Consider the following 105,732-nt stretch of genomic DNA (forward strand, 5'->3'; position numbering starts at 1 on the left):
GGCGTAGACGCAAAGCGGTGAGGGGGTCGCAGTCTTGGCGGTTCCCGTCACGATTGCGAACCCCCGAACCTGTTCGTCGAAGACGTTCCCGAAGGGTAAGGCTTCCCGTAAGGGTTGGGGGACTGCTGTACGCCAAGGGCGTTCCCTCCGGGTACCCGGAGGGTGGACGGGTCTCCCGGCATAAAGGAACTGGCGAACCCGAAGGGCTTCAAGGTAGAGTACCCGAAGGAGGACGCCCAGACAAGGTGACGCGGAGATTAATGTGTAGCAGAATTTTAGAGAATTGGTATAAAATAATGTCCCAAAAATAAATTTGACTCTGAATGCTGTCAGATAAAATTTCACCTCAATTACTTTACTAATACCCTTGCAATAGCACTTTAGCGATCGCATTCTTCTCACTAGTGCTTGGGATTTTCAATCGGGCGATCGCTTCCTAGACAGTTTTCTCTACTTGCTCTTACAGCAGAAACTGGTATTTGTATGTGAGCGATCGTCCCAATACCCGATCGCTCATTTATAGGATAGTTTTGGTACACTTTCGGTAACGACCAAGTTGAGCCGCCGCAGATAAATTGTGGCTCTTACCGATAACCTTGAGGCGGTCGGCTCCAACGATTTGTTATGCCGCGACAACACCAACTGCTTTAAGTGCCACAATATTAAGGTAACTTAAATTCCACCCAATTCTATGCAGGTTAAGGATTTGACTATTGAAGAACTCAAACTCTTGATTCAAGAAACTGTTGCTGAAACTATCCAATCCTTGCTGATTGACCCCGACGAGGGGAGACAAGTTAAGCCAGAGGTTAAGCAGCAACTCCTTAATTCTTTACATCGTACTCAAGCTGGAGAGCGTGGAATCTCGGCTGAGGAAGTTGCAAAGAAATTGGGCTTGAACTGGTAATGATCTACTACGTTGAATTTACGTCAGAAGCAACTGATGGCTTAGAGCAGCTTACCTCAACTATCCAACAACGTATTCTGAGTAAAATTCGTTGGCTTTCGGAAAATCTTGACAATTTGACTCCCCAAGCTCTGAGTGCTGATTTAAGTGGACTGTTTAAGCTCAGAGTTGGGGATTATCGAATCATCTACTCGTTTGATACTAACAATCAGCGCATCACGGTTCACAAAGTTGGACATCGCCGAGATGTTTACAACTGATCATCTACAGTTCTACTCTGCATAAGCAAACGTAAGCCTTTGAGATTTACGCAAGACTCAACAAGTTTGAGGAAATCTTTCGCGATAGCTTGCGATCGCTTAACTGTGAACACCTACAAGTAACTTCCCCACAAGGATTTTTCAGTCTAAAGTTCGCGCTCACTGGACAAAGTTATGCCGCCGCAATTGTCTCCTTACTCTGACTTCAAATTTTTCTTACGTTGACTGATTACTCTGAAAGAGTCAAACTTCTGCTTAACTGGAACGTTAGACAAAAAGACTTTCAACTGTCCGCTCCATCGTGTTGTTGTGCTGCAATCCCCCACTCAGGGCGTTTTGCCCACTCTTCTGCTTGTTCAAGTAAGTCTAATACCAGCTGCGCCTTCTGATTTGAGTACGCCAGAAGTTGATTGTATCCTGCAATGATCGTCGTCCGCTTATGCTGCTCATAACGTTGTCTTGCTTCAGGGTGGCATCGTAAATAGTCACGCAACAATAGATTATCTCTCCACAATTTGCTGCCCCACTCTACTGCACCGAGATTAAATGCTGAGGGTTTCCGCTTGCGAAAATACAGTCTTCCGCACACGTCAGCCTCACCAAAATATTCATAGCCGATTTGCTCAAATGCTTGGATCGCGTCATCGGGTATTGGGTACTGCTTTAATCCCACCAAAATGTCCACAACTGGTTTCGCCGCTAATCCTGGAACTGCCGTGCTACCGAAATGTTCGAGCTCAACGATCAAATCCTCGACCGCTCTCAGAATAACTGCTTTTTCTTCCTCAAATCTTTGTACCCAAGTAGGGTCATAGTTACAAATGATAATCGGCTCGTCAATCTGCATTTGAAATTTGGCTCAAACAGAGAGAATAACGCCCCCACGAACAACGTCGCAACATCCCTATCTTTCACTCTAACCGATTACCTTCAAACTACTGCCTCCACCAATTTCTTTGCGGCACAACTATTTATTAGACGGAAAGTTTCCGTCTATCACCCCAGCCGATCCAGTCAAATAAGGCTTTACAGGTATTTTAGTCATAATATCAAGAAAATTTACGGATATGATCAATATCCACTTATTATACAGAAACTTTCCAGATCACTACCTGATTTGGGGTGGATATCAACAACTTTTCTAACTATCACCCTTTTTTGGGTAATGGACGGAATTATTCGGCATATTTACCTGATTTTGCACATAAGTACAAGCCTTTCAGTATATTCATCGCTGATATCCAGAAATTTTCTGCATAACATCCAAATTAGAACATTAGATGGAATTTTTCACCGATATTCTTCTTTATGGAACAACGCCCCAAAAAGCTGATGGAACAAAGTCCTCTTTAAAGCAAGGACTAAAGTCCTTACTACAAAAAAGTTTTATACATGATGTAAGAAGAGAGTTTCTACTGCTTCACCGCCTTCATCGATAAACCAATCCGCTTCAATTTCTCGTTAACTTCCAAGACTCGCACTTTCACAACTTGTCCCACCTTCACGACTTTCTTGGGATCGTCCACAAATCTGTCCGCAAGTTGGGAGATATGCACTAAACCATCCTGATGAACGCCAATATCAACAAATGCACCAAAGTTGGCAACATTCGTGACTATTCCCTCTAATTCCATCCCCACTTTTAAATCGGAAATTTCTTTGATTCCTTCTTTAAAGGTGGCATATTTAAACTCGGCGCGGGGATCTCTGCCTGGTTTTTCTAGTTCCTTGAGGATGTCGCGCAATGTGGGTTCGCCGACGGTATCGGTGACATATTTTTTTAGGTTTGCTTTTTTGAGTTTCTCGGCAATTTGCGTGACTTGTTGTAAGGGTACATTTAAGTCGGTGGTGATCGCATTCTTCTCCTAGTGCTTGGGATTTTCAATTGAGCGATCAGGTACTGCTGCGATCGTTCATTTGTAGCACAGTTTTGGTAAACTCTCGGTAACGACCAAGTTGAGCAGCGACCAATATCATTGAAAAGAAGCAGAAAAGGTTTGGTTCACCACCCCAACGACTTGTTAGCTGGCGGTTGTGTTCCGCTGCAACCATTCTACAAATGCCTCGCGCCCCAGCTCACCCGATGCGATCGCCAACACCACACGCTCTTGCTCATCCACAGAGGCGTTAATTTCTATTCCATTCAGAACAAGAAAAGTCTCTGTCGCAGCATGACCTGTACGTTTGTTTCCATCTACAAATGGATGGTTCATGATGATAGAAAACCCTAATGCTGCTGCTTTCTCAAGCAAGCTTGGGTACAGTTCTTCTCCACCAAACGTCATTCGGGGTTGAGCGATGGCTGACTCCAACAACCCTACATCTCGGATACCGAATGCTCCACCGGATTGCTCAATGACTCTACGATGTAGTTCTAACACCTCGATTAACGTCAGAAAACGCATTATGCTAAACGCCGATACAATTCAGCATTTTTTGTCAGCACATAATTGGCTGCATCAACAAACTCGCTCTTTTGAGAATTGAGCCAATCCTCCAAACTGACCTTTAATAGGACTTCAAGCGTAATGCCATACACTGCTGCCAAATCTTGTAGCTTTTGAAATTGGCTATCTGAAAGATCAATGGTGATAGAAGCCACAGCGATCGCTCTCCTAGTGTTTCTGAGTCAAGTTTAACATTCGCATCTGACCGATAACCTCTTTGTACAGACCCAACCCAGGAGCCGATCATCCGTCCAGCAGCTTTTGAGCGAGCAAAAGGTTTTCACTTGGGCGATCGCTTCCCAGACAGTTTTCTCCACTCGCTCTTACAGCAGAAACTGGTATTTGTATCTGGGCGATGGGTATTGCTGTAATCGCTCGTCTGTATAATAGTTTTGGTAAACTTTCGGTAACGGTCGTGCTCACCGGACATGGACAACCTCTCGAACTTAACGAAGAAGACTGGCACGTTCCGCTGCAACACGATTGTTAGCCGCACCGAATATCGACTCAAATCTCATACCGCCGCCATACCCACGCGAAACTGATTGGTACGTCACGATAGACCGACCAACTTGGCTTCGTCTCTATCCAACGATCATCGATGACCTGTTCGCGTAATTCGGTCAATTGCCAGCCTGCCGCGAGTGCCGCCTGTGCATGGTCGGACAACAGATGGATGTGCGTCTCGATTGCGACTGGCTCCCCATTGGCTCCTTGGAAGTGCGTAGGCATACCTGTCGCCATGATGAAGAATGGATGAAAGCCAACAAGCACATACGTCGCACCACGTCGGGCAAGCCGTGCTGCTTCCGCGTACAACGGTGCAAGTTCAGCAAGATGTTCGTCAACGAGGCACGTCACGATCAAGTCGTAACTAGCTGTTGGCAGTCCGGTCGTGCAAACATCCGCCACGCGGAGGGACGCGAACACGTCCCGTTTGCGAGCCTGATCCAGCATCTCGGACGTGGCATCGACACCATCGATCTCCCGTACGCCCTTTCTCGCTAGCCATGCGGCCGTGCGTCCCGTTCCGCAGCCAAGATCCGCGCAACGCTCGACGGCACTCCACTTGACGCTTTGGATCTGGTCGAGCAACCACAGATCCATGTCACGCTTTACGGTGTCCTCGTAGGTCGCAGCCCATTGAGCGTAGCCTTCACGCGCCGCTACAGTTCGGTAGTTGCGTCGATCAAATGTAGAGAAACGCGGCATACGAAACTCCTTCTAATGTGCTTTGGGCGGCTAACGGTAGAGGCCAGCGGCGGCTAGTAGTCTTGAACTCCTACCAACAGCTTTTATTCCGTCCGCTGCACCGCAGTGTTGGGCTGCTGGCGCTGTGCAACCTGAATTAACAGTCGTAATGCTTCATTTACTGCTGCATCATTAGGGAAAGCTTGGGCAACATCGGGATCTAGAAGCACTAAGTTTGTCCCTGTGCGATATCGCTCAACATACTTACCCCTAACACCTCCCTGTATGTGGGAAAAATCGTACTCAGAGCATAATTCATCTTCTATTTCGCTCTCAACTTCCTTCTTCATAGAACCTCCTTTCCTGCCGAGTTGCTTTTCGGGCACTTATGATTCGTACTTTTTCTCCTCGATCGGTATGTGCGACAACTAAAAGCTGTCCAAACCGAGATATACCAATGATAACGTAGCGGTTTTCTCCAATAGAATGATCAGGATCAGGGAAGGTTACGGATAGAGAGTCATTAAATACAGTTGAAGCCTCCTGAAAAGAAACACCATGCTTCTCAATGTTTAGTTCTGCTTTGTCTGGGTTCCATTCAAATTCCATATGTAGAACTCTTCTTAATCTTTACAGGCAACCACAGGAGTCACAGAGGCATGAAAAGAACTTAACGTCTCAACTCCGCTAGTTGAATTAACTCGTCTACTACTAGACGTACTCCCAAACGAATTTTTTCTAAATCAGCGCGAACAGCGTTGTAGCGTCTATTATGAGCTGATCGATCTCCAATAGCTTTTAATTCCCGTAAAACCAATTTTGTTTTGCGCCCCAACGAAAGTCTACTTTTATCAACAGCATCACCAATAATTCCTGACAACATAAAATAATTGCCATCAGAATCAGATATACGAGCTTGAGTTTTATCATGCTCGTAGCACTCAATTAAAAGTGTTTCAACTAACCGACGAAGAAGAACTGATGCACCGTCATAAAATCCGTATTGAAAGCAACCGTTTACTTGAAAAGCAATCTTTTCAATATAGCCTCTTGTATTCTTCCAGATTGCTTCTGGTAAATAGCTATGCTCTAAATCAACATCAGCAGCTACACCCTCTAGAATTGGTATAAGCCAGCCCTTAATCGTATCGCGCTCGGTTGGCTTGAGCTTAAACCCAGCCTTGCTCTTAAGTGTAAGTTTGATTTTCGCAATCGCTTCCTCAAGCTGGGTTGGGTTAGGATTGCCAAGTCCAGCAGTATAAATGGTACGTGCGAGTGTACTCGCTTTCATACATATGCCTGGGTTTTGACAGTCATGGAACCATAAAATAGCTAAAGCACGTTGAGCATTTGAAAGTTCAAGCTGATTGAGTCGAATGCAAAAATCTTCTAGATCCATTTATATTTTACTAACCCTTTTTGTTGCTAGAAGCAGGTAGGTCATGCTCAACTAAATTTTCACCGTGGTTAGTAATCTTGACATTGCCCCGTTCCGAGGTATCAACCCATCCTCTACGTTTTGCAGTATCCCGAATAGTTTGAGGCATATGTTTTGGAGTTTTGCGCTCAACATCCTTGAAACAGGTAAACACATGCTCTGGCCTTACCTTGTCTAGCTCCAGAACTCGCTTTAGATAGTAAACTGCGACCGTAACAGCTTGTTCTTGAGTAGATGGCTTTTTCTGGGCATAGAAATCCCTGAACCACGGCTTGTCTTCTGGTCGCAAATTCAAATCCTTCACTATTGACATGATGGGAGGCTTGGACGAACTTTTCTTAGGTTTCGATTTCGCAGCCACATTAGACGGAGGAGGATTGTCCTCTTCATCCTCAACATCAACCTCAGAATCTAGTTCTTCGAGAAGCTCGTCTTCATCAATAGGATTTGCAGAGGCAGGTAAAACCTGAATAATCTTTGTTGGAGCGGACTGAAAAATTTTGTTGGCTGCTACGTTGATCGCTTGCAAACCTTCTTGAATAGTTTCATCGTCACCCTCAACCTCTGCGAAAAAAACGCGGATGCGCCCACGACCACCATTTTCTGCCATTTTTTGTGTGAGAAAACTTTAGCTACCTAGTATAGCCTTTGTATCAATTGATGTGCCACCATACCCAGCATCCCAGGTAGAGGGGCTAGTACACTTCTCCGTACATGGTTCTCAACAAACTGATGCTAGGAGCTAGCAGTTACTTTACGTTGACTGTCTTGACCAAAATCTGAAGCAGCCCAACGGTTGCAATTAGCGGCGATAGGCTACCTTTCGGACTGCATCAAAATTTCTCAATCGTCCGCGGCATTGCAATTGTTGTACCGCTTTTACTGCGGAGTCAAAGGCTTCACAGCAAACTAACTCAGTAATCTGGATAACCAGTGCATCATGTTCAGCGCAAATTGTCGATTGTCGATTCCTGGGTGATTCATCCCCATCAGAACTGTCCCCTCACGCGACTGCATCAATTGGGCAGAGATCATCGCAGCCTCTCCAAGCATAACGACTCGCCCTTGTCCAAATGGCAATGCTACACCTTGAGCGCGTTGAGCCGCAGAAACACCTTGCCTTGCACGAAGATCTCCTGCGCTCCTGAGTCGCTCATCTAAATCGATCGCTGAATCCGATAACCGCAATAAGGATTGTCCTTCAGATGGAATGGATAGGGATTGCCCAGTAAACGTCATGATCCGATTAATTCGTTCTTGTGGATTTCGACCTTGTGTAATCGGATGATCGGCTAACAGCTTGTTCTCACGGCTAAACAGCAAGAAACTAGGAACACCAGAGCTTCGATCGTAATGAGACAAATCTACCGTGAACTTATCGCTCATCCTAATGCCAAATTGAGCAGCTAATTTTTCTGCCGCTGAACCAAAGGGTTTGTGATCGGCAATCAAAAGCAATGAACCACCAGAATGCACCCAATCTCTCACCACATCACACTCGTCCTCGCGAAATGCAGATTGCCCCTCCTGCTGACTTGAAGCATTGGCAATGACGAGAATGTCAGAATCGGCTAACGTTTCCGTCTGAAAGGCTTGTCGATTTGGAGCCACTCGATATCCATCATTAGAGATGAGATCGACAAAGGGTTTGTAGCGTCCTTGAGTGGTGTGAAAGTTTAGGTGAGCCTCATCAAAGAGAACCGTAGGTGCTGTGGTCGTATAGGCAGGATGGACAACGCTAGCATCAAAATTCGGATCGGCAACTTGTTGAGCGACAACGCCATCTGCTTTGAACACTAGCCAACTCACGCACAAAGATAGAACTGTTAACAGAACAAAGCTACATTGTTTGATAGATTGACGCATTAGCTTTTCAAGAGAGTTTTACATCGATCAGGCAAATGCTTTGACTCTGCTCCCCTATGCTTTGTTTCTTGCCCTGTAATTTCTATTTATCTGCTCCTGAGTACTGACAAATTGCTATCAAAGCTCACCACAACCCGAAACGTGAGCGGCACAACGGTTCGCTTGAGCGGCTGCAAAGAACCTCGAATTCAGCACCAGGGATTTTCAGCAGTCCGCTCCAAGCGAGTGTTAGACGCTTGCAGGCAAATCAGTAGAGGTTCAAAAGTTGCCCGACTCAAAAAACTCAGCATGAACTGTTACCATCTCCTGCCGGACAACGACATAACTATAAGAGGGGATGCAATCCCCTTGGTGAGCTAAAAATGAGGGAGGACAATCTCGATGAATCAAGAGCGATCGCCCGACCCAGGGAAGCTATCTCCTGAAGCAATAGCTGTAATCCTAGCAGATCGATCGGACGAAAGCCTGGCGCAAGCTGCTTGTGAAGACTATAATGCCTTTGCCATACTGTATCGCCGCCATGTAACAGATATTTATCGTTATCTGCTGGTGCAAGTTGGGAGAGTTCATGATGCTGAAGACTTAACCACACAGACGTTTGAGGCAGCTTTACAACATATTGCCAGTTATCAGGAAATCGGTAAATTCAGATCGTGGTTGTTGGGAATTGCGCGGCGTAAAGCAGCAGACTATTTCCGCCAGCGACGGGCAACACTGCCGTTGGAGTTCGCGAAACACATTCCGCACCCTGATACCCCTCTTGAAGAGTGTATCGATCAGCAGTTGCGTCTAGAACTGGTTGCTAGTTTGCTACACTTTCTGACCCCAGAACGCTCAGAAGAATTAGCTCTAAGGCTTTTTGGTCGGCTAACTATTGCAGAGGTTGCTCATGTCATGGGCAAAAGTGAAGCAGCGGTCAAAATGTTGGTTCATCGCGCAATGAGCAACTTGAAACAGCAACTGATCAATATTCAGAAGGAGAATTAACGCCATGCAAGAAAATATACAACCGGAAGAGTTTGAAACCAAGATCGCCACAGAGTTAGATGCCTGGATTACAGCACGGTTTGCTGAACAGGGGCAACTGGCATCATTGTCTAACCTGGATCCCCAAACTGTTGATCTCACCGCTCTTGCACAGGATTTATTATCCTTAGCTGAGGGCATTCAGCCGAATCATGATTTTTTGCTGAACCTAGAAGCCAAATTGAGACGAAAAGTGCTCACAGAGAATCATTTGTCCGTTGTTCAACAACCTACTTTGAAAGCTAATCAGGTGGAATCCAACCATAGAAATAGTTGAATTTTCGAGATCGCGCCAACCTAATATTTCTTCTGCAAGCACATCCATTATTATTTTATCTTGGAGGACTTTCTTATGTTCGAGCGGTTTAATGAAAAAGCAGTCACCGTCATCCTGATGGCTCAAGATGAATCGCGCCGCTTGGGGCATAACTTTGTCGGAACTGAACAAATTCTACTGGGCTTAATTCGAGAAGGTACGGGAATTGCTTACTCTGTGCTGGCTTCGATGGCAATTCATCTCGAAGAAGCACAAACAGAAGTGGAAAAATTGATTGGTCGTGGTGAAGGGAATATGATAGCTGAAATTCCCTTTACCGTCAGAGCAAAAGCTGTTTTGGACATGGCAGGGGAAATTGCGGTTGAAATGAACCACAGTTACGTTGGCTCAGAGCATCTCTTGCTCAGTATCATCAGAGAGGGAGACAAAATCGTAGCTGTCGCAAATCGAGAACCGAGCCGAAGCCTTGCGTTTCAGGTGCTTCAAAACTTAGGGGTCGATCCTCTTAGCATTTGCGATCGCGTGATGCAGGCTCAGGAATTGGGTCAAGAAACTAGGGAAGAACGGTTTTCACTTCAGCCATCGAAAGAACGGTTGAGAACCCTTTTTCCACCTATGAGCGATCGGGCATTGAAAGTTTGGCACGCGATGGGCAGTCAAACGAATTGGGAGGAAGCAGATACGGCTATTAATCGATTTTGGATTAAATGGCTAACCAGATTCTCTGATTCAGAGATACAAGCCGCTTTGGATGAACTGATTGCACTGGGTGTTGTTGCACGGATTGAAACCGCTTAATCATGCAAATCGAGGGCGATCGCTCTCATAGATACAAACATTGGTATCAAAATGCGATCGCCTTTAGTGACACACTCATCAGAGGATTGAGGTCTAACGGTGGAGTTGAGCGGCAACCAATGACTAATACTCTACCCGATCGCCCCCCTATTTGTCCGCTCCAACACCGTGTTAGCACTCTGACGCAAAACTAACCAACCTATTCCATCCACTGTCACCCATTCGATCGTCTCTGCATTCCTCATCCTTTCCTCTTATTCGATCGCTTCTGCATCCCACTATTTCTGCGGTGCTCTGTCTCTCGTCGATCGCCCTCAATCACTCATCCTTTGCAACCAACGGAACAGATTTGCACTGCTATGGGGCATAGTCGATCGCTTTTGCTACTCATCTTTAACCTACTGGATTGCACCACTAAGGAAGCAGGCTAACTATTTATTAGACAGAAACTTTCCGTCTATCACCCCAGCCGATCCAGTCAAATAAGGCTTTACAGGTATTTTAGTCATAATATCAAGAAAATTTACGGATATGATCAATATCCACTTATTATACAGAAACTTTCCAGATCACTACCTGATTTGGGGTGGATATCAACAACTTTTCTAACTATCACCCTTTTTTGGGTAATGGACGGAATTATTCGGCATATTTACCTGATTTTGCACATAAGTACAAGCCTTTCAGTATATTCATCGCTGATATCCAGAAATTTTCTGCATAACATCCAAATTAGAACATTAGATGGAATTTTTCACCGATATTCTTCTTTATGGAACAACGCCCCAAAAAGCTGATGGAACAAAGTCCTCTTTAAAGCAAGGACTAAAGTCCTTACTACAAAAAAGTTTTATACATGATGTAAGAAGAGAGTTTCTACTGCTTCACCGCCTTCATCGATAAACCAATCCGCTTCAATTTCTCGTTAACTTCCAAGACTCGCACTTTCACAACTTGTCCCACCTTCACGACTTTCTTGGGATCGTCCACAAATCTGTCCGCAAGTTGGGAGATATGCACTAAACCATCCTGATGAACGCCAATATCAACAAATGCACCAAAGTTGGCAACATTCGTGACTATTCCCTCTAATTCCATCCCCACTTTTAAATCGGAAATTTCTTTGATTCCTTCTTTAAAGGTGGCATATTTAAACTCGGCGCGGGGATCTCTGCCTGGTTTTTCTAGTTCCTTGAGGATGTCGCGCAATGTGGGTTCGCCGACGGTATCGGTGACATATTTTTTTAGGTTTGCTTTTTTGAGTTTCTCGGCAATTTGCGTGACTTGTTGTAAGGGTACATTTAAGTCGGTGGCGATCGCTTCCACTACCGAATAACTCTCTGGATGGACGGCGGTATTATCTAAAGGGTTATTACCACCACGAATCCGCAGAAAACCTGCTGCCTGTTCAAAGGCTTTTGGCCCCAATTTTGGCACTTTTAGGAGTTCGCGGCGATTTTTAAAGGCTCCGTTTTGGTTGCGATAGGTGACGATGTTGTTGGCAACGGTAGGCGTAATTCCAGAAACGAAAGTCAAAAGTTCTTTGGAAGCGGTATTCAAATCTACACCAACGTAGTTGACGCAGCTTTCTACTGTTTCGTCTAATTTCTTTTTCAGCAATTTTTGATCCACATCGTGCTGATATTGTCCCACACCGATAGATTTGGGATCGATTTTCACCAGTTCTGCCAAGGGATCTTGCAAGCGACGACCGATGCTAATTGCTCCGCGCACGGTAACATCTAAGTCAGGAAATTCTTGTGCTGCAACTTTACTAGCACTATATATAGATGCACCCGACTCGTTGACTATTACTTTAATTGGTTTGCGCTGCAAAGTCTGCAATACTTCTGCTACAAACTCATCTGTCTCACGAGATGCTGTGCCATTACCAATAGCAATTAACTCAATCTTGTACTTTTCAATCAAATTTTTCAGAGTTTGTGCAGACTTAGCACGTTGTTCTAGTGCTTGATGGGGAAATATTGCTTGATATTCTAAAAATTTTCCTGTCTGATCGAGAATTGAGACTTTACAGCCAGTTCTAAACCCCGGATCAATTGCCATTGTTGGTTTCATTCCCGCAGGCGCAGATAGTAGCAACTCCCGTAAATTGGCTTCAAATGTCTTGATCGACTCAATATCTGCGTATAGCTTCTTCTCTGAAATTACTTCGCTAATTAAAGAAGATTTCATCAAGCGATTAAATGCATCTTTGAGCATTTCTTGATAAAAGCTGCGCAACGGGCGGTGTTTAGAGTGAATTTCTTTTGACTCCAAATAGGAAAGCACCACATCCTCATCAAAGGAAATATCAAAACTCAAAATTCCCTCGTTTTCACCACGACACAGCGCCAAAAGATTGTGAGGTGCAATATTGTTCACCTTTGCCTGATAGTTACGGTACATCTCGAACTTGGTTGTACCTTCGGGATGCTCATCTTTGATCCGGGAGACAAATACTCCTTCTTCTAGAAGATATTCTCTGAGATATGCACGCAACTCTGCTTTTTCTGCTATTTCTTCGGCAAGAATGTCCGCAGCACCCTTAAGCGCTTCCTGTGCTGTTTTGACTTGCTTTTCTTCTGATATATATTTTGCTGCTTCTGGTTCTAAAGATACGGCGGCGGCATTTTTGGTATTCAGCGACTTGATGAACTCTGCTAATGGTTCTAGTCCTTTTTCTCTGGCGATGGTGGCACGAGTGCGGCGCTTGGGACGGTAGGGTAAATATAAATCCTCTAGTTCTGTTTTTTGTAAACAAGCTTCAATTTTGGCTTTCAGTTCCTCAGTGAGTTTACCTTGTTCTGTGATCGCATTCAAAATCACCGATTTACGTTCTTCTAATTCACTTAAGTAAGAATACCTATCTGCCAAATCGCGCAATTGAACTTCATTCATTTCTCCTGTGCGCTCTTTACGGTATCGTGCAATAAAGGGAACTGTTGCACCTTCTGCCAGAAGTTCTAGCGCATTTTGCACCTGATAAGGTTTGAGGTTAAGTTCAGTTGCTAAGAGTTGAGGAATGTTCAGCATCGGGTGTCAGTTAGAAAAGCTGGTAATATGCAAGATTGATTGCATGAATACAGAATGTTAAGCTAATATATCAGAACGTTTTGAAATCTTTATGATTTACACTGTTGTTAATGATAACGTGTTGTAAATTTAACAGAAACAATTGTAAAATTAAATACACCATTACTTAGCAATAGCCTTAATATTCAGTTTATTAGGCGCTTCTGGTTTTGATTCAGAGGTGGAGAGAAATGCCTTTGTTGTTTTTGATTCCGCTTTTTACTGGTTTAGTAACTGGTTATATCTTCAAAACAAGTACCGATGAAATCGGGCAACTAACAGGTGTTGTTGCAGCTATTAGCTTGATTTTGAGTTTGGTTTTAGCACCTTGGCAAATACAGGTTTTGATGCTAATCGTTGTCTTGGTTAGTACTAGCAAACTTTTACAACAAAATGAGTACAAACTGAGGCTAGATAAAAATAATCAACAGCAAATCAATGATGGTGCTAGCAACGAAGCTGTCAGTTCTCGAAGTTCGACTAGGGTAAATGAGATTACTCACAAATATCGCGGTGGAAATTATCAAATTAATGATGTCAAGCTACAATTCTCTGAGCGAGAGATAATTGGCAAATATCGCGGTCTACCCCTAAAAATTCACCAAATAGCAAAAGTCCAGTAGTCTAGAAATTAAACTAAAGGCTTGTTTTGTTTTCTTTGCACCAGAGCATTATTCTTGCTCGTACATCTGTTTGTGTTTTGCTAAAAGCAGGAGATATTTGTCATTTGTCTTGGCTTGTGTCCACTTTTCTTTAAAAATTGCTGCTGATTCAGCTTTTAATGGATCTACTTCATAGGGTAAGATATCTTTGCGAGCTTGCATTTGTTCTTCTTTAGAACTTGCTTTTTGTGGATTATTCTTATATTTTCTGCCGCTTTTATGATTGGCATAGCGGCGCGATCGCGTATAACCCATCTGTAAAAATTTTCGTGCCATATCTGCTCCAACAAAATCATCTTGCTCAAGATAGACAAGAAACATTTCATAAATTTTTTGGCTAGACTCTTTTGCAATATCTGGAGTTTTGAAGCGCCAATAAGGAAGAATTTCCGATTTATACGGTTCTACCAAAAGTACACCTTGCTCGCCTTTGCCAACATGATATAGTTCGGGGTGTTTGCGAAAATCGATATTCTGAAAATCCAAAGAATAATCAAATGCCATACCCAAAAAGAATTTAGAATTATAGAATACAGAAACGGAGGCGGAGTTTCTCCAGCTTCGGTTAGAATAACTGCACCAACAATAGATGTGGTTTAGAAAATAAAAAATATTAAATTTAGATTGTTGATAAAATCTTAAGTATGAATATATAAACTATAAAAATTTTTGTCTTCTATCTTAAGAAAGTAAATTAATTTCTGCTATGCAATCTAGCTTTTCATCAATTAGTAAAGTTCTTGCTCCTGGCGATTTGCGTCGAGTTCATCACATTGCCTTAAATGTGAAAGATATGCAGGCTTCTCGATATTTTTACGGTACTATTCTTGGTTTGTATGAATTAACAGATGAGGAAGTTCCTGCTACCTTGAAAGAATTAGTAGCACAGGGTAAAGTTGCTAACTTTGTTACCCCAGATGGCACTATCCTCGATTTATTTTGGCAACCAGAATTGTTACCTCCAGATCCAGATCCAGAACGCACTTTCACCAGGGCTTATCATTTAGCTTTTGATATAAATCCGCAATTATTTGATGCTGCTGTCGAAGTAATTAAACAAAACCACATAGAAATTGCCCACGGGCCAGTTACTCGTCCTACCGGACGTGGTGTATACTTTTACGATCCTGATGGTTTTATGGTAGAAATCCGTTGCGATCCAGAGTAGGGGCAGAGGGGGAGATGGAGAGACAAGGGGACACGGGGACAAAGAGACAAGGAGAGTAATAAACCAACTACTGTACGGGAGGCAGCGCGTTGCGTGGGTTAAGCGCGTTGTAGCGACTGCCGTGCGGGTTTAAAAGATAAATTGTCGGTTTTAACCAAAAGATAGTCAGTAAAAGCCGTCCCTACTAACCAATGACTAATGACTAATGACTAAAATGCAAATATATCAAGTTATCGAAGAAGTAATTAAAAAACCTCCCGTTCCTCACGATCCAGCCAAGCAATCATTGAAAGCGTGGGCAATGTATTGTCTACGAGATAGAGGTTTTAAAGTAGTATATGCTCAAAATTCTGACTTTGCAATTGAAACTAGAGGTGGTGAAAAAATCTATTTTAAAGTATCAAATACTAGCGATAATTTAGATAATCAATTTGGTTGGATAGTTTGGGATATTACCACAAAAACTGCTAGTCTGATTCCTCCTCAAGCTTAAATATTACTTCTCAAAAACCATGAAATGCTGCTGTGGTAAAAAGTTTTTGGTTTGACGCCAAACTAAACCAACTGCTTGCATTTCTTTTTTCACTTGCTTTTGAGTCATTTTATGTAAAGCTTTAATAAAGATAAAAGGATTTTCTCCCCTGTATTCCACTAAAACAACTCTACCGCCTGGTTTCAAAGCTTTGCTAATTGCTTGCATTATCTGTTGTGGATATTCAAACTCGTGATAAGCATCTACCATTAAAGCTAAATCAATACTTGCAGGTGCTAGATTGGGGTTAGTAGCTGTTGCTAAAACAGGCTCAACGTTGGTAATGTTGTTTTCTTTTTTCAAAAAATCAATAATATCCAGCATTTCTGGTTGAATATCTACAGCTAAAACCTTTCCCTGTGTGAGTTGAGAAGCAATGCGAAAACTCAAGTAACCTGTACCAGCGCCAATATCAGCGACTATATCAGTGGGTTTGAGATTGAGGGCTGTGACTATTTTACTTGGCTGTTCTTCTGCTTCACGGCTGGGGCGCTCTAGCCAAGCAGCACCAGTGTGGCTCATGTATTTGGCAATTTCTCTACCCATATAATATTTCCCAATTCCATCAGGGCTATGGACAAGTTTTTGCTCGTAGATGCTAGAAGTTGCAGTAGCTGCAATTGCTGTTTGAATAGGAAAAAGCAAGTAGCCCCAGAGTATAAGTAGGGAAACCAGGGTTAAACATAAAAAATTGTATTTTAATTGTTTTCTCATCAATTTTTGGTGTTATAAATACGGTTGTTTAAGTCTTTCTACAATTGCCTTGACTGTACCAATTACTTCAGTTTTATCCACTGTCAAAATTTGGCGATCGCGTATAATAATTTTGCCATCGCCAATCAAAGTTTGGACATTACTGAAGCTTATGCTGTAAACCAAAGTGGCGGTTCATCGCAAAAGTTTTGATAGGTTTGTAGTAAACACTTTAGTGCTGCACTTATCAAGGACTAAAGTCCTAACTACGAACTTATTATCCCCTCAAAATTAATGCGATGAACTAGTAGTCTCATACCAATTTACTCTAAAGGTGAAACATATCTTTTTTGTAGAGATATACCATGGCACGTCTCGACATGATTTATATGTATTGTGATTAACGTGAAATGGTATCATCATCAAAAAATTAAATCTCAAATGCCTCCAGTTCGTTGTTATACCACTCACTTTGATAGCGTTCAGCAACAAATGGCCTGACAATAAACTTAGGTGGATAGCCATCTTTAACATCAATCCGCACAAAAGAGTAAGGAAGCCGCTTTTGTTTATCGTAACCATTGCGACCAACAAATAGCAGCGAATCCGCAATTTTACGGTTATTGCCATCTGTTGCATCTCCAAAAGTCTCCATTAATTCCGTTCCTTCTTCGCGTTGCCGTCGGGGACGACGACCACTGCCACCACAGACGATACAATTCAAGTTAGAATCACCATGCCCGGTGTTAGTAGTGCGCAGATATTCCAGACAGTGAGCGTGACCGTTTAAAATTAAATCGACAATGGGACGTCCTTGAGTCAGAGAACCAAGAGTTTTTGCCACTTCATCAAATACCCAACGCAAGCGGTGACGCACTGCTAGAGTTTGTGCCTGTTCCCACTTACTCGCCTCAGTCACAAATGGAGGATGATGAAAATAAACAATACGCCCTCGTACTTCCTGGGTATGCCAAGACTCTATTAGCCTTTGCTTGAGCCATTCTAACTGTTCAAAATCGATCGCCGGTTCGTCATGAGATGCTAGTTGTTTTTCAATATCAATTTTGACTTCATCAATTTGGTACAACTTCGCTTTGAGAGCATCAAGTTGTTCTGCATCTTCAGGATTGTTTGAGTCAAGGCGATCGCACGCATCTAAAATCCGCATTTCTTCTTGTTCGATTTCGTCGCGGCGCTTTGACAATTTGCGGCGGCTACTTTCTCCTTCTTGAGTTTCAGGTAGCGGTGATGGTTCGTTAAAAGTATTCGAGTCGAGGGCAAAAAAATCTATACCACCATAACGAAAGGTGTAATATCGGTTAGGTACACGGGTAAAATGTCCGGGTTCATAGCGCAAACAATTTCCCGTATCAGTTTTGGCTGTGTAATGTTCGTCAAGGTGAAATTCTAACTGTTCTTTGGAGTTGAATGACTTTAAGTAATCAATAAATGCTCGCGTATAAGCATCTCCTTGATTTGAACCATGCCAACCAATTTCAATATTCTTGTAGCTGAAGAAGCGGCGTAGTGGCAGCGTACTTCCTGCCAGCAAACGATACATTAGCGGTACATCATAGTAATCGTGATTGCCGAGAACTGGCAATATTGGAGTTTTGAATGTCATGCGATCATAGGCAATGCGTTTGGGATTTTCGCCTCCGACAATAAACTCACGATAAGGTTCGATAAAATTTTGTGGGTAATACTCACGCGAACCGACGATATAGATAACATCGCCCGTATGCAAGACAAAACTACACTCTTGTTGGTGTGGAAGCATCAGTTCGGCGACTCGGCGCTGAGGGTTGTGTCGTGCCTTAGAACCACTGTCACCAATAACCATAAAAGAAAATTCTGGATTATCCGAGTTGCCATCATCGATAACCATGCTAGTTTGGTCAATTCTCCGTGAGACAATACTCGGATGCAACCAGCACACCCGTTCTTTCATCTTTTGAATTTTCGTGGGTATCGATGGTTCAGAGATGAATTTCATTGGCGATGGCTCCAGGATACAGAACTTTCTCTATCTCTTCTCGCATCCCGATTGTAACTTTATATAAGGCAGGAGGCAGGGGGCAGAAGGATGAAGAAGTTTCATAAGTTTTGATATACCTTCAAAAGGTTTTAAAGCTTAACTAAGTACAGCATTTCATCAATTCGTAATTAACTCTCCTTAGAAAAGACTCTGCGTACCTACCCTGCGGGAAGGCGAAACGTCTAGCGCGCTTACTCTGCGCCCCTCTGCGTTCAAAAACTCCGCTATGATTTTACGCAAAGCTTAACTAAGTCTGTCGCATCAAAACCCGATCGCGCAACTGAAGTAAATGTTTATCCCGAATCCCATCTGCTAGCAAGCCATCGACGGTTTGCATGAGGTAGTCAGCACAAGAACCAATTTCTCCTGAAGCTGTAGCAAGGCTCTTTACTGTGGTTTCAAAGGAAATATTGCCAACATAAGCTCGATGCTGGTGGTTGACAACAAAAGCGATCGCTTGGAATTTTTGCGTACCATCAAATACGCTCACCCAACGAGGAATGTAAGAAGCAACTATCATTTCTCGTCGCCACAGCAGGAGCAATTCTGAGGCTACATCATTTGCAGCTATCCGGTAAGCAATACCACGACAACTACCACCGCGATCCAAGCCAAGCGCTAATCCTGGGTTATCTGGAGTACCACGCCCCAAGGGAATCCACAGACAAAAGCGACGGTGCCATCCATAAATTTTGCCGACGCGCTGTTCTACAAACTTGAAGATGGGGTTCCAAATCAGCGAGCCATAGGCAAAAATCCAAATATCAGAAGCTGGATTTTGTTGCCGCAGAGTTTCGTTGATAGACTCTTGTAACTGGGATTCAGTTAAGACATTCACTTTTCTCCCAGAGTCTAAAATAATCTGCTGCAAACGTCCAGATTCAAGATCGGAGCGTGTTATTGACATGAAAATTTTCTCATCGAAGTTTCATAAAAGATTCATGCACAATTGAGAACCTAAACAAGTAGTACAGCTGATGAAATACCGAACCGTGTTAATAGCAGCTTAGGAATCTCATGTATACACCGAATCAGGAATTGAGGGAAATTGAGCCATGAGACTAATGGTATACTCCCACGATGGCTTCGGTCTCGGTAATATTCGCAGAATGTTGGCAATCTGCACACACTTACTAGATTCGATTCCAGAACTTTCTATCCTTGTCGTCTCTGGCTCGCCGATGCTGCATAGCTTTCGTCTGCCGAGAAGACTGGATTATATTAAGCTACCTTGCCTGAATCGGGGAATATCGGGTGAGTTTACTGCCAAGTATCTGGGAACAGCCACCGATGAAACGGTAAAACTACGATCGCAATTAATTTTATCTGCGATCGCCAATTTCAAACCAGATGTGTTCCTAGTAGACAAAAAGCCCTACGGCATTCGCAACGAATTGCAAGCAACTGTCGAATATCTCAAAACCGAATTGCCAGAAACTCCCTTAATTCTGCTGTTGCGCGACATTTTGGATCATCCAGAGGTGACGATTCCAGAATGGCACAAGCACGGTTATCACGAAGCGATCGTCAAATTTTATGATCACGTGCTGGTGGTTGGCACTCCAGAAATTTTTGATATCCGCAAGGAATATAAACTACCGCCAAAGGTTGCCCAAAAGGTACAGTTTTGTGGGTACATCCGCAAAGAACTAGGGCGCAAAGGGCCAAATTTTGTCCGTAACGAGTTGCGACTTAGCCCAGATGAACAACTCGTTTTAGTGACACCGGGAGGAGGTGAGGATGGCTATAACTTGGTTGATACCTACTTATCGAGTTTGGCATTGCTACCTGCCTCGCGCAAACTTCGGAGTATGATAGTTTTTGGCCCCGAAATGCCTTCTCGCGATCAAGCAGCACTGGAATGGAAAGCATTTTCCTATCCAGGCGTGCAAATCTGCGAGTTTACTGACGATTTGATGAGCTATGTTGCCGCAGCAGATGCCGTGGTAGCAATGGGTGGCTACAACACAATCTGTGAGATTCTCTCTGTAGGGAAGCCAGCAGTAATAGTACCTAGAGTTAAACCATCTCAAGAACAGTGGATTCGGGCAGAACATCTCGCCAAACTGGGGGTTATGACAGCAATTCATCCCGATCACCTGACTCCAGATGTATTGCTGGAATCGGTGCTGCAACAACTGAATACTCCTCCACACAAGAAGATTTCCACTCCAATCATCGATTTAAGTGCCCTACCGAAAATTAGCCAATACATCTGCACCTTATTGGCAAAAAAAAAGAGAGTGCTTCCGTTTTGCAGAACCTGCCAGCCACCAGAACAAGTACAAGATTTAGCGATCGCCAAAATTGTTTAGTTTAACTCAATGAAAGTTTATAGATTATAGAGGCAAAGCGTGTTATGCAACGTCTTATGTTCTACTGCCAACATATATTGGGCATGGGGCATCTAGTTCGCAGTATGGAAATTGTACGTGCTCTCACTAAAGACTTCCAAATTTGTTTTATTAATGGTGGGGAAATAGTAAAAGGGTTTGATATTCCTGCTGGTGTTGAAGTCATCAACTTACCCGCAATTAAAACCGACTCAGAATTTCAAGAACTACAAGTCGTAGATAATGCCATTAGTCTTGACGAAGTTAAGGAAATCAGAAAAAATCGTCTTTTGGAAATCTTCGATCACTTCCAGCCTGATATTTTAATCATTGAATTATTTCCCTTCGGCAGAAGACGTTTCTCTTTTGAATTAATTCCTTTGTTAGAACTAGTAAAATCAACTAAAAACTCAACAAAAGTTGTCTCTAGCTTGCGAGATATTGTAGTTACAAAACAACACAAGCAAATAAAACACGAAGAAAAAGTTTGTAATTTAATTAACCAATATTTTGATGTATTATTGGTTCATGGTGACCCCAGATTTGTACCTCTCGAAGAAACATTTTCTAGAGTCAGCAACCTTAACTGTGAGATATACTACACCGGATATGTAGTTCAAAATCCTCCAGTAAATCCTATCCTTACTGATGAAGATAGAGAAATTCTTCACTCAGATCAACCCATGATTCTAGCCAGCGTTGGAGGTGGCAGATTTGGTCATGAATTGCTTGATTGTGTGGTGAGAGCAGCTCCTCTATTAGAGAAAAAAATACCTCACAAAATCCAAGTTTTCACTGGGCCATTTATGCCAGAAGAGAAATTCAATGAATTGCAATCAATGGTTGGAGATAGCAACAATCTTAGCATCCGACGCTATACTCCCTACTTTCTGAGTTACATGAACAAAGCAGAACTTTCTATTAATATGTCTGGCTATAACACCACCATGAATGTTTTAACAACAGGTGTCAGGGCAATGCTGCTTCCCTTTACAGGAAACCAAGATAGAGAACAAAGTATTAGAGCAGAAAAATTAAGCAACTTAGGAATTGTCAAACTTCTAAGTACCAGCGATTTACAACCTGATTTATTTGCCCAACAAATAATCGATTACCTTCAAGAACAACCTCATAAAATTAGCTTTGATTTTTCCGGATCTGCAACTACCGCCAAGATTTTAAGAAATGTGGCAATGAAACAAAAAGCTGCCTAGTAACTCTGCGTACCCTCTGCGTTTAAAAACTACGAATAATGTTCCCAGACAAAAACATGGATAAAATAAAAATTTGCATTACCACACTAGAATATCCACCCGATGTCGGTGGAGTTAGCGAATCAGTACATCGAATTACCAAAATGCTAATTGACAGTGATTATGAAGTCCATGTTGCTGTTTTTCGCTCTAAACAACGCCTAGTTACAGATGGAAGTCGCAGACGAGCAAGTTGCAGCACAACACTTCAAGATGGTGTATTCGTGCATCGCATCAAATCAGCCGTGCGTGACAACCTAACAGAGATACAAGACTTTTTTAGCGATATTTACTTCCAACTCAAATGTCTGCATCAAAAATATAGATATAATCTGTTTCATGCCTTTTTTCTGAATGAAACAGGCTACGTCACAACACTTTTAGCAAAAGAAAATGATATTCCGGTAATTAACAGCGTTCGTGGTAGCGACTTACACAAACATATTTTCAATCCTAAAAACCATGCTCAGATTGCATGGATGTTAGAAAATTCAACTTGGGTAACATTTGTCAGTCAAGACTTGCAAAAAAGAGCAAGTGTCATAGCTCCAAGTGTAAAGCTAAAATCATCGGTTTTCTGGAACTCGATCGCACCTATTAACTTTGAGCAACTTCCCACTCCATCTCTAGTTAGCGAATTACCAGGAATCATCATCGGCTCATCAGGTAGATTCCGAGACAAGAAGGGGATTGAATTTCTTCTCGATGCCTGTGCCGAATTAAGCAATGAGCTTGATTTAACCCTTTTGCTTGTCGGTGATTTTATTGAGCGAGAAAAAGAATACTGGCAGCAACAAATACAACAAAGTGGAATTGGCGATCGCCTGCGAATCACAGGCATAACCAGTCGCCAAGAAGCCTTAGCTTATCTGCCACACTTAGATATTTTCGTAATTCCTTCACTGCACGACGGTTGCCCAAACACACTCTTAGAAGCCATGCTAGCGAGCCGAGCAATTATTGGCACTCGTGTAGATGCGATCGGCGAAATTTTAGAAGATGGCGTAGACGGTTTGCTCATCAATCCCGGCAGTACGGAGGAACTGATTGCATCACTCCGATACTTAGCAAATAAACCAGAACTACGACAAAAGCTAGGTGTAGCAGCCAAAACAAAAGTACTTCAGCAACTTGCTCCATCAGTTGAACATCAAAACTGGATTGATGTTTACCAACAAGCCTTAGGTACATCTGCATCAGTTTTGTTTGGCAAGCTCTCCCTCGTATAGTCTCTGTAAAAAATTGAACTATGAATAAACCACAAGTCACCATCGTTGTTTCGCAACGCGAGCGATTCAGTTATACTCGCGAATCGCTTGAAAGTATTTACGAACACACTCAGACACCCTTCTCTCTGGTTTATGTAGACGGCGGTTCTCCTCGTCACATTCAGCGCTACCTTGAGCAACAAGCACAAGAGAAAGGATTTCAACTCATCCGCACAGAACAATACCTTTCACCCAATCAAGCTCGCAACTTGGGTTTACAACAAGTCGATAGCAAATACTTAGTTTTTATTGACAACGACGTGATTGTAAGTCCAGGTTGGTTAAATTCATTACTTGAATGTGCTGAAGAAACAAAAGCGACTGTAGTTTGCCCGCTAACTTGTATTGGACAGCCTTTGGAGGAAACAATTCACTTAGCGGGTGGCGAAGCTCATATCTTCGTCGAGCCAGATGATTTTGGAGTCAAGCGACGGGTACACGAAAAACACTACTTTGTGAACCGAAAAGTTGCTGATGTAAAAGAGCAACTGCATCGTCAAGAATGCGAGTTTGCCGAGTTTCACTGTATGCTAGTTCGGACTGAAATTTTCCAAAAAATTGGGCTATTAGATGAAAGATTATTGAGTACGCGAGAACATATTGACTTTTGTCTAACGGTAGCTGAGGCTGGAGGTACTTTTTATTGCGAGCCGACTTCGGTAGTTACTTATGTACCAGGACTAAAGTTTGAATGGTCAGAACTAGAATTCTTCATGTTACGCTGGAGCGATGCCTGGGAAATTGCTAGTTTAGAACACTTTGCCCAAAAGTGGGATTTGACAGTGAAAGACAAATACTTCAAAAAGCGTTATAAGCGGATGGGGCATCGTCGCCATCAAGCATTTTTGAAGCCATTGTTAAAAAGTCTCACCTTTGGAAATAATCCTCTGTGGTTAGAGAAAATGGCGATTTCTCTAGAAAGGAAATTAAATCACTATATTAGTGCTTACCATACTCAAAGCCAAGCTCCTTTTGTAAATCAACCTCAAGCTCATGAAAACAAACCTATCCGCGAGTTAGTATCTTTGGTTCATTCGCTGGAGGGAGATAAATAATATATGGCGCGTCGAGATCCCAAAAGTCTGAGAGCAGCTTTACCGGGAATAGTGCGGATTTTGCGGCGGTTTTCGCCCCACCTTGGCAAACAAAAGGCATTGTTAATTATGTCTTTTGTGGCACTCATGGCTGAGATTGTCTTGCATTTGCTTGAACCTTGGCCTTTAAAGTTTATTTTTGACTATATCCTTGTACCTGATTTTCGATCTCAGTCTTTGGGGATTCCTGTACTTGCACAACTTAGCCCCTTTGTTCTCCTAACAGGCTTGACACTAGCTTTAGTGGCGATCGCTTTACTTCGTGCTACTGCTGCCTACTTTAGTGTTGTGGGGATGGCGCTAGCGGCCAGCAATATACTAACTGAAATTCGCGCCGAACTCTACAGTCATCTGCAAAACCTCTCGTTGTCATTTCACCACAAAGCCAAAAGTGGCGACTTGATTACCCGCGTTACCTCAGATATCGAGCGACTGCGAGAAGTAACGGTGATGGCAGTATTACCCCTACTTGCCCACTCCCTCACCCTCATCGGCATGATTGGCGTCATGTTTTGGCTGCATTGGGAATTAGCACTGATTGCCACCGCCGTCTTTCCCCTATTTATCTTCTTCACCATGCGCCTAACCAAACGCATCCGGCAGGTAGTGCGATCGCAGCGTCAGCGTGAAGGGGCAATGGCTGCAACAGCAGCAGAGTCTATCGGAGCAATTAAAATTGTGCAAGCGCTTTCCCTACAAGATATGCTGGAGCGTACTTTTTCCAGCCATAACCGTCAAAGCTTAAAAGAAAGTGCCAAAGCCCAAAAACTGGCAGCAGGGTTAGAGCGGATGGTAGAACTGTTGGTGGGGCTTGTGACTGCTTTAGTATTGTGGCGCGGTGTACAGCTAGTGTTGGGAAAAGCAATCACACCAGGAGATTTGCTTGTATTTGTCAACTATCTCAGAATCGCCTTTAAGCCGATGCGGCAACTCGCCAAATACACCGGGCAAATTGCCAAAGCTACTGCTTCTGGCGAGCGTATTCTAGATGTACTAGATACTGCACCTGACATCAGTGATTCCCGTGGGGCAATAGATGCACCACCTTTGCAGGGAGCCGTGCGGTTTGAAAATGTCACCTTTGCCTATGAGCCAACAAAGGGAATTTTGCATAACGTCAGTTTTGAGGTAGAGCCAGGACAGCATATTGCCTTAGTAGGGCCATCTGGTGGTGGTAAATCCACGCTTGTAAGTTTGCTGTTGCGCCTTTACGATCCCCTCGAAGGACAAATTTTAGTCGATGGACACGATCTACGCGAGTACAAGCTGCAATCGCTCCGACAGCAAATTAGTGTGGTGTTACAAGATACCCTTTTATTTGCGGCTAGTGTAAAAGATAACATTTCTTACGGTTGCTTGGGGGCTTCTGAGCGAGCAATCGAACAAGCTGCCCGTCTGGCAAATGCTCATAATTTCATCATGGCATTGCCCCAAGGCTACAATACAATTCTGGGTGAGAGAGGAGCAACTCTTTCTGGAGGACAAAGGCAACGCATTTCCATTGCCCGTGCTGCCATTCGTCAAGCTCCGATCGTGATTTTAGATGAGCCTACCACTGGCTTAGACAATGAAAACGAACACGCTGTCAACGAAGCACTGGAACGCCTGACTGAGGGATACACCACTTTTTTAATTTCTCACAATCTCAGAGCCGCCCAAAAAGCCGATTTGATTCTTTATATCGAAGGCGGACAGATTTTAGAGCAGGGTACGCATGCACAACTGCTGCGTTTGGGCGGAAGATACGCCGCGATGTATGCCTTAAAATCTGCGATCGCCGAAAATTCCCACGAGGATGATGCATATGCACTCGGAGCATGATAGTAAGGCTCTTAGGAGTTCTCCCACAATTGACTCAACCCGCGTGATTTTGGTACGTCACGCTCAAAGTACCTACAATGCCCAAAAGCGTTACCAGGGAAGTTGTAATGACTCAGTGTTGACTGAGAAAGGGCGTAGCGATGCTTACCAAACTGGTATTGCTCTCAGGGGTAGGAGTATAGATGTAATTTATACAAGTCCTTTATTGCGAACTTTAGAAACTACACTTGAGATTTTAGACGGACTCCAAGAAAGATACAAAAGAATTCTTTTGCCTCCGATTGATTCATCTCCTCTGCTCAAAGAAATTGATATGCCCGCATGGCAGGGACTTACGTACAAATACGTACAAGAACACTTTGCAGACGACTATCGCTGCTGGAAGGAACGACCACATGAGTTTCAAATGACACAACAGCAACAGGAAAGACAATTAGAAAAAGGAGGAGTAGCAGTTGCCAAGCAGTGCTTCCCCGTACTAGAGTTGTATGATCGCGCTCGTAAATTCTGGCGAGAAATCCTACCGTTACATATCGGCAAAACAATTCTGATTGTGAGCCACAGTGGCACGATTAGAGCGTTGATTGGTACTGCGATCGCTTCAGAATCCAAGCAATACCATGTCTTCCAACAATCAAACTGTGGTATCAGCATCCTAAATTTTCCCACGTTAAATTATCAGCAAGGGCAACTTGAAGCAATGAATCTTACTACCCATCTGGGTGAAGTTTTGCCTAAGCTAAAGGACGGCAAACAAGGTTTGCGTTTACTTCTAGTACCAGCTACTGAAAAAGCCCCAAATTCAATTCAGAAACTAGCTGAACGCCTTCAAACAGTACCGATTGACTTCAGTCTCAGCAGCGATTTAGAAAATTCTCAACAAACTGCCAAACAACTACTTAAAAATCATCCCAAAGCAGTACAACTTCAAGTTTTACGGCAAGATTTTCTCCAGCTTTGGCAACAAACGCTCCTATCTGAGCGTACCGTAATGTCAGCAAACGACACATACTCCACTCATCTGATCACCGCGTTAGTAGTGGCTTCTTTCTCTATGATTCAGAAGATGCTGACTCAAGTATTAGGTACTTCACTCCAGTGTTTGCAACTAGTTCCCAACACTCTCAGCGTTATTTACTACCCTCTAAAAATGCGTACCCCTGTGTTGCAAGCGATGAATATTGCTGATAGTCATTAGTTATTAGTTAGTAGGGGCGGCTTTTATGGATGATCTTTCGCTGATATTGACAATTTATCTTTTAAACCCGCCCGTACTACTGTCCCTGTTCCCTATTTTCATCTCAGATAGTAGATAGTAGTTAGTGATTATTCTTCCTCATTACTAACTTATGAAAATACTAGTCACTGGTGTTGCTGGCTTCATTGGTTTTCATCTGGCACAACGTCTTTTAGCAGAAGGAATGGAGGTTTATGGCATTGACAATTTGAATGATTATTACGATGTCAACTTGAAAAAAGCTCGCTTGGCTCAACTTGAACCCCAATCCGGATTCACTTTTGAATTTCTAGATTTAAGCGATCGCCCTACCACTGCTGCACTATTCCAAAACCAAACCTTTGACTGTGTTATACACTTAGCAGCCCAAGCTGGAGTTCGCTATTCTTTACAAAATCCCTTTGCCTACGCAGACAGTAACCTCTCAGGGTTTTTAAATATACTAGAAGGTTGTCGCCATCATCAAATTAATCATTTAGTTTTTGCTTCCTCTAGTTCTGTCTACGGTGCCAATACCAAAGTTCCTTTTACTACCAGTGATAACGTTGATCATCCTATTTCACTCTACGCTGCTACCAAAAAGGCGAACGAGTTGATGGCTCATGCTTACAGCCATCTGTATAACTTGCCAACAACAGGATTACGCTTTTTTACGGTGTACGGCCCTTGGGGACGCCCCGACATGGCATACTTTAAATTTGTGCGGGCAGTTGCTACCAACCAGCCAATTGATGTTTACAACTATGGCAATATGCAAAGGGACTTCACCTACATTGATGATGTCACTGAAGGGCTAGTTCGAGTCATGCACAAACCGCCTTTAGCTGATAATCAAACTACTTCCATTAGCAAAGCGCCTTACAAGCTCTACAACATTGGTAACAACAGCCCCGTAGAGTTAATGAGGTTTATTGAAGTGATCGAAAAAGTGCTGGGTAAGGAAGCCAAAAAGAACTTGCTACCCATGCAGCCAGGTGATGTTTACTCTACCTATGCTGACGTTGATGATTTGATACAAGATGTAGGCTTTAAACCCGCAACTCCGATTGAACAAGGCATAGAACGCTTTGTGCAATGGTATCGAGACTATTACGGTTATTAAAAAAATATTCCGAGGCGGATGAATAAGCAATCTCGGTCGAAAAATGTCTGGAATGTCTGCTATTTTGGCTTTACTTTTACAATTATCTTTGCAGTTGCAGGTAGGGCTTTTGGTAACGAAGTTCCACCTGCTCTATTTTTTGATCGTAACATTAATCATGCCGATTCTCTAGCCAAAATTAATACTGTTTCTGAACTAGCAGAAATCAAACCAACTGACTGGACTTTTCAATCTCTGAAATCTTTGGTAGAGCGTTACGGTGTGGTTGCAGGTAACTCTACCTTTGGTGGCAACCAAACCACGACTCGCTATGAATTTGCTGCTGTTCTTGCCATAACAACAGATTATATTAGCAAACTGATCAGCGCAAAAAATACTAACCTAACTTACCACAAAGACTTGGAAACTCTCAAGCGGTTGCAAGCAGATTTTGCAACAGAACTAGAGGTTCTTCAAGGGCGATTAGACAATTTGGAAAATCGTGTCGAGAAAATCCAACAGCAACAGTTTTCTACAACCACTAAATTTGAGGGAGAAGTTCTTTTTGCTGTCTCTGGAGTCGGCAGTGGTGAAAAAATCGGTGATAGCAGCGATCGCATCGACAGCAATCTTACCTTGAGCAGTCGTACACGCCTAACTTTCGATACGAGTTTTACTGGTAAGGATCGTCTGCGAGTTCGCCTACAAGCCAGTAATCTCCCTGGAATAGATGATGCGACGGGAACTGATATGGCTCGTTTAGCCTTTCAAAGTGACAGCGATAATCAATTTGAACTGAGCACTTTGGAATATCGCTTTCCAATTGGGGAACAAGCTATGGTTTATCTAGAAGCCGAAGGCGGCGATTTAGATGATTTTTTTACTGATACGCTTAATCCCTTTTTCAGTAGTAGCAGTCGTGGTTCTATTTCTCGTTTTGCCCAGCGCAACCCAATTTATCGCCAAGGAGGAGGTGCTGGAGTCGGGCTGCTCTACGATTTAAGTGAATCAATCAGCTGGAGTTTGGGCTATTTGAGTGACGATGTTAACGAGCCGGAAGTGGGGTTTGGTGGAGAAGAATATGGGGCGATCGCTCAACTAACTCTCGAACCAATTGAAGATTTCAAAGTTGGTTTTACTTACATCCACTCTTACAACAGCCTTGATACGGGAACTGGTAGCCGCCGTGCCAACGATCCTTTTGATGATAACAGTGATGCTATTGTTGCAGACTCTTTCGGGTTGGAATTGACGACTGCGGTGAGTCAGAGCCTAACCGTCTCTGGTTGGCTTGGCTTCACCCATGCCACAGCCACAGATTTACCGAGCAACCCAGAAGCAGATATTTTTAACTGGGCTCTCACTGTCGCTTTTGTCGATCTAGGCAGAGAAAACAACGTTGCCGGCATAGCGATCGGGCAACCACCCAAAGTAACTAGCAATGAGTTTGAGATTGCAGCTCAATCATACGAAGATGAAGACACTGCTCTTCATTTAGAAGCCTTCTACCGTTTCCAAGTTAATGACAATATTGCTATTACTCCAGGGCTTTTGGTAATTACTAACCCAGAGCACGATCGCGATAACAGCACAATCTATGTCGGCACAATTCGTACAACTTTCCGCTTTTAATCACTGTCTTTTGCCCAATCCTCAGCACTAGTCCTCAATCACCTTTTACAAGCCTCTCCCTCAGGAGTAGCATCAGGATAAAACGTAATAATTGCCTGTTCTTTCTTAACAAAAACGGTAGGGAAAGTTTTACCTGTTTCCCAATCCTGCACATTATAAATACAAGCTCCTGATCTATTTCCTTGGAGTTTAAAAATTTTAGTTGCATCTAAAAGAATTTCTTGGGCGTTGCTAAGGTAACCATAGCCTTTAATCTCATCTTTAACTATGCGATCGCCCTGTTGAATTATGACTCCCATCGTATAAATTACACCAGGAACTACTTCACCTCGTGCTTGATTGTTGGGAAGACGTCCACCAATTCCCTGACTTTGTAACTGCAAATATCTGCCGTAAAAATGTAGGCCACCTATATCATTTTCGTTATATATTTCGCCACAAAAAATGTGTTCAAAGCCTCTTCTTTGAAACCAAATAGTAGTTAAATCTTGTAAAAATTCAGATTTTTCTCTCCGCCCCGAACGCAATTCACCGCCACTAACTTTTTGAAGTTTTTCTAACACATCTGGATAATAGGATAAAAGCTGTTGAAATTGACTAGGTTTGACTCTCGTACCAACAGAACCACAGATATTAAGAACTGCTTGATCAAATGCATTTAGTTTTGGTGGTGGAGGTGAAATATCTAACTGCTGCTTGGGAGGAAACCTCAGAGGGACTGGGTTATCTTCGTTATCAAAAAAAGGCAGAAACTTGTTATCTTGTTGTTGCGCTTCGACTGAATTAGTTAACAAAATTGGAAAAGCTAGCAACAAAATAAATATTTCTATTTTTAACAACATAACAACTTAGTCAGTCAGTGAATATAATTAAACTTAAAATGCCAAATTATGAAGCCATACTAGGAAGGAAAGTTTACCTTATGCCCTCTGATACCAATTTTGAATTTTAGATTAGGGTGCAAATAACTCTTCACGATTTTACATCCAGAATGTTATAAATGACACAATAAGTATTGTCCATTTTACTGCCAATTAAAATTATGTTTAACAAAGGAAATATGGGATTGTTGTTTATAGTATTCTTAATATTTGTAGGTTTTGGCGATGGCTTCTTGCCAAAACCATTGAGTACTGTTAGCTTGCAAACTCGAACAGCAATTAATAACACTGTAATCGGATTGTTTCCTAAGTGGAATCCAAAAACTAATCCTTACAAACGCACGGAGAAGGCACTGGAAAATAGTGAAAATGGTAGAAATAAGAAATAAGTCCACTGCACACAACTGAGAAACTTAATACATTAGTGTTATCAAGACAAAATGGGAATATTCTAAGTTCTAAATTCTGAATTCTGTGTTCTTCTTCAATATCTCAAAAAATAACCTCCCCTATGCGAGGAGGCGGCTGAATTTGATTTAAAACCTCAAAATTAAGCAATTGCCAAACATATTGCAGCTAAAATAGCATTGATCAGGTAGAAAGCAGTAACAACTTGCAGTTCTGACCAGCCAGAAAGTTCCAGATGGTGATGTAAAGGAGCCATTTTGAATAAACGCTTTCCTTTACCATCAGGCCCCTTGGTTGCTTTGTAGTAGCTAACCTGTGCCATGACAGAAAGAGTTTCTACAAAGAAAATACCACTGAGAATAAATAATATAACTAAGCTGTTAGTCAGCAATCCTACTGCTGCCAAAGCACCTCCCAGTGCTAAAGAACCAGTATCCCCCATGAAAATACGGGCAGGATTGCGATTGTGTGCCAAAAACCCTAAGCAACTACCGCTCAAGGCAGCACAGAAAATCATCATTCCCAGCGAAGCTGGAGCAACGAGCACACCTAATGCCAATAATGCGATCGCTACCGTTCCTCCTGCTAAACCATCGATGCCATCTGTTAAATTAGTAGCATTACTTTCTGCCACCAATACAAAACCAGCAAAAGGCCAAAATAAAAAGCCTAAAGGTATAGATAAACCAAAAGGTAAAGCAATATTTGTAATATTAGAAGGCTGATTAAACATTAACCATAGACAGAACATAGCCGCAAAACTAATTTGGAGAACTAGTTTTGTCCTTGGAGAAATACCTTTATTGGACTTGCGACGTAAAATCTGCCAGTCGTCGAGCCAACCAATAAAACCATAACTCAGTGTTAATGCAGAAACAGCCAATACTTGTGTATTAAAATTAGACAATATACAAGCAGCGATTACTGCTACTGGGATAAAAAATATACCCCCCATTGTTGGTGTACCCGCTTTCTTTAAATGAGCTTGAGGCCCATCTTCACGGATAATTTGCCCTGTTTTGAGTGCTTGTAGCATTGGCACTACAAAAAAACCTGCTGCTGCTGAGATTGCAGCACAGGACAACAAAGGCAGGGTGAGCGAATTGCTTTGCCAAGGCAACCGATTCGCCATTCCATCTAAAAAGAGTGCAGTAGTAGTTAGCCCTACACCTAGTAAAGAAACTAGGCCGATACCAGAAATGTTTAGCCCCTGATCGGAAGACAATTTAGCGTCCACGGATTATGTTTCCCCTCACTCCACACTTATACAGTTAGACACTTGGGATTTAGTTAAGATAGCAACCCCCCAGTTTACACTGGTTATTCTTCGTCTGGAACGATGTCATCATCGTCATCAAAGTCGTAATCACCAATTCCATCCTCACCGCCCAGAAATTCGGAAATTTCTTCTTCATTTTCTTCAGAAAAATCCTGTTCATGATTATCCCGTGCAATCAGACGACCGCTAGCTTGTAACCAATCCAAAAGTGAGGACTCTTGCTTTAATGGTATAACGGCGGCGCGCTGGTTGCGAGGTTGTTCACGTAATGGAGAATTCAGCATATTTGACGAAGAGAATAAGGGGTATTGTATATAGACATTAAGAGTCTATCACTGGATACGCAAGATAGCAGTTAATCATTCAACTAATTTCTTTCTAAATCCGACTGAAATTTTTGTGATTTTTCTATTAGCGCACCAAAAGCTTAAGTCATGTACTTATATATAGGTATGGCACCATACATGAGCTAGCAACATCTTCCTGATTGTTTAATGAAAATAATACTGTTTGAGGTAACAGGTGATGATTGCAAAAGCAGCTCTTTTAGAAGCAATTGCTGGCAAGAACCGTGGACTTTTAGCAACTGAGCAGGATAAACAAGCTATCTTAATTGCGATCGCCAATTTGGAAGATCTCAACCCCACACCACGTCCACTCGAAGCTAGCGATTTGCTCGATGGCAATTGGCGACTACTTTACACTACTAGCAAAGCTCTATTGAACCTCGACCGCTTTCCCTTATGCAAGCTTGGAGAAATTTACCAGTGTATCCGCGTCCAAACTAATAGCGTTTACAATATAGCCGAGATTTATGGATTGCCTTTACTCGAAGGTTTAGTCAGCGTTGCTGCGAAATTTGAGCCAGTTTCCCAAAGGCGCGTGCAAGTAAAATTTGAGCGTTCAATTATTGGTTTACAGCGCTTAATTAGCTATAAGTCTTCAGAAAAATTTATCCAACAAATTGAAACTGGGCAAAAGTTTACTGCTGTTGATTTTCCTCTTAACAGTAACGAACAACAGGGATGGTTAGATATCACCTATCTAGATCAGGATTTGCGGATTGGCAGGGGCAACGAGGGAAGTGTATTTGTTTTGGCAAAAGCATGAGGAGTGTGACTTTAAAAGATGAATGTTAGCGAATCGAGCGTATTTCATAAATAAAGATTTTGTCAAGGAGGGTTTTACCAAATTTTTAAGTTAGAGGATGAAGAGGAAACAGGGACACTGGGACGCAGTGATTATTGAGCGATATGAATCAGGATGTAGAGACGCGATATATCGCGTCTCTACAATGGTTTTAGCATTACGCAAACTTTTTTCACGCCATGAAATTAGCTGTACTGAATAAATTGCACAGCAAATTATGAACACCTTGCCTAAATTATGACATCACAAGATTTTTATTTGGGTATTTCTTCTACTGTCATTGCGATTTCTAATCACATAGATAACTATTTTTAAATAGTTTAAGCAATGCATATACAATTCCTTTTCGTTCCCAAGATAGTATAAATTTTATAGAAGCTTTATAGATGTAATTACTAGCCTCACAAAAAATTTAATATGTATCATTTTTACAAAAGCTTCATAGTTATATTTACTAGGGTAATTATAACTTCATAAAAAATAACGTAAAAATCCTTAATATTAATCAGCATACGCAGTTTTTAACTATGTTATGCAGCTCTATACACCACTCGAAATTGACAATATTCAGCAAGACATTCCTTATTTACTTGAAGTAATGGAGTGGGTTAAAACATTTTTGGCAAAACCCCATCCTGATTTAGGTAGACCTGGTGTGGTATGTCCTTTTGTTCCTCACTCACTCAAGTCAAATAGTATTCGTCTAGCAGTTATTCGTGCTAAAAATCTACAGCCACAACAAGTTGAAGATATTGTAAAAAACTATCGAGATACTTTTCTGGAAATAGAACCACAAGATAGAGAAGCTGGTATCAATAAAGCTTTTTTACTCATTTTTCCTGATCTCGATTTAGACGATGCTGCCACACTTATTGATAGTATTCAACAAAAACTCAAACCTTTCTTTGTTGAAGAAGGACTCATGATCGGAGAATTTCACAAGCATACAGAAACGAGAGGACTACACAATCAAGATTTCTATCCACTGCGTAGTCCTGTTCCCCTAATAGCTATACGTTTTATGGTTGAAGCTGATTTACCTTTTCTGATGAATGCAAATAATCTACATTTACGTATTAAATATCTAGAAGCATATTTACAGCGTTTTGAGAAAAAAATGAAGGATAAAATCCGGTTAAATACAGCTTATCAAGCACTAGCTTTAGCCAGAGAAAAACTTGTCACAGAAAATTCTACTAATCTAATATCTGAGAAGCAAATAAAGATGAATTTTTCCTGTCCATTTCTACACCAACACTAATGAATGACTGAGAAAATCATATATTGAGTAACAATTAGAAATGATATCGAACTTAATACTAAATTATAGTACTTTTAAAATAATGAACATACCAAGTGTAGAGTGGATATTAGTCGTCAATCGATTTTGGATTTTAGATTTGCGATTTTAGATTGACCCTAACCACTCATAGTGCAGGAATTAATTGATGATTTTAGATTTGTTCCGCCCACTGTTTTGCGGGGCTTAAACCGAAAAAAGAATCCAAAGTCTAAAATTGGCACGGTCAAACAACAGTAAATTTATTATTTTTACAGATGCAGTCTGAAAGCAAAAATCTATACCAAGAATCTAACAAAAATACAAATACCTTGGTGGCGCACAAGACTAATAACAATCAAACTGATGACATCAAAAATGTATGTATTCATCAAATGTTTGAGGCACAGGTAGAAAAATCTCCTGATGCGATCGCGGTGTTTTTAGACACTCATATTCCAGCTTCTGGCGTAGGCGAACAAGTTACGTACAGGCAATTGAATCAAAGGGCAAACCAGCTAGCACACTACTTACGTACTTTGGGAGTTGCTCCTGAGGTATTGGTTGGCATTTGCATTGATCGTTCTGTAGAAATGATAGTAGCCATCTTGGGAGTTCTTAAAGCTGGTGGCGCTTACGTGCCTTTAGATCCAGCATATCCTCCGGAACGGTTAGCCTTTATTTTGGAAGACTCCACAACACCATTAATCATCACTCAGGAAAAATTACGAGAGAGCTTAACAACTGATGGAGCGCAAGTAGTTTGTCTAGACTCAGATTGGGAAGCGATCGCTCAAAACAGTCAAAATAATCCTGTAAATTGGACAAATCCAGACAACCTGATTTACATCATTTATACTTCTGGTTCCACAGGAAAACCAAAGGGTGTGATGATTTCCCACCGTGGCATCAGCAATCAACTACAGTGGCGACAAACAACCTTTGAATTAAACGACACAGATAAAGTCCTACAAACTATATCTTTTAGCTTTGATCCCTCCGTTTGGCAAATATTTTGGCCGTTATGCTTCGGGGCGCAGTTGATATTACCTCGTCCAGGCGGACATCACGATAGTGTTTACTTAATTAAGACAATAGTCGAACAGCAAATCACTGTCTTGGCAATGGTTCCCTCTATGCTCCGCGTATTACTAGAAGAAAAGGGAATTGAAAATTGTCAAAACTTAAAACATATTACCTGTGGCGGCGAAGTTTTACCAATCGAACTAGTTGAATGCTTCTTCGCTCGTCTGAACCTAGATAATGTTTTGCATAATTGCTATGGGCCTACAGAAGCTTCTATCGATGCTACCTTCTGGACGTGTCAGCGTCATACCAACTATACTACTGCTCCCATTGGTCACCCAATTACCAACACCAATATTTACATCCTCAACTCTGATTTACAACCTGTGCCTATTGGAGAAGTTGGTGAAGTTTACATTGGTGGTATTGGTTTGGCACGAGGTTATCTCAATCGTCCACAATTAACAGCACAAAAATTCATTCCTAACCCTTTTAATTCATCAGAACGCCTGTACAAAACTGGGGACTTGGCACGTTACTTGAGTGACTGTAATATCGAATACGTTGGCCGCGTTGATCATCAAGTAAAAATTCGTGGTTTCCGCATTGAGTTAGAAGAAATCGAGGCGAAGCTATTACAACACCCTGATGTACAAACAAGTGTAGTTATAGCCTGCGATTATGTGTCGGGTGATAAGCGCTTAGTTGCCTATATTGTCCCTAATGGGGAGCAAACACCTACAATTAGTGAACTCCGCGACTTCCTCAAGCAGACACTGCCAGACTACATGGTGCCATCAGCCTTTGTGATCCTCAATTCTCTACCGCTAACTGCTAACGGCAAGGTAGATCGCCGCGCCCTACCAGCACCCGAACAAAATCGTCCTCAATTAGCCACAGACTTTTTGGCACCACGAAATCGGTTAGAACTTCAGTTAACACAGATTTGGGAAGAGAGTTTAGGCATTCAGCCCATAGGAGTTACAGACAATTTCTTCGATTTAGGCGGACATTCACTAGTTGCTTTACGTTTGTTAGCACAAATCGAGCAGAAATTTGGCACAAGCCTTCCCCTCTCGACATTCTTGCAAGCACCGACAGTAGAAAAACTAGCTGACATCCTACAACAGAAAGAATCACCAGCACTTTGGAAACCTTTAGTTGCTATTAAACTCAATGGTGAGAAACCACCGCTATTCTGCATACATGGTGCGGATGGTAACATTATTGTTTTCTACAACTTAGCTGGTTATTTAGATGCAGATCAGCCAGTTTATGCCTTGCAACCCTTGGGCTTGGATGGAAAAAAACCTTTCCATACCAAAATAGAGGATATGGCATCTGATTACATAACACAGATCCGTACTATTCAATCAGAGGGGCCTTATTTACTAGCGGGATACTCTGCTGGAGGTACAATTGCCTTCGAGATGGCACGGCAATTGGTTGCCCAAGGAGAAAAAGTAGATTTTGTAGCGTTGTTTGATACCTGTAGTTCGGTTTACTACCACGAATTATCATTCCGTCAATGGATTTCTCGTCATTGGTATAACTTTTGGCAACTTGACGAACCAAAACAAAAGCTGAACTACTTATTTATGGCGATGCAGCAACGCCTTCAGAAAATTAGCAAAAAATTTGGTTCAGACAATACTGGTGAAGAATTACCAGATGTCAATGTATCTCTAGAGTATAAATTAAGCCCTATAGAGAATGCTCTATTTGCAATTCAACAACAAGCTGTGAGGGATTATCACCCACAGTTTTATTCGGGCAAAGTAACCCTTTTCCGAAGCAATGAGCAGATTTGGTGGCTCGAAGGCGATCGCGAATTAGGTTGGAGGGAATTAGCGCAAGTGGAGGTTCACCCGATTCCAGGCGATCACAATAACATAGTCAGAGCCAATGTACAGTCTCTGGGCGAAAAATTGAGGGATTGTTTGAGAAGGGTGAATAACCATCACTCAGTCAAATAACTTAACAAATGGGCTGTAAACGACCTTCTAGCTGTACAGTGAAATCAATTAGCCTTTACACATTGGCAATTGATAACACAAAGGGAAAAACTTATGGTTCAACGTGGATCTAAAGTACGTATTCTCCGCCCAGAGTCCTACTGGTTTCAGGATGTAGGAACAGTGGCATCTATCGAGCAAGGCGGCACTAGCAGATATCCCGTGATTGTCAGATTTGATAAGGTAAATTATGCCGGCGTCAACACCAATAACTTTGCCCAAGATGAGTTAGTAGAGGTTGAAGCACCAAAAGCAAAACCGAAAAAATAAATTAGTAGGGCTGTTTTCAAACGTCCCATACCCTCAAGAATGAGGCTACACTAACTGAGTGCACCTGGGCAAACTCCACATAAAATAATACTTTGAGTCTGTAAAGGCAAGCTTTGTGTGTGTAGCTTCAGACTTTGAACTGCAATAAATTAAGTTTGAAAACACGCTTTGGCAGCTAGCAAAGTCAATAACCACCTGGTAAAGTCAATTTCGGGAGTAAGGAGTAGCAGGTAAGGAGTTAAGGCTTCTATCCACTACTCACTACTCCCGATCTAGTTATCTACCAAAATCAACTCAAATGCCTGAATTGCCTGAAGTAGAAACAGTCCGACGGGGGTTAAATCAATTAACCCTAAACCAGAAAATTGCAGGTGCAGATGTGCTACTGCATCGCACGATCGCCTACCCGCCTTCAGTGGATGATTTTGTGACTGGCATTCAGGGAAGCGCGATCGCCACCTGGCATCGTCGTGGCAAATATCTCCTCGCCGAACTTTCTCCCCCTCCCCCCATCTCCCCTGCTCCCACTCCTCCTTTTGGCTTCCTCGGCGTTCACCTGCGAATGACCGGTCAATTGCTATGGCTACATCGCGATGAACCTCTACACAAGCACACACGAGTCAGGTTATTCTTTGAGAATGGGTGGGAATTGCGCTTTGTTGATCAACGTACTTTTGGTCAGATGTGGTGGGTTCCACCTGAGCAAAAACTAGAAAGTGTGATTACTGGTTTAGCAAAACTTGCAGCAGATCCCTTTTCACCTGATTTTACAGTTGATTATCTAGCAAATAAATTACAAAAAAGTCGTCGTCCCATTAAAACCGCACTGCTAGATCAGTCTGTCGTGGCAGGATTAGGTAACATCTATGCTGACGAAGCCTTATTTCTCAGTGGCATATTACCAGAAACTTTGTGTACAGATTTGCAGCGAGAGCAAATTGAGCGATTGCAATCGGCGATCATCAAAGTTTTAGCAACTAGTATTGAGGCTGGTGGAACAACATTTAGCAATTTTTTAAACGTTAAGGGCGTAAACGGTAATTATGGCGGCGTGGCATGGGTTTATAATCGTACTGGAGAACCCTGTCGTGTTTGTAGTACACCGATTCAAAGGATTAGACTAGCTGGACGTTCTAGTCATTTTTGCAGCCAGTGCCAAAAATAAGCAATTCCAAATGAAAAGTTAAAAATTGAAACTGTTGGCAGCAATTAGTGGCAATTTAGTACAACTATTTAATACACTAAAAGTAGTTAGAGTTTGATTGTTAGTAGTTAATAGTTACTAACAACTAGCTTAAAAACTCTTTTATATTTACTTTCGAGGAGATTATAGATTTTAATCTCTATATCTTGTGTGATTTGCTTATAGTTTTGAGTTTACTCATGCTTGCGATTTGAAAATTCAATGAATTTAAAATCTATCAAATAGATGATGAAATTGGCTTCTAAGTAAAGCAAAATTATTAAGCAGATAAGCATAATTAAATGTAAAATTTTCATTTTTAGACAGCAGATGTAAACAGTCTTTTACTATCTATCCTCTTGTTAATATAAATATTCCCCAAGTAAAGCAAAAGTAATTCCTAGCTCAACAAAGACCGGATACAAGCTAGAATCCTGTATAAAAGCAAATTGATAAATTCAAGAGGGGAATTCATGCCTATTAAAAGAGGAGATACAGTTCGTGTTAACCGCGAAAAACTAGAAAACAGTATAGAAGCACAAGCTAGCGATACTCGCTTTCCTTCCTATCTGTTTGATAGTAAAGGCGAAGTTGTAGATATTAAAGGTGACTATGCCTTTGTAAAATTCGGGCTAGTACCAACGCCTAATATATGGTTGCGTTTAGATCAATTAGAAGAGTTTAAGTAGAGTTTAAGAAAAATACTTATGTTTTCCTCCCCTTCCTCCCCATTTCTGTGTCATTCACCCCGCGTCACCGTAATTGGTGCCGGCAGAGTTGGCAGTACCCTTGCCCAACGCATTGCCGAAAAAAACCTAGCAGATGTGGTTTTGCTGGATATTGTTCAGGGAATGCCCCAAGGATTGGCGCTAGATTTGATGGAGGCAAGGGGGCTTGAATTACATAACCGCAAAATTATTGGCACCAACAACTATGCCGATACAACTGGTTCGGATATTGTGGTGATTACGGCAGGCTTTCCCCGTAAACCAGGTATGAGTCGAGATGATTTATTGCGGACAAATGCCAAGATAGTCGTGGAAGCAGCCAAAAATGCGATCGCTCACTCTCCTGATGCCATATTTATTACCGTCACCAATCCTTTAGATGTGATGACTTATTTAGCTTGGCAAGCAATGGGATTACCACGCGATCGCGTTATGGGTATGGCAGGCGTGTTAGACTCGGCACGCTTTGAAACCTTCATTGCGATGGAATTGGGAGTTTTGCCTAGCGATGTTAAAGCGATGGTAATGGGCAGCCACGGTGATTTAATGGTTCCCATTCCGCGTTTCGCTACCGTCAACGGCATTCCAGTTACAGAATTATTGGATGCAGCTACAATTGAACGTTTGGTAGAACGTACCCGCAACGGTGGCGCAGAAATTGTGGAACTAATGCAAACAGGTGGCGCATTTTTTGCCCCAGCCTCAGCTACCTGCGTGATGGTAGAATCGATTCTGCTAAACCAGTCGCGTTTGTTACCTGTAGCAGCCTATCTCCAGGGTGAGTACGGCTTGAACGACGTTTTTATTGGTGTTCCCTGTCGCTTAGGGTGTGGTGGAATTGCAGATGTGTTGGAATTAAATCTTACCGATGAAGAAACAGCAGCACTTCATATTTCGGCACAGTCGGTGCGGAATAATATTGAACGAGCACAGGAAATTCTCACCAGCGTCACTAGGTAACTATAACGTGTTTGAGAAAAGCCGTCCGACAAGTTGAGCACGAGAGGAAACTTCAAGCTTGCGAAACATCCGTTTTAGGGCTTGCTTGACAGAATTTTCTGTAATCCACAGAGATGAACCAATTTCAGCATTTGTAAGCCCCTGTGCCACCAGTTCGGCAATTTGAATTTCACGCGGTGTTAAACGATTCATATCCAGAGAATTCCATTCTGTAGATTGCAACCGCACTGCTGTTAACCAGGTTGACAGATGCAAGCAAAAAGCGCTCAAATCAGCTAGATCCTTAGCATTAAAAGCAGGATTACCCCGGATGCGGGTAAAGCCAACTCCACCGATCAGTTGCCCGTTGCTAACAATTGGCCCAGCCATCACATGGCCGTGGTCAGAGCGCGGGCATATAATCTTCCATATGGGGGCAGATAACAACAATTCTTCGTGAACTGGGGCATGATGCTCAACTAAGTAGCGCAAGACAGGATTATGTTCTACTGATGCAGCAAATTTTCCGATGCCCCTGATATATTCGGGAGATTGAAGTTGATTGAAGAAGAAAATTCCCCAACGTTGAGCAGCAAAATACTCACCAACTTTAACCATAACGTGCAGTCGTAATTCTTGCTCATCACGAGCGTGGGCGATTTCTTGAAATAAAGACTGTAAAGTGTTTGCCATCATTGCTACTGCAAAGTGTACTCGTTCGAGGACTAGGCGTACTTAGGGAATCAATTTTACTCTAGCCTCATCACAGCAACAGAGCAAGGAGTAAATTCTGATGTCATTGACAAGCTATGCTCATCCGGAAGTTCTCGCAGATATGCAATGGGTTGCCAAATATTTGAACGATCCTACAGTGCGTCTTCTAGAAGTAGATATTGATACTACAGCTTACGAATCGGGACATATTCCCGGCGCTGTGTTCTGGAACGGTTTGACGACAATCTTGCAACCTGATTTCCGTGTCAATTTTGATCAAGGAGCGTTAGAAGAACTGCTCGCGCGATCAGGTATAACCAATGACACAACTGTGATTATTTATAGCAATCATAATGCTGGTGCTCCTTGGGCATTTTGGTTTCTAAAAGTACTCGGACATGAAGATGTGCGGATCATGAATGGCGATCGCACCAAATGGATTGCTCAAGGAGGCTCTCTGACAACTGAAATTCCTGCGATCGCAGCAACTAAATATACAATTCAAAATTTCAATTCAAGTATACGTGTCCTGCGAGATGAAGTACAAGCAGCAATAGGTAAGTCAGATAGTATTCTAGTAGATGTGCGTACACCCCAAGAGTACTCTGGTGAATTATTTGCCATGCAACCACCGCAAGGAAATCAGCGAGCAGGACATATTCCGGGCGCAGTCCACATTTTTTATGAATCAGCTTTGAACGAAGATAATACCTTTAAATCAGCCGCAGAACTGTATGCCCTGTACAGTAACAAAGGTATCACTTCTGACAAGCAAGTGCTAACTTACTGTGCAGTGGGGGCGCGTTCTGCACATACTTGGTTTGTTTTAAAGTATTTGCTAGGCTACGAGAATGTACGCAATTATGATGGTTCTTGGAATGAGTGGGGGAATCTATTTGATATGCCAGTTGAGAAATAGTGCCAGTCTTTTCCTTGGCGATATTGCGAAATGTCTTGCTAGAGAAGTTGGAGAATCCCCGTTTTATGAAAAATTGATAGCACTTATATTTCTAATGCTTCCATTACTTCTGCTTGATTGATTTCCGATTCATCCCGAATTTTGAAGTAGTAATAGAGGTTTGCAACTGTTAAGTCCGAAGCTTGCTGCAAATTCTTTGGAACTAATGTTCTGTAACCGACATTACCAGCTTGTTGACTTACATAAGCTTCGTACTCTTTACGTAATGCTGGTTTGAACATAAATATTAGCTGGTCACGCAGCGAAAAGAAATGTGATTTTTCGCTTAAATTTTCATATACAAGTTGTTCGGGTGGTGCTGCTGAAACACTTGTGGCTTGGTTGGTATCTGGAATTTCGTTATCTTCTGGAGTATTGAAATCAACACTATTTAAAAGTTTAAGTTCTGAAGGAGAGAGCGATCGCATCCAATCAACTTGATTTTGCCATGTCTCTACAACTGCTAAATCATGATTACGAATACGGCTCATTTCTGGAAACAAAAAATCAAGTTCATCGTGTGAATCACACGAGTTAATTATCATGTAAGCGTTGTCGCTGATGGTATTTTGAAGATGGCAAAGTCTATCACTAACCGCTGACATTTCATTCTGGGCTTGATATGTAGCAACAATGGCTTGTTCTATTGCCCAAGCACATTCTAGTCTGCGTAGTTGCCCAGGAGCAGAGGTTTCTTCTAACAGATGGGGATTAGTGTAATCCGCTAAGACTGTAAATAACATCTCCCGTGAACCATCTATTTCTGCATTTCTGCGAATAGGATCTTGCAATTGCATCGCTGAATGAAAGCGGTTTAGTGCTTGGATAAATAGTCCATAAGCCCGTATTAATACTATGCGATGTTGCTCAAATTTAATATCTTGGGCGACTTGCTCAATTATCTGCCGAATTTCTGTTCCTTGGTCTTTGAGTGCCTGTTTTAAGTCAATAAAGCCGTTTTTGACCTCCAAGCGCATTTGCTCAACCTCTTTACGAAGTTTGAGCGTTTGGTGTAAATTGACTGCACCCAACGCCACCCCAGCTACAGTCCCAACACCAATCAATGCAGTAGTTGCTTGTAATACTCCTACGCTTGTTTGTAGCGATTGTAACCCAGCTTGTACGATACGAATTTGTCGATAGGTTTCTTGGAAACCCATGTGGTTTTGTACCATACCTACTCCTTGCATGGCAATTCCAACTCCCGAAGCTGCTTGGACAAAACCTAAACCTTGCTGTAGTATTTGTACGCCCGACTTTACAGCATCTACACCTTGCTGTAGTGATTCTACGCCTGATTTTACTTCACTAATTTGATCATAAGTTTTTTGGAAACCCATGTGGTTTTGTACCATACCCGCTCCTTGCATCACGAACTGCAGTGGAGAGATAAGCGGTGATAACGGATTATTATTAACTGTTGCCTTTACGGCATGAGCAACAATACGACCAGTTGCAGTATCCCTAACCGAACCAATAGGGACTCCCTTACTAACAACTACTGCGTATTTTCCAACTGCAATACCAGCTTGAATTAAGGGCGTAAATTCAAACAGCATATTTTTATTTATAAATAAGTAATTTATTCAACCATAGCTGTAATTTTGATATGACAATAACCGTATTTACACAGGATGTATTACATAAATTTTGACTAAAGAGTGGGCATACTAAGTCTGAGTAAATATAGATTTGATAGTTTTTATGGATACATCACTGATTGGCAAAGAAGCGGTTGATTTATTGTCGCGTATTACTGGAAAAAACCTCAGTCAAAGAGATTTGAAACCAACAGTGATATTTCTGGCTAGTTTGGTAACGGTGTTACTGGGTGTAATGTATGTTGATGATACAGTAGCAGAGTCAGAGAAACAAAAGCTGCTTGTAACCCTGTATCGCTTCAGTATGCCAGACAGTAATGTGCGTAAATTAACTCATTTGTTGATTAAAGGAGTTAAGGAAAATCAGCTTTATAGAAAAAATGATGACTTGTTAACACTTACAACTCTACTTACAGAATCCCAACGGTTTTTATTGGTTGCTTTTGGTTATGAAATGTCTGCTGCTGACGGTGAAATAGACTCGTGCGAGAAAAAGTATTTGGAGATATTAGGTAATAAGTTAGGTATCAATCCCCAACATTTAGGAATTTTAGAGGCTGCATTCACAGGTCAAAAAAATGTGGAATTAACTGCTTTAGAAGAAGTACATTTTTTACTATATCCTGTACACTTTCAGGAACTGGACACCGTATTTGTCAAAGCAGCGCGGGATATTTTAACAATCCTACCACCTTTACCTGAAACTCAAGCTACTCAACAACGTATAGTTGTATCTTATGACGAGTTAAAAAAGTTTCAAGAATATCGCCAACGATTAAATAATTATTATCAACTCATTACTCAAATACTTCAAGATTGTCAAAAACATAATTTTTTATCCCATGCTTTTATAGATGAATTACAAGAAATATGGAATAAAAATCAATCACAGCAATTTCGTTTAGCAATTGTTGGTGAATTTAGTCAAGGAAAATCAACTTTACTTAATGCTTTACTCGGTGAAGAAATCCAACCAGCGCGAGAGATTCCTTGCAGTGGTACGATAACAGTTTTGAAATATGGAAAGCAAAAACGGGTAATCTGTCGTTATAAGGATGGTAGAGGAGAAGAAATTCCATTTGAAGAGTACCAACAAAAAGCAAGCATTTCTGAAGATGCAGCTATCAATTGTCTGAGTGATGAACTAGCACAATCTGAAATTGAAGAAATTATTTTTGAACATCCTGATTTGGAATTATGCAGGAGTGGAGTAGAAATTATAGATTCTCCTGGATTAAATGAGCATCCTGAACGTACTGCAATTACTCAAAAATTGCTTAAGGATACTGATGCTGCAATTTTTCTTACTAACGCTTCCCGTCCCTTGACACAGGGAGAGCGAGATTTATTGCAAGAAATAAAAGTTCATCTGAATTGTGGTAAAGATGAGGAACCCGCTAATAACTTATTTGTTATATGCAATTTTATGGATTTAATTCGTACTGAAAAAGGCAAAGAGCAGGTTAAACAGCGAATTATAAATTTTGTCCAAGGTGACAGTCCAATAATATTGGGTGAAAACCGCATTCATTTTATTTCTGCTCAAGCTGCGCTTGATGCCATATTGAACGGCGTGAAAGACGAATACTTAGAAAAATTTAAATATCTTATCTCATCCATAGAAAAATTTCTAAGATTTGAACGTGGTGAATTAAAGCTGAAACGATTAAATTTAATACTCAATACATTAATTAAAAAATGTGACAATACTTTGAATCAAATAGAAAAGAGCTTGGAGTATAAAATTCAATTTTCTGCATCTGATAAGCAAACAATTTTAGAACAAATTGGAGAAGCGAGTGGTCGTGATTTAAAAATACGTATAACTGGGAAAAAATTAAAAGAAAAAGTATTAGTACTAGCAGTTGAATCTTGGAAAAAATGGTATGAAGGTTTACGCGATCGCATGGTTAGTAAAAGTAAATCATGGTCTTATGAACATAGTCATATTTTCAGCCAAAAACAACTGATACAAGATTACACAAATCAATTTATTCGAGACTTATCGGGAGAAGTAGATTAATGGGGAAACAAAAAACTAAAAGACGTAATTTTGAGAGAATCGCTTAAAATTTTAGACGCGAAAATTAAGTATCAATTAGATGCCATTCATACAGATTTTAAAAAATTAGACTACAAGTAAATACAAATTTCAGCGAACAAGTTAAACTCTCAATTAGTGGTATTAATGATGGGTTTATGGGGTTTGGAGGAATTGGTGGCGTTGGTATAGGAGGGGTTTTAGCAGCTGCATTGTTCGCATTTACAGGAATTGGATTCATTGCCCTAATTGTCACCACTGTTGTAGCTACAATTGCAGGTTCATTTGGTTTAGGAGTGTTAGATGTTGATGGAATACATAACCAAATTAAGATGAAAGTTTTGGAATTAGGATTCCAAAAATTAGATGAATCTATTAGTCAAGGTGCTGACAAGTTAAGCGAAATTATTGATACAGTTTTTGAAAGTAAAGTAGAATCGGCAAGTCGAGTTATTGCCGAAGCCATTTCACTTTACGAAAATCTCCTAGAACAGCAAGAAAAAGCCCAGCAAGAAACTCCCGAAAAACTTGAAGCTGACAAAGCTTGGATTTCCCAAAAACGTCAAGAACTTGAAATAGTGCAGAATAAAATTGAATCACTGATCAATGTTTAAATGTTCTTACCGACGCTTAACCACAAGCCAAGTAAGCAAAACACAATTACGAACATAGGGCAAAATAGTAGAGAAGCGCCACAAAGATTTAGCCATGAGTACCCAAGTTACCATTACTTTGCCAGATGAGTTTTACCTCCGAGCAGAACGCTTCGCACGGCTAGCTAATCGTGATGTAGCCAGTGTTATAGCTGATACTATCAAACTTTCTCTACCGCCAATTAGCTCACAGGTTGATACCCTTGAACCCATATCAGAATTATCTGATAAGCAAGTCATGGCTCTAACAGAACTGCAAATGGAGCCAGAGCAAGATAAGCGCTTGAGCGATTTGTTAGACAGGCAACAGTCAGGTATTATTACTGAGGAAGAGCGCCAAGAATTACAAGACTTGATGCAGATTTATCAAGAGGGATTATTACGAAAAGCTACTGCATTCAGCGAAGCAGTAAAACGTGGATTGATGGAGCCGCTGAGTTAGTGAGTTCCAGTCAAATTTCAGAGGAAGTTCGGACACGGATTAGAACACAAGCTAAAAATCAATGTGGCTATTGTTGCAGTCTTCAGAAGTACGTTTTGGGGATTTTGGAGATTGATCATATTATCCCAAAAGCGGTGGGTGGGACTGACGATGAAGAAAACCTTTGGCTTGCCTGTAGGCTATGCAACGCTTTCAAAGGTATTCAAACCCATGGACAAGACCCAGTTACAAATCGTAAGATTAAGCTTTTTAATCCCCGTCAGCAGAAATGGTCACGACATTTTAGCTGGAGTGAAGATGGAGCATACATCGTAGGTATTACTGCTTGTGGTCGAGCAACTGTTGTTGCACTTCAACTCAATAATGCTTACGCTGTAACTGTCAGACAAGCTTGGGTTTCTGCTGGCTGGCACCCACCACAGGAGGAATAGATTTAGTCTTTATTGCTGTTAATCATCCAGATCTATGTTGACCATACCACCTTTCCTGGTTGAGCCACATCTACACTGTCCTCACTCTGTGCAAATTTCCCAATGATCGCATCCAAATTTTTCCTCGCATCACCAAACAGCATCCGCGTATTTTCTTTATAAAACAGGGGATTTTCAACTCCTGCGTAGCCACTAGCCATACTGCGCTTCATTACCACAACAGTACCAGCCTTCCAAACTTCCAGCACAGGCATCCCAGCAATCGGACTATTGGGATTTTCTAAAGCACTGGGGTTAACAGTATCGTTAGCACCAATTACCAATACAACATCCGTTTTTGGAAAGTCCTCGTTAATCTCATCCATCTCTAATACGATGTCGTAAGGCACCTTAGCCTCAGCTAGCAGCACATTCATGTGTCCCGGCATACGCCCGGCTACCGGATGAATGCCAAAGCGAACTTGAACACCGCGATCGCGCAGCTGCTTGGTAAGTTCTGAGACAGCGTGCTGGGCTTGAGCAACTGCCATACCGTAGCCAGGAACGATAATCGCACTCTTCGCACCACGTAAGAGTTCAATGGTTTCCTCTGTGGTGGTTTTGGCAATTTCACCTACAGGGTGATCGCTCTCCAAGGCTGGTGTACTTGCCTCTGCACCAAAGCCTCCGAGAATCACGCTGATAAACGAACGGTTCATGGCTTTACACATGATGTAGCTAAGGATCGCACCACTACTACCCACCAAGGCACCTGTAATGATGAGCAAATCGTTCGATAACATAAAGCCTGCGGCGGCTGCTGCCCATCCAGAGTAGCTGTTGAGCATTGAAATCACAACTGGCATATCAGCACCGCCAATCGCCATTACTAGGTGAACGCCCAAAACTGAGGCGATCGCACACATCAACAACAAGGGTTCCAGCCCACTGAAATTTCCAGTTCCCAAGAACTGAGCACCAAGCCATAGTGAAGCTCCAATCATGCCCAGATTGAGAAAGTGACGTGCTGGCAAAAGTAGAGGTTTGCTGCTGATGATGCCGCGCAGTTTTCCAAAGGCAACTATCGAGCCTGTAAAAGTAACAGCACCAATAAACACACCCACAAAAATTTCAATTTGGTGGATTGTAGACTCAACTCCAGTCAGCGATTGTGACTCTTGCAGATAATTGGCAATACCTACCAAAACTGCGGCAGCACCAACAAAGCTATGTAAAATAGCTACCAGTTCCGGCATCGAAGTCATCGCTACACGCGAAGCGATGATGGTACCAATAATGGCTCCTGGGATAACAACTGCGGCTAAGGTACCGTATGCATCCACCTTGAGCGAGAGCGCAGTTGCCACGAAGGCGATCAGCATACCAATGATGCCGTAAACATTGCCTTTGCGAGCTGTTTCCTGATCGGACAATCCTCCCAGACTGAGAATGAATAAGGCACTTGCCCCAATATATGCAACCGTCAGTAGGTTATTTAACATAATTTTCTTTTACTTTTGGAACATCTTGAGCATGCGTTGGGTGACTAAAAAACCACCGGAAATGTTGATTGTCCCAACCAGGATAGCGATCGCACCAAGGATGGTAGTCGATGAGCTTGATGCACCAGAAATTTGGAGCATTCCACCAATAATGATGATGCCGCTAATAGCATTGGTGACACTCATGAGCGGCGTATGCAGAGCAGGCTTAACGTTCCAGATTACTTGCCAGCCAACAAAGCAGGCAAGGACAAATACAGTAAAGTGAGACAGAAATGAAGGAGGCGCGCTGATACCAATACCAAGGAGAGCCAAGCCAACTAGAAGCAGCCATAAGTCAGTGCTACTCTTCGAGGAACTGGAAACTGAAGAGCTCGGAACTGGAGAGGATAAAACAGATGGAGTTGAGGGCGCAGCAACAACAGCAGACTCTTTCTCCTTGTCCCCGTGTCTCCTTGTCCCCGTGTCTCCTTGTCCCTTTATCTCCGTATCTTTTTGTACAGGCTTTGGTGCTGGCCAAGTAATTTCCCCAGCGTGAGTTACTAAGGCACCCCGAATCACCTCATTTTCAAGATCGACTCTGTAGTTGTTAGCTCCACCCATTTCTTCGAGGAAATGGCAAAGATTAGTACTATAAAGCTGGCTTGCCTGTTGAGCCATACGACTGGGCAGATCGGTAAGCCCTACAATTGTCACACCCTTGTAACGGTAAACTTCATCAGGATGTGTACAGGCACAATTACCACCTTGCTCTGCCGCGAGATCGACAATTACCGATCCCTCCTTCATACTCTCAACCATTTCCTGCGTAACTAGTACAGGTGCTCTTTTTCCAGGGATTAGTGCCGTCGTGATAATAATGTCAACTTCTTTGGCTTGAGCGGCGAACAGCTCCATTTCAGCTTTGATAAATTCGTCACTCATTACCTTGGCGTAGCCACCTTCACCCGAACCGTCTTCTGCAAAGTTAAGTTCTAAAAACTCTGCGCCTAGACTCTCTACCTGCTCCTTAACTACTAGACGTGTATCAAAAGCACGAACAATTGCACCTAAACTTCTTGCAGTTCCGATCGCTGCCAATCCAGCTACACCAGCACCAATAATCAGCACCTTCGCAGGTGGCACTTTTCCTGCTGCTGTAATTTGTCCATTAAAGAAGCGGCCAAAATGGTTAGCAGCCTCTATTACAGCTCGATAGCCAGCTAGATTTGCCATTGAACTTAGGGCATCCATTTTTTGCGCCCTGGTAATGCGTGGCACCGCATCCATTGATAAAACTGTAGCCTTACGTACTGCCAATTTTTCAAGTAAATCCGAGTTTTGAGCTGGCCACATAAAGCCAATCAGCGTTCCTCCCTCCCTGAGCAGTTCAGTTTCATCCTTTCCTAACTCTGGGTGTAACTGCGGTGGACGAACCTTCAGTACAATATCTGCCTCTGCCCATAGGGTAGGAGCATCCGGGACAATTTTGCAATTAGCCTGTGTATAAGCCTCGTTTGTAAAGTTTGCGCTTTCGCCCGCACTTTTTTCGACCAGCACATCAAAGCCAAGCTTCGTCAGATGCTTGGCTGTCTCTGGTGTGGCTGCCACGCGACATTCACCAGGGTAAACTTCCTTTGGGATACCAACTTTCATAATCTGTCTCCTCTCTATTAAGCTGAAATTCCCCAAGCAAAGAGAGACAATAACTTGTTTAGAGTGTAGTTTTGAACATACTATTACAAGAGTAATATTTGATATCTAGAACTGTCTTAATTCTTCACAAGTAATTAGTAGATTTCTATCAAAATAAATATAGAATTTATACCTATTTTCTATTCTTAGTACATCCATTTCTAGACAAGAAACAGGCAAAAAAGACAGGGATCAATAATTTTCCTGTAATTATGAAATTTATGAAATTTATATATTTTCAAATTAAAAACAAAAAAATTCACAACAAGTAATAATTTTTTTACTTCTTGTAACATCTACACGATAAATATAGCCAACTAACTTGGATACTTTGCATTAACAATTGTTACTGGATTTAGTGGTGCAAAACGTGTTAGCTGTCCTATTGGTACAGAGCGAGATAACTGTACTTGCAATAACTGATACTCCCAAGAGTGAGCTTTGAACCATAATAAGGCAGTGTTGAGATGTTCTAATGTTGCTAAAGCTAGAACTATGACTCCTTGAGGATTTAACCTCACAGCACAAGTATCAACAATTGCAGTTAAATTACCGCCGCTACCACCAATAAAAATGCGATCGCATTTACCTTCCAAGCTCTCTAATACTTCTGGTGCGCTGCCGTGAATAGATATAACGTTTTGAACTTGGAAACGTTCGCAATTACGTGCAATTAATGAACTGCCCGCAGTAGTTTTTTCAATGGCATAGACTTTTGAAGTGGGGAATAAACGGGCAATTTCAATTGAGACAGAACCAGTTCCCGCGCCAATATCCCAGATAATTTGTCCAGGACGCAGCGCTAGTTCTGCTAAAACTAAAGTTCGGACTTCCCGCTTTGTCATTAAACCAGGGCGATCGCTAAAACATAGAAAGTAATCATCTGGGATGCCAAAGTAGGGTAATTTTTCCAAATCTAACTTTTGAGAATGCTCTTGACGTAGTAATACAACTACATTTAGAGGGGCAAAATCCTGATTTTGTACAGATGCAAAATTACCCGTCTCTATAATCCGCTCGTTATTTCCACCTAAATTTTCACAAACCCAAAATTGATATTGACTGGGCAAATTTAAAGATTCTACCAAGCAGGCGATCGCACCGGGAGTATTCTTACCATCTGTGAGTACGGCAATTTTTTCTACTCCTTGTTGCAACGCTTGCACTAATTCATCAACAGAACGCCCGTGGGCGCTAATCACACGGGCGTCTTGCCAAGGAACTTGAATGCGATTAAAAGCAAGCTGTACTGAACTTAGATGAGGATGAAATGTCAGTGTTTTTGGGGGAAGTTCCGACAACAGCAACCGCCCTAACCCAAAAAACAACGGATCTCCAGAAACCAGAACGACAATACCCTCAGTGCCTATTGCCAACAAATGACGGATTTCCTGAATTGCCTCAGTAAAATCTTTGAGGACTAGACGTTGGGCTAGGTGGTTGGGAAAATAACTCAAGTGGCGATCACTACCCACAAGCAATGTAGCTTTTTCAACTAATTGTCTGACCTTTTGGGTTAACCCAGCTGCTCCATCTAAGCCAATTCCCACAACATGAATTTTAGTCATTAATTAATAGTCAATTGTCATCAGTCAATGGTCATTAGTTAATAATCACATTTTTTACCGTAGCTATACGTACAAAGTATGCCTATTTTTTAGGACATCAGTACTAAGTAACCTAGTCCGCGCAAGCGGACTGAGTACGTGTAGCCGCACCCTTCTAGGGTGTCGGCAGCTAATGACAAATGACAAATTACTAACCACCAAAAGGAGTTAAGCGCTTGATGGCACGACCGGCAACATCTCCGTAGCGCAACTGTCCACACAGGATTTTACCCATCATTTGGGGTGCAGACGGGCGCTTGACACCAACTTTGTAGCCAACTCCAGGAAAACGATAAAATAGCCCGGCTAATTTTTGCGCCCAAGCCATATCAGTACCCCATTCCTCATTGATAACATCAGAGTATTTTTCTAGGGCATTGATATCGCCACCCACAGCTTTGTCAATCGCCTCTGCTGCTTTTAAACCAGTAAAAATAGAAGGACGAATACCTTCTGCGGTAAATGGATCGACAACACAAGCTGCTTCTCCTGCCAAAATAGCATTGTCAGTGTGCAATTTTTGCTCGCCATTCCAAAGGCAGAGGGCATGTCCGTACTGTTTGCAGGTTTTCACATCCAACCCAAACGAGTTGCCATATTCATCCAAAATTTTCTTAAAATCTTGTGGTTCACCACCGATAAAAGTACCAACACCAATGGAATATCCATCTGCCTTCGGGAAGTTCCACAGGTAGCCATTTTTCACCATGCCAAATTCAAAGTGGGCGATATGGCCGTTTTCTACCTGAGCTGGTGCTTCAGCTTCTAAAGCTCCAGCTAAACGGCGTTTGCGTTCTTTGAAGCCCAGCCATTTTGCCATAGGGCCTTTTGCACCATCAGCAGCAATCAAATATCTGCCTGTAAATGAACCGTTAGCAGTATTTACTTGCCAGCGATCGCTTTGAAATTCAATGCCCGTAACTTCTACATTATCTTTTAGTTCTGCACCTTGTTTCTGGGCTTGCTGAATTAAGAAGTAATCGAAAACATCCCGTCGTACCATCCACACTGGTTCGGGGGTTTTGAGTTCAGCTTCCACCGGATCGCCCATTTTCCACGTGCAGCGAATTGTGTTTGCTTTAATCGAAATTGCTGGGCTGAAGTCAAAGTCAAACCACTCAGCTATGCTTGGCGACACTCCACCGCCACAAGGTTTATATCTGGGCAGAGACTCCTTTTCCAGAATTAATACAGAGCGTCCTCGCTTTGCTAAGTGATATGCAGATGTTCCACCAGCTGGCCCCGCGCCGACGATAATGCAGTCGTACATATGGTTAAATTTTGCTCCTGATGATTGTTGAATTTTTATACTCTACGGCTAGACAGTCTCACCAATTTAACTTGATTTTGGTGCCTACTGTGCAAAATTCCACAGCTTTGTGTTTGACTAGTCTCAAGTATTTACTTATAACCAAGAATGTTCATTGCCTAAATTTTGGCATTCAAAACTAAATTTTTAATAGTTTATTGTTTTTGATTTTGTTATTGTTCTCTAATTTATTCTTAGTTTTTTCATATGTTTTCGTAGTTTATATGTATTATTCTGAATACATATAAAAACAGCTATTAGCCTGGCATGACCTCTACTAAGTTACAATTCATTACTTCTACTGGTTACAAATTTTCTGCAAAGTTTTAGTAAATATTTTCACATTTCACAAAAATTTTTGTAGCTTTTGTAGTTTAGATTGCCGAAAAGCATACCTGATCTCTGAGATTTTACTCTGCGCTCCTACCCTGCGGGAAGGCGTTCGCGTAGCGTGTCGCTTTGCGACTCAGCGCCTAATGTGTTTTCTCTGGGTTCCTCTGCATTGAAAAACACTATAAGAAATTAATGTACTAAGAATGAGCAGTTGAGAGTAACGAATTGAACTCTCAACTATTCACTCTTATACAAGCGGATTTAAGCAGCTATTAATTTTCACAACTGGAAGTCATGCTTGGTGTATGCAGGTATATAACAAGTTTTCACAGCGCGATCGCACTGCGGCTACTTTACCAAAAGTCTGAACTTACAACAGCACTGTCTCCTCTAATCCTAAATTTTTAGACAGTTGTGATGTCTTTTTCTTTTTCTGCTAGCAGTTCGTTGATTTTGCCAGTGTATTTGTCCGTTAGTTTTTGTAATTTATCTTGCTGATCACGTGCTTCATCTTCTGTTATTTCCGAATTTTTTTCCATTTTGCGGATAGTGTCTAGAGCATCACGGCGGATGTTACGAATTGCGACGCGTCCTTCTTCAGCGTACTTCGCAGCAATTTTGACTAATTCTTTGCGGCGATCGCTCGTCAAAGGCGGAATATTCAGCCGGATCACAGAACCATCATTATTGGGCGTTAACCCCACATCCGACATCGAAATCGCCTTTTCGACCATATTCAAGGTACTGCGATCATAGGGCTGAATCAAAATTGTCGTAGCATCCGGCGTGCTAATATTTGCCAGAGACTTTAAGGGTGTAGGCGAACCGTAATACTCTACCGTTACCTTATCTAGTAAACTCGCGTTAGCGCGACCAGTGCGAATTGTGTTAAAAGCTCGTTGAGTCGCCTCAACAGTCTTTTGCATCGTACTCTCAGCTTCAGCTAATTTCACAAGAACCTCCCACAAGGGTGCCGATCGATTCTCCCATGACTGCTCGGCGGATATTACCCCGCACAGTTAAGTCAAAGACGAGAATAGGGATATTATTCTCCTTACATAAGGCTATCGCGGTACTGTCCATTACCCGCAGATCTTTCGCCAAAACATGACCATATGTCAGAGTATTGTAGCGTTTGGCATCAGGGTAAATATGTGGATCGGCATCGTAGATTCCGTCTACTTTTGTGGCTTTGAAAATCACCTCAGCTTCAATTTCCGCAGCTCTTAAAGCCGCAGTCGTATCAGTAGTGAAAAAAGGATTGCCAGAACCCGCACCAAAAATTACCACCCGTCCCTTTTCTAGATGACGGATGGCACGACGGCGAATATAAGGTTCAGCTAATTCCTGCATGGCGATCGCGGTTTGGACTCGCGTTTGTACTCCGATTCGTTCGAGCGAATCTTGCAGCGTCATGGCATTCATTACCGTGGCAATCATTCCAATGTAGTCAGCGGTTGCTCTATCCATCCCCGCCGACGCGGCTTTGACGCCACGAAATATATTACCCCCGCCAACGACGATGGCCATCTGAACACCAGTAGCTACTACTTCTGCTACTTCTTGTGCTATTTCTTTCACCACTTCTGGATCAATTCCATAGCCCATGTTGCCCATTAAGGCTTCACCGCTTAGTTTAAGTAAAACCCGCCGGTAATGTGTTCCCATGAAGTTACGCTTTATCAAAAAATATGCAATTACCTCCAATTTAAGATAACAGCACAGTGACTATCTGTCTCTAGTCACGCCACACTAAAGCACTACCTACGGGTTCAGTTTCTTTTGGAAAAATTTCTTTGCCTTGGACAACAGAAGCGATCGCTGCCTTTAAAAAATGTTTTTTCACAGCTAACGGGTCTTGGGGATAATCGTCAATTAACCCTTTGTAGCGTAAAATACCCTCTTTATCTATCAAGAAAGCCATTGGTGTTTTGCTGGCTCCAAAGCTGCGAGTTACATCTTGAGTTGAATCCCAAAGGTAGGGGAAGTTTAACTGACGAGCTGCTGCAAAAGTTTGCATATTTTCAAAGCTTTCCACGGGTAACTGACTGGCATCATTGCCATTCACACCAATCAGCGTAAAACCTTGTTTGGAAAACTCAGTTTGAATGCTCTTCAGCCTTTCTACATATAACTTTACATAAGGACAATGATTAGACATCAAAATGACGCCAACTGCCCGGAACGATTCTAAATAACGGCGAAGATGATGTACTTGTTTGTCAATTCCTGGCAATTCAAAATCTGGTGCGTAACTTCCCACCGGAGTATCTATTGTTTCTAGTACATTCATTGTTCTAACTCCCAGGAACTATGTATGAACAAGAAAACATACGCCCAAATTTGCTAGCGTCATTTCCCCATTTCAAACCACCCCTTTTGTGGATGCTTGATATCCAACAATTTTAGAAATCAATATCGCTGCTGTAAATTGTAAAACTACTGAATATAAAACTTTTGCCAAATCCACCACAGAATCAAATCATCACAAATGCCACTGTAATTATACAGAGACTGCATTTAAAAACAAATCAGCAATCTTTATGAATATAAACCTAAGTTCCTTGTCATCGGGGACGCTCAAATCACTGAGATTTAAAAGAGGATTTCAACAAAACTTGAGAGTTCAAAATTCTTTTAACAGAACTATTGTGCTTTCTAGCTTCTAGTTCTTGACTTCTTTGTTATTAAAAGCTTAACAAAGTATGCTTATATAACTTCAACAGATGCAAAGCACTTATAAACTAAACACTGCTAACCAACTTGTACACTATGTCTGTAATGACTCTATGCCTTTGCTCCACATCTAAAACTGTCTGGATATAAACACCCATGACTACTTCCATTTCTACCACAGCGTTAACCTCAACAAAAACCTGGAATTGGCAAGGTTTCTCTATCTGCTATCAATCCCAAGGAAACACTGGCCCAGCTATTGTTTTAGTGCATGGCTTTGGAGCTTCATGGTGGCATTGGCGTAACAATATTCCGGTGCTGGCAGAAAATTTCCGCGTTTATGCGATTGATTTGATTGGCTTTGGTGCTTCGGCTAAACCCAAACCCGGTGAAAATATTGCCTATACAATTGAAACTTGGGGACAACAGGTAGCAGATTTTTGCCGTGAAGTGGTGGGTGAACCAGCTTTTTTAGTCGCTAACTCTATTGGCTGTATTGTTGCTATGCAGGCAGCAGTGAGTAATCCTGAGATTGCCTTGGGAGTGGCATTGCTCAACTGTTCTCTGCGCTTATTACACGATCGCAAACGCCACACATTACCTTGGCATCGTCGCTTGGGAGCACCCCTATTGCAACGCATTTTATCTTTTAAACCCATAGGTGAGTTTTTCTTTGATCAAGTTGCCAAACCGAAAACAGTACGAAAGATTCTTCTCAAAGCCTATGCAAACTCAACAGCTGTGACAGAAGAGTTGGTAGACATCCTGACAGCACCAGCTAGCGATCCAGGAGCAGCAGCTGTATTTCTCGCCTTTACCTCCTATTCTCAAGGCCCCTTGCCAGAAGACCTTTTGCCTCAACTGCCGTGTCCGGCAATTATCTTGTGGGGAACAGCCGATCCTTGGGAGCCAATAGAGCTAGGCAGAGAATTAGCCAATTTTCCCCAAGTACAAAAGTTCATACCTTTGGAAGGTGTAGGACATTGTCCTCAAGATGAAGCTCCTGAATTAGTAAATTTAATATTACAAGACTGGATATGGGAACGTACTAGGTGTGGATAATGAGAAAGTAGGAGAAATTATAATATTCCTTCTGCCTCCTAACTTGAAAGAGCAGGGGGAGCTCTTGAGGCTGGGGAAGCTGAGGGAGAAAAACACTTTCATGCAAGGCTTGTGAAACTGGTTTCATCGGGACTGCCTCCTGCCCTCTTAAGGTTGAATTTGCTCCTCAAGTAATCCTCTTTGTTCTAACCAATCCTTGCCAACTTGGATACTAATATCAGAGCCAAGATTGCCAGTGCTTTCTACTCGTACTTCTCCAAATCCTAGAGTATTGCGAATTAAATCAGCACTGTTGCCATCTCCTTGTTGGGCAACAATGTGAGTTACATTTAAAGGTACGCCGGAACTTTTAGCTATATAAACGTTACGATAACCTGCTTTGATCAAAGACCTAACTAATGGTCGGAGGTTGGTCTCATCACTGCCGGTGCTGTCTTGAATTGCTACTCGCAATGAGGCTGGATCAACAACTTGGGCAAGAGAATCTGTTTCCGTCTCAAGATCAAAATGTTGAGCCATCATTGCATGGATGCGTCTTTTATATGGTATCCAGTAGCTGGCTTCAAATTCATCCTTGCCGCTAAATCTACCGGGTAACATCAACATCTGCATATTGGAGCGATTTGTTCTAGCTCCAAATCCCACCAGTGCTAATAATTCTTCAACGGTCAAGTTAGTATCTATATGTTCTTTGACTACGTTAAGTACTTTAGGCAATTGAGTTAAAGTCGTGGGGTTGAGAGACTGATCTATCAACGCTCGAATTACCATTTGTTGCCGTTGAATCCTTCCAATATCACCATTTTCATCATGGCGAAAACGTAAAAGTTGCAATGCTTGCTCGCCGTTTAAATGTTGCTCGCCTTTCTTTAAATTTATGTATAAATGCTGAGAATCATCTTGGTATTTCATATCTCTGGGAACGTAAACTGTCACACCTCCCAAAGCATCAATCAGCTTGGCAACGCCTAAAACATTAATTCGGATATAACGGTCTATTCCTACCCCGTCTAAGAGGTTGCTGACTGTTTTAGCGGTTAAAGCAGGGCCACCCTGAATATTGGTAGAATTAATTTTTTTCATGCCCTGCCCTTCTATTTCTACACGTGTATCTCTGGGGATAGAAAGCATGGCTAATTTTTTCTTCTCAGGATCAAACCGAATTAAAAGCATCACATCAGCAAGCCCATCAAAGGAGTTTACCTGGGGTAGGTATCCAAGATTTTTAGTTTCTTCTGGAGCGTTTTGCACATCTGATGGCAAGACACTCATCCCCATCACTAAAATATTGACGGGACGAGTTAACTCTGAAAATCGCAGTCCGCCTCCAGAAATGCGATCGCTATCAAAAATCGCTGCCTCTTCGGCACTGAGATTAGCTTGCATTAAAGGTGTACTAGTTAAAGAAACTGCCAACAGCGCCCCTGCGGTTGCTGACACCATTGCAATACCGCTCATACCCACCCAAAACCACACCCAACGCCCAGATTTGGGATTTCTGATGCTGCGGCTATTTGGCTTGGAGGGTCTGGCAGAGGGGTTTCCTTGCGCCGATCTTCTGTGAATGGTCACTGGCTTCCTCACACTTACTGAATAATCCTTAAGTAAATCTACTTCTAGAAAGCAGATCCTAAATCTATAACAGCTAACTCTATAATTATTTGTGCCTAGCTTTGCACTTACGTGTGATCCAAAACACTGATAGCTGTGTTTCTCCTTCTTCTTAGTGAATTTGGAGATGATTTATATGAAGTATGGCAACAATCAACAGGTTTTGACCAGATCATTGTGAAATATTGAGAACATTAAGCCTAAAGCAACTAAATATATAGCTATATCCTCAAAAATAAAATCAGGATAAGTACTTACCAACTACTCTCTCTGCAAAATGGTTTAATCCCGGCAAGCGTCTAGATTTGCGTCTAACTGTGAGAATTATTAACCAAAGACTCACTAAAAAGTAGCCTGAGGTTAAGAAGCTATTGAGGATCAAAAGACGCACTGCAACAAAATCTAAACTTGCTGCCCCAGTTGCTAAAAACAGGTAGCCTAACACCCAATATATAGCTAGAGTAATTGACAGACGACAAGTGGCTAGTTGTTCCTGACTGGCTTGGCGGTGATAAAGAGTCCACAGGGAGGGGAAAAAACCGATAATGGGAATCAAATACAAAATTAGCTCTATTGGCGAAGAGGAGTGGGATAGGGGGTGAGTGGGAGAGGGGGAGAATGGGAGAGGAACAGATGAGGGAGATAGGGAAGATGGGGAAGATGGGGAAGAATTTACTTTTATCACTTCCCCAACTCCCTCAACTTCCTCAACTCCGTGTCCCCACCTCCCCGCATCCTCTTGTCCTTCATTGTCATTAATTCGTTCAAAATTATTCATAACAGTTGAGTTTAATCCTAAATTAGAGGGATGAATGAGAGTTAAATAGTTAGAGATAATAAGCTTGATAGTAAAGATATTATTCTGTTGTATCCCGCAATCGGCAGATGCAGACACGCAAATTTTTTGACTGGTGGCAAACACTTACACCAATAGCAAGAATAGGCGCGATCGCCCTGTTCGCTCCACTGCTAGTACTCAATGGCTGGGCGATTTCAGTAATTTTTCATTACTTTCACTCGCTAATTGTCATTTTAGTCGGGGCATCCGTGTTAGCGTTTCTGCTCAACTATCCCGTTAGTTGGATGGAGCGTCAAGGAGCGAGACGAGAGCAAGTTGCCATTTTAGTATTCTTACTGGCTGTATCAGTTTTATTAGCACTAGGTCTTACACTTTTTCCCCTAGCTCTGACGCAGGCTCAACAACTGGTGGCTCGGTTGCCAGAGTTGATAGATTCTGGACGCTATCAGTTGATGATGTTGAATGAAAAAGCAGAAAATCTTGGTTTACCGATTAACCTTGATGCTTTAGCCGCCCAAATTAACGATCGCGTTAAGGGACAATTACAGGCGATCGCCGGACAAGTCTTGAATTTGGCAGTAGTCACTTTCACCAGCTTGTTAGATTTTCTCTTAACAATGGTTTTGACTTTCTATTTGTTGCAGCACGGCGATGAACTTTGGCAAAGTTTAATAGATTGGCTTCCTGCTAAATTCCGCGAGGCATTTTCACAAACAGTACGCCTGAGCTTTCAAAATTTCTTTATTACGCAATTGATTTTAGCCACTTGTATGGCATCAGCCTTAATTCCCACTTTTTTGTGGCTTAAGGTGCCATTTGGTTTGTTATTTGGTCTAAGTATTGGCATTATGGCATTAGTACCCTTTGGCGGTTCCGTGGGTATTGCCTTAACTACAACCTTAGTGGCTTTGCAAGATTTTTGGATGGGAGTCAGAGTTTTAATTGCAGCAGTGATAGTGCAGCAAATATTAGAAAACTTAATCGGGCCGCGAATTTTAGGTAGTTTTATTGGTTTAAACCCTGTTTGGGTGCTAATTTCAGTGTTGACTGGAGCGAGAATAGGCGGACTTTTGGGTGTAATTGTTGCGGTACCCACTGCGGTTGTGATTAAGACGGCTTTAAGCGCCTTACGGCGTCCTTCTATAGTTTCTACTCAAAACGAAGCAGAAGAAAATATTGCTTCGGAACAAGTCACGAGCAATGTTTCTGAATATGCTGACGAATCTTACCGCAAACAGGTGACTGACGCGGCTGGAGTTCGTTCTCTTGAAGTAAGTACACCAGCTACACCAGAAGCGTCTCCTCCAACTGCTTAGTTGATAGCTGTTAGCTATTAGCTATTTGCGGATCTACTATTGAACCAATAAATAAAACACTTCCTGTTTGATTGTCGCGAATTGCACACAAAAAAGGACGGTCAACAATCATCCGGAACGGTTCATCTAAAGGCATGGAGGTTGCTACTATTCCTACAGAAGTGGTGGCAGCAGCTTCTGTACCTTCTTCATTGACTTCCACAAAAGTTTTATGTTTAACTTCACTGATAGCGAAATTTTTCCCCATATTAGAAAAATCTGCTTGATTGCTAAAAGCCTCTCCCATACCTAAGGCTTTAAGGGCATTATTGAGTGTGATTTCATAATCTGTTTTGAAGCGGGGTAAACGAATAAAACCTTCCCGCTTGGTAAACTGAGACATCCATTTTTCCCAGTTATCAGCATTCAAGTTTTGATATAAAGATTTAAGGGTATAATTTTGTTTTGGCAGGAAAACATATAAGCTAATGTTACTATTCTGTCCATAGGGCAAGCTAACTGCCTGCAATTGTTCATTTTCGTAATATTTATATTTACCCTTTTGTGACATCATCGGGTGTTGTTTCTGCTTGCCGGATGTTAAATAAAAAGGGTGTTGGGCTGTCTGGTTTTTGTCGAATTCATTAGTCCATTTACCCTTAAAATATATAGCATTGATTAAAAAAAGTACCTGGTCTGGTTCTAATCTTTCAACTATCTTGTTAATTTTACCGCGAGTATTTTCATTAACCCAGTTATTAATAATGCCAGGTGCGCCCGCATCTTGAAAATTTACATTAGTTACTTTAGCTTGATAAAATTCTTGAGTTCTTTGTAGAAACTCAGGTTTAAAGCTAGCATCTTGATTTGCCCAAAGGGAGTTAGCAATATTGAGTTGAACTTGAGTATCGGAATTTTCTAGAAGCGCCTTTAAGGCTGCGTTAGAAGAATTAATTTCTGACAATGTCAATCCTTCTAACTCAAGTGCTTTGGCCATTGCTTGTTGCGTGCTGCCACTAGCACCGTTGTATGTCATATCTAAAGCGATCGCTATACTAGCAGGCGAAACAAAAACGTTCTTGTCACCCTCTTGTTCTAGAATTCTTGAAAAAAGTTTAAAACCAAACTTAGTATTAGCAGTAGTGAGTTTAGTATTAGGTAAGACAGATTTTGCAGGCATGGGAGATTCTGAGTGAGGAGGGCGAGATTGAGCAAAAACGCTAGTACTATCACTGACTTGAGAACATCCGATTACGCCCATCAGCATCACGCTAGCAGCAGCCATAACGTAGCGTCTGCCCAAGCGTACAGCGTAACGTCTTTGCAGGAACTTTTCCCAGTCACTACTCAATTTTTGCTTCATGATTACCGCACCTGATGCCAAAACCTACGCTTTTGACTAAAAAAGGATGAAGAGTATTCGTAGGGCTAATCGCATACTTCATACTTCAACCTTTAGTTGACTATGGCATTTAAGAAGGCGTGGTCATTTATTGGTTACAGTTTTGGCAACAATATTCTTAGGGGCTAGGAAGAGGAGGGGGAGAGGGGGAGATGGGGAAGGGGAAAATCTTTCTCCTTGTCTCCTTGTCTCCTTGTCCCCTTGTCCTCTTCTCCCAATCCCCATTCCCTATTTCTTCGGTACAGTCCACCATGCTAAGGCATAAGATTGAGTGGCTGTATTTACTTGTTTGCGGAACTGAACACGGATTCGATAGTTACCTTGAGCAGGTACAGGACAGAATATATGCTCGACGCTATCGACTTCGCTGATGGAAGAACAAACAGTACCAGTATCTAAATCTTTGGCATCAGCTTTGACAAGATGAATGTCAAGATTGTTCAAGCCGCGATCGCGAAAATCTTCACCCGCATCATATAAACCATTTTTATTTTTATCGTTTAGTTCTACCAATCTGTCCCAAGCCAAGGTGATGGCAACAAAACTGTTTTGTGGTAAAGGCTTTGCTAATGTATATTCCACAGATCCCCCAGTATTTACAGTATTATAGTCCCAACCAATAGCCGACACCGCTTGAGATGGGTTCCACTGACCGGCACTAAATTGCTGGTAAGCACGAAAGGCATTTAAATGCCCTGTTCCCATTTGGGCGTCTAAAGGTATTTTCGGGTCTTTGTAGCCATCAGAAGCTAGCCAGTCTCTATTTTGTTTATCAACTAGTGTGCGAGTCATTCCCAAACGCAAGCCATCACCGCTATCTAGAATTTTATCTGTTGAGTTCAGCAATACAGCTTTCATCACTTCATGTTGGCGAGAAGAGATACTCCAATTTTGTTGTTTTGTCCGCACTTGGCGATCGCCAAATTCTTGTAGCAAGGCAATTGTACCTGTAACATGAGGTGCAGCAAAACTTGTACCCGTGACTTTATTCACTTTGCCATCTGGATTCAGCATGGGTATGTTATTGCCAGGAGCCACTAAAGCAATGGTGCGACGTGGGCCTAAATTAATTTCTTTGCCAGCTAGCCGCTCTTCCATTGCCTCGCTTGTCGCAACTAAGTTAGAAACGTCTACCTTATTAAAAATTCCTCCCCGACGAGAGGAAAAAGCCACGTTAACTCCATTAAAATTATCAGTAGGGATAGGAATTCCTCCCTTTCCTTGGTTGCCTGCGATCATGTACAAAACATTATGAACACGAGTAGACCAGTCAACACATTGGGTTAGTAAGGCGTTGCCATCCAAAACTGCCTCTGGACGCGGGTCACGATTTAATGGTTCGCCAAAGCTGAAGTTAATGGCACGAATATCGCCACTATTTTGTAGAGCAATATGCTGTGCAGATAAGCACTCCTCTGGCTGACCCATCTTAGTAGAACCTACAGCAGATGAGTACAATCGTGCTCCTGGAGCAACCCCTGGAAATGCTTTATCTGTACTGACCATAACGCCAGCGACATTATAAGCGTGCGGATCAACACTGTTATTCGATTTGGCAGGGCTATTGCGTAAAAAAACACCCGCTATGCTTACAGAGCGATTTTTGGAGACGGCTTTGTCTACCCCAAACATTCCCGGACGCCCTATCTCGACTTGACCAATGGCAATCTTGCGACCAGTCAAATTATAGGGAGGTTTGCCTAGCCTCAAAGCATCAATGCCGTTAGTACCAAGGGAAGTTTCTAGAGTCAGAGCAACTACTGGCATACCCAAGCAAGAAGCACTCAATCCCCAAACAATCCAAGTTAGTTTTTTCACCATAGTCAAAAGTCAACTGTTAATGGTCATTGGTCATTTGTTAGTAGGGGAGGCAGCGCTTTGCGGAGCCAGTGCGTTGGGCGGCTCTGCCGACTTGTAGCACCTGGCGTCGGGTTAAGCGCGTTGTAGCGACTGCCGTGCGGGTTTATTTTAGATATTTCGTTATTTTGAGAGATTACTAATAAAACCCGCCCGTACAGTAGTTGGTTGTCTATTACTCCCCTTGTCTCCTTATCCCTCTGTCCTCTTCTTCCGAAGAGCAGCATCTAGAGATGTAAGAGTTTGCTAAACTTTTGTTACAATACTTACAGAAAAGGACGCTTAAATACCCACTAGCCATGACCGAAACGCTATCTAAAAAGCATATTGTGATTGCTCCATCTATCCTATCAGCGGATTTTAGTCGCCTCGGAGACGAAGTACGCGCTGTAGATGAAGCCGGAGCCGATTGGATTCATGTTGATGTAATGGACGGTCGTTTCGTACCTAATATTACGATAGGTCCTCTGGTAGTGGAGGCGGTTCGTCCGGTTACGAAAAAGCCACTGGATGTCCACTTAATGATTGTGGAGCCAGAAAAGTATGTTGCGGACTTTGCGAAAGCTGGTGCAGATATTATCTCCGTACATTGCGAGCATAATGCTTCACCACACCTACACCGCACTCTCGGTCAAATTAAAGAACTTGGTAAGCAAGCCGGTGTCGTTCTCAACCCATCCACACCTCTGGATTTAATTGAGTACGTGCTGGAGCTTTGCGATTTGATATTGATTATGAGTGTCAACCCTGGTTTTGGTGGACAAAGCTTTATTCCAGGAGTGGTTCCCAAAATCCGCAAGTTACGTCAGATGTGTGATGAACGCGGTTTAGATCCTTGGATTGAAGTAGATGGCGGGCTGAAAGCTAACAATACCTGGCAAGTTTTAGAAGCTGGAGCAAACGCGATCGTAGCTGGTTCTGCGGTATTTAATGCTAAGGATTATGCTGAGGCGATTACAGCCATTCGCAACAGCAAGCGTCCAACACCAGAATTAGCAAAGGTGTAAATCAAGTACTAAAATAATTTTCAATCTCAATAGTAAAGAAAAAGGGCGATCGCTTTGACAGATTGCCCTTTTTTTCCAATCATACCAATAACCTTCTAAGTAGCCCTCGTGAACTGCGTACAGAAGAGGACAAGGAGAGGGGGAGATAGGGAGAAGGAACATGACTCACATTTACTCGCCTTCCGTATCTGGTTGTTTGTCCCCTTTTCCTAATTCCTACCTTCTGCCTCCAGCATAGTTGACTTCTACTTGTAAACCCTTGCCCAATGAGTTGCTTTCCAAAGACTAATAAACAAAGCGGCAGAAACTAAGGCTCCCAAATTCCATTTCACAGAACTCTTAATCAATTTCATTCTTTGAGAAGACAAATTAGCTTGTGCTTGAATCTGGACTTGTTCTTTAGCTTTAGAAAGTTCTGATAAGATTTTACTTTTTACTTCTTCAGGATTTTGACTTTTTAATGAGCGGCCTTGGCTTTTTAAAAAATTATTAATCTGTTCTGGTGAAGCTTGACTTAGTTGCTTTTCTACTTGTTCTGCTTGAGCAATTTGTTGTTGTGAAACAGCATTTATTTGAGTAGTACTTGCGTTATTGAGCCGGACGGTATTAATGACTCCTAAAGGAACCATTAAGAAAAAACATACTGTAAACAATAAAGTGAGCCAAGACAGGAATCTCAAAATCCGAAATTCCCATTTGTTGCGTGAATATGTCTCTCCAAAAAATACCAACACTAATCCAATCAAAGGTACAGGTACTCGTTCAACAAGTGTACCAAAAGTTTGAAATTCCCAAACAGGATTCATAAAGCTTGGTGGTATAAACATCTCTATGATGTCGAACAAAGCTAATAGTAATAATCCATAGCCAAGTACTCGTAAAATATTCATGGAGTCTGCCTGTTTATAGGCAAAGTCTTGTAGCTCATTTAGCACGGGAATGAATTTATCACTAATGGATTTAGTCATTTCTTCACACAATATATAGGAAAGTTTTGGAAATACTAAAATTCAACCTAAATGAAAGTATCTAGTAGCTAATAGGTCATCTACAAGAGTGTTACGTTTTCAAGAGGACTGTATTGACAAAATGATTGCCACTTGATTGCTCTGGTTTCGGCTTGTCTATATTCATTGATAAAAATACTTTGATTAAAATGAATATAATACTACTCAGGATAAAAGCTAGAAACGGAATCCGTAATTGTTGCCATTGGGTCATTATTTTTTCAACTCCGCAGAATCTTGATTATTTTTTTCCTGCTGTCGAAGCAAGAAAACATAAAATAAAGTAAATACCATCACTTGAATCATGCCAAAGATGAGAGAACCATCACCCTCATGCCAGTAATTAAATGCTTGTAAGTTCTTCTGTGCAGAGATTACAGCTAAGAGAGCAACCCGTATCCCATTGATAATAAATCCGAAGGCGATCGCCATAATCAGAACTAGAGTTCTCCGTTTGGGTTGAATGGGAAATACTAGTAAACAAATCACAGAAATGCCCAAAAGATAACAAATAGATTCTATCCCTGAACAAGCAGAATAAACCTTGACACTTCCTGTTGGTAAATTGATGAAAACTCCTTGTAGGGATACTTCAAAACCGGAATACCAAAGCAGGAAAGCGGAAAATTTAGCTGTCAAGGGAGAAATGTCAAACAGAGATGATAGCAATAACTTTGGAATGCCGAGAAAAAATAATATCGTTAGTTCCTGCCAATATTGCTTTAATCCCTTGAAACCAGAAGCTAATAAACCAACAGCTAAACCAGAAATTAATGGTGAGATGCGAAGAAAACTTTCTAGTAATTCACTACGATGGAAAGTCGCACTTTGCCAAAGTAAAATACCAATCAATAATCCACCTAAAACACTGGGAAAAATTCCACTTTCAAAATTTAGATTATGTTGTTTGTCTCCAAGTAGAGAAGCTACAGCTAATAAAAAAAGTACACTCATTCCTACTTGAGCAACATCTCCAGATTTCCAAGTCAGAGTTAGGTTAATTGCAATTAAACCAGCTCCTATTCCCAATAGCCATAACTGAGTATTTTTTAGTGGTTTAACTTTGGTAAATGGAATCGCTTTACATTTAGATGCCATTGAACTAACTGTTATTACACAATCAAGTTGAATAGTAAAGTACTCTCATAGCTAGGCTTGCCTCCATCTCAAATAAGTGTAGGCGTAGCTTAAATGGGTATATTTAGCAGCATCAATTTGATACTGAAGTTTGTGTTGTACTTTTTACTTTAAATAGCATTTATGACCTCAGTAATTATTCTACAATCATATACAATTAGTGATAATTTTAACTTGGTCAAAACTTTACCATTGATTTTGACTAGACTTTGGAAAATCTTTAATTTTATTTAAGAAAGGAACAAATCACGAAAATTCAGATGTTTTGAGATTTACAAATAAATAATTAGTACAATTGTATTGGCATACTTTTATAAAGTTAATATTTTCTTAACTTAAATAAAAGTGTTTAATATTACATATATTCAGCAGTGAAGTGATTTTACTTGCAGATAGTGTAAGTAGCAATAAATTCATAAGATTCACAAAGATATTTGATAGCGCAGGTTTACTTAAGCCTACAGTTTGCAGGCTTTGTCTGTTTAGCCAAGGTAGTGCTTTGCTCCGTTGTAGCGACTGCCTGCACCTTTTAATACCAATTTAAAAAATGATTAAGGGCAGATGGATTCACCCAACCCGGACAAAGAAGGCGATTTCTAATCCAAAATGGTATAAGGTGTCGGTTACCGTTAACTGAACCATATTGTTCGATAACGCAGTATTTTAAAAACAAAAAAGGTGGGTAAAATCCCACCTTTGCTTAATTATCCACACTTACTTAACTTACTTACGACCACCCAACCATTTTGCTGCTGCTAATCCCAAAATCGCTCCAACGATAGGATTGCTGAGAAACTTCATGATCGCAGGTTGCTCTGCTAGCACTTCCCGGAAAACGTCGGGATGGTTGTGATAGGCAAACGAGGCAAGTTTGCTTACATCATCAGCATTCATGCGATTAGGGTTGTGGGTAGAAAGCCCTAATTGTTGCTCTAGATGGCGATCATCCAGCCCTCTTTGCTTGAAGTGCTTGAAGAAGGAACGTGCGACATCATCTCTTTCATTTGGTTTGATATTAGCGATCGCCTTTTGTAATTCTGGCTCCATCTGGCTGGGAGGAATGCGCTCTGGATGCAAAGAGCGTTCAAACATTTGACGACGCTGATCCAACGTGGTACGTTGAGCAAAATCATCAAAGTTTTGATATTCCTCGGTTGATACATCATCAAGGGATTCAGTGTTTCCCTGAGCCAAATCTCTCATAATTTGGCGTTTGTACTCATCACTGCTAGTCACTTTACTAATCTCCTTTTTGCTGATCGTTAATCACTAATTGCTAACTATTAATTGCGGTGAATTGTTAGCCACTAGCTTTACGTGTACTGAACTTGATTGGATTGAACATCATAGCGAGCTGTCAAAATCAGCTGCTTATCGGGTGCATAGATCAAAACTGTCAAGTCTTGATTAGGAAAGTTCTTCCGGAAGCCTTCAACTAAAGATCTTGCTAATGGACGCACTTCATTGGGGCGCACTTGTGGGGAAATCACAACACCTAGCTTGTTGTTGTCACGCACATAAACATCTTTAACCAAACCTCTAGATGTTTGCACAACCCAATCACCAAAACTTTGCCCCGCAGGAGTATTTCCTCGCTGTAATTGTGCGGCTACATCCCGGTTAACTCCAGGCGGAGTTGTGGTACGGTCAACTTGGGCTACATTACCACCACAGGCAGTAGTAATTGTCAAAACTAAAATTAAGACGAAAGCCGTTAAAATTTTGCGACTCTGCTGTAGCAGATTCATTCTGATTACCTCCTTTAAAAAACTATTGCCACACTAGACCTTATTTATTGTTTTTTCAAAGATTTGAATTGATAATTCTTGTCTTGATATGAGGTCTAGACCATCAATAATTAATATGGGAACACTTTCTTTAAAATTAACCCTCATACTCAAGAAATAATTTTGAGATGAAGTAAAAAGCCCGCTCAGGCGGACTTTTAATAAACTGCGCATCTATCTATTAAGCGCGTTTAGTTAGTAGTTCTGGTAGTTCGGGTAATTTTGTAAGTAAAGTACACCCTGTTTTATCTCGTCGAATCTTTAAAACAAAAGTAGTTCTAGTCAACTGCTTTTTTGATGTTATCTTTTACGTCTTCGGTTGCATGACGTACTTCACTTTCTGCTTGTTTAGCTTTGCCTTCTGCTTTATCTTGTGGATCGCCAGTTACATTTCCCCAAGCTTCTTGAGCTTTTCCTTCTACATTTTTAGCTGTTGCTTTTGCTCTATCTTCTAAACTCATTGTCTTCTCCTTATATTTATATAACTTATCTTCAAAGTTGTTAATTCAACTTTGGTTTTGTGACTACATTTACAAGTTAACTATTTACTTTTATTCTAGCCTTCCACCATAGGACATATTATTGCTCTATGCTAAAAGAGATAGAAAATAAGAGACGGGGATCAATTTAGTACTTATTGCTAAATATCGAAAAATAACAACTATTAACTACCATTTAATAAATAAAAAACCCGGTTTTTTAAGTACCGGGTTCAGGAAGTTATGGGTATTATTTTTTATCTATCTAATCTAAAAAACCCATCAAATTTTCAGAATCATCAATCTCATTGGATGCTACTGGACGATTACCCATTACAGAGTAGGTTTCAGAAATTACTAAGGAACTGGAGGCGATCGGACGAATTCCCGATAAGTTCATGCTGTCAACTACTTGGATATTGTTTGCAGCAATGGGACGTATACCCATGATGTTCATTGTCTCTACAACTTGCAAGTGACTGGTACCAATCGGACGTAGACCAGAGATTGAGAGGGTTTCTGCAACTTCTAAATCACTAGCACCAATCGGACGTAGACCAGAAACAGCAAGGTTGTCACGGACTTCGATTTTACCTGGCGATTCTAGCTGCACTGGTTGATCGGTATTTGAGTTTTGACCCTGGTTATTTTCAAGTTCCACAGTATCCCCCTTTAACTTTGCACGTTTTTGCCGAGGACTGACTCCTTTGCCAGTGCTGCTCATAGCCATAAATCACACACCTCTAAATTATTAAGGAATTTTTAGAATATTTTTGAGAAGTCAAAATTTTCCTAATATATTTAGAGTTTAACTTTAAAGAACATTTTATATGTATAACTTTATTTAAAAGCTATACATAAGTGTTATTAATATTAAAGTTTTTTGCAATAAATTAAGAGATATTAAAATAATTTTCATTTGAACCAAAATATGCATTGTAATTTGGTCAAAGTATGTATTCGCTACTATTAAGATTGGGTATTTATAGCAAAACTGTATGACAGAATTTTGTCTTCAAGCTCCCTTTAGTCCAACAGGCGATCAACCCCAAGCGATCGCGCAACTTGCAGCAAGTATCCAAGCAGGTCATCATTATCAAACATTACTAGGAGCGACGGGAACCGGGAAGACATTTACAATCGCATCAGTAATTGAGAAAGTTGGCAAACCGACTCTAGTTTTGGCACATAACAAAACTCTGGCTGCACAGCTTTGTAACGAGTTGCGGGAGTTCTTTCCCAAGAACGCTGTGGAGTATTTCGTGAGTTACTACGATTACTATCAACCAGAAGCCTATATTCCTGTAACTGATACGTATATAGAAAAAACTGCTTCCATTAACGATGAAATTGATATGTTGCGGCACTCGGCAACGCGATCGCTGTTCGAGCGTCGTGATGTAATTGTAGTTGCTTCGATTAGCTGTATCTACGGTTTGGGAATTCCTGCCGAATACCTCAAAGCTGCGATTCCCTTTCAAGTGGGAATGGAAGTTAATCAACGGGAGATTTTACGAGATTTAGCATCGGTACAATATAGCCGCAATGATTTGGAAATAGGCAGGGGACGATTTCGTGTTCGGGGTGATGTGCTGGAAGTAGGCCCAGCATATGAAGATCGTATTATTCGGATTGAGTTCTTTGGTGATGAAATAGACGCTATTCGTTACGTTGATCCGGTAACGGGTGAAATTCTCCAAAGTTTGCAAGCGGTGAATCTCTACCCTGCACGTCACTTTGTCACCCCAGAAGAACGGTTAGAAGAAGCTTGTGATGCGATCGCCCTAGAATTAAAAGAGCGCAAAGCCGAATTAGAGGCAGCAGAAAAATTACTAGAAGCGCAACGTATAGATCAGCGAACGCGCTATGACTTAGAAATGCTGCGAGAAGTTGGTTACTGCAACGGCGTCGAAAACTACTCTCGTCACTTGGCAGGAAGACTAGCAGGAGAACCGCCAGAGTGTTTGGTTGATTATTTTCCTAAAGATTGGCTGTTGGTAATCGATGAATCTCACGTAACTGTGCCGCAAATTCGCGGTATGTACAACGGCGATCAAGCCAGGAAAAAAGTATTAATTGAGCATGGTTTTCGCTTACCTAGTGCTGCCGATAACCGCCCTTTGAAAGCAGAAGAATTTTGGGCAAAGGTAAATCAATGTGTTTTTGTTTCTGCGACTCCAGGAGACTGGGAAATAGAAGTTTCTCAAGATCATGTGATAGAGCAAATTATTCGCCCCACTGGTGTAATAGATCCAGAAATTATTGTTCGTCCGACAGAAGGGCAAATTGATGATTTATTAGGTGAAATCAAAGATAGGGTAGATCTCCACGAGCGGGTGTTGGTGACAACTTTAACAAAACGCATGGCAGAAGATTTAACTGAGTACCTGCAAGAAAATAGTATTCGAGTAAGATATTTGCATTCTGAAATTAATTCGATTGAGCGCATTGAAATTATTCAAGATTTACGCGACGCCAAGTTTGATGTCTTAGTTGGTGTGAACTTATTGCGAGAAGGGCTAGACTTACCAGAAGTTTCGCTTGTAGCAATTTTAGATGCAGATAAAGAGGGTTTTTTACGTGCCGAACGTTCTTTAATTCAAACTATTGGGAGGGCAGCACGTCACGTTCGGGGGCAAGCAATTATGTATGCCGATAACCTCACAGATAGCATGATTAAAGCTATTGATGAAACCGAACGCCGTCGCGGTATTCAAATGGCATACAACCGGATGCACGGAATTACACCGCAACCAATAGTCAAGAAATCGAGTAACGCAATTTTATCTTTCTTGGAAGTATCGCGAAGGTTGAATGCTCAAGAGTTAGAAACAGTCGAGCAACATATAGATGAATTGCCGTTAGAAAACATTCCAGAATTGATTACTCAACTAGAAGCACAGATGAAAGAAGCGGCGAAGAAATTAGAATTTGAGGAGGCGGCAAAGTTACGCGATCGGATTAAGCATCTGCGGGATAAGTTGGTGGGACGTTAGATAAATACCCTTGTAGAGACGCAATAAATCAACTTGCGTTTCTACTTCAAAACTATGATATACCCTAAGCGTAATTCTCAATCAAAAAGTTAAGCCAATCAGGCAAATGAACGACTATTAATCTCGTTGATAGTCTCAATAATTCTGTCTTCACTATGTTGATAATCCATCTCTCTAGCAACTACTAATGCTTGCTGATAGTATTCCAGGGCTTCGGAGTGCTGCTCTAACTCCAAAAATACTTCTCCAATATATTCAAGGTTTTCAAGTTCATCCATGCGGTTTCCTAATTTCTTACGAATCATTAGGGCTTGCTGATAGTTTTCTAGAGCTTTTTCATATTCTTTTAAATCTCTATAAATTAATCCTAAAATACTAAGAGTATTGCCCTCACTCATAATGTCTCCAATTTCTCGATGAATTGCTAGAGCTTCTTGAAGATAATCTTGTGCCTTTGAGTAATTTGCTAGATTGCGATAGACATCACCGATGAGATAAAGAGTCTCTCCTTGACCTGGAACAGCGTTAATGTCTCGCCGAAGGGCTAAGGCAAGTTCGTAGTAGTTTAATGCTTTTTCAAATTCGCCTAAGCTAGCGTAAAGTAAACCAATATTGCTCAAAATAGTAGCTTCTGTGTCACGAGCGCCTACCTTACTAGCTATTACTAAGGCTTCTTCATAGGATTCTAAAGCTGCTGCATAATGCCCGCAACGACAGTATATGTGAGCAATATTATTAAGAGTCATGCCTTGAATAGCAAAATCACCTATCTCCTGATGCAAGCTCAAAGATTCTTTATAGTATTGAAGTGCTTTCGGGAATTCTCCTAGAAAACTGTAGACTGCTCCAATATTATTTAAAGTAATACCTTCGCCTTCCCGCGCTCCTATTTCCCGAAGAATTGATAAAGCTTGACAATAATATTCTAATGCTTCACAGTACTGCCCTTGCTGGTCGTAAATTCCTCCAAAATTATTGAGAACTGTAGCTTCATTAGCGCGATCGCCTAATTCTCGGAAAATTTTCAAGGCTTTGTTGTAGTGTTCCAGCGCTTTTGAGTATTGTCCCAAGCTGCGATAAACACATCCAATATTATTTAGAGAAGAAGCTTTGCCTGCTAAATTATTATTTTCTATATCTATCTCAAGAGCTAGCTGATGTAGTTCTAATGCTTTTACATACTGACTAAATTCATTATAAATTCCTCCTAGATTATTAAGAATGCTTGCTTCAAGACCTCGATTATTTTGTTTCTTGGCAATTTCCAGTGCTTCTTGATGTTTTCTAGTGCTTTTTGATTCTGTCCTAAATTTTTATATATTAATCCAATATTAGTGAGAGTAGTAGCTTCACCAGATTTATCGCCTATTTCTCTACGGATAATTAGAGAGTGATGAAAGTACTGTAGCGCTTCTGAGTATTGTCCAAAGAAGTAATATACTATGCCGATATTATTGACTATAAGACCTTCCATTTTTCGATTCTTCACCTGACGATGAAGGGGAAGTACTTGCTGATAGTTATCTAATGCATTTGAATATTGTCCTAGATGATAATATAAACTTCCAATATGGGTAAGAGCAATACCTTCATTTTTGTGGTCTTTTATTTTTTGAAAAAGAGATAAAGCATGACTAAAATCTTTTAGGGCATCGCGATATAACCCTTGTTCGCGCAGCATAAATCCACGCCTTAAATGACTCCATCCTCCTGAACGTTGTACTTGTGCAACCAAGGCATTAGCTAACCAGCATATTACTCTTAACAGCCTCAGCAGACTCGACGCTAACATACGTAGCAAAGACAGCATTTGTAACCTCCAAAGTCTAACTCTTAAACTTTTGAACTCATTTTGAATTCAAACTTATTCTTCCCAATTGCTAGATTTGGAGTTGCAGAGAATTGAAAGCCATTTGTTGTTAGTTTTTCATTCCACTAAGAAAAAATATTCTTAACTTTTCTTAGGCAAGTCTACTTAGCATATTGCCAGTTTATACACTGGCATCATAAATTCTTCTTTATCTGCGAATGTAATATAACCTCCATCCACAGCTTTATCAATAATTTGTTCTAAAAAAAGTTTTAATTCTCTTATTACTTGAGTTTTATTAAGCTCGAAACTCTTTTGTTGGGGTTTGCTGCCAAATTTCGTAAGAGTGCAGCTAATGTTATCGGTAGTAGGTACAAACTCTACATACATATAACTTTCAGGAAAATCTAACTCTATCTTTTTGTCAAGGGATAATTCTGAAACTTGTTGAGGTAGACTATCCAAAATAAGGATTATATCTGGATCTAAAAAGATATATTTTTTTTCGTTTCCAATTTCTAGTAATACTTTATGGTTGCACTCAAAGCAAAAACGTCGTAATCCTATTTCTAAATCAGAAAGTTCTCTCAATGGATCTTCTGGCGGAGCAAGACCTTCCCATGTCCAAGGTTCTTCTAATTTAAGAGTAAACTTTTGAGTATTATTCATTGATTTTCTCCTATCTGATTTTTCAAATTAGTATTGTCAGTTACAGGATATGCTGACTTGATTGTTCCATCTGCATTTCTGACAACAACTGCACGAGTTACATTTTCAGTTGTACTGTCATTAGGGTGATAGACTCAACCAATAGGCCGCTTGAAATCAATTATGTATCGACCAGGATATTTTGGTGTCACCTTCTCAGCCTCTACCCAATACTCTGCACTATACCACTGTCCTTGGTTATCTTGAGTGCTATTAGCTCTTCCCTGGAGTTCACTTGGCTTCTTTTTGGGGCCATGATGTCGCTCAATATGATCGTAAGCTTTTGTAGATTTAGGATTGTTCCACTGGGGTTCAACTCCACTTCCTCTCCATTCGTAACTGCTTCCAACTTGGATTGTAGAATCTGTGATATCTTGTTGTATAACTTCTACTGCATCATTTTCGTTCAAAACAATTTATTTCCTCCTCAAAAATAAATAGAACTCATAACAAGTCATCACTCTTTTGGCTTTAAAAACAAATCCTTGGTAGCCAATGATGACACCAAGGATTTGAGCAATACAATAAATACAATTTCGTGCAAGTTAGATAAAATCTCTCACTCTATCTATCCCTAAGCAACTCGCGAAAATTGCTGTCGCTGTTGAGTGGGAATTTTAATGATAAATTCTGTTCCCTTTCCAACTGTGGATTGGCATTGTAGACTACCACCATGTTTTTCCACAATAATTTGTTGGCTAATAGATAAACCCAATCCAGTTCCTTTCCCAACAGGTTTTGTTGTAAAGAAAGGATTGAACAGTTTCGCTTTTACATCTTCACAAATTCCTGGGCCGCTATCGGCAATATAAATAGCAACCCAGTCATCTCCAATCATCTTTGTGCAAATCTTAATTTGACTTGGTTGCTGTCTCATATCCTCAAATGAACGCTGTTGATTGTATTCATCGAGTGCATCGATCGCATTTGAAATAATATTCATAAAAACTTGATTGAGCGGCCCAGCATAGCACCCTACTGGTGGTAACATAGAGTACTCTTTAACCACTTCAATTTCAGAGTGCTCTGGTTTTGCCTTAAGACGGTAATTTAAAATAGTGAGCGTGCTATCAATACATTCATGAATATCAACCTCTGTGATTCCAGTGTCGTCTACACGAGAGAAGTTTCGCATCGACTTTACAATTTCGCGAACGCGTCGTGCGCCAAAATTCATAGAATTGAGCAGCTTTAATAAATCATCCTGAAGAAAATTCAGATCAATCGCTTCCAGTTCAGCTTGAATATTAGGGGTAGGATTTGGATATTCTTCTTGATAGAGGTGCAACAGATTCAGCACTTCTTGAGCATATTCATTGGCATGAATGATATTGCCATAGATAAAATTTACAGGGTTATTAATCTCATGAGCAATTCCAGCAACCATTTGTCCTAAACTAGACATTTTCTCGCTTTGAATCAGCTTGATTTGCATTTGTTGCAGCTTGTCATAGGCAAGGCTTACTTCTGCAATTTTTTGCTCTAACTGGACATTTTTATATTCGAGATTTTCAGCTAAATCATGTAGTTTTAGGTGTAATTTTACCCGTGATAGCACTTCCTCATGTTGGAAAGGTTTAGTGACATAGTCAACAGCACCTGCTTGAAAACCTTCAACTTTGTTAGCTGTATCAGAGAGTGCTGTCATAAAGATGACAGGAATATCTTTTGTTTCCGGAACTGCCTTCAATTGACGACAGGTTTCAAAGCCATCAATCTCTGGCATCATGACATCCAACAAGATTAAATTGGGTAGAGCATATTTAACCCGCTCCAAGGCTATTTTGCCAGATTTCGCTACCCATACTTCTAAGCCAGCCTGATCGAGGGTGTCAGATAAGACACCTAAATTGGCAGGATTGTCATCAACAATGAGAACTGTTGCAGCTTGATTAGTAACAAGATTCATAATGCTTATTTGTAAGATTGAATGAGTGCTAAAATTTCCTGGTCTTGAAATCCTTTGGCTAATTGGTGCATCTTTTTAGCAAAGGGGATGTATTTTTTATCCATCTGTTCGAGCAATGCCGCTTGTTTAATAATTCCCTTAAAGTTGCCTTTCATTGCCAACTCATGCAGGCTTTCCAGTTCTGCGGTAGGTGGAGCAACCATCTCAGCATTATTTACCTCCGGTTGGCTAACAATTTTTTGCTCTTCATAAACCCATTCCAGATGGAGAAGTTTTCGTAATTTCTGGAAAAGTTCCATTGCCTGTACTGGTTTGGGGAGAAAATCATTTCCTCCTACTTCCAAGCTGCGATGCCGATCGCTTTCAAATACACTTGCTGATGAAACAAGGATGGCAATGTCTTTAAACGCTTCGCAATTGCGAATACGTTTGATGAGTGCAAATCCATCCTGACTTGGCATCAATAAGTCGGTGAGGACAAGATCTGGCTGAAATTCTAAGATTTTCTCCCAACCCTCTTGCCCATTTTCGGCTTCAAAAACTTCAAAACCGATGGGACTAAGCAAATTGGCAATCACAGAGCGGTTTGCCCATTTGTCATCAACCACTAGAATCTTAGGATGGCAATCTTTGATGCCAATAATTTGTCCTTTGTCGTCGGCTTGAGAAGTTTTCACCCATTCATCGGCTTCAGGCAAGATCACCTCAAACCAGAAAATACTACCAATGCCCACTTCACTTTGAACTTGAATGGTGCTGCCCATCAATTCCACAATTCTTTGGCTAATTGCCAAGCCCAAGCCAGTGCCTTCGGTTTGTCGGCGACTATCTCCTACTTGCTCAAAAGGTTGAAAAATGGCTTGGAGTTTTTCCTGGGGTATGCCAACACCTGTATCGCGTACTTCAAAGCGGATTTTTCCTTCAGAGGCATAAGCGATCGTGAAAGTGACGCTGCCTGCATCGGTAAATTTGATGGCATTGCTCAGAAGATTTATCAACACTTGCCGCAGGCGTTTTTCATCACCATGAATACCGATGGGTAATTCTGGGGCTAATTGAGAGTGAAACTGAATGTTCTTCAGTTCGGCTCGGATGCGGCACATTTCCGCTACGCCTTGCAGAAATGCCGGGAAGTGGAAATCGGTGGGTATTAGTTCTACTTTCTGTGCTTCAATTTTTGACAAATCCAGGATGTCATTGATCAAAGTTAGTAAATGTGAGCCGCATTGATAAATTACATCAATCCGCGATCGCTCTTCTTCTTTGAGGTGTTTGGAACGCTGAAGAATTTGAGCATAACCCAGAATACCGTTAAGCGGAGTCCGTAGCTCGTGGCTCATGTTGGCAAGAAATTCACTTTTGGCAAAACTTGCTGCTTCTGCTGCTTCTTTGGCTTTGGCAAGCGCTATTTCAAATTGTTTGCGTTCGGTAATATCGTTGTTAATTTCCAATTGCTTGCAAGGTTGCCCAGTTCCATCGCGTTGTAGTGTCCAGCGACTGGCTACAATGATATGACGTCCGTCACAGGTGGTGTGGTGTAGTTCTCCCTGCCAGTGTCCTTGCTGCAAAAACTCCGTTAAGACAGTTTCTAAGGGTTTGGGAAAGACAGTGTGCAGGAATGTGTGAATGTACTGTCCGATGACTTCTTCTTTTTTCCAACCGTAGAGGAGTTCTGCTCCGCGATTCCAGTACGCTATTCGGTCATCCATGTCCCGAATGATAATAGCATCGCTGGCTGAGTCTAGAATTTCTAGCGTTTGACGCAGCACTTGCTCGGCTTGCTTGCGTTCGGTAATGTCAGTATGTACACCGAACCACTCTCGAATGTTGCCATCTGCATTCAGTAATGGAACTGCTCGAATACTCATGTGGCGATACTCACCATCATGATGACGAAGACGATACTCTACCTCACAAGTTGTTTTGTTGGTAACAGCCACTGACCATGAATTGTAAGCTTGAGATTGGTCATCGGGATGAACAGCATTTAGCCATCCCAATCCTTTCAGTTCCTCAAATGACTGTCCAGTAAAAGCATTCCATTGGGTTTGCCCAGAAGTAAATTCACCTTCTACATTGGTAGTCCAACTCAGTTGACTAGTGGCTTCAGTTAGCGTGCGGAATCTTTCTTCGCTATGTTGAAGCGCCATCTCCGCTCGTTTGCGATCGGTAATATTTCGTGTTACAGCAATGACACCCAGAATACTGCCATCAATATCCCGCCAAGGAGCCTTAGTGGTGAAAAATATTTCACTAGTCTCACCATTAGAGAGAACCTCCTCATAAGTCTCAATAGCGCCTGTAGCGAGAATCTGTTGGTCTTTTGCCATCAATTCTTGTGCAACATCAGGCGGAAACAACTCAAAATCGTCCTTACCAATAAATTCTTCAACTGACTTGCCAAGAAAATTGGATGCATTAGAGTTAAGGGCGATATAATCCCCCTTCTGGTCTTTAACAACAATAACGTCTGGTGTACTTTCTAAAATAGAGCGCAATAGGAGTTTGCTTTCGCGCAGGGCTGCTTCAGCTTGTTTATACTGAGTGATATTTTCGCTAAACATGATCATGCCACCGATTTCACCGCTTGCTGTATGCCAAGGGCGGAGCGATCGGCGTACCCATTCAACAGATCCATCTGCGCGTGGATAACAATCTTCTTCACGTTGTTCGATCGCTCCTGCTAAACACCGTTGGTGAATCTGCTGCCACTCTGGTGAAACGTCAGGAAAAACCTCGTAGTGAGAGCGTCCGATAATGTCATCTGTTAGATTATTTGCTTGGAGCCATTTACGGCTCACAGCCAGATAACGCATTTCGCGATCAAACACAACCATCGCTACAGGAGCATATTCAATGGCTTGCTCCAAGTATGCTGTGCTATCGTGCATAGCAATTTGTGCTTGGTTATTTTGAGTTACATCAGTGTTTATTCCAACCCATTCACGAGTCACACCGTTGAATTGTGCTTCGTTGCGCTTTGGGGTGTTCTGAGAGTTTGCTCGTGGCATTTCGCTGGCGATTTCCTGTTGCTCATTCGCCTGAGAGTTTTCAGATGGTAATCTTTGGCTCATGGTCAATCCTGCATTCCAACATAGATTTGAGGACTTTTACTAGATCAAGGGTTAGATATGCTTCAAATCTGAAATTGGTTGCACAAAATCGTCCGTATTTGGGTGTCTATCAAGCAGAGTGAACTGTCAAACTCGGAAAATTAATAGAGTAAACCAATTTCTGACTTTTCTGTCTCTATTTAAACCAAATTTATATTGAGTAGAGATCCGGACAAAAACGGAAATAGAGCTTTATAGTACTTAAAATTTATTTTAAAAATAAGTACTTCTTAACACTTTTTGTAACGTTAATATCTCTTAGTTAAAGTTGCTCTGGATCAATTCCCCTTTCTCGCAATCGCGCTAACAAGTCTTGATAGCGCTGCCGCTCCTGCTCTAGTTGCTGTAGTGCTGCTTCCTTCTGTTGACGCTCTTGTTCAGCGCGTTGACGCTCTTGTTCTCGGAGTTGATCGAGTTCTACTGGTGTTAGAAATCGCTGTCCATCAGGACGATAAATTTCCAGTGTGTCTGATGTTACCTCAAACCGCACTCCCAAGCGAGGACTAACCCAATTATTTATTTCTTCAATTACTTCTAAGTTATCCCCAGAACGTAGCAAACCAGTTAATTCCAAGGTGTCTGGATTATATATGTAATATTCTTCAACGCCATAACGTTGGTAGAACAGAAGCTTGTTTGCCATCTCTTTAGTTGTGTTGCCAGGAGATAGGATTTCAAATACTACCTGTGGTGATATGTTGTCTTCTTTCCACTGTAAATAAGACCCTCTATCACCCTTGTGTCTACCAAAAACCACCATAACATCGGGAGCTTGGCGAATTTTTATCTTTCCCTCAACTGGATACCAAAGCAAATCTCCTGCGACAAAGATATTATCTTGTGATGCAAACAAGATTTCTAAATTTTCTTTAATGGTGACAATCCAGCGAAATTGTTTAGTGTTATCTGCCATTGGCTGCCCGTCACTTTCCGGGTAGATGATTTCTGCTGCGGTTTCTGATGGAAGTTGCTGTACCATACGCTACAAAACCTCCTAATTGGGTTTATTGACTACAGGCTAAGGATTGTCGCTCATATATTTAAGTTTAGATATTGTGGTGAAGAGCGATCGCCCACATTGAGACAAACGGTTACTATTAACTCAGTGGTGTGCGCACTTGTTGTAAAAATAGCTGCCATTCACTCTTGATATCCGCAGCACGAATGACACAATCTACAAAGTCTTCGACAATGACAAAAGTAAGCTGATTAGGTTCACTGAGTAATTCTTTCAAACTTTTTTCACACTTACGAACACTTTCAATCTGAGCAATTTTGAGATTGAGAAACACTTGTTCAGCAGAGGGCGATGTTAGCTGAAGCGTTTTCGGTTCATTTGGGGTGAGTCCATCTAAATGAGGACGAATGCGATAGTGTAAAAATTCAGGGTAAGAAAGCTCAAACTCCGCTAGCACCTGGAATGCAGACTTAAGTTGACTAGGTTTACCTTGCACTAGTTGATTAGGTATTTGTGCGGCTATTGCTTTAATAAACTCAGAACCTCTAGCTTCTGTCAGTTTTCCTAAATTGTCCTGAGCAATCAATACCTCTGCTACTTGTGATTTGACTCGTTGTGGCGATCGCTGCAAAACCTCATCTAGTGATGATAAATATCTTGTTATGTGAGCGCGTATTTCATTCAGATACTTCTCGTAAATAATTTCGTAACTCTGCTCGATTTCATAACGCTTTTGAATTTCTTTAATGGCAGGAACTCCTGTATCATTTCGACACCTTTGAACAGCTACTTCTATTTGCTTTTTCAAATCAGTATCTACATCGTGGCGTTTTTTCCTCAGATCCAGAAGTAAATTTTCAAAACCTGATGTGAGTCCGAGCCAAACTTCATTGAACTTTGGATCTAACAAGTTTATTTCTTGAGGTTCTGGCTTTGGCTGATCTAAAGCCCAATCTGTTATTTGTTCTGCAACGGTAAAGTTTTTCTCAGCACCGTCGGCTATGTTTGGATTAGTATTTGTATTCATCTGACAGCTCATTCAACCAATGTTTCAGCATTTACTGAGAGCTTGAGGGTTAATCCAATCGATGTTGAAACAAATCTGATAATAATAACATGAAACAATCAACTTTTTCAATTCTCATTGATAGTGTTCCCAAGTTTACAAGCAAACTAACAATTGCTAATCAAGGAGTTTTAGAACGCAAATATTGTTGATGATCATTTGTTCGTCTAAAAGCTCTACAGGCTATATTGCAGTTAACCAATCAATTAGGAAGAGTATCCGTGTTTCCCCTTCATGACAACAATCCGACACGAATCACCCCGTATTTAACCTATGGGTTGATTGGGATGAATATTTTAGTTTTTTTTCACCAACTTAGTTTATCAAGACCAGGTTTGGAACAGTTTTTACAGCAGTATGCAGTTGTTCCGCAACAATTAACTGCTAATTTTGCTGGAGAGTGGCCAACATTATTTACGTCACAATTTTTACATGGAGGTTGGTGGCATCTGATCTCGAATATGGTATTTCTGTGGGTCTTTGGCAACAATATCGAAGACCGTTTAGGTCATATCAAATATCTCATTTTTTACTTGAGTTGTGGTGCTTTAGCTGCCTTATGCCAGTGGTTTATCAATATGAATTCTGCTATTCCTTCCTTAGGCGCAAGCGGAGCTATTTCTGGTGTTTTAGGGGCATACTTAATTCGTTTTCCCCAATCTCAAATTCTCAGCTTAGTTTTCTTAGGTTTTTTCGTCACCACAATCAGAGTTCCTGCCATTCTACTGATAGGGTTATTTTTTATCCAGAATGTCATCGCTGGTTTTGCCGCTCTACAAACAGCTGCCAATATGACTATGGAGACAGGGGGAGTTGCTTACTGGGCCCATATTGGTGGCTTTGTGTTTGGGATTATACTCGCTCCCTTATTTGGATTATTTAAACAGGATTAGAGCTAGAAGATAATTTTTGTTGTGACCACTCTTAACTGAGTGGTCACTTTTTTTGATGAAGTTAAATCATCCAATATTTACAAGAATTGGTAAAATTTTTACCAATTAAGTATCACTAATTATCAAGCGTCACGATACAGTTTCTAGACTAATGACATATTCGAGCAGACCTTCACAAGCATCGACGAGCAAATCGATCACTCGCTCAAATCCCTCTGCACCGCCGTAGTAAGGATCTGGAACTTCTTTGAGAGTATGTCTGGAGCAAAAATCACACATTAGACGTACTTTATGGTGATGTTGCCCAGTCGGATCGAGATAGAGGATGTCCTCATAATTTTCTCGATCCATCGCCAAAATCAAATCAAAGTCTTGAAAATCCAATTCTTGAAACTGGCGAGCACGACCACGCATTTTTATTCCTAACTTTTGAGCAGCTGCAACGCTCATGCGTCGATCTGGGGGGCTACCAATGTGATAGCTAGATGTTCCAGCAGAGTCGCAGATAATGCGATCGCGCAGTGGCGATCCAGAAGATTGACTCCACTCAGACTGCTCGATCAGATGATTCATAATATTTTCTGCTGCTGGCGATCGGCAAATATTCCCCAGGCAGACAAATAAAAGCTTGTAAGCCATAGATTTTCTTATCCTTTGTCCTCTCTTACAAAGTTCTGAGCCTCCTTGTGGAGGAGCTTGCGCTAACGCCGGTAGCTGGCGCACCCTGCGGGAAGCCGCAAGGGCGTCTACAGACTTTGCGCTTTGTCATTAGGATAAGACAAATGACAAATGACAAACTAAGAATCACTATTTACTGAAAACCAGGAAGTTCCAACCCACTGGTCAATTCTTCCATGCGTTCCCGCATTGTTGCCGTGGACTTATTGTAGGCATCTTTCATTGCTGCCGTAATGAGATCGGAAAGTACCTCTGCTCCTTCATTGAGGGCATCTGGCGAAACTTCCACCCGCTTGGGTTCTTGATTTCCACTGACTATTACCTTAACCAGACCACCGCCTGCTTCTCCTTGGATTTCCATTTGCTCCAATTCTTCTTGGAGTCGCTTGGCACCTTCTTGTACTTGCTGCGCTTTTTTAAAGGCGTCAGCCAGTTCTTTCATTTTTCCCAAGCCAAAGCCAAATCCCTGTCCTTTACCAGTCATAATTAATTGTCCACCTGTGCTTTGATTAACAAGTCAAATTCAACAAATTCAATTATAGATGCGGTGGCTGATTTGCCTATTTTTACTCCTAGAGTTTTGCATTTGATCAAGAATGGCACAATATTACCAAAAGTAGCCAACTTTTGAACTAACAGCATAAAGCATAAATTTTCTGACTTTCTCGTTTCGTCTGCTTTTGCCTTTACATATGCTGACTGTACTGTGGGAAGATTATTGATGGGTTATGCCCAGTCAAGAATTTGATACTGCGTTTCTTGCCTTCTCATGCTTAACTTATTAAAATCTCGGTTGAAAAATACTCTCATTACACTGCTGTTGGTAACACTATTTTTAGGGATAAATACATTTGGGTGGACTCCCTCTAGTAGCGCCGGTCTACCGGCTGGGAATGCAATTACTGATGGCAAAGCTTTGTTGCGGTACGCACTGCCAATAGATAATAAACCTGTGCGAGAACTGCAAGCTAGTTTAGAAGACATTTCTAACCAATTACGGGCAAATCGACGTTGGGGTGCTGTGTCCAAAGACGTTGGCAAAGCATCACGGATACTTAACAATCCTTCCCAAATTTTGACTAGTGTCCCAGATGAACGTAAGCCTAAAGCTGAAGCTCTGATTTCTGAGTTGAAATCAGGTGTAAATGACCTGCAAGAAGTAGTTCAAACTAAAGATAAAGAACAAGTTAAAGAAAAACGAGCCGAGTTACTAAATCTAGTTGGAGAACTAGAAGAGTTAATGGTGGAGGGATTTCCCTTTGAAGTTCCTACAGAGTACAGTAATTTGCCTCAACTGAAAGGCCGTGCCACCGTGGAAATGAAAACCAATAAAGGCACTGTCACTCTCGTTGTAGATGGTTATAGCGCTCCTGTTACGGCTGGAAATTTTGTTGATTTAGTACAAAGGGGTTTTTATAACGGCTTAGAATTCACCCGTTCTGAAGAATCATATGTTCTGCAAACTGGCGATCCACCGGGCAAGGAAGTTGGTTTTGTCGATCCAAAAACTGGCAAATACCGTGCAGTTCCCCTAGAATACTTGGTTGATGGTGATAAAGAGCCTACTTACGGTATTACTTTAGAAGAAGCTGGTCGTTATACTGATTTACCAGTTTTGCCATTCTCGGCTTACGGCACGGTGGCTATGGCTCGCCCAGAAAGTGATCCTAATGGCGGTTCTTCACAATTTTTCTTCTTTTTGTATGAGCCAGAATTGACGCCAGCCGGACGCAACCTTTTGGATGGCCGTTACTCTATTTTTGGCTATGTCATTGAAGGTCAAGAAGTTTTGCGAGAATTGAAGGCGGGTGACAAAGTTGAATCGGCAAAAGTTGTCAAAGGGTTAGAAAATTTAGTCGAACCACAGCAAGCGTAGTTAGTGGTTGTTGAAAATAGGGACTAGGGGCTAGGGGCTAGGGACTAGGAATTTTAGATTTTGGGTTTTAGATGACATTACAATCCAAAATTTAATTGCCCAATCGCTTCTACCCTTTACCCTTTTGTGTACACAGTTCATTAAGTCTACTAACTACTAACTCTCAACTTTTAACTAAGATTTCCTTCGGCAAATACCTGCTTAGTTGCGATCGCTAATTCTGTAACAAAGTATTTGTGTAACGCCCAAGAACTACTGTGAACAGTGAATTCTCTTCTCATGCAAGTTCAAGACATTGGCGAACAAGGATTGTTAAAAATATTGCAGCGTTTCTGTCCCGCCGAAATTATCGGGGACGATGCAGCAGTTATTGCTACTGAAGCAGGGAAATCTCTGGTAGTAACTACAGATGTATTAGTTGATAATATTCACTTCAGTGATATTACTACATCACCAGAAGATGTGGGTTGGCGATCTGCTGCCGCTAATTTGTCGGATTTAGCGGCAATGGGCGCATTCCCATTAGGAATTACTGTTGGATTGGGGCTTCCTGGCAATGTAGCCGTCAGTTGGGTAGAACGACTCTACGAGGGTATGACAGAATGCTTGCAACAGCATGATACTCCGATTGTAGGCGGTGATGTGGTGCGATCGCCTGTAATTACCATTGCCATTACTGCTTTCGGTCAAGCTTATTCCCATCGTATTATTCGCCGTGACCAAGCTCAAGTCGGAGATGCGATTGTTGTGACTGGTGTTCATGGTGCATCTCGTGCTGGCTTAGAATTACTCCTGCATCCAGAATTGGAAAAAAACCTTAGCGATGAAGATAGAAATACTTTAATTGGCGCACACCAGCGTCCACGACCAAGATTAGATATATTACCATTGCTTTGGGCAATTCTGGATTCCCAATCCAAAATCCAAAATCACGCCACTTGCCACAACGGAGGGAACCTCCGCAACGCAGTGGCTCCAAAATCTAAAATTCCCATTGCTGGCATGGATAGCAGCGATGGCTTGGCAGATGCTGTAGTGCAAATCTGTCGTGCTAGCGGTGTTGGTGCTGTGGTTGAATTTACACAAATACCTTTACCAAAAGCTTTTGAAGGTTGGCTCACCACAGAGCAAGCACTGGAATATGCCCTATACGGTGGGGAAGATTTTGAATTGGTACTGTGTTTGCCAAAACAGCTAGCCAATGAATTAGTACAAAATTTAAATGACAGCGCAGCTATTGTAGGAGAGATTGTAGAGGGTTCAACTGTATTGCTACATGACCAAAATAAAGAATTCCCCAATCAAGTTTTGAGCCTGAATCGGGGATTTCAACATTTTAGTTAGTGTTGGTGGATAGTAGGGGCGGGTTGTGTTGATAATCTTGCTGTTCAAACTGATGATTTATCTTCTAAACCCGCACGGCAGTCGCACTCTACGCGCTTAACCCGACGCCAGGTGACGCCAGTCGCACTCGACGCGCTTAACCCGACGCCAGGTGACGCCAGGTGCTACCCTGCGGGAAGCCGCCCTCTGGGCGTCTACAACGCGCTTAACCCGCAAGGGCGCACTGGCTCCTTTATGCCGGGGAACCCTTTCGCCAGTCGCTACAAGTCGGCAAAGCCGCAAGGGCGCGCTGGCTCACCACCGCACTGGCTCCGCAACGCGCTGGCTCCTTTATGCCGGGGAACCCGTCCACCCTCCGGGTACCCGGAGGGAACGCCAAGGGCGTACAGCAGTCCCCCAACCCTTACGGGAAGCCTTACCCTTCGGGAACGTCTTCGACGAACAGGTTCAGGGGTTCGCAATCGTGACGGGAACCGCCAAGACTGCGACCCCCTCACCGCTTTGCGTCTACGCCGGGAACCGCCAAGACGGGGGCTGCTTCACCGCACTGGCTCCGCAAGGGCGCGCTGCCTCCCGTACAGTAGATAGTGGTTAAAAAAGTGACTACTAACAACTAACTACTAACCACTAACAAAACTATTTAGTCCACTTTGCCGCTACCAATTCTGCTAAGTCAAGAACACGCTGGCTATAACCCCACTCGTTGTCATACCAAGCCATAACTTTGACCATGTCACTGCCCATTACCATCGTTAAACTAGCATCAATAATGGAGGAAGCATCACTACCTTGATAGTCAGATGATACTAGGGGTAGTTCGCTATAGTCTAAAATACCCTTAAGCTGTCCTTCAGAAGCATCTTTGAGTGCTTGATTGACTTCTTCTGTAATTGTCTGCTTCTCAACCTGCACGACGAAATCCACCATTGAAACGTTGGGAGTGGGTACGCGCAATGCTACACCATTTAACTTGCCTTTAAGATCTGGCAGTACCAACGCTACAGCCTTTGCAGCACCAGTAGAGGTAGGCACAATGTTGATAGCCGCAGCACGCGCCCGCCGTGGATCTCTATGAGAAGCATCTAACAAGCGCTGGTCACCAGTGTAGCTGTGGGTAGTTGTCATTGTGCCTTTGATGATGCCGAATTTCTCGTGCAACACCTTAGCAACCGGAGCCAAGCAGTTAGTAGTACAGCTGGCGTTACTGATAATATGGTGTTTGTTGTGATCGTAGTCGTGATGATTAACACCGATCACAAAAGTACCATCTTCATTTTTGCCAGGGGCAGTGATCAAAACCTTCTTGGCTCCAGCATTGACGTGCTTCATTGCCCCTTCTTTAGCAGTAAATACACCTGTTGCTTCAATAATTAGGTCTATTTCCCACTCTTTCCAGGGCAAGTTTTCTGGATTGCGATCGGATACGCATTTAACGGTCTTGCCGTTTACGATAATTGAGTTATCATCAGCAGTAATATCAACATTCTTTAACTTCCCTAGCATCGAGTCATACTTCAGCAGGTGAGCGTTGGTTCTAGGGTCTGAGGTGTCATTTATAGCAACAAGGTCGATATTGCTATTCTCTCTACCCAACCAGCAGCGCATAAAGTTACGCCCGATGCGCCCAAAACCGTTGATAGCAACTCTAATCACAGCGTCTTGCCCTCTGTCTATATGTGCCTTATTAAATCCTATGCTTGACCCCGATCATATCGCAAAGGGGGAGTATTTATGACTATAAAGTGTTAGATCCCAAAAAAAAAATTAATTTTTATCTTTAGCTATCGGTGTAGAGGTTGCGATCGCCGATGTAGTTTCTCACTGATTCTGGGACTAAGTAGCGAAGTGATTTGCGTTCTCGACAGAATTTGCGAATTAGACTTGACGAAAGTCCAATTAAAGGGATATTCAATAATTGCCAGTGTATGATGATAGACTGCTTTGCCAGCTGCTGCTCCACTTGCTTGCAGATTAACTCGCTTTGAGCTATGCATTGAGAATCGGTAATGCGGGGTGCGATTAACCAATTACACAATTGTGCTAGTTCTTGTCCGCGATACCAATGGGGTAAGGTTTGGAAGGCATCCAAGCCGACTATCCAGTACCAATGAGTATTGGGATAAAGATTGGATAAGTCAATTAAAGTATTGATGGCATAGGAAGTTCCCGATCGCGTTTGCTCTACTAGTGAGACAGCAAACGCTGGGTGATCTGTGATCGCCGCCTGGAGCATTGCTAGGCGATCTTGAAAAGAAGCCGCTTTTTTATGAGGAGGATTATATGATGGCACCCAAATTACTTGTTCGACGCTTCCTTGATGCAAAGCTGCTTCGGCTACGATAAGATGCCCCCAATGAACTGGATCGAATGTGCCACCGAAAATTGCTACTTGCCGCATCCGCTCACTTGTTTGGCTGAATTCAATAATTAAAGCAGCATTATTACCAGTCTTTTATTGTAACTAATTCTAGCAAATAGGTAAAAATATGTGTTTCAAACTACAGCAGTTTATTTCCCGATTATGCAGAAATTTGCAGAATAAACATATTATTAGTTCAGGAAGATAAAAAATGTCAGCACGGATAAAATCATTTTGATCTAGCCAAATCTAAGCGCAACAATCTGCATATCATTCAGATATGAAATTTATACAGAGGTAGTAACGGTAAAAACAAATTCCTGTTATGATACGCGTGTCATTTGTGATTATTGTGTGGTGTGGTGTAAGAGGAGTAATAAATGGAAAATCAAGTAGACTTTAGCGGTAGACCATTTCATTTTATTGGTATCGGTGGCATTGGGATGTCTGCTTTGGCATATGTACTTGCCAAACGCCAATTGCCGGTCTCTGGTTCAGATCTTCGCCCTAACCACATTACTTGTAGGTTAGAAGCGATCGGAACTCATATTTTTGATAAGCAACAAGCAAGCAATTTGGAATTCTTTCGCCCAAGGGCAAAAGAAAATGAAGTAGTATTAAATACTCAAAAGGAAAAATCTTCTGTAGAATTAGCACAACTACCACAAGTTATTTGTTCAACTGCAATTAATACAAATAATTTGGAATATAAAGCAGCTCTGGAGTTAGGCTGCCCAATTTTTCATCGTTCTGATGTTTTAGCAGCTTTGATAGCAGAGTATCACAGCATTGCTGTTGCTGGTACTCATGGCAAAACTACCACTAGTAGTATGATTGGCTATATGCTACTTCAAGCAGGACTTGACCCAACCATTTTGGTTGGTGGCGAAGTTAATGCTTGGGAAGGCAATGCTCGACTAGGGCATAGTCCATATTTAGTCGCAGAAGCAGATGAATCAGATGGTTCTTTGGTGAAACACGCTCCCGAAATTGGCATTATCACCAATATTGAACTAGATCATCCCGATCACTACGGCAATTTAGAAGAAGTCGTTGAAATTTTCCAGACCTTTGCTAAAAGTTGTAAGATATTAGTAGGTAGTATTGATTGCGCTACCGTGCGTGATCGCTTACAGCCAACAATTAGTTATAGTTTATACCAAGAAACTGGTGCTGACTACACCGTTACTAATATAGACTATCGTGCCGATGGTACTACTGCCTTAGTATGGGAGCGCGGTAAGGCTCTAGGTGTATTAAAATTGCGTTTGCTCAGTCGTCATAACCTCAGTAATGCTTTGGCAGCAGTTGCTGTAGGTAGGATTTTGGGTTTAGAGTTCGGAGAAATTGCTAAAGGACTTGCCACTTTTGAAGGTGCAAGGCGTCGTTTTGAATTCCGGGGTGAAGTTGATGGCATTACCTTTATTGATGATTATGCTCATCATCCCAGTGAAATTCGCGCAACTCTCGCTGCTGCTCGTCTACAAGCTAGACCAGGGCAAAGAGTAGTTGCAATCTTCCAACCCCATCGATATAGTCGAACATTGGCATTTTTGGAAGAATTCGCTGAGTCTTTTACTCATGCCGATGCAGTTATACTTACTGACATTTATAGTGCGGGCGAGGTGAATTTAGGGCAGATTAGTGGTGAGCATTTGGCAGCAGAAGTTGCCAAGCATCACGAGCAGGTTTACTATCAACCTACCTTAGCCTCGATGTGTGATTTCCTACAGCATACATTGCGTCCTGGAGACTTGGCGCTATTTTTGGGAGCCGGAAATTTAAATCAAATAATTCCGGAAGTCATTGCAACACTTCGGCAGCCAGCCACAGCTACATCCTAAAAAAGATAAAGAAAAAACTGCAAAAGGCACGATTTTTATAAGATCCCAAAGGTTTTTCTCGGCTTAGAGTTGCACAGTCTAGCAATGATTCCATTGCCTTAAAATATTACCGTGTTTTTACGGTTGATGAATGTCAAAATTACACTCATTTTGGTAATATGAAAAGCTCCCAGGCAGCTGTAGATGTCTGCTCTTATTCTGGTGTGACTACGATAAAACAAGAAATTACTAGTTCAAAAAGTAAAGAAATTTACTTAGAAAACGCTGGTTGTATAATTAAATCGCAAGTTTCTTTGTCAGGGTGTACTTCTTATAGAGTAGGTGGCCCTGCTGAGTGGTATGTTGCTCCCCGCAATTTAGAGGCACTACAAGCGAGTGTCAACTACGCAAAAGAACATGAGTTACCAGTAACTATATTGGGAGCTGGTTCCAACTTGTTAGTGAGCGATCGCGGCATTCCAGGCTTGGTAATTGCTACCCGCCACCTACGCCACAGTCATTTTGACCCGCAAACAGGACAAGTTACTCTTGCAGCTGGAGAATCAATACCTAGTTTAGCATGGCAAGCAGCAGAACTCGGTTGGGAAGGGTTGGAATGGGCTGTTGGTATTCCCGGAACTGTCGGCGGTGCGGTAGTCATGAATGCAGGAGCGCACAATAGCTGCATCGCAGATATCTTAGTTAGCGCCCAAGTACTTTCTCCTGATGGTACGCTCTTAACGCTAACCCGCGATCAATTAAATTACAGTTACCGCACTTCTATGTTGCAAGGTAGCGATCGCATAGTTACGCAAGCAACTTTTCAACTGCAACCAGGTGCAGATCCTGCACAAGTAATGGCAATTACCAAGCAACACAAACAGCATCGTCTATCAACTCAACCTTATCATTTACCCAGCTGTGGTAGTGTTTTCCGCAATCCCAAACCTTACGCAGCAGGCTGGTTAATTGAACAAACCGGTTTAAAAGGCTATCAAATTGGCAAAGCGCAAGTAGCCCAGCGCCATGCTAATTTTATCGTCAACTGTGGCGGTGCTAGTGCTTGGGATATTTTTAATCTGATTCGTCACGTTCAATATCAAGTACAGGAAAATTGGTCGATTCTGTTAGAACCAGAAGTTAAAATGATCGGTGAGTTTTCATTAGCTTGTTGAAACTTGCAAATTATTAATTTAGACTCAGCGCCAGCAGCTAGCTGGCGCTTTTGCTTGTTTTGACTAAAAATAGGGTGTAGGGGGAAAAAAATTGTATTTGCGATCGCATGATATCAAATACAAATGGATACAAAAGAATTTCTTGGTAAAACCGTTGCTGTTATTGTTGATCGCCCAATGGGTTGTAGGCATCCACAGTACGGATACATTTACCCCATAAACTATGGCTATATTCCCAATACTCTCGCTCCAGATGGGCAGGAAGTGGATGCTTACATCTTGGGTATATTTGAGCCTCTAAGCTACTTTGAGGGTGATTGTATCGCCATTATTCATCGCATTAATGATGTGGATGACAAGCTAATTGTTGTACCGCAAGGTAAAAACTACAGCGACGAACAAATCTTGGCTTTGACAGAGTTCCAAGAGCAGTTTTTCGTATCGGTTGTTTTGCGCCCGTAGAGTAATTGGCGATCGCTCCTCACACCCATTCCCGTCTTCAAACATACAGATGTAAAAAAAGATATAGTTTGCATTTAAATCACCTTGACTTTCATGAATAGCAAACGTTTACTGGTGCTGATTTTGACAATAATATTGATTGCCTTTTCTTGGTGGGGTGTGATGTCGGCACGGGCTGGCTTGGTAGTGCGTCAACTAGAGCGTGAGAAAGTACCGCTATTGTACCTAGCACCAAAGAATGCATTGAAAGTACCTGGTGTTTTGGTAGCGCATGGCTATGCAGGTTCTAAGCAATTAATGCTCGGCTACGCACACGTTTTAGCCCATGCAGGTTACGCGGTAATGCTATGGGATTTTGATAGTCATGCAGCTAATAGCAAACCTTTGCAGAGAAATTCACTTTCTGGAAATTTTGAGATTGCTTATGCTGCACTTGTAGCACAACCAGAAGTAGATGCATCGCGCTTGGCTACTTTAGGACACTCGATGGGAAGTGGTGCAGTGATGGCGGCTGCAATTGACAATGACAATCGTTATGCTGCGACTGTGGCAATTTCGCCTACAAGTGCTTACGTGACAGCAAACGCACCTCGTAACCTCCAATTGCAAGCAGGCAGTTGGGAGAGTAGATTTATCGCCAATGCCCAGCGTTTATTAAAACAAGCAGGTGGAGAAAATAAGGATTTAGGTGATGGCAGGGGGCGGGAGTTTGTCGTCATCCCCAATGTCGAACACATTACAATTTTGTTTAACAATCAGAGCTATCAAGCCGCGAAAAACTGGCTCGATGCCACCTTTGGAGTGCAGCGTCAAAGTAACTATGTTGACCGTCGGATGTTTTGGTATGCTTTGCACTTATTAGCATGGTTGGCTTTACTTGGAGCAGTAGCTCCTAATTTAGCTGTGTCTTCTACTACACCCAAGGCAAGGAAGTTCAAATGCTCTGTTGGCTTACTGATAGCGCCGTTTGTGGCAACCAGTGTACTTGTATTGCTCAGTCATGTTAGCAACATTGAAAGCTTAGGTGGCATATTAGTAGGTAGTGCAATAGCCATTTGGTTTGGTGTAGCAGGTATAGCTTGGCTAATTATCATGTCACGGTTACCAATTCCTACACTCCGAGCCGCCTTTGTTGGCATAGTTCTATTTTTGGTATTGTGGACTGGCTTTGGAGTAATGGCACAGGTAGTGTGGTTGCAATGGTGGCTAATTCCAGCACGTCTAGCGTTATTTCCCTTACTGGCACTAACTTGTTTTCCTTGGTTTTTAGCATCGGGAGTGGCACAACAAAATCTTAGACTTGGAAAACGAATTCTTTGGTGGTTTGGGCAAAGCACGGTATTAATCGGAGGTTTTATTTTAGTGCTTTATCTATTGCCTCAACTTGGTTTTATTTCACTTTTGCTGCCAGTATTTCCAATTATGATAGCTATTTTCTCCTTTGCTGCTAGCTTACTCAATGCACCAGTCAGCTATGCAATTGGCAGTGCAATGTTCTTTGGTTGGACATTGGCAGCTACTTTTCCTTTGGCAAGGTAAGACTATATTAAAGACATTAGACTTCTTGCAAAAATTAGAATCTAGGTTAATTACAACCACAGATAAACACTGATAAAATCTGTGTCCATCTGTATCTATCTTTAGTCAATTTTTTTGAAAATAAAGTGAGTGCAAGAGGTTTATGACAATCATTTCCCCTTGAATATGCAGTTAATATTAAAAAACTAACCACAAAGAACACATTAGACGCGGAGCGGCTTCCCGTAAGGGTAGAACACAAAGGAAGAAATTGGTACTCATTAAGTGTAAGTTTATAGAGAATTGGTATTAGGGCAGGACAAAATTCCCTCCCTCTTTGTTTAAGTTAATAGCGAGAGAGAGGGTAAAATTTTGTAGCAATTTGGAAAATTAGGCAAATATGGGCTAAATATTTACTTGTTGGCGCTGATATAACGACCAGTACAAACCTTGTTGCTGCAACAGTTCGGAGTGAGTACCGCGTTCAACTAGAACACCCTTTTCTAGCACCAATATTAAATCTGCACGCTTGAGAGGGGCAAAACGATGGGCAATCAGAAATACAGTTCGCCCTTGAGAAACTTGTTGCAGATTTTGCAAGACTTGTTGTTCTGTTTCGCTATCTAATGCGCTGGTAGCTTCATCTAAAATCAGAATCGGTGCTTGCGAAAGAAACAGGCGTGCTAAGGCAATGCGTTGTCGCTGCCCGCCAGATAAGGCTGTACCGCGTTCGCCAACGTTGGTTTCGTAGCCGTGGGGTAAATCACTGACAAAGTCGTGAGCAACAGCGAGCCTGGCTGCTTCTACTACTTGTTCGGCGGTAATGTCGGGATTTCCAAGGGTGATGTTTTCCAATATCGAACCGTTGAACAGAAAATCTTCTTGCAGAACTACACTAATTTGTTGACGCAGTGAAACTAAATCGGCACTTTTAATATCAAAACCATCAATCAGGATACGTCCTGATTCGATTTGATACAGGCGCTGCAAAAGTTTAGAAAGAGTACTTTTACCAGAACCACTACGTCCGACAATACCAACAAACTGCCCTGGTTGGACGGAAAAAGAGATACCCCGCAAAACTGGTTCTGTGTTGGCTCGATAGCTGAAGAAGACTTGCTCAAAGCTGACTTGCCCTTTGAGAGGTGGCAGAACTAAACCAGTTCCTGGTTCGGCTTCTGGAGCTACGTTGAGAATGTCGCCAATCCTATCTACAGAAAGTAAAACTTGCTGTAAATTTTGCCATAGTTGCACTAAGCGTAGCAATGGCCCTGTGACTCTACCGGAAAGCATTTGAAAGGCAACAAGCTGTCCGATGGTAAGCTTGTTTTCAATTACTAACTTAGCCCCAAACCACAGAATCAGCAGGCTAGAAAAATTAGTAAGAAAATCACCGATATTACTGCTGATGTTCGAGGTAGTAGAGGCTCTGAAACCTGTACGAATGAAACGGGCAAACAAACCTTCCCAGCGATCGCGTGCGATTGGTTCTGCTGCATGAGCTTTGACAGAATGAATTCCCGTGACTGTCTCGACGAGAAATGATTGACTGTCGGCACTGCGATTAAAAGTTTCGTTGAGCCAATTGCGGAGAATCGGTGTGGCTACCAATGTCAAGATGGCGAACAAAGGCAATACAGCTAAAGCCGTGAAAGTGAGAGGAATATTGTAGTAAAACATCAGTGCTAGGTACACCACAGCAAAGATGCTGTCTAAGATGACAGTTAAAGCTGTACCCGTAAGAAACTGACGAATTTGTTCTAGTTCTTGAACACGGGCAACTGTGTCTCCTACCCGCCGCGATTCAAAATAGGCTAAAGGCAGACGCATCAAGTGGCGAAATAGCTGCGCCGATAAACTCAAATCCAAACGCCGGGCAGTATGGGTAAAGATAAACAATCGCAGGATACCAAGTATTGACTCAAACAGTGCCACCAACAGCAGCGCGATCGCCATGACATCGAGAGTCGCTAAACTCTCCTGCACCATGACTTTATCAATGACAACCTGGGTAATTAAGGGTGTTGTTAATCCCAAAAGCTGTAATGTAAAAGATGCTAGCAGCACTTCTATGAGTAATCTTCGGTACTTCCATACTGCTGGTAAAAACCAACCGAGATTAAATCTTTCCTGCTTCTGAATCAGTTCTACTTGCCATAGCTGCCCGTGCCAATACTCTTCCACCACTGACTGCGGCAAAACTTCACACGTGCAATCTGGATTGAGAGGATTAGCTATTGTTAGGCGATCGCCCCTGACGGCATAAACAACCACCCAACTTGCTTCACTTTCTGTCGCTCCACCCCAAGGTAACAAAGCAGGAAAAGATAACTGCTGCAAATTACTCCAACTCACTTGCAATCGCCGCATTACAAAGCCTAACTTTTCTGCTGTTTCTACCAAATGTTTTGGGCGCTGTCCTCTCAGTTGGCGCTGTACCCATTCCAATTTGACAGGATTGTCTAACTGCTGCGCCACCATTGTCAAACAAGCAGCAGCTGTGTTGCGACTGGAAACAAAGGGGTAAGTTGGTTGGGGGGAAAGAGAGGACACAGGGAGCGAGGGACGCGGGGACGCGGGGAATTGTGAATCAGGTTCTCTCCCCTTGTCCCCTTGTCTCCTTGTCTCCTTGTCCTCATTTTTCTCCGTGTCTCCGTGTCTCCGTGTCTCCGCGTCTTCTTTAGAGCCTTGCCAATACTCCTCAATCTCTGGCGTAGAAACTTCCATCCATACTGCTGCACTCCAACGCACCACGATCACGTCTTTACTGGCAGCTACAGCTTTACATTCAACAGGCAGCTGTTGCAAACTACCGAACCAATCGCCTACTTGCAGTGTTGCTAAGGGCTTCCCTGTTTCTTCTTCTCGCAAGCGAACTTTTCCAGAAACGATCAAATATTGGTAATCAGCTCCATCTTTTGGCCAAATTTTTTCTCCTAAATTAAAGCACTGACTTTCTGACTGCTTTTTCAAAAAGGTTTGTTGTTCGGCATTTAACCAGCATAGTGGTGGTTGATTCCAAGGTAGAGAGGCTAGCACCCTTGTATGTGAATATTCTTCGTCTGTAGTTTTTATTTCACTTGCAGTTTGACTGTCAGCTTTTGAATTTTCTCTGCTAGCCATTTCTCAAACAACTCATTCTGTAGTGTTTGCTTTAGTTGAGTATCTGTCAGGGAAGCTGGAAGAAATTGTTCTACACGAAACAAACCATAACGTTCTTCTAGCTCGATTGGCCCTATTATTTCTCCAGGGCTAGCTACGTCTACTGCTGCCCTGAGTTTATCTGGCATACTACCCCGGCTCACCGGCCCCATGATTCCGTTTACAATTCGGTCATCTGTAAGTGAATATTCTTTTGCTAATTGTTCAAAGCTAGCTCCTTCTTCAATTTGAGCTTGTAGTTCTTCAGCTAATTCCCGATTGTCTACTATAATTCGTGAAATTACTACGCGATCCAAGAAAATTTTCCTTTCTATAAAATATTCTTGTAGCTTATTTTCTGTGACTACAGCTTTTAATTTTTCCAACTTAAAGTTAAAAGAAATTGTTGAGTGAAATATTTCATAATCTGTACCATTATTTTTTAGCCATTCTTGAAAAGCTTTAGGCTCGCTTAGTTGATTTTTAAGCCGAAAATCAATTATTGCCTGTTCGGTTATAGCCGGACTAATGGCAATATCTTCTCTCATTTGTAATTCTTGATCAATTATATATTGACGCAGAATATCTCCTATAAATTGTCCCAATTTGCCAGAAATTTGCAGATATTTTACTACTTGTTCTAAGGAAATTGGTTGCTCATCTACATTCAAAAATGATGAAGATTCCATAAAGTAATTACCGAGATACACGCAGGCTACTAACTATACAATTTCCCAGCAAAGAAAATACTTGACTAGTTAATATTCTCAAGCGAGGACACTATTGCCATAGTAAGACTTACAAACCGGAGTCGCAACTCTAGCTTGCATAATTAAATTAGTAAAAATACCTACTTAGTATTAAGAGATAATTAGGCGATCGCAATTACCCATATCCAGGCAAAGAAAATTGCTACGATTGCACCAATCAATGTATTTAAAATATTCACTAATTCGTTAGTTAGCCAGGTATATTTTGATTGCAATGTAGCCCCAATTACACTTTCTAAATTAGTAGCAATAAACGCCGCCAATACACACCAAATTACACCTAATATTTCAATTAAACCAACTGCCCAACCAACAAAAGCGATCGCAACCGATGCGATCACGCCTGCGAAGGTTCCTTCCAAGCTTACTGCTCCTTCTGTTCCCCGTGGCACTGGCTGTAAGTTGGTAATTAGAAAAGTTCTTCTACCATAAGCTTTCCCGATTTCACTGGCACAGGTATCAGATAGCTTGGTACTAAAACTTGCCACATAGCCCAACAGTAGTAGGGACTGGGGATTGGGGACTGGGGACAAGGACATCGGAATAACTCCTAAGTCTATCATCCCTACTCCCAAAGCACACAGTGTCCCAATCAATGCAGAACCCCAGACATTTTCTGGGCCTCTTGCTCCAGAACGCTTTTCAGCTATACCTTCAGCTTCCTTTTGCGCCATGCCTACACGTGTGATCAAAGAACCAACAAGGAAATAAAACATCACAACTACATATCCTTGCCAACCCAATGTTCCCCAAATGAGTACGCCCAATAACCAAGCATGAAATAATCCGGCTGGAGTGAGTAGCTTTTTAGGGGCAATCCAGGCAACAACCAACAAAATGCTATTCAATGCTACCCCTACAAACCAGGGACTAAGAGGATTAGTTAAAGAAAGCATCTGCATTTATTCCAGAGAATTTTGCCAGAATATCAACAGCATAATTTATATCTTGTACCATTCTCAACAACTCTTAAGGCAGTTAGTGTAAATAACGTCAAACTCAGGGTTTGAAAAACAGCTTAAATGTGCTTACCTTACACAATTGCTAATTTTGTGTTCAAAATTAAATTTATATACAAAATTTGTCTTAACAATTTTTGTAGGGTGGGTACTGCTTAACTTTCCTCAAACTATTATTCTTACGTTGTGAACAGTGCTCCGAAGTTCTGAAGTTCTCTCCGGGATGCTTCGCGAGCGGAGGAAACCTCCGCACCCTTACGGGAAGTCGCTCCGCGCCTACAGACTTCTCTCCACCTTATGCTTATTGAGAAGGTTACAAGCTCTCAGTCAAGCTATATACAATTATCTGGTTTATATTTATAAACCTTGAAAAAGCATAGTTAATAAAAGTATTTGTAAATAACTTAGCATTTTTTAATCTAAATATGGATTAATTATTTACCAAGGGGAATCATCAATTGCTAAAAACATTTCCGGAGCTAATGTTTTAACAGTTCATGCTGTCAAAAAATATTCGACGAGAACATACTTATGCCCATGAATAATCATCGAAATGATTTGTTTGATACTAAAGGGCTAAATATCGCTTCCACCTCTTCTGTAAATAAGTTGAATGCTAAAGATGATGACCTTTTTCGCATCAATAGCCATAGTAGCTTTAAACTACCTGAAAATGCTCTAGAACAAGAGGTTAATATACAGGGGCGTAAAAATCGTAAATCAAAAAAAGCTAGCTCATCTGCGGCGAAAGCAGATTTAGTCATCCAAAATGCTTCAGCTCCTAATGTTGCAGTTGCTGGTAGCACGATCCAACTAACATATCAGGTAAAAAATAAAGGTAAGAGCAGTGCTGGGTTTAACTACACTGATTGTTATCTTTCTAAAGATAAAACTCTTAGTTCAGACGACAATCTTCTTGGTTGGAACTGGATAGGTGGGCTTGAAGCTGGGAGTGCGACTTCTCAGTCTTACAATGTCACTTTAGATGAAAATACTGCGCCTGGAACCTATTATCTAGTCTACAGAGCCGATGCTCTAGATAATATTTTAGAAATCAATAACAGCAACAACATTGCTGCACGTGAAATTACCATCACTGCTAAAAATAAACAAACTCAGGGCTACAATCCTACTTCTGGTTATGGTTTGGTGAATGCAGCAGCAGCAGTAGCTAGGGCTGCTGGGCAAAATACCTTTGCCGATGTTCCTAACCGTGGTGGCAATGATTGGGGAGCGGATCTAGTCAAAGCACCTGAAGCTTGGGCAAACGGATACACCGGGCAAGGCGTCGTCGTTGCTGTTTTAGATACTGGAGTAGACTACAACCATGCAGACTTGAAGAACAATATCTGGACAAATAGCAAAGAAATTCCTGGTAATGGCAAGGATGATGATGGTAATGGTTTTATAGATGATGTCTACGGTTGGAACTTTTACGGTAACAACAACAATACTCTAGATGGAAATGGTCATGGCACTCATGTCTCCGGTACAATTGCAGGGGAAAATAATGGTGTCGGTGTGACTGGTGTTGCCCACGGTGCCAAGATTATGCCAGTCAAAGTTTTAAATGATGACGGCTCTGGCTATTATAGTTCTATCGCTGATGGTATCTACTATGCTGTAAATAATGGTGCTAATGTAATTAATTTAAGTCTTGGTGGAGAATATCCCAACGGCACTTTGCAGAAAGCGATTGAATATGCCAGCAGTAAAAACGTAATTGTAGTTATGGCAGCAGGCAATGATGGTAAGTCAGTACCAGGATATCCCGCTCGTTATGCAGACAACTGGGGGCTTGCTGTTGGAGCAGTTGATAAGAATAAAAATATGGCTGATTTCTCCAATCGAGCTGGGCAAAATCCCTTGGCTTATGTCACAGCTCCTGGAGTTAAAGTTTACTCTACACTGCCAGGCGATCGCTATGCATCTTACAGTGGTACATCAATGGCTGCGCCTCATGTTGCGGGTGTAGTTGCTTTAATGCTCAGTGCTAACCGCAATTTGACTGATGCCCAAGTACGCCAAATTCTTGCAGAAACGTCAGGGAATAGTACGCAAACTACCGCTTTGAGTGGTGAAAATAACATTACTAGTTTCAGCCACAACAACAGCCTGACTACTGCTATTTCTAACTTCAACGTCAGTAGCTTTAGCAGCAACAATACTACAACTTGGAGACACGGCAATACAACAAGTGGTGATGCGGGTGCGATCGCTTCTCAAACAAGCACCAGTTCTACCAATGGAAATCACGATGGAATGTTTTTGAATTCACCCACATGGTTAGAATTCTGGAACGATTACAAAACCAGTGTGGCAAGTAGCAGTAACATTAGTACCAATGGGGATGAGGTAGAAAATATAGTAGGGAAACGCAAAGCACTACTAGAAGCAGTATAGGCGAATAAGTTGAATTTATTCCCTCAGACTTCTAGTCTGAGGCTACACAAACAAAGTCTACGGAGGCAGGTTAAATACCTTAAATACAAAAATTCTATCTACCTCACCGAAAATGCTTCGCTAAACCTGCGAGTCACCGGCTCTAAGATAAAAGTTAAAACTGACTTTTGGCGAGTGACTATTTCGCCACTCGCAGCCATACCTGGAGTAAATGCTACTTCTTTACCCCGCACCATCATCGAATGTTTGTTCAGTTTAATTCTGGTGGGAAAAACTAAGCCCAATTCCTTATCTACAATGGCATTTGGGCTAACTTGTACTACTTCGCCATCGACTGTGCCAAATTCCTGAAAAGGAAAAGTCGCCATTTTGACTTTTGCCTTCATTCCCTCACGAATAAAGCCAATGTCACGGTTGAGGACTTTGACTTCCAGGAGTAGTTCTTCCCCATCTGGTAGAATAGACAGCAATTCTTCACCTGCTTGTACAGGGCCTTTTGTGGCTTTGATTCCGTAAATTGTTCCAGATACGGGAGCTTCAATAGTCTCCTTTTGGCGTTGCTTTTGTGCCTGTTCTAACTGCCCTTGAACGTTGGTTAGTTCTTCTTTACGCTTATTAATTTGGGTTAAAATTTCGCTTTGACGTTCTGATGCTAAACGCTGTGCCTGAGTGCGAGCTGCTTGATATGCTGCTTGTGCTTGCAGAATTTCTTGCTTTTGGGCATCAATATCTTTTGCTAGGGATGTAACTTTATCTTGGGCTTCTGTAAGTTTATTTTGGGCGTTAGTGACTTCATCGTTTGCTCTGGTGATTTCGGCATTTGCACGGTTGAGTCTATCTTGCGCCTCCAGATAATCTAATCGCGGTACGGCACCAGAACCTGTAAGAGTACGAAGGCTTTGTTCTCTTTGTTGGGCGATCGCTAGGTTGTTAACTACTTTTTCTTGGATTTTGCGAGCGTTAGCGAGGTTAGTTTTGGCATTAGCGACACTAGTTCTGGCATTGACTAGGTTATCTTGCAAACGGGTTAAGCGCACTTTTGCCTGCTCGATTAGTGCGGCTTGACGATTTGCTTCTGCTTCTGCTGCTGTTTGACGTGCTTTGTAGTCTTGCAAACGTGATGTCAGAAGTTCATCTTGCAGTTGCGTACCAGTATTCGTAACTCCTGTACGTTCTGCATCCAAACGGCGCAAGTCTTGTTGAATCAAATTGGTAGATTTTGCCAAGCGTGCTACATCAGCTTCCTGTAAATCTGGATCGCGTTCAATCAAAATTTGACCTTTATTGACGCGATCGCCTTCTTTTACTTTTACCGTGACAATTGAACCGTTCCCTAAAGATGTTACTGGTCGAACTTGGGTAGAAGCAATTAAGTCTCCTGATGCTCTTGCTACTTCATCTATTTGAGAGAAATGCGCCCAGCCAATTGCTCCAAATACGATTACACTTATTGTTCCTGCTAAAAATCTTGTATAAAGTGGCGGTAACTCTTGTACCGCCTTGCCCAATTCATAAGATAGTTGTTCGTCTGGTTTAGCAAATCGCTGTTTAGTTTGACGTGCTTGTGCCGGGTTCGCAGCAAGGGAATATCTCATAAGAATTTTAGATTAGAGACTAGGTACTGGGGACTGGGTACTGGTGATCGGGTATTGGGTATTAAGAGTTCTTTCTTCCTAATCCCTAATCCCTAGTCCCCAGTCCCTATTTAAACCGCCAAATAACGTCGCAAGAAGTTTTCCAAAGGCTCCAACTTCAAATCAAAAATTGCCTCTAAATTGGCAATTTCTTCTTTTGTACAGAAAAATTCATTTGCCAGCAATGTGCGAAAAGTTCCCAAGTTTTTTTGAGCTTGCGGATTCATAAAACCTAAGACATTACGTAACCCATCAATGACAAACATTGGTGGATTAATTATGACTGGCTCTTTGTTAAAGATCCGACCTAAAATTCGGGGAATATCCTCTCGTGATAAAACCTCCGGGCCTCCGACGGGTAAAATCTGATTACGAGCGGCTGGAATCGTTACAGAATCAACTACCATCTTTGCCAAATCATCTGTACTCACAATTGAAGTCCGGTTTTTGGGATCTCCAATGAGTAAATATACTCCTGTTTCCCGAAATCTTTCTGCTAAAGGCAGCAAATTTGATGCTAGTCCAGCTGGACGTAAAATAGTGTAGTTTAAGCCACTACTTTCCAAATATCTTTCTACAGCTCTTTTTGCCTTAAATACTGGAGCATCTTCATATCCTCTATCGGCTCCCAATACAGAAATAAAAACAAAGTGCTGTACTCCATTAGCTTTTGCTTGATCAATCAGTTCTATATTGGCACGATAGTCTAAAGCTAGCGGATTCCCATCGGAACCATGAGTGCTGATCACATACTGGACATTTTGACAAGCTTTGTGAATATCATTTTCCTGTTGTAAGTCACCAATAAAGATGTCAGCGCCCCGGTGTTCTAATTCTCCATAGCGTGAAGTCAGGCGCACAAATGCCCGTACTGGCATTGCTCGTTCCCGTAGCAGTCGCACGACGCGACGACCGATTCCTCCCGTTGCTCCTGTGACTAGAAACATAACAATTTTGGATTTTGGATTGGGTATTGGATACTTGGGATTGGGGATTAGGAACAAGAAGACACGGGGCAGGGGTGACAAGGAGACAAGGAGAGAGAACGTGAGTCACGAGCTTTCCCCTTCCAATTTTCCTCTTCCCCATCCTCTTACTAGTCCCTAGTCACCAGTCCCCAGGTGTATGGCAGCGCTCTTGGCGAGACTGCAAGTAAACAAACAATAAAAAGTCGCCACGCACTATCTTTTGTTTTGTGCGTTAACACACTCTACTAATTTAATAATTACTTTATAAATGCTCCTACATCCCAGGCGATAGCTACTTGCTACAAAATTACTAAGCTTTGATAGGTTCGCTGTAACCAAAAGTGATTATGCTTGGCGATCGCCTTCCCTCATGATCGCTACAACTCGTCGCTTCATCACAGGAGAAATCAAACAAGCTTGCTCTTCTATCGAAAGTGATACTATTTCACGAAAAGGCTGATATGGATGTACCCCACCGCCTACGGCACCTCCCCTTAGTAAGGGGAGGTTGGGAGGGGTTGAATATGAATCACTCAAAAAGTGAAATGGTAT

At 41.8% G+C, this 105,732-nt stretch carries 100 protein-coding genes and 2 pseudogenes; 42 read left to right on the plus strand and 60 right to left on the minus strand.

All coding sequences use genetic code 11. From position 1 onward, the window contains the following. Positions 1–401: 401 nt before the first annotated feature. On the minus strand, positions 402–539 hold the full coding sequence (locus tag QUB80_RS32490) for a hypothetical protein (RefSeq protein WP_289793589.1): 138 nt from the start codon (positions 537–539) through the stop codon (positions 402–404). 167 nt (positions 540–706) lie between these two features. Between QUB80_RS32490 and QUB80_RS32495 the strand changes: the two genes are divergently transcribed. Both QUB80_RS32495 and QUB80_RS32500 read left to right on the plus strand, forming a co-directional pair. Further along, entirely contained in the window at positions 707–907 is a 201-nt protein-coding gene (locus QUB80_RS32495) for a hypothetical protein (protein ID WP_289793590.1), read from the plus strand. Further along, on the plus strand, positions 907–1,167 hold the full coding sequence (locus QUB80_RS32500) for a type II toxin-antitoxin system RelE family toxin (protein WP_289793591.1): 261 nt from the start codon (positions 907–909) through the stop codon (positions 1,165–1,167). The genes QUB80_RS32495 and QUB80_RS32500 overlap by 1 nt, the downstream gene beginning before the upstream one ends. 283 nt (positions 1,168–1,450) lie before the next feature. On the opposite strand, the gene QUB80_RS32505 is transcribed toward QUB80_RS32500, so the two are convergent. The 12 genes and pseudogenes from QUB80_RS32505 to QUB80_RS32560 form a co-directional block, all read right to left on the minus strand. Beyond that, positions 1,451–2,014, minus strand: a complete 564-nt coding sequence (locus QUB80_RS32505) for a GrpB family protein (protein WP_289793592.1) — start codon at positions 2,012–2,014, stop codon at positions 1,451–1,453. A gap of 565 nt (positions 2,015–2,579) precedes the next feature. Next, positions 2,580–3,023 (minus strand): annotated as a pseudogene (locus QUB80_RS32510) (S1 RNA-binding domain-containing protein); the annotation flags it as partial. Positions 3,024–3,060: 37 nt separating this feature from the next. Continuing rightward, a complete protein-coding gene (locus tag QUB80_RS32515; protein WP_289793593.1) occupies positions 3,061–3,219 on the minus strand; it encodes a hypothetical protein in 159 nt (52 codons plus the stop codon). After that, positions 3,189–3,572, minus strand: a complete 384-nt coding sequence (locus QUB80_RS32520; RefSeq protein ID WP_289793594.1) for a type II toxin-antitoxin system death-on-curing family toxin — start codon at positions 3,570–3,572, stop codon at positions 3,189–3,191. Before QUB80_RS32520 ends, QUB80_RS32515 begins: the two co-directional genes overlap by 31 nt. Next, positions 3,572–3,769: a DNA-binding protein gene (locus QUB80_RS32525; RefSeq protein ID WP_277128135.1), complete on the minus strand. Its 198-nt coding sequence runs from the start codon at positions 3,767–3,769 to the stop codon at positions 3,572–3,574. Before QUB80_RS32525 ends, QUB80_RS32520 begins: the two co-directional genes overlap by 1 nt. A gap of 88 nt (positions 3,770–3,857) precedes the next feature. Further along, positions 3,858–4,037, minus strand: coding sequence for a hypothetical protein (locus tag QUB80_RS32530; protein ID WP_289793595.1), 180 nt, complete (start codon positions 4,035–4,037; stop codon positions 3,858–3,860). A gap of 84 nt (positions 4,038–4,121) precedes the next feature. Further along, the gene (locus tag QUB80_RS32535; RefSeq protein ID WP_289793596.1) at positions 4,122–4,826 is read right to left on the minus strand and encodes a class I SAM-dependent DNA methyltransferase; all 705 of its coding nucleotides are present in this window, start codon (positions 4,824–4,826) and stop codon (positions 4,122–4,124) included. 83 nt (positions 4,827–4,909) lie between these two features. After that, positions 4,910–5,155, minus strand: a complete 246-nt coding sequence (locus QUB80_RS32540; RefSeq protein ID WP_289793597.1) for a hypothetical protein — start codon at positions 5,153–5,155, stop codon at positions 4,910–4,912. Beyond that, positions 5,139–5,414, minus strand: coding sequence for a BrnT family toxin (locus QUB80_RS32545; protein WP_289793598.1), 276 nt, complete (start codon positions 5,412–5,414; stop codon positions 5,139–5,141). The genes QUB80_RS32540 and QUB80_RS32545 overlap by 17 nt, the downstream gene beginning before the upstream one ends. A 61-nt stretch (positions 5,415–5,475) precedes the next feature. Further along, the gene (locus tag QUB80_RS32550) at positions 5,476–6,204 is read right to left on the minus strand and encodes a hypothetical protein (RefSeq protein ID WP_289793599.1); all 729 of its coding nucleotides are present in this window, start codon (positions 6,202–6,204) and stop codon (positions 5,476–5,478) included. A 10-nt stretch (positions 6,205–6,214) separates the two neighbouring features. Further along, positions 6,215–6,853, minus strand: a complete 639-nt coding sequence (locus QUB80_RS32555) for a hypothetical protein (protein WP_289793600.1) — start codon at positions 6,851–6,853, stop codon at positions 6,215–6,217. A gap of 299 nt (positions 6,854–7,152) precedes the next feature. Next, the gene (locus QUB80_RS32560) at positions 7,153–8,109 is read right to left on the minus strand and encodes a hypothetical protein (RefSeq protein WP_289793601.1); all 957 of its coding nucleotides are present in this window, start codon (positions 8,107–8,109) and stop codon (positions 7,153–7,155) included. Positions 8,110–8,490: 381 nt separating this feature from the next. On the opposite strand from QUB80_RS32560, the gene QUB80_RS32565 reads away from it, so the two are divergent. From QUB80_RS32565 to QUB80_RS32580, 4 genes and pseudogenes are all read left to right on the plus strand, one after another. After that, positions 8,491–9,096: an RNA polymerase sigma factor gene (locus QUB80_RS32565; protein ID WP_289793602.1), complete on the plus strand. Its 606-nt coding sequence runs from the start codon at positions 8,491–8,493 to the stop codon at positions 9,094–9,096. Positions 9,097–9,100: 4 nt separating this feature from the next. Beyond that, positions 9,101–9,412: a hypothetical protein gene (locus QUB80_RS32570; RefSeq protein ID WP_289793603.1), complete on the plus strand. Its 312-nt coding sequence runs from the start codon at positions 9,101–9,103 to the stop codon at positions 9,410–9,412. 75 nt (positions 9,413–9,487) lie between these two features. Further along, a pseudogene (locus QUB80_RS32575) lies at positions 9,488–9,913 on the plus strand (Clp protease N-terminal domain-containing protein); the annotation flags it as partial. 299 nt (positions 9,914–10,212) lie between these two features. Beyond that, positions 10,213–10,404: a hypothetical protein gene (locus QUB80_RS32580; RefSeq protein ID WP_289793604.1), complete on the plus strand. Its 192-nt coding sequence runs from the start codon at positions 10,213–10,215 to the stop codon at positions 10,402–10,404. A gap of 682 nt (positions 10,405–11,086) precedes the next feature. Here the strand turns inward: QUB80_RS32580 and QUB80_RS32585 are convergent. Next, on the minus strand, positions 11,087–13,246 hold the full coding sequence (locus QUB80_RS32585; RefSeq protein ID WP_289793605.1) for a Tex family protein: 2,160 nt from the start codon (positions 13,244–13,246) through the stop codon (positions 11,087–11,089). A gap of 230 nt (positions 13,247–13,476) precedes the next feature. Between QUB80_RS32585 and QUB80_RS32590 the strand changes: the two genes are divergently transcribed. Continuing rightward, positions 13,477–13,908: a DUF4278 domain-containing protein gene (locus tag QUB80_RS32590; protein ID WP_289793606.1), complete on the plus strand. Its 432-nt coding sequence runs from the start codon at positions 13,477–13,479 to the stop codon at positions 13,906–13,908. Between the two features lie 48 nt (positions 13,909–13,956). Here the strand turns inward: QUB80_RS32590 and QUB80_RS32595 are convergent, their stop codons facing one another. Then, positions 13,957–14,451 carry a DUF4385 domain-containing protein gene (locus QUB80_RS32595; RefSeq protein WP_289793607.1) on the minus strand — a complete coding sequence of 165 codons (495 nt, stop codon included), beginning with the start codon at positions 14,449–14,451 and terminating at the stop codon, positions 13,957–13,959. Positions 14,452–14,653: 202 nt separating this feature from the next. Between QUB80_RS32595 and QUB80_RS32600 the strand changes: the two genes are divergently transcribed. Next, the gene (locus tag QUB80_RS32600; RefSeq protein WP_289793608.1) at positions 14,654–15,115 is read left to right on the plus strand and encodes a VOC family protein; all 462 of its coding nucleotides are present in this window, start codon (positions 14,654–14,656) and stop codon (positions 15,113–15,115) included. 205 nt (positions 15,116–15,320) lie between these two features. Continuing rightward, a complete protein-coding gene (locus QUB80_RS32605; protein ID WP_289793609.1) occupies positions 15,321–15,608 on the plus strand; it encodes a hypothetical protein in 288 nt (95 codons plus the stop codon). A gap of 3 nt (positions 15,609–15,611) precedes the next feature. On the opposite strand, the gene QUB80_RS32610 is transcribed toward QUB80_RS32605, so the two are convergent. The 4 genes from QUB80_RS32610 to QUB80_RS32625 all read right to left on the minus strand — a co-directional run bounded on the left by QUB80_RS32610 (position 15,612) and on the right by QUB80_RS32625 (position 19,285). Then, positions 15,612–16,361 (minus strand): class I SAM-dependent methyltransferase, encoded by a 750-nt coding sequence (locus tag QUB80_RS32610; protein WP_289793610.1) that lies wholly within the window; start codon positions 16,359–16,361, stop codon positions 15,612–15,614. Between the two features lie 12 nt (positions 16,362–16,373). Continuing rightward, entirely contained in the window at positions 16,374–16,526 is a 153-nt protein-coding gene (locus QUB80_RS32615) for a hypothetical protein (RefSeq protein WP_289793611.1), read from the minus strand. A 244-nt stretch (positions 16,527–16,770) separates the two neighbouring features. Next, a complete protein-coding gene (locus QUB80_RS32620; RefSeq protein ID WP_289793612.1) occupies positions 16,771–18,336 on the minus strand; it encodes a metallophosphoesterase family protein in 1,566 nt (521 codons plus the stop codon). A gap of 289 nt (positions 18,337–18,625) precedes the next feature. After that, positions 18,626–19,285 (minus strand): gamma-glutamylcyclotransferase, encoded by a 660-nt coding sequence (locus QUB80_RS32625; protein ID WP_289793613.1) that lies wholly within the window; start codon positions 19,283–19,285, stop codon positions 18,626–18,628. A 148-nt stretch (positions 19,286–19,433) separates the two neighbouring features. Between QUB80_RS32625 and QUB80_RS32630 the strand changes: the two genes are divergently transcribed. From QUB80_RS32630 to QUB80_RS32665, 8 genes are all read left to right on the plus strand, one after another. Next, positions 19,434–20,693: a glycosyltransferase family protein gene (locus QUB80_RS32630; protein ID WP_289793614.1), complete on the plus strand. Its 1,260-nt coding sequence runs from the start codon at positions 19,434–19,436 to the stop codon at positions 20,691–20,693. A gap of 44 nt (positions 20,694–20,737) precedes the next feature. Then, entirely contained in the window at positions 20,738–21,925 is a 1,188-nt protein-coding gene (locus QUB80_RS32635) for a glycosyltransferase family protein (protein WP_289793615.1), read from the plus strand. A gap of 56 nt (positions 21,926–21,981) precedes the next feature. Beyond that, entirely contained in the window at positions 21,982–23,193 is a 1,212-nt protein-coding gene (locus QUB80_RS32640) for a glycosyltransferase (RefSeq protein WP_289793616.1), read from the plus strand. Positions 23,194–23,213: 20 nt separating this feature from the next. Continuing rightward, on the plus strand, positions 23,214–24,287 hold the full coding sequence (locus tag QUB80_RS32645; protein WP_289793617.1) for a glycosyltransferase family 2 protein: 1,074 nt from the start codon (positions 23,214–23,216) through the stop codon (positions 24,285–24,287). A gap of 3 nt (positions 24,288–24,290) precedes the next feature. Then, positions 24,291–26,147: an ABC transporter ATP-binding protein gene (locus QUB80_RS32650; RefSeq protein WP_289793618.1), complete on the plus strand. Its 1,857-nt coding sequence runs from the start codon at positions 24,291–24,293 to the stop codon at positions 26,145–26,147. Continuing rightward, positions 26,131–27,345 carry a histidine phosphatase family protein gene (locus QUB80_RS32655; RefSeq protein ID WP_289793619.1) on the plus strand — a complete coding sequence of 405 codons (1,215 nt, stop codon included), beginning with the start codon at positions 26,131–26,133 and terminating at the stop codon, positions 27,343–27,345. The genes QUB80_RS32650 and QUB80_RS32655 overlap by 17 nt, the downstream gene beginning before the upstream one ends. A 151-nt stretch (positions 27,346–27,496) precedes the next feature. Continuing rightward, entirely contained in the window at positions 27,497–28,486 is a 990-nt protein-coding gene (locus QUB80_RS32660; RefSeq protein WP_289793620.1) for an NAD-dependent epimerase, read from the plus strand. A gap of 18 nt (positions 28,487–28,504) precedes the next feature. Continuing rightward, complete coding sequence (locus QUB80_RS32665) at positions 28,505–30,097, plus strand: iron uptake porin (protein WP_289793621.1); 1,593 nt, start codon at positions 28,505–28,507, stop codon at positions 30,095–30,097. Between the two features lie 38 nt (positions 30,098–30,135). On the opposite strand, the gene QUB80_RS32670 is transcribed toward QUB80_RS32665, so the two are convergent. Beyond that, the gene (locus QUB80_RS32670; RefSeq protein ID WP_289793622.1) at positions 30,136–30,939 is read right to left on the minus strand and encodes an EndoU domain-containing protein; all 804 of its coding nucleotides are present in this window, start codon (positions 30,937–30,939) and stop codon (positions 30,136–30,138) included. A gap of 200 nt (positions 30,940–31,139) precedes the next feature. Between QUB80_RS32670 and QUB80_RS32675 the strand changes: the two genes are divergently transcribed. Further along, entirely contained in the window at positions 31,140–31,367 is a 228-nt protein-coding gene (locus tag QUB80_RS32675) for a hypothetical protein (RefSeq protein ID WP_289793623.1), read from the plus strand. Between the two features lie 161 nt (positions 31,368–31,528). On the opposite strand, the gene mraY is transcribed toward QUB80_RS32675, so the two are convergent. After that, a complete protein-coding gene (gene mraY / locus QUB80_RS32680; RefSeq protein ID WP_289793624.1) occupies positions 31,529–32,623 on the minus strand; it encodes a phospho-N-acetylmuramoyl-pentapeptide-transferase in 1,095 nt (364 codons plus the stop codon). Positions 32,624–32,706: 83 nt separating this feature from the next. Next, positions 32,707–32,949, minus strand: coding sequence for a DUF3134 domain-containing protein (locus QUB80_RS32685; RefSeq protein ID WP_289793625.1), 243 nt, complete (start codon positions 32,947–32,949; stop codon positions 32,707–32,709). Positions 32,950–33,190: 241 nt separating this feature from the next. On the opposite strand from QUB80_RS32685, the gene QUB80_RS32690 reads away from it, so the two are divergent. The 7 genes from QUB80_RS32690 to mdh all read left to right on the plus strand — a co-directional run bounded on the left by QUB80_RS32690 (position 33,191) and on the right by mdh (position 41,275). Next, positions 33,191–33,775: a PAP/fibrillin family protein gene (locus QUB80_RS32690; protein ID WP_289793626.1), complete on the plus strand. Its 585-nt coding sequence runs from the start codon at positions 33,191–33,193 to the stop codon at positions 33,773–33,775. Positions 33,776–34,346: 571 nt separating this feature from the next. Further along, positions 34,347–35,075, plus strand: a complete 729-nt coding sequence (locus tag QUB80_RS32695) for a DUF6875 domain-containing protein (protein WP_289793627.1) — start codon at positions 34,347–34,349, stop codon at positions 35,073–35,075. Positions 35,076–35,371: 296 nt separating this feature from the next. Next, positions 35,372–38,095, plus strand: coding sequence for a non-ribosomal peptide synthetase (locus QUB80_RS32700; RefSeq protein WP_289793628.1), 2,724 nt, complete (start codon positions 35,372–35,374; stop codon positions 38,093–38,095). 93 nt (positions 38,096–38,188) lie between these two features. Then, complete coding sequence (locus QUB80_RS32705) at positions 38,189–38,404, plus strand: photosystem I reaction center subunit IV (RefSeq protein WP_289793629.1); 216 nt, start codon at positions 38,189–38,191, stop codon at positions 38,402–38,404. 298 nt (positions 38,405–38,702) lie between these two features. Continuing rightward, the gene (locus QUB80_RS32710; protein WP_289793630.1) at positions 38,703–39,569 is read left to right on the plus strand and encodes a DNA-formamidopyrimidine glycosylase; all 867 of its coding nucleotides are present in this window, start codon (positions 38,703–38,705) and stop codon (positions 39,567–39,569) included. Between the two features lie 491 nt (positions 39,570–40,060). Further along, positions 40,061–40,276 carry an NAD(P)H-quinone oxidoreductase subunit O gene (locus QUB80_RS32715; protein ID WP_016878435.1) on the plus strand — a complete coding sequence of 72 codons (216 nt, stop codon included), beginning with the start codon at positions 40,061–40,063 and terminating at the stop codon, positions 40,274–40,276. A gap of 18 nt (positions 40,277–40,294) precedes the next feature. Further along, complete coding sequence (gene mdh, locus QUB80_RS32720; RefSeq protein WP_289793631.1) at positions 40,295–41,275, plus strand: malate dehydrogenase; 981 nt, start codon at positions 40,295–40,297, stop codon at positions 41,273–41,275. Here mdh and QUB80_RS32725 read toward each other — a convergent pair whose 3' ends face one another. Next, positions 41,276–41,947 (minus strand): helix-turn-helix transcriptional regulator, encoded by a 672-nt coding sequence (locus QUB80_RS32725; protein ID WP_289793683.1) that lies wholly within the window; start codon positions 41,945–41,947, stop codon positions 41,276–41,278. It abuts the gene before it with no gap. Between the two features lie 100 nt (positions 41,948–42,047). Between QUB80_RS32725 and QUB80_RS32730 the strand changes: the two genes are divergently transcribed. Next, positions 42,048–42,887, plus strand: a complete 840-nt coding sequence (locus QUB80_RS32730) for a sulfurtransferase (protein WP_289793632.1) — start codon at positions 42,048–42,050, stop codon at positions 42,885–42,887. An 83-nt stretch (positions 42,888–42,970) separates the two neighbouring features. On the opposite strand, the gene QUB80_RS32735 is transcribed toward QUB80_RS32730, so the two are convergent. Then, positions 42,971–44,485, minus strand: a complete 1,515-nt coding sequence (locus tag QUB80_RS32735; protein ID WP_289793633.1) for a hypothetical protein — start codon at positions 44,483–44,485, stop codon at positions 42,971–42,973. A gap of 277 nt (positions 44,486–44,762) precedes the next feature. Here QUB80_RS32735 and QUB80_RS32740 point away from each other — a divergent pair, with 277 nt between their 5' ends. The 4 genes from QUB80_RS32740 (at position 44,763) to QUB80_RS32755 (ending at position 48,094) form a co-directional block, all read left to right on the plus strand. After that, a complete protein-coding gene (locus QUB80_RS32740) occupies positions 44,763–46,550 on the plus strand; it encodes a dynamin family protein (RefSeq protein ID WP_289793684.1) in 1,788 nt (595 codons plus the stop codon). Between the two features lie 176 nt (positions 46,551–46,726). Continuing rightward, positions 46,727–47,182 carry a hypothetical protein gene (locus QUB80_RS32745; protein ID WP_289793634.1) on the plus strand — a complete coding sequence of 152 codons (456 nt, stop codon included), beginning with the start codon at positions 46,727–46,729 and terminating at the stop codon, positions 47,180–47,182. 94 nt (positions 47,183–47,276) lie between these two features. Continuing rightward, positions 47,277–47,663, plus strand: a complete 387-nt coding sequence (locus QUB80_RS32750; RefSeq protein WP_289793635.1) for a hypothetical protein — start codon at positions 47,277–47,279, stop codon at positions 47,661–47,663. Beyond that, positions 47,663–48,094, plus strand: coding sequence for an HNH endonuclease (locus QUB80_RS32755; protein ID WP_289793636.1), 432 nt, complete (start codon positions 47,663–47,665; stop codon positions 48,092–48,094). The genes QUB80_RS32750 and QUB80_RS32755 overlap by 1 nt, the downstream gene beginning before the upstream one ends. 32 nt (positions 48,095–48,126) lie before the next feature. On the opposite strand, the gene pntB is transcribed toward QUB80_RS32755, so the two are convergent. The 7 genes from pntB to QUB80_RS32790 all read right to left on the minus strand — a co-directional run bounded on the left by pntB (position 48,127) and on the right by QUB80_RS32790 (position 56,791). Continuing rightward, positions 48,127–49,575 (minus strand): Re/Si-specific NAD(P)(+) transhydrogenase subunit beta, encoded by a 1,449-nt coding sequence (pntB, locus tag QUB80_RS32760; RefSeq protein ID WP_289793637.1) that lies wholly within the window; start codon positions 49,573–49,575, stop codon positions 48,127–48,129. A 9-nt stretch (positions 49,576–49,584) separates the two neighbouring features. Further along, positions 49,585–51,210 carry a Re/Si-specific NAD(P)(+) transhydrogenase subunit alpha gene (gene pntA, locus QUB80_RS32765; protein ID WP_289793638.1) on the minus strand — a complete coding sequence of 542 codons (1,626 nt, stop codon included), beginning with the start codon at positions 51,208–51,210 and terminating at the stop codon, positions 49,585–49,587. 356 nt (positions 51,211–51,566) lie between these two features. After that, a complete protein-coding gene (gene cbiE, locus QUB80_RS32770; RefSeq protein WP_289793639.1) occupies positions 51,567–52,817 on the minus strand; it encodes a precorrin-6y C5,15-methyltransferase (decarboxylating) subunit CbiE in 1,251 nt (416 codons plus the stop codon). Positions 52,818–53,007: 190 nt separating this feature from the next. After that, on the minus strand, positions 53,008–54,126 hold the full coding sequence (locus QUB80_RS32775) for a geranylgeranyl reductase family protein (protein ID WP_289793640.1): 1,119 nt from the start codon (positions 54,124–54,126) through the stop codon (positions 53,008–53,010). Positions 54,127–54,902: 776 nt separating this feature from the next. After that, positions 54,903–55,451: a ribosome recycling factor gene (gene frr / locus QUB80_RS32780; RefSeq protein ID WP_289793641.1), complete on the minus strand. Its 549-nt coding sequence runs from the start codon at positions 55,449–55,451 to the stop codon at positions 54,903–54,905. Then, positions 55,438–56,166 carry a UMP kinase gene (pyrH, locus tag QUB80_RS32785; protein ID WP_289793642.1) on the minus strand — a complete coding sequence of 243 codons (729 nt, stop codon included), beginning with the start codon at positions 56,164–56,166 and terminating at the stop codon, positions 55,438–55,440. The genes frr and pyrH overlap by 14 nt, the downstream gene beginning before the upstream one ends. A 70-nt stretch (positions 56,167–56,236) precedes the next feature. Next, entirely contained in the window at positions 56,237–56,791 is a 555-nt protein-coding gene (locus QUB80_RS32790; RefSeq protein WP_289793643.1) for a thioredoxin family protein, read from the minus strand. 539 nt (positions 56,792–57,330) lie between these two features. Between QUB80_RS32790 and QUB80_RS32795 the strand changes: the two genes are divergently transcribed. After that, complete coding sequence (locus QUB80_RS32795; protein WP_289793644.1) at positions 57,331–58,236, plus strand: alpha/beta fold hydrolase; 906 nt, start codon at positions 57,331–57,333, stop codon at positions 58,234–58,236. 147 nt (positions 58,237–58,383) lie between these two features. Here QUB80_RS32795 and QUB80_RS32800 read toward each other — a convergent pair whose 3' ends face one another. Then, positions 58,384–59,808 (minus strand): LCP family protein, encoded by a 1,425-nt coding sequence (locus tag QUB80_RS32800; protein ID WP_289793645.1) that lies wholly within the window; start codon positions 59,806–59,808, stop codon positions 58,384–58,386. 280 nt (positions 59,809–60,088) lie between these two features. Next, the gene (locus tag QUB80_RS32805; protein ID WP_289793685.1) at positions 60,089–60,421 is read right to left on the minus strand and encodes a hypothetical protein; all 333 of its coding nucleotides are present in this window, start codon (positions 60,419–60,421) and stop codon (positions 60,089–60,091) included. Between the two features lie 311 nt (positions 60,422–60,732). On the opposite strand from QUB80_RS32805, the gene QUB80_RS32810 reads away from it, so the two are divergent. Further along, complete coding sequence (locus QUB80_RS32810; protein ID WP_289793646.1) at positions 60,733–61,962, plus strand: AI-2E family transporter; 1,230 nt, start codon at positions 60,733–60,735, stop codon at positions 61,960–61,962. Positions 61,963–61,972: 10 nt separating this feature from the next. Here the strand turns inward: QUB80_RS32810 and QUB80_RS32815 are convergent, their stop codons facing one another. Then, positions 61,973–63,304: a serpin family protein gene (locus QUB80_RS32815; protein WP_289793647.1), complete on the minus strand. Its 1,332-nt coding sequence runs from the start codon at positions 63,302–63,304 to the stop codon at positions 61,973–61,975. A 267-nt stretch (positions 63,305–63,571) separates the two neighbouring features. Then, a complete protein-coding gene (locus QUB80_RS32820; RefSeq protein ID WP_289793648.1) occupies positions 63,572–65,164 on the minus strand; it encodes a S8 family serine peptidase in 1,593 nt (530 codons plus the stop codon). Positions 65,165–65,499: 335 nt separating this feature from the next. Here QUB80_RS32820 and rpe point away from each other — a divergent pair, with 335 nt between their 5' ends. After that, positions 65,500–66,207, plus strand: coding sequence for a ribulose-phosphate 3-epimerase (gene rpe, locus QUB80_RS32825; protein WP_289793649.1), 708 nt, complete (start codon positions 65,500–65,502; stop codon positions 66,205–66,207). A 245-nt stretch (positions 66,208–66,452) separates the two neighbouring features. Here rpe and hpsJ-A read toward each other — a convergent pair whose 3' ends face one another. From hpsJ-A to QUB80_RS32855, 6 genes are all read right to left on the minus strand, one after another. Next, positions 66,453–67,175 carry an HpsJ-like protein, cyanoexosortase A-associated gene (hpsJ-A, locus tag QUB80_RS32830; protein ID WP_289793650.1) on the minus strand — a complete coding sequence of 241 codons (723 nt, stop codon included), beginning with the start codon at positions 67,173–67,175 and terminating at the stop codon, positions 66,453–66,455. Positions 67,176–67,427: 252 nt separating this feature from the next. Continuing rightward, positions 67,428–68,312 carry a cyanoexosortase A gene (crtA, locus tag QUB80_RS32835; protein ID WP_289793651.1) on the minus strand — a complete coding sequence of 295 codons (885 nt, stop codon included), beginning with the start codon at positions 68,310–68,312 and terminating at the stop codon, positions 67,428–67,430. Between the two features lie 762 nt (positions 68,313–69,074). After that, a complete protein-coding gene (locus QUB80_RS32840; RefSeq protein WP_289793652.1) occupies positions 69,075–69,587 on the minus strand; it encodes a hypothetical protein in 513 nt (170 codons plus the stop codon). 77 nt (positions 69,588–69,664) lie between these two features. Then, a complete protein-coding gene (locus QUB80_RS32845; protein WP_289793653.1) occupies positions 69,665–70,099 on the minus strand; it encodes a hypothetical protein in 435 nt (144 codons plus the stop codon). 317 nt (positions 70,100–70,416) lie between these two features. Continuing rightward, on the minus strand, positions 70,417–70,599 hold the full coding sequence (locus QUB80_RS32850; RefSeq protein WP_289793654.1) for a CsbD family protein: 183 nt from the start codon (positions 70,597–70,599) through the stop codon (positions 70,417–70,419). 283 nt (positions 70,600–70,882) lie between these two features. Beyond that, on the minus strand, positions 70,883–71,347 hold the full coding sequence (locus tag QUB80_RS32855; RefSeq protein WP_289793655.1) for a hypothetical protein: 465 nt from the start codon (positions 71,345–71,347) through the stop codon (positions 70,883–70,885). A gap of 268 nt (positions 71,348–71,615) precedes the next feature. On the opposite strand from QUB80_RS32855, the gene uvrB reads away from it, so the two are divergent. Further along, positions 71,616–73,613 carry an excinuclease ABC subunit UvrB gene (uvrB, locus tag QUB80_RS32860; RefSeq protein WP_289793656.1) on the plus strand — a complete coding sequence of 666 codons (1,998 nt, stop codon included), beginning with the start codon at positions 71,616–71,618 and terminating at the stop codon, positions 73,611–73,613. 98 nt (positions 73,614–73,711) lie between these two features. Here uvrB and QUB80_RS32865 read toward each other — a convergent pair whose 3' ends face one another. The 8 genes from QUB80_RS32865 to QUB80_RS32900 all read right to left on the minus strand — a co-directional run bounded on the left by QUB80_RS32865 (position 73,712) and on the right by QUB80_RS32900 (position 83,138). Further along, positions 73,712–74,881: a tetratricopeptide repeat protein gene (locus QUB80_RS32865; protein ID WP_336622369.1), complete on the minus strand. Its 1,170-nt coding sequence runs from the start codon at positions 74,879–74,881 to the stop codon at positions 73,712–73,714. Beyond that, complete coding sequence (locus QUB80_RS32870; protein ID WP_289793657.1) at positions 74,821–75,423, minus strand: tetratricopeptide repeat protein; 603 nt, start codon at positions 75,421–75,423, stop codon at positions 74,821–74,823. The genes QUB80_RS32865 and QUB80_RS32870 overlap by 61 nt, the downstream gene beginning before the upstream one ends. 165 nt (positions 75,424–75,588) lie before the next feature. Further along, complete coding sequence (locus QUB80_RS32875) at positions 75,589–76,092, minus strand: hypothetical protein (RefSeq protein ID WP_289793658.1); 504 nt, start codon at positions 76,090–76,092, stop codon at positions 75,589–75,591. A gap of 134 nt (positions 76,093–76,226) precedes the next feature. After that, positions 76,227–76,541: a hypothetical protein gene (locus tag QUB80_RS32880; protein WP_289793659.1), complete on the minus strand. Its 315-nt coding sequence runs from the start codon at positions 76,539–76,541 to the stop codon at positions 76,227–76,229. A gap of 164 nt (positions 76,542–76,705) precedes the next feature. Then, positions 76,706–78,040 (minus strand): hybrid sensor histidine kinase/response regulator, encoded by a 1,335-nt coding sequence (locus QUB80_RS32885; RefSeq protein ID WP_289793660.1) that lies wholly within the window; start codon positions 78,038–78,040, stop codon positions 76,706–76,708. A 5-nt stretch (positions 78,041–78,045) separates the two neighbouring features. Beyond that, positions 78,046–81,114 (minus strand): PAS domain-containing hybrid sensor histidine kinase/response regulator, encoded by a 3,069-nt coding sequence (locus tag QUB80_RS32890; RefSeq protein WP_289793661.1) that lies wholly within the window; start codon positions 81,112–81,114, stop codon positions 78,046–78,048. A 301-nt stretch (positions 81,115–81,415) separates the two neighbouring features. After that, positions 81,416–82,132: a Uma2 family endonuclease gene (locus QUB80_RS32895; protein ID WP_289793662.1), complete on the minus strand. Its 717-nt coding sequence runs from the start codon at positions 82,130–82,132 to the stop codon at positions 81,416–81,418. Between the two features lie 118 nt (positions 82,133–82,250). Further along, positions 82,251–83,138 (minus strand): hypothetical protein, encoded by an 888-nt coding sequence (locus QUB80_RS32900; RefSeq protein ID WP_289793663.1) that lies wholly within the window; start codon positions 83,136–83,138, stop codon positions 82,251–82,253. A gap of 260 nt (positions 83,139–83,398) precedes the next feature. Here QUB80_RS32900 and QUB80_RS32905 point away from each other — a divergent pair, with 260 nt between their 5' ends. Beyond that, on the plus strand, positions 83,399–84,070 hold the full coding sequence (locus tag QUB80_RS32905; RefSeq protein ID WP_289793664.1) for a rhomboid family intramembrane serine protease: 672 nt from the start codon (positions 83,399–83,401) through the stop codon (positions 84,068–84,070). A gap of 129 nt (positions 84,071–84,199) precedes the next feature. On the opposite strand, the gene QUB80_RS32910 is transcribed toward QUB80_RS32905, so the two are convergent. Further along, entirely contained in the window at positions 84,200–84,709 is a 510-nt protein-coding gene (locus QUB80_RS32910; RefSeq protein ID WP_289793665.1) for a low molecular weight protein-tyrosine-phosphatase, read from the minus strand. Between the two features lie 172 nt (positions 84,710–84,881). Beyond that, positions 84,882–85,232, minus strand: a complete 351-nt coding sequence (locus QUB80_RS32915) for a YbaB/EbfC family nucleoid-associated protein (protein WP_289793666.1) — start codon at positions 85,230–85,232, stop codon at positions 84,882–84,884. Between the two features lie 285 nt (positions 85,233–85,517). On the opposite strand from QUB80_RS32915, the gene QUB80_RS32920 reads away from it, so the two are divergent. After that, positions 85,518–86,624, plus strand: a complete 1,107-nt coding sequence (locus tag QUB80_RS32920) for a peptidylprolyl isomerase (protein WP_289793667.1) — start codon at positions 85,518–85,520, stop codon at positions 86,622–86,624. A 279-nt stretch (positions 86,625–86,903) separates the two neighbouring features. Then, complete coding sequence (thiL, locus tag QUB80_RS32925; RefSeq protein WP_289793668.1) at positions 86,904–87,968, plus strand: thiamine-phosphate kinase; 1,065 nt, start codon at positions 86,904–86,906, stop codon at positions 87,966–87,968. A 96-nt stretch (positions 87,969–88,064) separates the two neighbouring features. On the opposite strand, the gene QUB80_RS32930 is transcribed toward thiL, so the two are convergent. The 3 genes from QUB80_RS32930 to nadD form a co-directional block, all read right to left on the minus strand. After that, entirely contained in the window at positions 88,065–88,250 is a 186-nt protein-coding gene (locus tag QUB80_RS32930; protein WP_289793669.1) for a hypothetical protein, read from the minus strand. Positions 88,251–88,604: 354 nt separating this feature from the next. Further along, on the minus strand, positions 88,605–89,621 hold the full coding sequence (locus tag QUB80_RS32935; RefSeq protein ID WP_289793670.1) for a type I glyceraldehyde-3-phosphate dehydrogenase: 1,017 nt from the start codon (positions 89,619–89,621) through the stop codon (positions 88,605–88,607). A gap of 124 nt (positions 89,622–89,745) precedes the next feature. Next, positions 89,746–90,366: a nicotinate (nicotinamide) nucleotide adenylyltransferase gene (nadD, locus tag QUB80_RS32940; protein ID WP_289793671.1), complete on the minus strand. Its 621-nt coding sequence runs from the start codon at positions 90,364–90,366 to the stop codon at positions 89,746–89,748. Positions 90,367–90,707: 341 nt separating this feature from the next. Between nadD and murC the strand changes: the two genes are divergently transcribed. From murC to QUB80_RS32960, 4 genes are all read left to right on the plus strand, one after another. Continuing rightward, positions 90,708–92,171, plus strand: coding sequence for a UDP-N-acetylmuramate--L-alanine ligase (gene murC / locus QUB80_RS32945; protein ID WP_289793672.1), 1,464 nt, complete (start codon positions 90,708–90,710; stop codon positions 92,169–92,171). Between the two features lie 158 nt (positions 92,172–92,329). Next, entirely contained in the window at positions 92,330–93,325 is a 996-nt protein-coding gene (murB, locus tag QUB80_RS32950; RefSeq protein WP_289793673.1) for a UDP-N-acetylmuramate dehydrogenase, read from the plus strand. A 123-nt stretch (positions 93,326–93,448) separates the two neighbouring features. Further along, complete coding sequence (locus QUB80_RS32955; protein WP_289793674.1) at positions 93,449–93,787, plus strand: inorganic diphosphatase; 339 nt, start codon at positions 93,449–93,451, stop codon at positions 93,785–93,787. Positions 93,788–93,880: 93 nt separating this feature from the next. Continuing rightward, the gene (locus tag QUB80_RS32960) at positions 93,881–95,326 is read left to right on the plus strand and encodes an alpha/beta hydrolase (protein ID WP_289793675.1); all 1,446 of its coding nucleotides are present in this window, start codon (positions 93,881–93,883) and stop codon (positions 95,324–95,326) included. Between the two features lie 384 nt (positions 95,327–95,710). On the opposite strand, the gene QUB80_RS32965 is transcribed toward QUB80_RS32960, so the two are convergent. The 3 genes from QUB80_RS32965 to QUB80_RS32975 all read right to left on the minus strand — a co-directional run bounded on the left by QUB80_RS32965 (position 95,711) and on the right by QUB80_RS32975 (position 100,112). Next, the gene (locus tag QUB80_RS32965; protein ID WP_289793676.1) at positions 95,711–98,428 is read right to left on the minus strand and encodes a type I secretion system permease/ATPase; all 2,718 of its coding nucleotides are present in this window, start codon (positions 98,426–98,428) and stop codon (positions 95,711–95,713) included. Next, complete coding sequence (locus tag QUB80_RS32970) at positions 98,377–99,135, minus strand: peptidylprolyl isomerase (RefSeq protein WP_289793677.1); 759 nt, start codon at positions 99,133–99,135, stop codon at positions 98,377–98,379. Before QUB80_RS32970 ends, QUB80_RS32965 begins: the two co-directional genes overlap by 52 nt. Positions 99,136–99,317: 182 nt before the next feature. Next, the gene (locus QUB80_RS32975; protein ID WP_289793678.1) at positions 99,318–100,112 is read right to left on the minus strand and encodes a TIGR00297 family protein; all 795 of its coding nucleotides are present in this window, start codon (positions 100,110–100,112) and stop codon (positions 99,318–99,320) included. 600 nt (positions 100,113–100,712) lie between these two features. Here QUB80_RS32975 and QUB80_RS32980 point away from each other — a divergent pair. Then, a complete protein-coding gene (locus QUB80_RS32980) occupies positions 100,713–102,578 on the plus strand; it encodes a S8 family serine peptidase (protein ID WP_289793679.1) in 1,866 nt (621 codons plus the stop codon). Between the two features lie 98 nt (positions 102,579–102,676). On the opposite strand, the gene QUB80_RS32985 is transcribed toward QUB80_RS32980, so the two are convergent. The 3 genes from QUB80_RS32985 to QUB80_RS32995 form a co-directional block, all read right to left on the minus strand. Beyond that, entirely contained in the window at positions 102,677–104,173 is a 1,497-nt protein-coding gene (locus QUB80_RS32985; RefSeq protein WP_289793680.1) for a beta-barrel domain-containing protein, read from the minus strand. A gap of 110 nt (positions 104,174–104,283) precedes the next feature. Then, on the minus strand, positions 104,284–105,159 hold the full coding sequence (locus QUB80_RS32990; protein WP_289793681.1) for an SDR family oxidoreductase: 876 nt from the start codon (positions 105,157–105,159) through the stop codon (positions 104,284–104,286). A 366-nt stretch (positions 105,160–105,525) separates the two neighbouring features. Next, on the minus strand, positions 105,526–105,732 hold a 207-nt coding region (locus QUB80_RS32995; RefSeq protein WP_289793682.1), incomplete at its 5' end, for a hypothetical protein.

Origin of the sequence: Chlorogloeopsis sp. ULAP01 (assembly GCF_030381805.1) — a bacterium.
GTDB lineage: Bacteria > Cyanobacteriota > Cyanobacteriia > Cyanobacteriales > Nostocaceae > Chlorogloeopsis.

Bases quoted from the DNA above. Each gene is read 5' to 3' on its own strand.
- QUB80_RS32610 (WP_289793610.1), bottom strand. From the start codon at position 16,361: ATGAGAAAACAATTAAAATACAATTTTTTATGTTTAACCCTGGTTTCC.
- QUB80_RS32555 (WP_289793600.1), bottom strand. From the start codon at position 6,853: ATGGCAGAAAATGGTGGTCGTGGGCGCATCCGCGTTTTTTTCGCAGAG.
- QUB80_RS32965 (WP_289793676.1), bottom strand. From the start codon at position 98,428: ATGGCTAGCAGAGAAAATTCAAAAGCTGACAGTCAAACTGCAAGTGAA.
- murB (WP_289793673.1), top strand. From the start codon at position 92,330: ATGAAAAGCTCCCAGGCAGCTGTAGATGTCTGCTCTTATTCTGGTGTG.
- QUB80_RS32885 (WP_289793660.1), bottom strand. From the start codon at position 78,040: ATGAATCTTGTTACTAATCAAGCTGCAACAGTTCTCATTGTTGATGAC.
- QUB80_RS32850 (WP_289793654.1), bottom strand. From the start codon at position 70,599: ATGAGTTTAGAAGATAGAGCAAAAGCAACAGCTAAAAATGTAGAAGGA.
- QUB80_RS32895 (WP_289793662.1), bottom strand. From the start codon at position 82,132: ATGGTACAGCAACTTCCATCAGAAACCGCAGCAGAAATCATCTACCCG.
- pntB (WP_289793637.1), bottom strand. From the start codon at position 49,575: ATGTTAAATAACCTACTGACGGTTGCATATATTGGGGCAAGTGCCTTA.
- QUB80_RS32625 (WP_289793613.1), bottom strand. From the start codon at position 19,285: ATGTCAATAACACGCTCCGATCTTGAATCTGGACGTTTGCAGCAGATT.
- QUB80_RS32710 (WP_289793630.1), top strand. From the start codon at position 38,703: ATGCCTGAATTGCCTGAAGTAGAAACAGTCCGACGGGGGTTAAATCAA.
- QUB80_RS32915 (WP_289793666.1), bottom strand. From the start codon at position 85,232: ATGACTGGTAAAGGACAGGGATTTGGCTTTGGCTTGGGAAAAATGAAA.
- QUB80_RS32690 (WP_289793626.1), top strand. From the start codon at position 33,191: ATGATTGCAAAAGCAGCTCTTTTAGAAGCAATTGCTGGCAAGAACCGT.
- QUB80_RS32975 (WP_289793678.1), bottom strand. From the start codon at position 100,112: ATGCTTTCTTTAACTAATCCTCTTAGTCCCTGGTTTGTAGGGGTAGCA.
- QUB80_RS32645 (WP_289793617.1), top strand. From the start codon at position 23,214: ATGAATAAACCACAAGTCACCATCGTTGTTTCGCAACGCGAGCGATTC.
- QUB80_RS32910 (WP_289793665.1), bottom strand. From the start codon at position 84,709: ATGGCTTACAAGCTTTTATTTGTCTGCCTGGGGAATATTTGCCGATCG.
- QUB80_RS32795 (WP_289793644.1), top strand. From the start codon at position 57,331: ATGACTACTTCCATTTCTACCACAGCGTTAACCTCAACAAAAACCTGG.
- cbiE (WP_289793639.1), bottom strand. From the start codon at position 52,817: ATGACTAAAATTCATGTTGTGGGAATTGGCTTAGATGGAGCAGCTGGG.
- QUB80_RS32565 (WP_289793602.1), top strand. From the start codon at position 8,491: ATGAATCAAGAGCGATCGCCCGACCCAGGGAAGCTATCTCCTGAAGCA.
- QUB80_RS32735 (WP_289793633.1), bottom strand. From the start codon at position 44,485: ATGCTGTTTGAATTTACGCCCTTAATTCAAGCTGGTATTGCAGTTGGA.
- QUB80_RS32630 (WP_289793614.1), top strand. From the start codon at position 19,434: ATGAGACTAATGGTATACTCCCACGATGGCTTCGGTCTCGGTAATATT.
- QUB80_RS32675 (WP_289793623.1), top strand. From the start codon at position 31,140: ATGTTTAACAAAGGAAATATGGGATTGTTGTTTATAGTATTCTTAATA.
- QUB80_RS32960 (WP_289793675.1), top strand. From the start codon at position 93,881: ATGAATAGCAAACGTTTACTGGTGCTGATTTTGACAATAATATTGATT.
- murC (WP_289793672.1), top strand. From the start codon at position 90,708: ATGGAAAATCAAGTAGACTTTAGCGGTAGACCATTTCATTTTATTGGT.
- QUB80_RS32700 (WP_289793628.1), top strand. From the start codon at position 35,372: ATGCAGTCTGAAAGCAAAAATCTATACCAAGAATCTAACAAAAATACA.
- QUB80_RS32605 (WP_289793609.1), top strand. From the start codon at position 15,321: ATGACTAAAATGCAAATATATCAAGTTATCGAAGAAGTAATTAAAAAA.
- nadD (WP_289793671.1), bottom strand. From the start codon at position 90,366: ATGCGGCAAGTAGCAATTTTCGGTGGCACATTCGATCCAGTTCATTGG.
- QUB80_RS32665 (WP_289793621.1), top strand. From the start codon at position 28,505: ATGAATAAGCAATCTCGGTCGAAAAATGTCTGGAATGTCTGCTATTTT.
- pntA (WP_289793638.1), bottom strand. From the start codon at position 51,210: ATGAAAGTTGGTATCCCAAAGGAAGTTTACCCTGGTGAATGTCGCGTG.
- QUB80_RS32620 (WP_289793612.1), bottom strand. From the start codon at position 18,336: ATGAAATTCATCTCTGAACCATCGATACCCACGAAAATTCAAAAGATG.
- QUB80_RS32875 (WP_289793658.1), bottom strand. From the start codon at position 76,092: ATGAATAATACTCAAAAGTTTACTCTTAAATTAGAAGAACCTTGGACA.
- QUB80_RS32845 (WP_289793653.1), bottom strand. From the start codon at position 70,099: ATGAATCTGCTACAGCAGAGTCGCAAAATTTTAACGGCTTTCGTCTTA.
- QUB80_RS32585 (WP_289793605.1), bottom strand. From the start codon at position 13,246: ATGCTGAACATTCCTCAACTCTTAGCAACTGAACTTAACCTCAAACCT.
- QUB80_RS32705 (WP_289793629.1), top strand. From the start codon at position 38,189: ATGGTTCAACGTGGATCTAAAGTACGTATTCTCCGCCCAGAGTCCTAC.
- QUB80_RS32640 (WP_289793616.1), top strand. From the start codon at position 21,982: ATGGATAAAATAAAAATTTGCATTACCACACTAGAATATCCACCCGAT.
- QUB80_RS32545 (WP_289793598.1), bottom strand. From the start codon at position 5,414: ATGGAATTTGAATGGAACCCAGACAAAGCAGAACTAAACATTGAGAAG.
- hpsJ-A (WP_289793650.1), bottom strand. From the start codon at position 67,175: ATGACTAAATCCATTAGTGATAAATTCATTCCCGTGCTAAATGAGCTA.
- QUB80_RS32745 (WP_289793634.1), top strand. From the start codon at position 46,727: ATGGGGTTTGGAGGAATTGGTGGCGTTGGTATAGGAGGGGTTTTAGCA.
- QUB80_RS32500 (WP_289793591.1), top strand. From the start codon at position 907: ATGATCTACTACGTTGAATTTACGTCAGAAGCAACTGATGGCTTAGAG.
- QUB80_RS32790 (WP_289793643.1), bottom strand. From the start codon at position 56,791: ATGAATGTACTAGAAACAATAGATACTCCGGTGGGAAGTTACGCACCA.
- QUB80_RS32685 (WP_289793625.1), bottom strand. From the start codon at position 32,949: ATGCTGAATTCTCCATTACGTGAACAACCTCGCAACCAGCGCGCCGCC.
- QUB80_RS32590 (WP_289793606.1), top strand. From the start codon at position 13,477: ATGCCTTTGTTGTTTTTGATTCCGCTTTTTACTGGTTTAGTAACTGGT.
- QUB80_RS32730 (WP_289793632.1), top strand. From the start codon at position 42,048: ATGTCATTGACAAGCTATGCTCATCCGGAAGTTCTCGCAGATATGCAA.
- QUB80_RS32535 (WP_289793596.1), bottom strand. From the start codon at position 4,826: ATGCCGCGTTTCTCTACATTTGATCGACGCAACTACCGAACTGTAGCG.
- QUB80_RS32815 (WP_289793647.1), bottom strand. From the start codon at position 63,304: ATGAAGCAAAAATTGAGTAGTGACTGGGAAAAGTTCCTGCAAAGACGT.
- thiL (WP_289793668.1), top strand. From the start codon at position 86,904: ATGCAAGTTCAAGACATTGGCGAACAAGGATTGTTAAAAATATTGCAG.
- QUB80_RS32990 (WP_289793681.1), bottom strand. From the start codon at position 105,159: ATGTTTCTAGTCACAGGAGCAACGGGAGGAATCGGTCGTCGCGTCGTG.
- QUB80_RS32595 (WP_289793607.1), bottom strand. From the start codon at position 14,451: ATGGCATTTGATTATTCTTTGGATTTTCAGAATATCGATTTTCGCAAA.
- QUB80_RS32650 (WP_289793618.1), top strand. From the start codon at position 24,291: ATGGCGCGTCGAGATCCCAAAAGTCTGAGAGCAGCTTTACCGGGAATA.
- QUB80_RS32980 (WP_289793679.1), top strand. From the start codon at position 100,713: ATGAATAATCATCGAAATGATTTGTTTGATACTAAAGGGCTAAATATC.
- QUB80_RS32855 (WP_289793655.1), bottom strand. From the start codon at position 71,347: ATGGCTATGAGCAGCACTGGCAAAGGAGTCAGTCCTCGGCAAAAACGT.
- QUB80_RS32570 (WP_289793603.1), top strand. From the start codon at position 9,101: ATGCAAGAAAATATACAACCGGAAGAGTTTGAAACCAAGATCGCCACA.
- QUB80_RS32870 (WP_289793657.1), bottom strand. From the start codon at position 75,423: ATGCTGTCTTTGCTACGTATGTTAGCGTCGAGTCTGCTGAGGCTGTTA.
- QUB80_RS32660 (WP_289793620.1), top strand. From the start codon at position 27,497: ATGAAAATACTAGTCACTGGTGTTGCTGGCTTCATTGGTTTTCATCTG.
- rpe (WP_289793649.1), top strand. From the start codon at position 65,500: ATGACCGAAACGCTATCTAAAAAGCATATTGTGATTGCTCCATCTATC.
- QUB80_RS32775 (WP_289793640.1), bottom strand. From the start codon at position 54,126: ATGTACGACTGCATTATCGTCGGCGCGGGGCCAGCTGGTGGAACATCT.
- QUB80_RS32725 (WP_289793683.1), bottom strand. From the start codon at position 41,947: ATGGCAAACACTTTACAGTCTTTATTTCAAGAAATCGCCCACGCTCGT.
- crtA (WP_289793651.1), bottom strand. From the start codon at position 68,312: ATGGCATCTAAATGTAAAGCGATTCCATTTACCAAAGTTAAACCACTA.
- QUB80_RS32670 (WP_289793622.1), bottom strand. From the start codon at position 30,939: ATGTTGTTAAAAATAGAAATATTTATTTTGTTGCTAGCTTTTCCAATT.
- QUB80_RS32600 (WP_289793608.1), top strand. From the start codon at position 14,654: ATGCAATCTAGCTTTTCATCAATTAGTAAAGTTCTTGCTCCTGGCGAT.
- QUB80_RS32740 (WP_289793684.1), top strand. From the start codon at position 44,763: ATGTATGTTGATGATACAGTAGCAGAGTCAGAGAAACAAAAGCTGCTT.
- QUB80_RS32750 (WP_289793635.1), top strand. From the start codon at position 47,277: ATGAGTACCCAAGTTACCATTACTTTGCCAGATGAGTTTTACCTCCGA.
- QUB80_RS32520 (WP_289793594.1), bottom strand. From the start codon at position 3,572: ATGCGTTTTCTGACGTTAATCGAGGTGTTAGAACTACATCGTAGAGTC.
- QUB80_RS32820 (WP_289793648.1), bottom strand. From the start codon at position 65,164: ATGGTGAAAAAACTAACTTGGATTGTTTGGGGATTGAGTGCTTCTTGC.
- QUB80_RS32540 (WP_289793597.1), bottom strand. From the start codon at position 5,155: ATGAAGAAGGAAGTTGAGAGCGAAATAGAAGATGAATTATGCTCTGAG.
- QUB80_RS32810 (WP_289793646.1), top strand. From the start codon at position 60,733: ATGCAGACACGCAAATTTTTTGACTGGTGGCAAACACTTACACCAATA.
- QUB80_RS32550 (WP_289793599.1), bottom strand. From the start codon at position 6,204: ATGGATCTAGAAGATTTTTGCATTCGACTCAATCAGCTTGAACTTTCA.
- QUB80_RS32890 (WP_289793661.1), bottom strand. From the start codon at position 81,114: ATGAGCCAAAGATTACCATCTGAAAACTCTCAGGCGAATGAGCAACAG.
- QUB80_RS32970 (WP_289793677.1), bottom strand. From the start codon at position 99,135: ATGGAATCTTCATCATTTTTGAATGTAGATGAGCAACCAATTTCCTTA.
- QUB80_RS32900 (WP_289793663.1), bottom strand. From the start codon at position 83,138: ATGAATACAAATACTAATCCAAACATAGCCGACGGTGCTGAGAAAAAC.
- mdh (WP_289793631.1), top strand. From the start codon at position 40,295: ATGTTTTCCTCCCCTTCCTCCCCATTTCTGTGTCATTCACCCCGCGTC.
- QUB80_RS32955 (WP_289793674.1), top strand. From the start codon at position 93,449: ATGGATACAAAAGAATTTCTTGGTAAAACCGTTGCTGTTATTGTTGAT.
- pyrH (WP_289793642.1), bottom strand. From the start codon at position 56,166: ATGGGAACACATTACCGGCGGGTTTTACTTAAACTAAGCGGTGAAGCC.
- QUB80_RS32695 (WP_289793627.1), top strand. From the start codon at position 34,347: ATGCAGCTCTATACACCACTCGAAATTGACAATATTCAGCAAGACATT.
- uvrB (WP_289793656.1), top strand. From the start codon at position 71,616: ATGACAGAATTTTGTCTTCAAGCTCCCTTTAGTCCAACAGGCGATCAA.
- QUB80_RS32580 (WP_289793604.1), top strand. From the start codon at position 10,213: ATGCAAATCGAGGGCGATCGCTCTCATAGATACAAACATTGGTATCAA.
- QUB80_RS32505 (WP_289793592.1), bottom strand. From the start codon at position 2,014: ATGCAGATTGACGAGCCGATTATCATTTGTAACTATGACCCTACTTGG.
- QUB80_RS32920 (WP_289793667.1), top strand. From the start codon at position 85,518: ATGCTTAACTTATTAAAATCTCGGTTGAAAAATACTCTCATTACACTG.
- QUB80_RS32985 (WP_289793680.1), bottom strand. From the start codon at position 104,173: ATGAGATATTCCCTTGCTGCGAACCCGGCACAAGCACGTCAAACTAAA.
- QUB80_RS32515 (WP_289793593.1), bottom strand. From the start codon at position 3,219: ATGGTTGCAGCGGAACACAACCGCCAGCTAACAAGTCGTTGGGGTGGT.
- QUB80_RS32635 (WP_289793615.1), top strand. From the start codon at position 20,738: ATGCAACGTCTTATGTTCTACTGCCAACATATATTGGGCATGGGGCAT.
- QUB80_RS32655 (WP_289793619.1), top strand. From the start codon at position 26,131: ATGCACTCGGAGCATGATAGTAAGGCTCTTAGGAGTTCTCCCACAATT.
- QUB80_RS32560 (WP_289793601.1), bottom strand. From the start codon at position 8,109: ATGCGTCAATCTATCAAACAATGTAGCTTTGTTCTGTTAACAGTTCTA.
- QUB80_RS32715 (WP_016878435.1), top strand. From the start codon at position 40,061: ATGCCTATTAAAAGAGGAGATACAGTTCGTGTTAACCGCGAAAAACTA.